The following is a 115343-nucleotide window of genomic DNA, read 5'->3' as shown; positions in this document are numbered from 1 at the left end:
GGAACGAGTCCGGTTACTCACGGAAGCCGGCTTCACCGAAGTCCAACCAGGCATCGAATCCTTCTCAACCAAAGTTTTGCAGGCGATGAACAAGGGGGTGCGTGCCATCGACAATGTGAGTCTCCTCAGGGCATCCTACATCAATCGGCTGGTTGTAGACTACAACCTCCTCTATGGACTGCCAAACGATTCGGTAGAAGACTACTTCGAAATGGCAGAGCGTATCCCACGGTTGTATCATCTCACCCCTCCAGTGGCACGCACCTACACTGTCGTAACACGTTTTGCCCCATTGCAGGTGAGCCCGGGAAAGTTCGGCATCATGACGCAAGCGAAGCACCACCCTTGTTATGACACAGTATTCTCGCAGGCGTACCTTGCCGAGTCAGGGCTGTCGCTTGATGATTATGCATACTATTTCGATCGCAATTTCGAGTACAGCCCGGAACTCAGGACGATTTACAAGCAGATCGTATTCCAGGTAGAGCATTGGAAGTCGCTGCATCGCAGTCGCTTTGTTGAACTCTCGCATTCCGTGCATGATGGGCGAGTTCACATCGTGGATTCTCGATTTTCTGAAGTGCGGCAGTATGAATTGGATGAGCCCACCTCTTTCGTCTTTCTTGCGTGCGAATCTGCACCCACTCATGTCGAGAAAGTTTTCGATCGGATATCAGCAAGCTTTGGTAGTACATCAAGGCAATTTGATGAGTATCTGAGCGAACTTGATGAGAAAAGAATAGTTTGGAAAGAAGGTGGATCGATCCTCGCGTTGCCGTTGCCAAAAGAAGTTTGCACTGCCCACAAAGAATCGGAATGGACTAAATCCTGGCTCTCGCTTTTTGTGTGAATTCAAACTGTCTCCCTTCCGCTCTTCAGCGATAAACCCTTCAAGACCGAATTCTCAAACACTGGGAAGCACAAGCCATCTTGCATCCCATTATAACTCTTGACCGGGGCCTTGGGAATCTTCGCCTCCGATTCTCCATCTAAGCGGCGCACGTCGAACGACTGCTATGCCGTTCTCAGAATTCCTATTTGCCTCTCACTTCTGAGTCTCGTTAGGCGGTCTCCGTCCCATCCCCAATCAGCGCTAGCTTCCGTTGGGTCTCGCGGAGTTGCTCCTTCTTCTCCTCGAGCAGCATTTGCATTTGCTGCAGTTTCTCCCACATCACACCGTCACGGGTACGACTAAGGCCGTACATTGCTCGGGCGACTGCGAGTTCACGGTCCATCGAGTGGACTTCATCGTGTAAGTTATGCTCCTGAGCATCCACCTCCGGCGCAAGTTCTCTTCCGGCATCAACTCGGTCCCAGAAGTCCGGGTCATCCTCGCCGCCCCGCCACTTCAGATTATCCCAAATAGACATGAATGCAAAGATACGGACGCCCTGGTGGGAATCTTCGTCCGCGATTCTTAGTCTCCTGTCACCATGCTGCATGACCGCTATGCTGTTCTCAAAATTCCTGATTACCGCTCGTTTCAGATCTTTCGATTTTTGCTCACCTTGGGCTTGCAAATCCAAGTCGTCGTCGTCGGCTGGCATGTGTATGCGCTGACACACGATCCGCTAGCACTGGGCCTCACGGGACTCGCCGAAGCCATCCCTGCCATTGGCTTCGCAATCTATGGCGGCTACGTCGCCGACCGTCACTCACGTAAGCGCATCACCATCTGGTCCATCGCCGTCATGGCGTTGGCAGCGGTCATGCTATGCTATCTTTCGACGAGCACCACATGGTTCGCCGCGTATGGCGCATGGCCGGTCTATCTTACGATCTTCTTCGGCGGCATTCCGCATGGCTTTCTCACGCCGGCCGCGACGAGCTTCGGCACGCAACTGGTGCCGAAACATCTCTATGCCAACGCTGCGACATGGAACAGTACAACGTGGCAAACCGCGGCGATCATCGGTCCTGCAATCGGCGGCGTAATGTATGGCTTTGCTGGCGTTACGGCATCCTATGCAAGCGTGGTTGTGCTGCTCGCGGCCGCCCTCCTGGCGATTGCGAGGGTTCAGGCGCCACACAATGCGAATCAGCTTCGTGGTGAATCGGTGATCAAAAGCGTCAAGGCTGGTTTCCGGTTCGTGTTCGACACTCCCCTGTTGCTTAGCGCGATTTCTCTCGATCTGTTTGCCGTCCTGTTCGGTGGTGCGGTTTCCTTGCTGCCAGTATTCGCCAGCGATGTGCTGCACGTCGGTCCCGAAGCATACGGGATGATGCGTGCCGCGCCTTCAATCGGCGCGGTGCTCATGGCGGCAATCCTCATTGCCCGGCCCATCGGCGATCATTTTGGACGGAGTCTGCTCTTTGCCGTAGCCGGATTCGGCGTCGCGATCATCATCTTCGGACTCTCGCGGAATTTCTATCTTTCGGTGGCGATGCTCGTCGTGAGTGGTGCGCTTGATAACGTCAGTGTAGTCGCGCGCTTCACCATCCTGCAATCGCTCACACCCGATTCAATGCGCGGCCGCGTCTCCGCGATCAACTCCATGTTCATTGGCTCATCGAACGAGATCGGCGGCTTCGAGTCGGGACTCGCGGCAAAGCTGATGGGCCTGGTGCCCTCAGTCATCTTCGGCGGACTTATGACGATTGGCGTCGTTATCGGCACCGCCATACTGGTGCCGCAACTTGGACGAATGAAGAAGTCAGATATTGTACTGGCGGAAATCTGAACAGAGATTTGATGCAGTGTACGTGGAGTATTACTGCATAGCCCGCTTTGACATGAAGAATTGTGTGGAAGACAGCTCCACACTAAACGGCAGGACGATCTTCAAGCAAGCCCGGCATTTGTGTGGCCTGAACGGCAAGCTCATCGCAACGCTCGTTCTCGCGGTCACCGGCATGGCCTTTGGTCCACTTGAACTCGACGTTATGCTCGTTCGTAAGCGGCAGGAGCCGTTGCCAGAGATCGATATTCAGCACGGGCGATTTATCCGCCTTGCGCCAGCCTTTCTTTTGCCAGGACACCAGCCAGCCTTTATTGAACGCATTGACCACATACTGCGAATCAGTGTAGAGTGTCACATCGCACGGCATTTTTAAAGCTTCGAGCGCCGCAATCACGCCGCGTAACTCCATGCGGTTATTGGTTGTATTCTTAAACCCTTGCGAGAGTTCGCGGCGCCGACCTTCACTATCCAGAAGGACGGCACCAAATCCGCCCGGTCCCGGATTGCCGGAACAGGCCCCATCGGTATATATGGTGATATGCGGGCGGCGTGTCATAGTGTCGCAGAGGAAGAGTATGTTGGTATCGAGCGGCGTCGTGAAATTCCGTCGCTCAACAGCATGATCGCCGGAAAAGTGAAGCCGGGAATCGCTTCATTCGCGGGATAGTGCTAAAGCTGGGTCAGGGACGTATTCGCAATTCAATTAAACCACGGGGCGAGCCAGTGTGATCCTTGTAATCTCCGGCGGGCAGTTAATCCGGATTGGCAAGCCAACCACCCCGATACCACGTGAGACGTACATCTGCGTTTGCGATCTCGACTCGCGCGGCAGGTAAATACCTTCGACGTATTTCGATGCGATCGTGCTGAATGCCATAACGGTCTCGCCGATCCGGCCAAGTACGATCTGTCCACCATGCGTGTGGCCACTTAGCATCAGGCCCACATTCGTTTTGGCGAACGACTCGAAATGATACGGCTTGTGACACATAAGGACGGATGCCGCATTTTCGGGCACTCCATGGTATGCGGCTTCGATATGCGGAGCCGCATGGCCCTCGACATATCGGGTGACATCCTTGGCATCATCATCATCCACGCCAATAAGATACAGTGGCTGACCATTGATCATGAGCTTCGCGTTGCTGTTGCGGAGCATCTGAATCGGTGTGTCCTCCACGCCCCGGCTCACGTCGTCCACGCCGGCATAATAATCATGATTACCCGTACACGCAAACACGCCCATTGGCGCCCGAAGCTCTGACATGGCCTCGAGCAATGGCGGAAGTTCGCTGGTGCTCGATGTGACGAAATCACCTGGCATCACAATCAGATCGCTATTCAACTCATTGGTTGTTTTGACGACTCGCTTGAGATCGTCCACATCCATGAATGGACCCGAATGAATGTCACTGAGGAACGTGATGGTCTTGCCATCCCACTCCGCTGGGAGATTCGGAATGTGAAACGTCCGGTGGGTGATCTCGATCTCATTGCGGTCCATAATCCCACGCGTGCAACTGGCAAGTGCGAGCCCGCTGACGCCCAGGATGCTGGAATGCAAAAACGCGCGGCGTGAAAAGCTGCGTCCTGAACCCGCACTTGGTTCAGGCACGACCAACCCTTCTTCTTGTTCCAAACTCAGATTCTTATCAGCTACATTCATTCCGTAACGACCTCCAACGACGAATCATAATTAACGACATCGACTTCCCCACCTTCTCGATCTATGCGTACCTTCTCACGAAGCCGGAGTAGTCCAAAGGCACCTGTCCTTCGCCACATCGCGAACGGCATGAGAATCGCAGCCCACAACAGCATGATCGATTGCCAGACTGCGAATGGATAGAGCAGCCACGTCGTTGCGACGACAACATGCTGCGGCATCATACCCCGGAAGTAGAGATACAGGAACGGCGAGTCCATCACAACGAAGAGGATTCGGCTCAAGCGCGTCAATTTCTGGCCGGACTTTGGATAATCGCGCAAGAGAACACGCCGCAGATTCGCATAGACGAATCGGTGCAAAAGGACCGATACGACGAGAACGGAGAGATAGGCGATAATCTGTGCGGCTTTCGATGGCATACTCGAAGTCTAAGTGCGAAAATGCTCAATATGGTTTCTGAGAACCGGCCCGCAAAGCAATCGAAGGCATGAAATCCAATTCAGTGATGTTGCCCGTTCGATGACTGAAGAGCACACGATCAGCGATCCAACTCCCCCATTGCAGCCGCCAATGGGGTTCGGGGAAAAACTCGCCTTCTACCGGAGACGATGGGTTGTCATTTCCGGCATTGCTATCGTCGGCTTCTTCGTCCTCGTCGTTCTCCTCGATGTTGTCATCATGCCGCTCTATGTCAAGAGTGGATCGGTCGCGACCGTGCCCGCCGTCGTCGGGATGAAGAAGGATACCGGCATCGCACGGCTCAAGGCCGCGGACTACGAGCCTATCGAGTATGAAGTCCGGTTCGACGATAAAATACCGGAAGGAACAATCATCCGCCAAACACCCGAAGGCGGAGAAGAGACCAAACCCGGTCGCAAAGTCTATCTCGTGATCTCAGGCGGTAAGGAAATGGCCATCGCACCAGACTTACGTGGCAAGTCGCTCCGCGACGCGAAAATGGCGCTGCTGAAGGCGAATATGTCGCTAAACAATGTGACCTATGCTTATTCCGACAGTGCCAAGAACGGGACGGTCTTCCAGCAGACTCCCGCACCCGGCGCTCATACATCGACAAGCGCCCCCGTAAGCGTCGTCGTTTCGGAAGGCCCATTGCTGGGCCGAGTGCCGGTACCCGATCTTAAAAACATGTCGCTTGCCTCGGCTCTCGAAAAGTTGAAGTCTGTTCAGCTTGAAGTCGGTAAGGTCAATTACCAGAATGGCACGCCCGAAAACGCAGTGCTCGATCAATATCCGCAACCGGGCGACTTAGTCAACGAGGGCGCGACCGTCGATCTCTTCGTCGCACGTGGCGGGCAGGTCGTGCCCCCCGAGGGGAATGGACACTAACCATTCGGATTTTGTTTTTTGGATTTCATATTCATAATCACTGCCGTTTTCGAGCCGGTTTCGCCATTTACTCCTATTTCTTTCATGAATGACTTCTCTCTTTTGAGTTGTCATTTAATGAACGCCCTCTCCTCTTCATCCCTGACCACGTCATCCTGAACGAAGCGTAGCGCAATGAAGGATCGCATGATGCGAAGCCAAGAGACCCATCGGAATGCTGTTCTCCAGTTGGCTAAGAATCTCTCTTGTCAATGAGCAAATAGGTGCCTGTGACCTCACCAGCAATATACGTCACAGAAACCCCGAGTGCAAGAAAAATCTTTGCGCGGCAGAAGAATTCATGGAAGCTCCCGAAAAAACAAATCGTCCCACTCTCGGAAGGGACGATTTGTTGTTCGCCGGAGCATTCGCGGCGTCCGATGATGAGGCCCTTATTCCTTCACTAACTTAACCGTCTGCACTTCGCTGGTGCCGGCGAGAGCGTTCGCGGATGTGACTCTGGCCACGTACACACCGGCGGGGAGATCCGTAACAGTAATGATGGCTCTGGTGCCCTGGACGTGGTACTCCGGAAACACCTCCATTCCGAACGATGAGTAAAACTGAATCTTGCGGAGTGGAGTAGTGCCGTCTATATCCAAATATACTTCGGTCTGGGCCGGATTCGGATACAGATCGTGCGTTGAAGCAAGAGCAATTTCTCTTTCAACGTTCGCTGCTGGGTTTCGCAATTTCACATTCCAAACATCGGAGACGCGATTCGGGGCGCCGCCTGTGCCCTTGCCAGCATGATTCCCACTTACATCACCATTGTTTGCTGTTTCGGTCGACCCGTTCAGCAAAAACCCATGGTCCTCTGTTTCGATGACGGTACCGAAGCCATCCCTTGCAGTGCCACCTAAGCATTTCTGCCAGAGGAGCGTTAGGTCGGGCGACAACTCGCCGACCCACCCATCCGCGGAGTCCACTGAACCACGATGGAGACCGGAGACGTCGCCATCGGTAGAAATCGTGCTGCCCGCGAACACGAAATTGCCGTCTGCGGTCCGAATCACGGAACGAATAACATCGGAATCGGAGCCACCCAGACAGACTTGGTGTAGCATCATGCCATTCGTGTCAATCGCAAAGATCCAGCCGTCCCCATGTCCATGCTGCCCGATGACATCGCCATCGTTTGAATTCGTCCAGCCGGCGACGAGGAAACCGTCAGGGATATTCAGAATACAATTTGCCATGTCGTAGGAGAACCCCCCATAGCATTTTTGCCAGACGATCCGCGCAACGGAATCGAGTCTGACCACCCACACGTCGGATCCCCAGATTTTAGGATCGAGATGCAGACCGGTTACGTCGCCGTGAGGAGTGGGTACGTTGCCGTGAGGACCAGTGAGGTATCCACTATCGGGCGAGTTAGTATTACCCGCAAAGATATACCCGCCACCGGGAACGGTGACGACGGATGTCGCCTCCTCATAACCAACCCCGCCCAGGAGCCTGTGCCATTGATCCTCACCCTTCGAATTGAGCTTCACAATCAATGCATCCCAAGTACCCATAGTGAAAGGATCAACACCATTATCATAATAGTTAGTATGGGACTGCCAATCTTCTTCATTCGCATTAGACGATCCGACAACGAGGAAGCCATCCGGAACTTCAATGATAGAGTTGAAGTATTCATCGCCTGTATGCGATCCAATGCAGTGCGCCCACTCCTTCACTCCCATCGAATCCGTCTTGACTACCCAGCCTTCTACTTTAGGGGATTTCGCTCCACTTACAGGATTTGGGGATATCGTTTCAGGATAAGGATCGGTTACATCGCTGTCGTGTGACAAAGTAAGGCCGCACATAGCGAAACCTCCATCGGAAGTTCGAATTAAGCACTGTGGACCGTCCTCAGACGTTCCTCCAAAGCATTTTTGCCACTGAATCTTACCCAGGATATCTGTCTTGACTAACCAAAAATCTTGTGACGGAATGTTCTGAAAGCCCGTAAAGCCCGTATGATTTCCGCTGACATCGCCATCGTTCGATTCCGTCAGTGCAACAAAGGCATATCCTCCGTCTCGAGTGCGAACGACCATATGGTCAGAGAGAATGCCTTGACTTTCGAAATAGCTAGAACTTTCGAAATTTTCAAAGCCTGATCCGCCATAGCAATGCTGCCACTCGACCTTGGGTGGCGTTTGAGCGCCAGCTAAACAGGGAAGCAAATGTAGAATCGCGGCTGAAACGAAGAGGGATGTTGAGCGCATGATGATCGACGTTAGTCGGCCTGGCCCATTGCCGAATCGCAATGGACCAGTGACCGCAACCGGTTTCAGTCTCTTTATGATTCCGGAATGTAATAACTCTCTAAAAAGTGATTGGGACGGACACGCAAGGAACAATTCCACAATTACCAGTGCAGGATATGGTATAATGCTCAACAAGTATGGATTCGCAGATCGTGAAGGTCATGCAGTCTCCATACTGAAGGGCACTGCTCGTCGGAAAGTTTGGATCGTTCGGATCAACGGCGTCCATCGACCGTGGTCCTTGCCAACTGCAATAATTTCCGACATCGCCCGGGCACGTTGGGCAGCCATGGTTCACGCAATTTGAATCCGGGCAATAGCTGCGACAATTCCCGTTATTATCGCTATTGCATGTAATCTGAATAGAGCTAATCGATAGGTTAGGGCAAATGTTGCAAATCGTAACCTTAATGCAGTGTGAGCACGGTAGTGGATCGGAACACGATCCGCTTGCGCAGCTCTGAGTTGCCGTGCTCGTTGTAACGGTAAAGCAATTAGGCGTTTGCCCGGAAGCAACAGTGGTGGACAAGGCCGATGCGATCAGGCAGAAGATGGCAAGGACGAAAGTCCTGCGAAGCAAACCAATCGAGCTATTCATGGTATAACCTCATTTATCGTGGGATCACCGGCACATGAAGCCACTATGATTGTGAAAACGAGCGGGCCTGGCGGGACTGCCGCACCAAAGGACGCTTCTGAATCAGCATGACACCGTTTGGTGCCGCATCGGACAATGCCTCATTTTTGACTCAATTTCGAGGGTCGCCCATGCGAGACCGTTCAATTGTCATTTTTTCTAATGAGCAATAGGTGCCCCTGAACCCACAAGCAATATACGTCGGCGAAACCGCGAATGCAAGAAAAACCTTCGTGCGGCAGAAGAATTCATGGAAGCCTCAATTCAGCCGGAGGAAGTACTCCAAAAAGCAAATCGCCCCTCTCTCGGGAGGGGCGATTTTTCGCCGGAGCATTTCCGGCGCCGATGTTGAGGTCTGCTACTCTTTTACAAGCTTAATCGTTCGCACCTCACCGGTGCCGAGCGTGATGCGGAGATAGTACGTGCCAGAGGCGCAGCGCGAGAAGTCGATTGGGATTTGGTGCTGGCCCGATTCGAACAAGCCATCCCCCGTCTTTTGAAGCGATGGGCACGGCGTGTTGTTGCCCATCACATCGAACACCTCCACGCGCACGTACTCCGCGTCCGAGAGATCGAACCGAAGCGTCGTTAGGTCGTGCAGCGGGTTCTCCGAAACCGAGTACGACGACACGTGCTTCCCAAAATCCCCGCCGCTCGGCACCCAGGCGTACTTAAAGTGGATCGCTAGAAGTGAGTCTAAACCAAGATCCTGCATGGAAGGGAGCGTGGTATCATAAGGAACGGTCGTGTCGTTGAGCCATTGTTCGTATTGCGAGCGGCGGGTATTATTGTATAGGAAGCGAAGGTTCGGCATGTCGCAAGGATCGTTTAGAAGCATCCACCGGATCACAGCAAGGCTGCGATTCTGATCTTTCCACATCAGCTGCTCGGTTGTATCGTGAAGCGACCCGAGGCATTGGGCAAGGGCCTCAACGCATTGGCAGAAGTAAGCTGGGTCTGTCGTATTCAAATAGAGCACAGATTCGAGCCAAGCTCGCGTTTCAGTCCAGATGGCTGTGTCCTTCAGTTGCAAACCCTGCGCTCCCGCTATAATATTGCCGAAAGCCCAGGAAACCATGTGATTCTCGGGACATTGCAGAATAAACGATTTTGCCGAATCGTATTCCCGCTGACGCGGGCCTTGCTCACCATAAATATCGAGCATATGAAACATCGAGTCGCAGTTGAGCATGGTATCGACCGACAAGAGGGACTTGTCGATTCGTTTTGATCCCATCACGCCACCCGACCAATTCAATTGAGAATAGCAATGGGCCGAGTCCGGAACTGCTGTCGCGGCCTGAGCAAAGGCTCGATTTTCGACCGTACCGAGTGCGGCGAAGTGGTATATCGTCGGCTTGGCAATCGCCGCATAGCCCGGAAGCAGCGCTCCCGGGCACACGAGCAGGAGTGTAAGAAGTGCTATCATTCTTTCACAAGCTTAATCGCCCTCGATTCGCCGAACGACGTGCTGACGCGCGCGTGGTACCGAGTGTGACTATTAGCATACACGCAAAATGTAATGTTTGAATGAATCGGAACGGGCGGAGGGAGCCGGTGTCAGGGCTGGCGGGAACGCGAAATGGGGCCAGAGCGGGCGTCGGGACGAGCGTCGTCCGAGGAAACCGCCGCTAATATACGAAGAAAAAAACGGATCATTTGCAAACGGGGACACTCCTTGCAAGCGTGCAGCATGAGAGCCTGCGGCGGGGTTCGGATTCATGGAACGAATTGTCTTCTCAATTAACTGTTCATCATGATTACGTTGAGGTAATCCGATTTTTTTTCTCGTTAACCCGCCACGACGTGTTAACCGCAAGGGTGCGCAACCCGGTTGTTTTTTACTGAGGTCCGTTATGAAATATTTGGTTCGACTTTTCACCGCAGTCGTCCTTCTCTCCACTGTCACCTGCCAATTAAGCGCGCAGGGCATCTCATCCTCCGGCACCGACTATTGGGTCGGCTTTATGCCCAATGGGGATCCTGCACTCGGCGCGTATGCCGCCCAGATGCGGCTATTTATCGCTACGGGGACGAAGAATAAAGTGTCCGTGTCGATCGGCACTTCAACTACGAGCTACATCCTGGCTCCGAACGAGATCAAAGATCTTCCACTTGATGGCAGGGCGCTGACGTCTAAGAGCGAGACGATTACACCGGATGGAGCGGTGCATGTGACGAGCACCAATCCCATCACGCTGTATGGATATTCGGTTTGGACATGCACCTCCTGTATCGGAGGGTCTCCGGATGGATTCCTCGGGTTGCCCATTACTTCCTACGGGACACAGTATTACACGGTGAATTATCCCGATGGAGTATTTAGCGGAAATACCCATGGCGAGTTTTTGATCGTCGCGCCCTACGATAATACCAACGTCACGATTACGCCCAAATCCGATACGCGCGGCGGACATTTGGCCGGAGTGCCATGGACCTTCACGCTGAGCCGGGGACAGACATACCTCGTTCAATCCCCTGGCAACGACATCGGAGCGAACGATCTCTCCGGCACGAGCATCACGACCTCCCGCCCCGTCGCGGTTATGACCGGTCATGAGATCTCATCCGTACCAACCGATTGGGTGCGTTCGGCCGATCACTTTCTCGAGATGCTCCCGCCCGTCGATAAGTGGGGAACGCAATACTTCGATATGCCGATGGCTGGCCGCACGGCCTGCGGCGATTTTATTCGCATCATTTCCGGAGAAGATGGCAATCAGATTACATACAAGAGCAATGGTCCCAATGGCACCTACTATCTGAATGCCGGCGATGTCGTGGACGATGAACTGGTCACCGATCCGACGGTCTACACATCTGTTAACCACAAGAAGTTTATCGTTACGCAGTATTCGTATTCGCAGGGTTACAATGGTGACCCGGGCACGGCAGATCCCTTTATGGTCCTCTTTACGCCGCAGCAACAGTTCGAAAAGGAAATGATCTTTCGGACGCCCACACCGGCAAAAAGTGGGACGTTCAATAACTATGTGACCTTCATCGCGCGCGATGATTCGATCAAGAAGATCACAATCAACGGACAGCCGCTCGGCACCGGCAACTCTCAGTTTGCCGGTCACGCGCAATTCCCCAACACAAACCCGGTCATGGGTGGGTATCGCGTCCTCCTGCTTGGAGGCTCGAACGTCGATTACGTTGCCAAAGGACCGGTACCATTTGGCGCATACCAATATGGCTTCTCACTCTATGAGGGTTATGGCTGGCCGACCGGTATGGCCCAGAATATCATTTCGCCCGATACACTTCCGCCGCTTGTGAAGATACTCGATAGCACGTGCGGGACCTACACGCTCCGTTTCTTCGAACCGAGGAGAATTACAAACGGATTCTCGTTCGATGATACCCGCCTTGCGTATATCGCGCTCATCACCGATGCCGGTGATGCCCGCTGGGACACGCCCTCGTATAATTATTCGCTGACGCCCGATCCCGGTTTCATCGTTGGCGATAGCACGACCGTAGCAAAGCTCTCCGTGGTGGATCCGACGCAGGATGCATACGCCGCAATCTTTACCGTCGATCGCGCAGGCAACGACACGGTTTACCAATACCACTACTACGCACCGAAGATTTCGGTCACGCCGGCCCCAACGTATGACTTTGGTGCCATCCCGGTTGGAACCGATAGCTGCATGACGCTGACCCTTACGAACCTTGCGGCCGGTGATTTCATGGCGGAGTCCGATTCGATCGATGGAATCGCGCAGGGCGGCAATTTCACCGTTAGTCCGAGGAGACTATCGCCGGTCCATGCGGCCGCGACAACAACGCTCTCGCTCTGTTTTCAAGCAGTCGATACCGGCGTCGTTTCGACCGATACGTTACGCCTTCTCTCCCAATGTGCCACATATCAGTATCTTCTGAAGGGCACGGGAATTACACCGCTGATTTATGCCAGCGATGTCAATTTCGGCGAGGTCGATAGTGGCCAGACCCTCTGCAAACAGCTTACGCTTCGCAACCCCGGCAAGGCGACGCTCACAATCACGAGCCAGGATTTAGTGACCGATCCGAATTTCTCGATCGATCCAAATCAGAAGTTTCCGATCGTCATTCCGCCCGGCCAAAGCGTGGACGTCCTGTATTGCTTCCATCCGAAATCATGGGGGACGTTCTCCGGCCACGTGATCTTTGCAAATCTCAATACCGCAAAATTCCAACATTCCATCAAGGATACCTCACTGCTGACGGGGCTCGCACTGCCGGCCGGCGCCAAACTGACATCGTACGACAAGACCTTTAGCATCGGCTGTACTGATACACTGCTACGGGACACGTTGTATAACAATTTCGCAAAGGGTCAGGTCATCGATTCCATTGGACTGGCGGGCCCAGATGCGAAGTACTTTACACTGACTGTTCCTACGAAGTCATTCCCGTTCGTTCTTGATCCGGGAATGGGGAATGAGAATGAGGTGCCGCTAGAGATTCAATTCCATTCGCTCCTGAATGGATACGATTTTACACCGCGACACGCGACGGTCGTAGCATACGCAGCAGCGCCAAGTCCGCAACCTACACTTGCAATCACGGCGCAATTGGTGACGCCGCGCATCGCGTTTGCGCCGAGCTCGATCGATCTCGGCTACGGACGAATTGGCCACAGCACCACCAGCAGCTTCACGATCACCAACTCGGGCAATGCACCACTCACCATCGGCTCCTACAATGTTTCCGGAGCAGATGCTGGCGCTTTTACCTTGTTGCCATTGCCACCATATACCATTGCTCCCGGCGCGCAGCAAATCGTGACCATCACAGCTACGGGTTCCGAGACGCGCACGTATACCGCGCAGGTCCAGGGCACGAGTGGATGTGAAAACTCCTCCCTCGCGCTTGTTGCCAAGTTCTATAACGTTGGCGACACTTCAAATGGGACGACACATCCAAAGACCTACGTCGCTGTGGCCGGCGGGCCCTGCGGGACGAACCAGCAGACTGCCTTCTTTGTCAATACCGGAAGCTTGGACACGATCACAGTACTCTCTGCCACGATTGACGCGACGAGTGACTGGAAGAATCCGGGGGATTTCGGAATACCGGGTGGATTCAATTCCGCGAATGTGAATCCGCACGATACCCTTTATATCCCCATCCGCTTCACACCGATGGCTCATGGCGTCCGGCAGGCAGCATTGACCTTGAACCTTAAAGGTAAAAAGGTCGATGGGACCGACAGCCTTTGGACGGAAACCGTGCTATTGCAGGGCACTGGCGTCGGAGTCCGGCGCACATTCGCCATTGGCGCGATGGCCTCGACGCCAGCCGCCTATCAGGCGCTCCCTGATCATACGCTTGCGGTCCCAATAGTCATCGATAACGCGATCGACTTCAATACTCCGGATAATGGCACCCAGGGGGCCTATGGCTACCGTGTCGATGTGAGCTGGAAGCGCGATCTGTTCCAGTATATATCGGTCACGCCGCCGGTTGTCGCATCCAATCCGGTTTATAATCCGGCCACCGACATGGAAACGCGGACCTTCACTCTGCTTTCGAGCTCGCCGCTCGGTGGGCAGACCACACTGGCCACGCTGAACCTTCGGGTCATGGTGAGCAAGAGCGATACGACAGCAATCGGGCTGGCCAATGCCGTCTGGCTCGATAAAGACTCAACGCCATTGTGCTATGCAGCCGATACCACGATTGGCGCGACATTCCAGCTCGATCCGGTTTGCGGGACGAAGTCGATCCAATACATGCTCACGAATGGCACAATTCCGCCTATTATTCGGGACATCCGACCGAATCCTGCGCATGACTTCGCGAAAATTGGCTATTCGGTCGCGGCTCCGGCTGTCATTTCGATTTCCATCTTCGATGTGATGGGCAATGAAGTGCGCCGCATTGCCGATAAGGTCGCCGTGCAGCCTGGATCGTACGATGCCACACTTTCAGCGAGCGATCTGCCTTCCGGTACCTACTTCTGCCGTCTGACAGATGGTCAGACCGTGAGGACGAGAGAGTTTGTGTTGCAGCGGTAGCGAAAACAGATCCTAACACTTTAGAGGTAACGAAACAGAAGCTGAAGACCCTTGCGCCGCGAAGCGGTTGCAAGGGTCTTTAGTTTCTGTGCTCTTCCCCATTGCCGAAAGTCATGACGAATTGAGTGAACCCAGACTCACCCACCCGGCTCGGCTGGAGGTTGACAAAGCAACATTTGCGGTAGATGATCGTCTTGTCCTAAGTGAAGTCGAACTCATTAGGAAAAGAGTGCTCTCTGAAACACCCGAAGTGCCATTCGTAAAGCTCTATCGCGCTGCAATGCGAATGAGGCGCGAATCTGGCGAAAGCCGTGTTGGATGAAATGTGGAGCGCCCACCCGCTCGAGTGACCCGGCTCGAGCGCCGACGCTCCGTTGGAACAGATAGGAATGCGTAGTTAATGGCTTGGACACCGCAACAGCAGCAGCGACCGCAAATGCCGAGAGGCTTTGGCGGCTTTTCGTTCTTCCCACCGGCAATCAAATTCCTTCTGATTGCCAATGGCGGAGTATTCCTATTTCAAATGCTCTTCGGAGCATTCCACATGGCAGGGCATGAGTCCCTCTCGTCCTTCATTCTGCAATATCTGGCTCTGTGGCCGCCGGATTCGCATTTCTTCTATCCCTGGCAGCTCGTCAGCTACATGTTTTTGCATGAGGGGTTCACGCACATCCTGTTCAACATGCTGGCCCTCTGGATGTTCGGGGTTGAAGTCGAGAATGCCTGGGGCACGAAGAAATTCATCACCTACTATTTGATCTGCGGTTTGGGCGGTGCGGCTTCGCATCTGATGCTCTCGGGTTTCTTCGGCGCCGAGGGGGGACCGTTGATTGGCGCATCGGGTGCGATCTTCGGCGTGCTTGTCGCCTTCGGCCTCATGTTTCCAAACCGTCCAATTTATTTCTTCCCGCTGTTTTTCATCGGCATTCCTGCGAAGTTCTTTGTTGCCGGCTATATGGCGCTCGAACTCTACATGACCTATAACGGAGGAGATAACATTAGTCATCTGGCGCATTTAGGTGGTGCGGTGACCGGCATTGTTTACATTCTGATCACAACTGGCGGACATTTGCTCCGGATGCGGAGGCAATCCCCACAAGGCACCAGTGCATGGCAAGGTGCGCAGCCGAGTGCTCCACGGAGTGGCACCGGCTTTTTTGGCCGGCCACGGGCTCGCACGCAAGGGACCGCCGTCGATGCGGAGTATCGCGATATCAATGGCCACCCGGCAGATACGACCACGACGCAAGCAGACGTCAAGAAAGCGCGGACGATCACCCAAGAAGAGATCGACCGCATTCTCGACAAGATCGCTGCCACCGGTTACCAGAATCTAACGACCGAGGAGCGCGACATCCTCTTCGAAGCATCGCGAAGAATGGAAGAGCGGAAATAGAAGACAAAAGTACGAGTTCAACTTATACAGCATGGAAGATATCCTTCCCATTGTTTCGCAACGGAACGGGCACTCCGAAGACCCACATCAGGCACGCCGAAAGTCTCGCCTCGTGATGATCGGCTCGATCCCGGTTGGCGATGGCGCACCCATTTCGGTGCAGTCTATGACGAAGACCAAGACCGGCGATATTGATGCGACGGTCGCCCAGATCAAACGTATGGAGGAAGCCGGCTGCGACATTGCACGCGTCACGGTTAACGATTGGGAAGCCGCTGAAGCGATCGGCGAGATCGTCCGGCAATCGAATATTCCCGTGGTTGCCGACATCCATTTCAACCACGTCTTTGCGCTCAAAGCGATCGAAGGCAATGTCGCAAAGGTGCGGCTGAATCCGGGCAACATCGGCAAGATCGAACGCATCCACGAGGTTTTGGGCAAAGCCAAAGAGAAGCGCATTCCGATTCGGATCGGCGTGAACTCGGGCTCGCTCGAAAAAGACATTCTCGATAAGCATGGGTACCCAACTGCCGAGGCGCTCTACGAGTCAGCCATGCGGCATGTAAAGATTTGCGAGGACTTTGACTTCCAGGATGTCATCATCAGTGTAAAATCCACGGATGTGCGGCTCATGATCGAGGCGTATCGGTTAGTTGCGGCGCGCACCGATTACCCGCTGCATCTTGGCGTGACTGAAGCGGGCACGACTCGCGTGGGATCGATCAAGTCTGCCGTGGGTATCGGCACGATGCTCGCCGAGGGGATCGGCGATACGATCCGCGTTTCGCTTACCGACGAACCGGAGAAGGAAATCGAGACTGGAAAAGAAATTCTTCGCACGCTTGGCCTTGCCTCGCGCAATGTCGAGATCATCGCCTGCCCCACCTGCGGGCGTCTGGAGATCGATTTGTTCAAAGTAACACGCGAGTTGGAGGCGGCGGTCGCGCACATCAAGAAGCCGGTGAAGGTCGCGCTGCTGGGATGCGTCGTGAACGGTCCCGGCGAAGCCTCGGAAGCGGACATCGGTATTGCCGCCGGCAAGGGTGTCGGCATTCTCTACCGCAAGGGCGTGATGATTCGCCGCATCAAGGAAGAAGATATTGTCGCCACACTGATCGAGGAAGTGACGAACTTCGCGGGATGATATGTTCAAGATCACGCTCGGCGCGCTGATCGGGTCGGTAGTCACTCAACTGTTGCCCTCCAAACGTGGACGGCTGATCTGGATCAGTGTTGCGTTCGCTGTCTTTGCTGCAATCGAGATCAACTTCATCGCGCACGGCGGCGATTGATCGGAAACAATGATTGTCGTCCAAACGCAGGCCGCAACCGCCAAGAGTATAGAGGAGTATTGCTTAGTCCCGATGGCCTTCCGAGTCGAGTCTAGGTACATTCCCCGGCCGACTTCCGGCGAGACACCGAGTTGGGTGTTGGTCGAACAGCCCATAGCGCAACCCTATTTGAAGGACTATGATAACGACGAAGATCCCCGCGATTGGGCTTCTCGATTCGATCTTTCAAATTGGGTCATGATTTCTGCATCCGATGGAGCGAAGCGAGTTGGCGGCGCCATTATCGCCTTCGACACTATCGGAGTTGACATGCTCGAAGGACGCTCCGACCTCTCTGTGATGTGGGATATTCGCGTCGATCCGGGCTACCGACGCCGTGGGGTTGGCTCGACTCTCTTTGTCGAAGCGCTGAACTGGTCGCTCACTCACGGCTGCCGCGAGATTAAAGTAGAGACGCAAGACATCAACGTCGCTGCATGCAATTTCTACCAGCGGATGGGCTGCAGACTTCGCTCTGTTCACCCTGGGGCATATCCCACATTGCCTGATGAGATTCAGTTCTTGTGGTATCGAGAACTCTAATAACTTCGGGCACGTCTGATACCCATCATGTCTGAACTACTCACAATTACCCGGAGCCATCCCCTCGCCACCATCACCATGACACGTGAGACGAAGCGCAATGCGCTCTCGCCGGAGCTTATGCGCGAGCTGTCGCAGGCGTTCGACGAACTTGCCAGCGACCCGGACGTCCGCGTCGTGATCTTGACAGGTCAAGGCAATACCTTCAGCGCCGGAGCTGATCTCGCGTATCTCCAGAAGATTGCCGATAATGGCCCGGAGGAGAATCTCGCGGACTCGCGTGCGTTGCGCGACCTCCTGTGGAAGATATACACCTTCCCAAAGTTCACCATCGCGCAAGTCCATGGCGCGGCTCTTGCCGGCGGTTGCGGACTGGCCACGGTCTGCGATGTAATCTTCGCGGCTGATGATTCACAATTTGGCTACACAGAAACGGCCATTGGCTTCATTCCGGCGCTCGTCTCGGTGTTTTTGGTCCGTAAGATTGGCGAGCAACACGCGCGTGAACTTCTGCTATCAGCGCGACGTATTACCGCCGAAGATGCGTATTCTTTGGGACTCGCGCAATATGTGGTGCCCTGTGCCACACTCGAGGCGTCCGTGCAAGAGTATGCGCTGCAAGTCGCGAAGAACTCCCCAAGTGCTATTGCGCTCACCAAGTCCCTCCTCGCCGCGCAGCATGGTATGAGTCTCGAGGCTGGCCTGGAATATGCGGCCTCGATGAATGCGCTGGCCCGTGGGACCGAGGACACCCGCAAGGGTATTGCGAGGTTTTTGAAGAAGGGTTGAAGGCCCGGAATGGTCAGTAATTTATGCCTTGAGGCAGTATGGCTATCCTTCGTATTTTTGCATTTTGCTGAAAGCACACATGATTCTTCGCTGCTGTCTTCTCGTTATTGGTCTTCTCGCGTTAGGGTACCAAGCCTCAGCACAAACGTTGGATCCTTATCGTCGCATCAACGACCCGCTTGCGATCGCTGATCTCGGTGGGGCGGACAGCGGAAGTAATCTGGTAGCTTTCAAGACCGGCACCGACACGCTCGAAGCTTCCGATACCGGGTCGGGGATCATTCGTAGTCTGTGGGCAGTATACAGCAACGGGGCAGATCCCAACACAGACACCATGGAACTATGGGTCGATGACTCGTTGCTCGTCCATGGCTCGGTCAGAGATTTTTTTACCCTACCACATGGGCTCATTTCAGCGCCTTTCGATACTGCTTCTTCCGGCGCGGAGGTCTGCGAAGTGCAAATTCCCTTTCGTCGAAATTTTCGATGGACTCACCACGGGGAATGGCATTGGAGTTGTGCCATCTGGCAGCATGTCGATACTTCGAGGACAGCATTACCACGCCTAGGAAGCCCCGAACTGGCAGCGGATCATTTGACTGCAACTGCAAAATACGGAAGTTCTAACCGGTACAAAAGGATAAGCCCGACGAATTTCAATCTCCATGTGTCCCCAGGCGATACCGCAGTTGTTGTGAATCTCTCAGGACCAGCATATCTCGAGCAGATTCATTTGTCAGTCCCAGCGGCTAAGGCAACATTACTTGATCATCTCTGGATAAATATCTATTGGGATTATTCACCGAGTTCTAGTGTGTCAATGCTTCTCTCAGATCTGTTCGGCGTCTCCTCCGGTGGAAAGGACATTCATTCGATGTTCATCTCGGTCGATACTGCGGCTGGAAGCTACAATCTTACCTTCCCAATGCCTTTTAAGGTGAACGCCCGCATTGCGGTTGTAAATCTCAGCGAGAACCCTATCGATCTTAGTGGAGCTATAACCCATCAGGATACTGCATGGTGCTCATCGTGGGGATATTTGGGCGCGCAGTTTCATGTTACCCCAGAAATTGCATATCACATAATGCAACCAGTCCTCCACGCTAAAGGTAAAGGGCGGTTCGTTGGAGCACTGCTCGATGTCCCCTATCCTCACGCGTGGCCTTCGTATTTAGAGGGCGATGCTTACGTTGTGGTAGACTCCCTCCCCTATGATTTTCCGGGGATCTCGACGCACTATGATGGAATCGAGGACTATAGCAATTCAGGATGGTATTTCTTCACGCCAATGGATACACTCTTGTCGATGGTTCCGTTTTCCCTGCCATTTCGAGGCTGCCCCCAATGGCCAACCACTGTTTACCGATTTCACGTTAATGCGCCGTATAACTTTTCGCGTTCGATTGATGTCGATTTCGGCCATGGATTTTACGATGATTTTACCACTACCTACCGAACTGTTGGATTTTACTACCAGCAATGGACGCCCTTTTATCCATCCTCTGACACGATCACAGCCGGCAATATCTGGACTATCACTGGATCGGGGTTTGCGCCGGACACGAGCATCGCGGCGGTTCTCGATTCGGATACGATTTATCAAGGCAAAGCAGAATCCGATGGGAGGATTGCATTCAAGCTAGTGGTCCCAGCGTCGTGGACGATTGGTGACCACACACTTGCCGTCAATGGAATACTTAAGCCAGAGCGAATCACAGTCCTGAGTCTTCCAAAATTATTGTACATTCAGGATAGCGCGGGCCGCATGTTTGGCGAATCTGATTCGATTCAGCTTCGGGCATATGGCTTTAAGTCTGGTGAACAACTTACGCTTCTCCTCGGAGATAGTGTGTTCAAACAGACTCCGCATGTCGTCGCGGATTCTGATGGCGTTGTGCGACTGATTACGCATCTCCCTTGGGTTCCACAAGGTCGCCATTCTGTGAAATTACTACGCTCGACCGGCTCCTCAGTAATTTCCGATTCCTCATTGTTCGTCACAAGAACTATTAACTACGAATTCGAAGGGTTGCCTCAGGTTGAGGGTAACGAAAATTCCGGTTACAGCTATATTTCAATTTATGGCAAACACTGGAGCCAGGGAGCAATTCAATTCTGTTATGGGAACCACGAGCTCGGCAGGACTGTGGCATTTAATTTTGTTGTACCGTATGCAGACACATTCTCCACAGAAGTGTTCAGTACAATCGGAAACCGGTATGGTATCTATCGCACGTTCATCGATTCAACGGACCTCGGCTCCCATGATTGGTATTTGAATATGCCATGGGGCATTGTCTTTCCCGATTCTACTTTGCTTCCAAATACCTATCTCACAGCCGGACTCCACACAATCCGATTTGTTAGCGAAGGCTGGGATGACAGCGCCGTGGAGAATAGCATTGCACCAGATCATTTCACGCTTACGCCAATTTCACGCTTCGGAGGCTATTTCCAGAGTGTGCTCCCATCAGTACCAACCGAAGAAATCTCGATTTTCCCAAATCCGCTGGATAAGGAGAGCCTTTCGATCGCGGGTTTGCCCGATTCTCTCGACCGTATCCCGATCACTGTCTTTGATGACCTTGGCTCACCAGTCCATCGTGGGATTCTACTCTCGACAAGCGGTCCACGAACCCTCACGATACCTCCTCTCATTAACGGCCGATATTGGATAGCGATAGAAATGCCAGCGCAGACTAGACTGCTACCTTTGGTGCTTTTGCGTTAATGCCCAGTAGACGCAAGCTAATTGCGGAACATCTGAATCGCGGTGCACGATCGGTGCCAGGCAATTCGATTTAACACTGAGCCCACAATCGTTGTCAAAGCACAGTCAAATTCGCAACTTCGAATTTCGTCAACTTGTCAGGATATCATGCTATTCCGAGTGTACTTGGTGGTCGCTCTTATGTCGTTCGCAGCCTTCGACGTCAACGCTCAAACGCTGGATCCCTACCGCCGGATAAATGAACCGCTTGCGATTGCTGATTTGGGTGGACCAGATAGCGGGAGTATACTGCGAACACTCGTTGGACGGTATGATGGGCCGAAGGACTTGGATGGGTACGTTATATTGGCAGGCGATACCGGAGCGGGTATTCTGCGACATCTATGGGCGGTGTACCCGAATGGCATTATTCCACCTAGAACAAGGATGAAACTATGGGTAGATGACTCGGTTTTGATCGAAGGCACAACGACCGAGTTTTTTACATCCTTGCATGGGCTGATCGGCCCGCCCTTCGATACCGCCTCCGCCGGTGCCGAGGTACTTGAAACACAGATCCCTTACCGTCATAATTTTCGCTGGACTCACGATGGAGAATGGCCGATAAGGAATGCAGAATGGCAACACATCGATGCCAATCAATTGCCACGATTGGGAAGCAACGAATTTGATGGATATCTAAAAGCGGCAGATGCGAATTATTGGAGATCCAATCCATGGCCATCGGGCAGATCGGTTTCCTTTTTAACTAAGGTCGCCGCCGGCGACACACTTATTCTTGCCAATCTGCGAGGTCCCGGTTATATCCAAAACATTCATTTTCACTTTGATGCCCTCGATACCGCTCTACTACAACGTCTCAGGTTTTCGATTCATTGGGACAACTGCCCAGCACCAAGCGTTGATCTTCCGCTTGCGGATCTGTTCGGCATCGCCTTGGGTGCGCATCCGGTTCATGCCTTCCGCATTTTAGTCGATTCCGCAAACGGGACTCTGGATCTATCCTTTCCCATGCCATTCAAGGTAAATGCACTCATTTCTATTACCAATGGCAATTCAACAAGCGTGCAATTGGATGGCAACATTGCCTATCGTGATACAATCTGGAATTCCTCGTTGGGATACTTTAGCACTCAATACCACGTGACGACAGACATTCCATATACTGTCTTCCACCCGCTGCTGCATACGAAAGGCACAGGGCGGTATGTCGGTGCAATCTTTAATTTTCCAAATGCGCATTTGGCTTCTCCAAATTTCATGGAAGGTGATGGCTATCTCATGGTGGACTCGTTGCCTTATGACGTCCGGGGAGCCTCGCTGCATTATACTGGCACGGAAGACTATTGTGATGGCGGCTGGTATTACCTTGACACCTCTCAAGCCCAGCCTCCGATTCCTCCGCCGTCCTTCTCATACCCCTTTCGAGGTTGTCCAAATTGGTGCTACACGATGTATCGCTTCCATATTAATGCGCCCTATAACTATGCGAAGTCCATGGATATTGATTTCGGCCATGGATTTCGAGAGGATTATACCCAAACCTATCGCACAACCGCATTTTATTACCAGCGCTGGACGCCCTTCTATGACTCCAATGATACCATCACCGCTGGCAACCAATGGACCATCACCGGCGCGGGCTTTACGCCGGATACAGCGTTGGTCTTGATGCTCGACGCGGATACGATTTATCGAGGCAAAAGTCAAGCGGACGGTTCGATTCTCATTCGACTCATGGTACCTTCAAATTGGAGAATCAGTGATCATACACTCTCGCTCAATGGGATTGTGAAACCAGAGCCGATTACAGTCCTTGGAGCACCAAAATTGTTCTACATTCAGGATACCGCTGGCCGCGTATTCGGAGAACGGGACTCCATAGAACTCCGCGCCTATGGATTTTTGTCCCATGAACGACTCTCTTTGCTCCTCGGAGATACACTCTTTCAGCAAATGCCAAGCATCATGGCTGATTCTGACGGCGTCGTTCGGCTTAAGACACACCTCCCGTGGGTTCCGCAAGGACGATATTCCGTTAGGATGTTACGGGCAACAGGTGCCTCGGTCATTGCCGACTCCACACTGTTTGTGACGCGAACCCTCAATTTCGAATTCGAAATGTTGCCTGTAATTGAGGGCAAAGACGAGGCTACATACAGCTACATTTCTCTTTCTGGCAAGCACTGGAGTCAGGGCACAATCGAGTTCTGCTATTCATACCATGAGCGAGGGAAAGTCTTTGCGTTTCAATTTGCCGTGCCATTTGCTGATACATTTTCAACGACCGTTTTTAGCACGATCGGAGACCGCTACGGTATTTACCGTACCTACATTGATTCCACAGACCTCGGCTCCCATGATTGGTTCTTGGACGTGCCCTGGGGGACGATTTATCGCGACTCGACCATCCTGCCCAATATCTATCTGGCAGCTGGAACTCACACCATTCGATTCGTCAATGAGGGCTGGGACGACAGTGCCGTAGAAAGTAGTTTCGGCCCGGACAATTTTACTTTGCGCCCACTTTCCGGGTCTGCCGACTACTTCCAAGGCGTAGCACCGCTCACAGCGAGCGAGAGTCTCGCGATCTTTCCGAATCCGCTGGATCAACTGTCACTCTCGGTCGCTGGCTTACCCGATGCTCTTGGCAGCGTCCCCGCAGTGCTCTACAATGCAATCGGTCAAGAGGTCCTTCGCACGATCTTGCTATCCGGACCTCGGCAGCGAACATTTACCGTGCCTCAACTGCCGAATGGCAGCTATCGGCTAGCCATCGAATTGCCTTCGGGGAGATCGGTAATTCCTTTGGCTCTCCAGCGATAGGCCGAAGCCGAACGTTTCAGGCCACTCTCGGTACTGCCAGCCCACCGTGCGAGATGAGCGCAACCCGAGCGCTGGCGCCTTTTCTCGCCAGAGCATCATTCAGCGCCGCCTGAGCATCGTTGGTACATGCAAATCCGAATTTGGCGGGATCATCCGTGCCAGCACCATTTGTGACGAACGTTATACGCGACGCAACATCAATGACTTCACGAATGGCCGCGAGCCTAGCGCCGGTTTGCGGATGGTGGGATAGGTCGCCTGAACGGCTACTTGCAATGAGTCCTTCGCGCGTCTTCGTACACTGCTTGGCCAATTCGCCAGATAGCGCCGAAATTGCCTCGTTCAATGGCGCGACGCAAATGATCTCCCCGCCTTCCTTCAGGACACCGAGTGACGCATATAATGCATTCGCGGCCTGGAAAATATTCGTGTCAAAGGGATGAGGATCGATCACGACGATATCCGCTTTTTCAGGAATCGTGAAGTTCGTCATGCGGGCGGCGACATCCGCGCTGACGCGATAAACACTCTGAGGCGAGCCCGCGATGCAGGCAACGGTCGTGAGTGTCCTGTCCACCACTACATCCACGCAAAACTTGAAGGCCGGGATAAACTGGAGTAGACTTCGGACAAGCTTTCTGCCCGGATTGTCCGCATGGCCAAGCACGTCAATCGATGGCTGTTCAGCGGATTCCAGACATATTTCTCCCCGTGTGCTTTCGTTGGCAAGACCTGGGAAAACAAGTGAGCCGCCACCCGTAAATCCTTTGAAACGAGAGGGATACGTCCCTCCAATGCCAACAATTAGTGAGGCATCTCGAAGTCGTCTGTCGGCTATGACGCTCGTGACTCCGCCTTCGGTTCGTGCAGTCCCGAACGTGTGCCAACTATCATCCCGCGCGTTGAGCGCAGATTGATAGACGGCGAATCTCCGATGCATCTCGGCCCCGATTTTTCGGTCCACTTCGGCACCGGTAGATGCGCGATGGCCACCATTGGCAATAAGAACTGACACATTCGCATCCGGCACGCCGGCCGCATGAAGCGCCTGAACGACATGGTAAAATGGGAAGACCGTAGGCGTAGGCTCGAGCCCATCGTCAAGCACGATCAGCACGCGGTCTTCCGGAGTGGCAAGTTCTTCGAGGCGCGGGCTATTGACCGGGCTCTCGAACGCGTCGCGGAGGATCTTCTCGCGATCCGGATGTGCGGTTTCGAGCGGGCCATAGACCCCAATTAGATTGGCGTCGGGGATTTCGATTTCGCGGACCTTTGGGTAGTAGGTGTAGTAAAAGTGCATTGGTGCGAACCTGGATTACGCGGATTAAAGCGGATTACGCGGACGATTCTTCGGACTTTTCGAAGGCCGTCCTGGTGGAGTTCGGACCCCTATAACACAAGCATCCCCGTGTTACTTCCTGAAATCAATCGGGCGTCAAGCATCAATCCTAAAAATCGTCCGCGCAATCATGGTTTAGGAAACTTGCGCCAGCTTCTCCGCCCGCTCGGCCAGGCGCAATCCCTCGATGATCTCGTCGAGGTCGCCCTCCATAACGCCCGCAAGATTGTAAATCGTGAGATTGATCCTGTGATCGGTAAGGCGGTTTTGGGGAAAGTTGTAGGTGCGGATCTTCTCCGACCGATCACCAGAGCCGATCTTCGAGCGGCGTTCCGCGGCATACTTCTCTTCCGCTTCACGCTGCCGTTTCTCGTAAATCCGCGCGCGAAGGACTTTCATCGCCTTGTTCCGGTTCTTCAGTTGGCTTCGCTCTTCCTGACAACTGACCACGATCCCCGTCGGGATATGGGTGAGCCGAACCGCAGTCTCGACCTTGTTGACGTTCTGTCCGCCTTTACCACCGGAGCGGAAAATATCCGTGCGGACATCATTTGGATTGATCTCGATATCGACTTCTTCGACCTCCGGCAATACCGCCACCGTCGCCGCACTGGTATGGACGCGACCCTGAGTCTCCGTCGCCGGCACGCGTTGCACGCGGTGCACACCGGACTCGAACTTCATTTTGGCATAGACATCAGTGCCCGAAAGTGAGAACACAATCTCCTTGTAGCCACCCATACTGCCTTCGTTCGCGTCGATGACTTCGAGCTTCCATCCCTTCAGCTCCGCAAATCGGGAGTACATCCGGAAGAGATCGCCAGCGAAAAGTCCGGCCTCATCGCCGCCGGTGCCGGCGCGGATTTCGACGATCGAATCGCGCGAGTCATTGGGATCAGGAGGAATGAGCAGAAACTTAATTTCCTCCTCCATCGACACGCGCTTTTCCTCAAGGCCCCTCATCTCCTCTTCGGCCATAGCACGCATTTCTGGGTCACGGGTCTCTTTTAGCAGATCGCGAGCACCGTCCAGATCGCGGCGCAAACGCGAATATTTCAGGTAGGCGGCTTCCACTGGCTCCAACCCGCGCCGTTCTTTCGAAAGGGTGCGCAGCTTGTCCATATCCGAATTGACGGCGGGGTCTTCCAACTCCCGCTCCATCGCTTCGAACCGCTGGTGTACCTGAGTAAGCTTGTCGAGCAAGTCCATGACGGGCCGCTAAACGCCAGCCGGGTGGAGAATGTCCCGAGAGCTATCCTTGGAACGGAAATTGGACCTGTTTATAAGAATACTACTTTCGGTAGAACATCACAATGACAGCAGGGACTGGCGATTTGCTATTCCAATCAGTTTCTTCGTATTGTTTCCGGCATTGACTACTACCTTTTGCGTCTGACCACCAACAACCGGCTCCCGGCGCAACATGGTACTGGGTCGATGGACCAACACTCGAGAATCTTGCAGAATCAGGAGTGAAAAACTCTAAGCGCAACGAGTTTATCCACAAGGCCGCGGCACCTCCCTGCGAACTTCCAAATCGCTGACCATCCGCATTAGTAGTTATGTTCGATTCATCATAATTGTAAAATGCGTAGGCACTGTCTATCGACATGGCATCCATCGCAACTGTGCCGCTAATACCTTCGTTATCACGCGAGCTACTACTATTCGATGAATGACTATTGGGATCAAATGAGTTGCTGCTCGTTGAATGAGAAGTGGAGTGATGGAACTGATTTTCATTCCAAATGAGCGAATCCTGAGTAAAACTGAACGGTGGTGCATCGTAACAGGCTGCAGACCAGGACCCACGACCAACGAAGATTGTTGTTGCTCGATGAAATTGTGAGAACGCCGACAGAGTTAAGCCTGGAGGTGCCGTGACGTTCTCGGAAATCGAATCCGAACCCAGCAAGATCGAGTCCTTGAAAAGACTGGCCTTTACCCATATTGTGCCGAGTGCCGCAAAACCATGCGTGATGGTATTGGAGGTGGTATCCACTGTTGGAGTACCGTCGCCAAAGTCCCAAATCAGATGTGTACTGCCTCCAAAGAAGTTGTAAGTCGCGGTAAAAGTAACTGGACTTAGGGCGACGGTCGAAGGAGCCGTGGTCGAGAGCCCGATGGGAATCATGGTTACAAGCGCGGATGCGCTGGCAGAATCGCGGGAAACATGGCTCGGGTCTTTAAGGATAGCACGAATGAGGTGCCTGCCGGCGGATCTGAATGAGAGTGAAAACGAAGTCGAATTCCACATGTCACTCGACACAGAGTCCGCGTCCCACGCAATAATGTACTGACCTAACGATTTCAGCGATGGGAAATCGGCCGTGAAAGTGGTTGGTGTTTGGACCGGAACATAAACCGAATCGGGAGTTATTGACGCGACCCGTTTGATAGCGTCATTCGGAGAAATCACTTCATGGGAACAGGATACCAACGTCCCACAAAGGAACACCAATCCGATCGAAACGATGGCGAATCGGATCTTCATCTGGGCTAAGAACACTCTGAATCCCATTTTGTTACACCCGCCCTCACCTCATCACCACCACCGATCCCCTCGCCCGGCTCTCGCCATGTGCCGAGATGAACCGCACCACATACGAATATCGGCCCGAGGGAGCATTCGCAAGCTTCAAGTGATAATCGTGCGATCCCCTCTCTATGACAATCTCATCCTGTGAGACGAGCCGACCGAGTGCGTCCCATATCTGGACTTTGGCCGTACCGTTTTCCGCCGTTTGCAGGTGCAGCGAGGTGGAGTAGTCATTCTCCCCTGTCACCGGATTTGGTCTGGCGGGTGCCACGAGCAAAAGCGTCTTCCCTCCCATCTTACCAATCAACAAACTATCAGCACATGCCAGCGCAAGTGTGGACTGAGTCACGGAGCCATTTGTGGCGAGCGTGCAACGTGCATAGGTCGGGTCGCCGCCATTCAGCAGGACTGAATCGAGCGTGACGCGGAAGTCGTTTGTATCGGTTAGTGTCGCGCGTAGGCAAAAGTGTGCGATGGGGAATGTTGAATCCAATGACAGATCGCCCGAGCCAGTCAGATTGAAGGGCACAATGGTATTGCGTCCAGATGTGTAGGGCGTCTGCTGCGTGATCGTCAAACCTGACGACGCTGTTGCTTGTTCGAGATCAAAATTGTCGGTCGGGAAAATGAGTCTGCCGGAGATAGAGGTCAACCCCTTACCTCGAAAGTTACGGTCCGGCAAGATGTCGCCGCATACGTGCTCACCACTCGCAATCGCACTTTGCATGGTCAGGCGGAAGCTCACCGAATCGACAACGGGAACTGTGACACTCACGGGAATGCGCCAGGTCGAATCCGGAGCCACCCCGGCGAAGAAGATCACTGTGTCATACGCAATGCCGGGCACGAGGCCATTGAACGTGACATGGACCGAATCGGAATCGCCCGGAGCAAGCGGAAACGGCGGATACTTTCCTGACCCAAACACATTGAAGTTTCTATCCCATTGCGAGAGATTCCATCCCATTATATTCACAGGAATACACCCCGTGTTCTTGAAATGGATAATCGTATCGCGCGTGGCGCAGGCATGGACGATGCCAAGCTCCATCGCGTTGGAATCGATCGCGAGCTGTGGCACGGCTTTCGTGATCAGAGCCGCGACTGGAATCAGTGTATCGTGTGTCACGCCATCAGCGAAGTGGTAGCGGATACGGAACGAGCCGTTGTACGAACCCGCGAGGAGGTCTGCAATCGCAACGGTAACTCCGAGCTTGTACCCAACAATACGGCTTGGCAATGTTGAGTCGGCCCAGCTTACCAGTGCCGGACTGATATTTCCTTCGAGTGAGGCGCTCTCCACGGTCAGCGTATCGCATCCGGGATTCCAGATTTCGAATGAGATGGAGTCAAGCGGCCCGCAGTCGCGCCGCGCGGCGAACGTAATTGCGCCCGTGGAAAGTGTGGTGGCAAATTGTGCTCCGAGCACCAGTCCATCGCCGCCGTTCGTCGTCTTGTATACTCCGCCGCTGTTATCGAAAGCGTAAATCACACTCCCGCAACTCGTAACGGCAAAGCGGTGATCAAAATCATTTGCAGGACCGCCAATATATGCCCAGTTTGCTCCACGATCGATTGATCGATACAAACCCGGTTGGATGGCTGTTGTCTGTGATTGGAAGAAAAGCGCGCCGCCGCTGGTTTGAATATCGCCAACGGCTCGGAATGGAAGTGTATTTAGTACCGTCCAGTTTACACCATAGTCACTGGAATGGATTACTCGAGAGCCATTATTCGCTAAGTCCTCGCCGACCGCGAAGAAGTCTGGAGTGCCAGGAAACCCGGTGACTCCCCATGCCTCGAATGGCGGATTGAATGTTGTGGCCGATACCTGCCAGGTCTGGCCCCCATCGGATGTATAAGCCAGTTGTGGAAGTTGATATGGCGATGCCACGCCATGCAAATCATCCACAAATCCAAGACCATAATAATGGGTGGGCATCCGCGGGATGAAGTGGGCTCCGCCATCGAGGGAGATGTCGACTGCATCATCGGCAATCGAGAGTGCGTGGCTTGTTTCGCGCACTGATTTAACCGCGAAGGACTGGTTGAGTGCCGTCCAAGTCAACCCGCCATCGGTTGTATGCCACAAATACTGATCGCTTTGCTCGATCTCCAGTGCAGCCCATCCGTCCAGATGGTCCCGAAACCAAATATCATCCACTGCCGAGAACCCACCGCTTGGCACTGAAACAGAAGACCAGGTTGCTCCGCCATCGGTCGTCCGAAGGATTGGATTCGTGCTTCCACCGAAGCCGATGAATCCATTGAGTTCATCGAAAAAGAACGCACATTTGATGGGCCGGGGAAACGTGGCAATTTGGGTCCACTGCGCGTAAGCATCTGTGGGATGGAACGCGGCGAACAGGATCGCCAAAAATACGATTGCATTGCGACCGATCGAGAAGGGAATCCTCATTTACGAAAGAGTTATAAAGACGCCTTTATAACCCTTCGATAGACAAAAAGTTACATCATGCGCTATCGCATTAGTACCAGCGATCCCATCTTCCGGAAGGCACCGTTGGCTGACGTAAATGTGATTGCGTAATAGTATGTCCCGGCAGGAAACGCATTGAGATTGAGTGTTAGCTCAGCCGGATTCCTGCCGGCTATCGCAATACTTTGCTTCGAGACCGATCGACCCAATGCATCACTCACGGAAATTTCGGCGCGTCCATCGCAGGCGGCGCGAAGATCCAGGTCGGCTGTAAAGCCCGTTTGTGCCGTAACCGGATTTGGCTTTGGCGGCGCGATGAGCAGGAGCGGCTCGTTCCGTAACGTTCCGATCAGCAGGCTGTCGTTACACTGGATGGTAAGGCCTGTTTGCACTGAAGCGAGCATATTCGATTCGACACAATCCGCAGCATTTGGAGTGGCGCCACTCATCCGAAGCGAGTCCACGAAAATGTCGCCACCAACGGAATCGGCAACCACCGCAACGAGAGGTATTGAAAGTACGGGAATGGTCGTATCGAATTGAAAACCTCTCGCATTTGAAACCTGAAACGACGACCGGTTGTGACGCCCGATGCGCACACTGTTCCAGGCCAGCGTCGTGCCCGCCATCGAGGATGGCGCGACTATACTTTCGAAGGCATCGTCATAATAATCGAGCACACCCGAAAGTGAAGTGATCGCCGCAATACTCACATTGCGATCCGGATAGAGTCCCACTATTAGTTGCTCACCGGCCAGTACCGGCGTCTTCGACACCTTGAGCACGAAGTTGATGCTCTCGGATGGCAAAGACGTGGCGCTGACCGTTACGGTCCGAATAGGATTGACATCCGAGTTCGAACTGACAGTAACAGTAGCCTGAATTGGCCCGGAAACGGAGCCATCGTAATGAACGTGAAGCGTGTCGCTCTCGCCCGGCTTGAGCACGATGGGATCGATCCCCTGCTTGCTGAGTGTGAAGCCGGTACCAGCAATGTCGCGGGCAAAAATCGTGATCGCGGCGCAACCCGTATCGGAATACACAATGACCGTATCGCGTGGCGTACACGCGCTGATCGTTCCGAATGCGATCGCTGTGGTTTCCATTTTCATTGAACGCGGACCGCGCGATACCGTGAGAGTCACCGGCACAAGAGAATCATGCACTGAACGATCGGAAAGAATGAACTGGATATGCAGATTTCCCGAGTATGACCCTTCGACAAGTTGCGCAATACCAAGCGTGATACGAAGGGAATCCGTACCGATGATCGTGGCCGGCAACAGCTTGTTTGCAGTAGCCCGGAACGTTGGTGCAAGCGTGCCATCAAAGCTCAGAGCAGTGACGCGGGTTGTATCACAGCCGCTATTGAATAGAACGAACGATACAGAATCTGTGTGATCGCACTCGGTTCTTGGTGTGAAGCTCTGCGCCGTCAGTGGAGACTTCGATTCCAAAGTCGAGGTACCGGAGGTACCCGTACCGACGAGCGCGATGGTATCATCGATGTAGGTACCATCCATTAAGTATCGAATAATGGCCTGGCCGCTTTTGACGCTTTTGTCCGAAGGCTTAAATCGGATGTGCAGTGCGAGCCCGCTCCCCTCTGCAACCGTTGCGGGCAGCATGCCAGCATCAAGAAGCGTAAAACCATTGCCGATCTGAAGACTTTGCAGTGTAATGGCGCTGCACGATGTATTGCGGAAAATAACCGTCGTATCGTAATACGAGCAGACCGAGACGGCGCCGAAATCGAACGCTCTCGCGTATGAAAAGCTACCGGCATCGACGCCCGTGCCATCGAGTTGCATCGTGACAGTACTCGCTGAGTCGAGATACTTGATATGGAGCGTCAGCGTCCCGTGCTTCTGGCCGATCACCTTCGGTGCAAATCGGATCTTGAACACATTATGAGTGCCCGGCAGAACGGAGATGGGAAATGCAATCGATTGACCGTTGGTATCGAGCAACGACCAGTCCGCACCATTGAGATCCACTTGTGTAATATCGAGTTTGTCGCAGCCCGAGTTGGTAATCGAGACGGTGCTATCCATGCTCACGCAAGTCGCGAGGGAATCGAATTGCATGGGCAAAAGTGACGTGAGCGGCGACGTGTACCGCCCCGAAAGTTCGAGTCTAATCTTCTCATTCGTGTCGCGTCCCTGGAAGTGCATCTTTAACTGCAGAGAGTCCGAAATAGACTTCAAACCATTCGGCAATGCGCCAAGTCGGAATCGGAAGCTGGTGTTTGGGGCAATAATTGCCGGAAGTGTGAGCTGTTTTCCAGATGTGTCAGTGATCGACCAGGCAGACAGAATCGAAAGCTGTGCCTTGGTCAGACGTAGCGTGTCACAGCCAAGATTGGTAATAGAAAGCACAGTATCATATGCATAGCAAGGCGAGATGGAATCTGCACGCACGGCACTCGTGCTGAGTGAGTACTGTGCCGAATTGGAAAATGCCCGCAACTTAACCGGCAAAAACACCGTGTCGAACCGGTTCAGGTAGGTTGTGAAATAGATCACACGGAGAATGGCGCTATCTGAAGCGGTCGAATCCATCATCCGGATCGGCCGCCAGCCCAGATCCAGCGAAACCGAATCCTTCGGATTGATTACCCAGTAGGGTGTTGGAATGCTGTCGAAAAACACCGCCGAGGTCTTCCATGGCGTTCGGACTGTATCGATGATGCGCAGGTCCTGAATAAAGATCGCCCCGTAATTCGTGTTATGCAGCCAGTAGGTGTTCCGAGTAGAATCACAAATGGCCGAGACCATCGGCCGAAGCGTATCTTTATCAATAAAGACGCACTGCGGAATTTGATATCCATCTCCGCCATCGATGGTCTTATAGATGTTGCCGTAGTTATCGAATGCATACACCACGTCTCCGCATCCCGTCACAGAAAACCGTGTGTCGCAATCCTCATTGGGCCCGCCAACGCTCTTCCACGTGTTGCCGGTATCCAGCGAACGATACAAGCCGGAATCCGCTCCGGGAATCGTACCAGAGTTCTGGATATAGATAAGATTATCGACACCAGCAATGTGGCCGGTAGTTCGAAACGGAAGCTTCGTCGCCCCTCTCGTCCACAGGCCGGGATAAAAGGGCTTGGTTCTGTAAACGAAGGATCCACCACCCGGAATACTATCCTCTGGCACTGCGATGAACATCCCACCCTTTCGCCATGGATAGACACTCCAAGCTTCATGCAAAAAGTTATTCGGTACACTTGGCTGGGTCCAGTTGATCCCTCCATCAGCAGTATAGAGGAAATAATGATTTTGATCCGCGGTGCATGCTCCGACCAGACTATTGATAAATCCGAGGCCATTCAGCCGCGTGCCTTGCGTAGTCCACGTCGCTCCAGAATCGGTTGACCTCCAAATACCCAGTCCATTTGATTCAGTAACAATGGTCTCTGCAGGCGTCTGCCACACACAACCTGGCGATTGCATGGACGTTACCGTGGTGATTTGCACCCAGGTCGCACCGCCATCGGTCGAGTGCCAGAGCACCCCATCGGTCAGGTCATGCTGCCAATCCATCGTCATCCAGCCGGTCAATGAATCACGAAACCAGATATCGGTGACCCGATGGGTCTTGCCAACAGTCAGCGCAGGCTTGAATGTGACAGCACGCCAGTTCTGGCCACCATCGGAGGTCCGGAGCACAGGCGTGACTGATTGGATCTGATAGCCGATAAATCCGTTCATCGGATCGAAAAACCAGGATGCAGTAATGGGATCATTTCCCGGAACGGGATGAAGCTTGGTCCAGGAGGCATCAGCCTGGCGCGAAACCAGTACTGCCATCAAGATAATCGGCGAATAGCGAGACAACAATCGGACAAGCATCAGATCGAAATTAATAAGAACAGCGCGACGCACTAGCGACACCCGCCGGCGCTGGATTGTTCCACCCCATACGAAATCGTGCGAGCGCCACACAACATTGACACATTCACGACAAATGGATCTCAGACGCTCTAAGCACCCACGAGGTCACTCGACAGGTTTCTGGAGTTCGACGAAGACAGTCCGCGAAAGGAACCGGCCCTCTGGCAAATGATTGTCGATGAGGTTGATCATCCCCTCGCCGCGTGTTTGGAACTCCACCGAGGTGGTATGCGAGCCCAAAGCATCACGGAGAGCGGACTCGACATTCTTCGCTCGTATCTCGGAAAGTTGAAGGTTGTGCGTGCGCTCCCCTGTCAGATCTGTATAGCCCAGGATGACAATCTTATCGTTCGGCGTGATGGAAGAAGCGATCTCGCGGATGATCCGGCGAGACCGGTCGTCCAAATCCGACTTGTCAAAATCGAATGTAATGAGATTGTAGTGCTCGATGATCTTATCCAGCACGCGCTCCTCGCGTTTGTGTTTGATGGTGACAAGCTCGACGTGGGCTGTGTCGCTGGCCTCAAAGGTCGCACCTTGATCGTCTTTGAGCCTCATGGTAGCCACAAGCGGTGTATCGGTGCGGGGAAGATCGGTTTGAACTGGCGTCCAGTCCTGCACGGGAAGCGCGCCATTGAAGTGGACGAACTCCCGGCTGCCTTGTGTAAGCAGTACGTCGTTTTGCACCAGCGGATAGCGGGAGGATTCCGTCGCGCGCATCCGTATTTTCGGCGGATTCATCGTGCGGTCTACCGTCTCCACGGTAAGTGGATCGAGGAAGCCAGGATCGTTCGAAGTGATTTCGACTCGTCGGTTCTCGTCGGCACCATCGTTCGTGCTACTGCCAGACGCATTCTTTGGCAGACCTTCCGTAGCAATTTGAATTCGCTTTGGATCGATAGTCCAAACGCTCGCAAGATAATTTCTTACGGTTTCCGCCCGATCCCGCGCGAGCGAACTCATCGCGGCCTCAGTGCCGGCCATTGCATTGGTACCGGTCAGGGTAATCGTTGTCGTTGGATTTTGTCGCATCCGGTACCCAACGATATTGAGCGCCTCATGATATACTTCCAATGATGTCTTTCCGGAAAGACTCTTGGGATCGAAGCTTGCGGCGTCGGAAGCCCTCAGTTGGTGATAGCGCGTGGGGATGATTGCACTGCCATCGCTGAAGAACACGTAATTCAGGGTTGGATATGCTTCGCGGCGCGCAAATTCCTCCACTCGCAACTGCGGTTCGGCGAATTCGTGCTCGTTGCCCACTGAATCACGCGCGACGCCGGCAATATGGATAGTCCCCGTGATTTCACTCTTCGGTTTTTCCGGAGGAGGAGGTGGTGGTGGTGGTTCGTGATGGATTACGGCCAGTTCTTGCTCGTGCGCGACATTGAATTTGATTGCGGCTCCGAGTGTCACGGACATAATCCGCCAAGAGTAATCGGAACGGATACTCGTGATGGGATAGGTAAATGAAAGTTCGGGCGCCAGAACAACCTTTGGGGATAGCGGCAGATCGATCGAGGCACCAAGCGTTGCCGATGCTATGATGCTGTTGCTGTTCGCGATCTGTCCGCTCTCGAGCGTGCGCGTGCCGGAGCCATTTGAAAATACTGCGCCCGGCGGATCAGTAATGATTTCCGTTCGCGTTGCGTCACGTCGGAGCAGATAGCTCGCGCTGGGTCCGCCGATCAGGAACAACCGCGCAGTGAGAGGATATTTGAAGAAGAAATCGAGTCCGAGCGCAAGAATACTCGCATCCAGATGATGGACCCGCGATGTCGCGACCAATGGACTATCCACCTTGGAGACATCCCGCATATTGGCATTATCTGTAGCCGGCGTGGTGATGAGCGCGCCGAGGCTCGAGAAGTGCAGCCGTGGCGCGATCCAAAACGAAATGCTTGGCGCTCCCAGCGGTCGCTCGTAAGTCAGAAAGCCGCTTGGTAAGATACTCGTCCCGCTTTGGAAAATGCCACAGATCGTATCGTTGCGATACACCGGCAAGTTCAACTCGTGCAGATTGAACGCACCCGTCAAGCCGCCGCCAATATAAATCGGTGGAACCTGAGCCCGGACTTCCGTGGAGATTACGGCCAGCAGAGCAAGCAGCAATACTCGACGAACCCGGCGACAGGCGTTTCTCAAGATATCCTCCGGTCGTTGATTTTCATTCGTCATAGAATATCCGGCAAAACTACGACCCTTTTGGCACCTCGAGCGGGCGCTCGCGGTGGGTGAGGATCCAATCCCCATTTTCGGTCAACGCCTCGCGGCCCAATTCGGCAATGAAGATACGCGCACGTTCGAATGCGCCAGCCGCCAACAAATCCTCCAGGTGCGTTTTCGCCCGATGATAAAACACGCTCATCCGATCGTATTGTTTGGCATGTTCGGAAACAGCATTGCGCTGCAAATAACTGTGAAGCATCGCTGCACCGACTGGTAACATCGCGACGGCCAGAAGGAGATAGACGTTCGCTTCGCCGATGAGGATTTGCACGACGCCAAGGGCGAGTCCAAGCCCGAAGAGCGTAGTGATCCAGCGGTCCGCTTTATGATGCCAGTCGTGATTGCGATGTGCGGCCTTTGCAAAATATCGCGCCTGATCCTCGACCCAATACTGCAGGACCCTCGAGAGGCGTTCGCGTTCGACTTCCGGCGTGGCATCGTCCAGCTTTGCAATCGCGGAGGTCTCGGTCATCGAGCTGCGGACGGCATTCCGGATCCAGTCGAGTTCGCTCTTTTGCTTACGCATGTAGTAATCCGCGACGGAATCCTTGAGGCCGGCAAGCTTCCAAAAAAACTGGACTCGTAGGCCTTCCGCCAGCGCGCGATAATCGAGATACTTAACCTGATAGCCACGCGCCGATGCCCACTTGACGACAAGAAAGATCAGGAAGAACATGACGAGGTACATGACCATCACGCCCTCCAACGGCAATGGGCCCGCATACAATTCGAAAAAGAAGGCCGCCATGAAGAAGAACCCGAGCATCACCTGCATGGCAAGTAAGGTCCGTTTCTGGAACCGCTGACTCAACACGTCAGCAATCGCGTAAAAATCGAGTATTTGCCTGAGCATCGGCGAGAGCATGTGCTGAAGATGCGATGGAAACAGATAGTCCTTGCTTTGGTGGGTATGCTCCTTCAGTTCATGCGCGTACCGGATCGCATCCTTGTTGAACATCTCCATGCGCTCATGAATATCGCGTTGGGCCTGCTCAGCTTCGGCCAGCGATGCAAATCCGGGTGGATACAATCGTTGGACGGAGAACGGACGACCCACGGTTTCCTGATTCGCACGGCGTGGTGTCACAATATGGAATACGGGCCCGCTCTCCGGGGCGTCCAGTTCGCTATGGGGCGGGGCCAATGGTTCGGGAACACCTTGCAGCCGAAACTGTACGACCTGCGAAGTACCGCCGACAAGGTTGCGTTGCACCCCATCCCACAGCGCAATCAGTACCTGGCTATGGGTCGCGAGATATGCGCCCAACTGGGCGTACTGCATGTCCCGCGCGGGCCCTCGCTTACTGATGTCGCTCGTTGTGTGCGGCGCCATGATCGGGAGCTCGAAAGCATGCTCTGCTCGATCGAGCAATTCGCGAAATTCGAGTAAGGACTCGTCCTTGAAATCGAGTTCGTATAGTTCACGGGGCATCGGAAGAACGGCGATCAAGCGCAGTCCTAACTCCAGCGCAAGATGCGCTGCCACGCGGTCGGCGCCTTCAGCGAGGCCCGAGAGCATGATAAACGACGTAGAGGGATAATGTGCCGAGATCTGCACGAACTGCTTGCGGAGTTCATCCTGAATCTTTGTATAGTCCTCCGGTAGGAGATCCCGGTGGCCAGTTACGCCAAATATAATTGGCAGCGGACCATGCGGTACATGGTCCGAAGAATCGGAATGTCTCTCGTCATCATGGAGCTCCCGACCCACGTACTCTTCGAGGACGCTTTCGGCCGAAGTGCAGTCCTCAGAGACTGCTATCGGCTCGCTCGTGGGGGCGGCAGACACAGCACTCTTCATGTCCAGCATGCCGTCAATGCTTTCCCGGTGGAGGTGGGGTTTGGCCCGGGTTATACCCACCTGTATTAAAGCCCGGCTGAGTGGGTTGCTGCGGCATTCCCGGTGCCTGTGGATTCGGAAGCGGATTCTGTCCAGGCACCGGAGTCCCGGGGGTAGTCCCGGGCTGCATGCCAGGTGGGGTAGCAGGTTGCGTACCGGGAGGAGTCGCTGGAGCGCCGGGCTTACCTTGCTGGATCAATGGCGTTGAGAGCAGCTCGTTCTCGATGCCCAACTTTCGCGCGACCGGAATCGTCAGATCGTACTTTGAATTCGTATAGAGCAGCACGACATCGCGCGAAGACCGGTCGATCACATAATCGAATCCCAGTTCAGCGGCAATTTCTTTGATCGCATTTGCGAGTTTGTCATAAGCAGGCTTCATGAGTTGCTGCTGTTGCGAGAACAGCTCGCCTCCGTTCTCATCGAACTTGGAGTGCCGATACTCGTCGAGCCGCTTGCGCAAGGTCGTCAGATCGAGTTCGGTGGCGTTGCGCTCGGCATCGGTCATGATGAGCTTGCGCCGATCGTAGTCCGATTGCTTTCGGTCAATCTCACTCTGCATGGTATTGGCTTCCCTGGTCCAGGTGCCGACCAACTGCCCAATCCGGGTCTCAGCGTCTTTCGCCTCGGGCATGCGCTTGAGCAGCTTGGAGGCGTCGAGATAGGCAACTTTGGTCTGCGCCTCGGCATGTTGCGGAAGACCGGGTAGCAGGGCACAGAAAAGTAGAAGAGAAGAAAGACGGAGGATGAATCGGAGTTTCGTCATCGCAGGCTCGGTTGGTCTATGTTCATTGTGATCGTTTGTCTCTGCGCTCCGCGCGTACGCGTGAGCGGGAAGCCAGTTTCTAATCCGAGCCGAAATAACGAGGGCGCGGCTGCTTATAAGTAAAGCAGCCGCGCCCTGAAAAAAGTCCCTTTACCCAAGCGTTTTGTACTTGGGGATGCGAAGTTATTTCGCAGCCTGTGCCTTCAGGTAGTCCTGGAACTTGGTGGTGATATCGACGGCATCCGCAGTATAGACGGTACTCGATTTCTGGAAAATGATCTCGAGCTTGTCCTTCTTCGCATAGGCGGCGAGCGTCGTCTGAAGCTTCTCGTAGATTGGCTTGAGCAACTGCTGCTGAATTTGAGCGAGTTCTCCCTCTTGTCCAAACTTCGCAGTCTGGAACTTGGTGAAGGATTCCTGGAGCGTCGTCAGGTCGTCCTGAGCCTTCTTTTTGAATTCTGGCGTGCCGGTCTCTCCGACCTTGGAGTAGGTATCGAGCTTAGCCTGATACTGTGTCTGCATCGTCTTGAGCGTATCGAGCCAAACCTGGCGCTGGGCCTCGAGCTTTTGGTTTGCAGCCACGACTTCCGGCATGCTATTCAGGACGGCCTGTACATCGACCACGCCCATCTTCTGAGCTCGCAGGCTCGTGCCCGTGCTAAGGCTCATTCCAAGAACGGCGAGACCAATAAGAGCCACGCGTTGAACAAATGTTGTCATGTTGTCTCCGAAATTGAAAAATTAAATGAGTGTGTTCAAAAAATGAGAAAACGCAACGGCGCGAGATTTTCAAAAAGAACAGTCGGCTGTTGCGCAAAAATCGGGTAGCACAAAGCCTCACTACCCCGAAATGATTCCAATTTCAGCGCCCTTACGGGAATCATATCGCCTTTGTTCCAGTAGCAGGAGCACATTGGATAAGTCCGTTCTCCTCACGCCGATGACTCGCCGCGAAAACCTTTGGGTGGGCGCATTTGCTCTTTTCGCGCTCATTCTCCGAATTCCGCTCGCCTTTCGACCACCGGTGGGAATTGCGCGGACCTATGGAGACGATGCTTTCTACGTCCTTTCCGTGGCTCGGAATCTCGCGGCCGGCCTCGGGCTAACGGTCGACGGGCATCATCTGACCAATGGCTTCCAGCCGCTGATCGTTTTGCTCTATACACCGTTCTTTTGGCTTTCGGGAGGCGACCCATGGCTCGCCGTTCGATGGACCGTCGTGCTCAATGGCCTGATCGCCGCCGCTTCGGTCGTCGTGGTAGCAAGCGTAGCACATGCTATTTCTGGTGCCAAGAGCCAACGGCAATTTACGGCACCCATCATCGCTGCATTCCTTTGGAGTTGCTCTATTTCTCTCTTCCATCAGACAATGAACGGGCTCGAGACGAGTCTCTACTCGCTATGCCTCCTTGGTGTCCTGTGGTGGTACATCGAGCGGCCGCACTATCCGGTCATTCTTGGAGTGTTGTTGGGTCTGGCGACACTTGCCAGAATCGATGCCGCTCTGCTTGCCGCAATCATTGTTGCGTTCGATTTTTGGCATCGGCGCTATCAGTCCGGGGCTGTGATTGGATTGATGGCATTCCTCATCAGCAGCCCATGGTGGATATATAACGTTCTCTATTTTGGGAGTATGATGCCGACGAGCGGTCAGGCCGGGCAAGTCTGGCCCAGCCAGATTCAGGACAGCATTTCGCGGCTGATTCAAACCCTGGAGAACATTGCACTTGTACTTGGCTACCTGCCTGACGGCCTGACGCTGACCGAACGCATCCTGGCGGGACTTGCAATTGGTGCTGGGATTCTTCTTGTTGTGTGGAAAACAAGAGTGCGCCAACGGCTTCAAGAATCAATCTCCGTTCACAAGTTTCTTCCTTTCGCTCTCTTTTGCGGCGTACTCGCGATCTATTATACTTTTTTCTTCCACTTTCCACACTTTATCACACGGTACCTTCAGCCACTGCGCATCCTCTGGCTTGTTCTTGTTGCGATTTCCCTGCCGGCAATTCTGGATGCGTACGCTGAGGCAACCTCAATCCGGCGACACGTTGTCGGGACGTTGGCCGCCATCTTCCTCTTGGGTTCACTTGCGTTTTGTGTGAATCGATATTGGGCCGTGTATGATAAATCCCGGCAAATGGAGTTCTATGATATGGGACAATGGGCGGCCAATCATCCGACTGACAAGATCGGGATGCTCCAATCCGGGCTCGCGAGTTTCATATCGCCGAATGTGATTAATCTGGATGGAAAAGTGAATGCCGAGGCACTGACAACTCACATCGCAGGTCGTTTGCCGAGGTATATCCGGAATGAGAAAATCCTCTACATTGCTGACTGGAAGCCTTTCATAGAAGACGTTTCGGATATGTGCCGGAGGGACGAACTCTTTTTCGACTCTATCGGTATGGTGGGTCGCATTCAGATTATGAAGCGGCGGGATGGAATTACGAATGAAGAAGTACGAATTACGAATTAGGAATCGCCACTTGCGGATACTTTTTGTGGGTTTCTTTCTACTTATGAAATCTCTACTTGCAGTTCTATGTGGATTAGCTTTTGCGACCACTGTTTCCGCTCAACAACCACGTCTTACTCCCGAGCGGCTTCGCACATATCGTTCGCATGAGATTGAGGAGGCGATAAAGGAAAAGTCTCGATCGGCCTTTCCACAAGCGGAGGCTACCGAAAAGTCTGGCAGTATGAGGCCCGAGGCCATCGGCGAGGCCAGAATCAGCACTAGCACGCCGGAATCCGAAGTCCACGCAGCCGTTAACCCCGCCGATACGACAAACATCGTGATCTCGCCAATCCACAATGGCACCACGTTCGGCATGCCGATCTACTACACGAAGAACTTCGGTCAGACTTGGCTGAAGAGTGCGTTCACGCCGAATACGGGTATCTCGCCCGCCCCGGTTATTACCGGCGGTGGCGATCCCGTTCTGGCATACGATGCGGATGGCAAAGTTTACATGACTTGGATCGATACGTACCAGTTCGGACAGATAAACGATACGGTCCATTGGGCGATGTACTGGGCATCCTCCACCAATGGAGGACAAACCTGGCAGCGATCTGCAACTCCGACCGTTACGACATCATGGACGAAGTTTGTAGATGTGTATCACACCGCGCTCGATACTTCGTCGGGACCCGACGACAAACAATGGATTACGGTTGATCGCACAAATTCCCCGTACCATAATACGCTCTATGTGGCGTGGACCAAGCTGAACCAAGACAGCCCGGGTGTGATGTTGGCTCGCAAACTTCCCGGCGTTGACTCGATGGAGCGACCGGTGCGGGTTTCCTCACCAGACATCATCAAAGTACAGTATACCAGTATCGGAGTCGATGCGAAAGGAGGCGTGCATGTCACCTTCATGGGTTCGACAGACTTGCAGACCTTCGGAATCTACCATGCATATAGTTCGGACGGCGGCAAGACGTTCAAGACCGAAGTGAAGATTGCCGATGCCGACGTTCCAGGTCAATCGGCCGATGCCACCGGAGAGTTACTATTGGGGATTCGCACGAATGGAAACTACCCCTCTCCCCACCTCTCGATCGATACTGCGAAGACCGGAAATCTCTACATGGTCTGGAATGCCCTCGGCACCACGGATGATCTGGGCCATGGCAACTGCATCTATTTGTCGCGCTCGACAGACAACGGCCTAACCTGGAGTGACACGATTCGGGTCAATCGAGATTCCGTCTGGGATAACCCGATCGATCATTTCTATCCGAGCATTGCAGTCAACGGACGAGGAATGATTACGGTCACCTGGTATGATCGCCGGGAAGACCCCAATAATCAGATCACACGCTATTACATGGCGCAGTCATTCGATGCGGGACAGACCTGGATCAATGCTCCGGTCGCCGCAAAGCCGATGGACTTCGTACACGTGCAAGATAAGAATGGAGGACCGTCAGTCGGATTTGGCATTGGCGAATACACCCAGGTGCTCGCAACGCCATATTATACCATCCCCGTTTGGACAGATGACCGAACCGATGATGGAAATCTCCGAATTTATGCTTGCTTCATTCCGGCAGGAACGCTGCCAGCAGTGACAATGAGCGGTGTGACACCCGATCGCACCACAACGATCACCGGCGGAATTGAGCTCATCGAACCCTATCCGAATCCGGCGCAAGCATCGATCAAAACCGGATTCCGGTTGGCCGAAGGCGCGCACACCCGGTTGCTCGTCACGAACATTCTGGGCGAGACCATCGCCTCTCTCTTCGACGGCAATTCTGAGGCCGGGGAGCATGATTTCGCGTTCGATGCCACTCGCTTGCCGAATGGGACCTACTACCTCAATCTCGAATCCGGCCAGGGATTCGTGCGACGGGCATTCTCGATCACTCATTAAACGACCGCCCGTGCGTTAGCGCGCGGGCTTTCGTTTCTTCGATTTCGGAATGGCTGTATGCCTTAGTGACGCCTTCTTACGCAAAGAAGGAATTCGCTTCGCCTGAGCCTTCTTCGAAACAGCGAGCTTCTCCGCCGGCGTCTTGAGATCAAACACCAACGGGACAGCTTCATCTACCACCGAGATGGGGATAATATTCAGCCCGTCCTTAACGCGGTTCGGTATCTCCGAAAGCGTGAGCATGTTCTCGGCAGGAATCAGAACGGCTTTGATACCGGCACGCTTTGCGGAAAGCAGCTTCTCCTGCAATCCGCCGATGGCCAGCACATTACCGCGCAATGTGATCTCACCAGTCATTGCGATGTCGCCGCGGACCGGCTTGCCAGTTACGGCAGAGATCATCGCCATCATGAGCGTAATACCAGCAGATGGGCCATCCTTCGGAATCGCTCCTTCCGGCAAATGCACGTGAATCTCTTTGCGCTTCGAGAAATCCGCCGGGACTTTCAACTCTTTGTGGTGCGCGCGGATATAGGTCAACGCGGCCTGTGCCGATTCCTTCATCACGTCGCCAAGTTGTCCGGTGAGTGTCAATCGCTCTGTACCATCGATGAGCACCGCTTCGACCGGTAGCACATCGCCACCGGTGCTGGTCCACGCCAGACCCATGACGGCGCCTACTTTTGGCCCGAGCTCGTTCTTCGATGTGAGATACTTCGGCACGCCAAGATATTCTTCGAGCGATTTTGGCGTCACGACCACTTTGAAACCTTCGGGGACCGTTAGCCGCACTTGTGGTACCTCTTCGATCTCCAACTCCTTAACGGCCTCACCATCATCCTCCACCTTGAGAATGCCGTGCTCGGATACTTTAACCGTGCTGAGCACTTCATCGGATGCGTGGCCGTTCGTCACCGGTGTCGTCTCGGGTGTTGCGACTTTGTACGCATCGGTCACAATCGAGCGCGCGACTTTGCGGCATACGCGGGCGATCTGTCGCACGAGATTGCGAACGCCAGCCTCTTCGGTATATTGACGAATGATGCGGAGCAGCGCGGCATCTTCGAATTGCACGGCGCCCTCTGGCAATCCATGCGCACGCAACTGATTCGGAATCACGTGCCGCTTCGCGATCTCCAACTTGTCGTGTTCCAAATAGCCGGGAAGCTCAATGACCTCCATTCGGTCGGCGAGCGGCAGTGGGATGTTATACCGCACGTTCGCCGTCGTTACGAAGAAGACATTACTCAAATCGTACTCGACTTCCAAGTAATGATCGGTGAACGTGTTGTTCTGCTCGGGATCGAGCACTTCGAGCAACGCAGAACTTGGATCGCCACGGAAATCCATCGACATCTTATCGACTTCATCGAGTAGCACAAGCGGGTTCGTCACGCCGGCTTTCTTCATCGACTGCACGATCTTGCCAGGCATCGAGCCGATATACGTGCGACGATGGCCGCGAATTTCGGCTTCATCGCGCACGCCGCCGAGTGAGATGCGAATAAACTCACGGCCAAGCGCGCTCGCAATCGAGCGGGCGAGCGATGTCTTCCCCACGCCGGGCGGACCGACGAGGCAAAGGATCTGTCCCTTCATCTTCTCGACCAAGTTTAGCACCGCAATGTGTTCGAGGATGCGCTCTTTCGGTTTTTCGAGACCGTAATGATCGCGCTCCAGAACTTCGCGGACGTGCTCGATATTCAGATGGTCGCGCGTGCGCTTTTTCCACGGCACCTGCGCCAGCCATTCGAGATACGTCCGAATCACGGTCGCTTCGGGCGACATCGGCGGAGTCTTGCGAAGCCGTTCCAACTCTTCATCGGCGCGCGCGCGAGCCCCTTTCGGGAGATTCGCCGCGTCCAACTGCTCGGTCAGCTTCGAAAGCTCGGGGTGCTGCTCTTCGATGTCCTCGCCCAGCTCTTTTTGCAGCACGCGAATTTGCTCGCTCAGGAAATACTTCCGCTGCGATTTCTGAATCGTCTGCTGGACTTTCTCGTCGATCTCGTGCTCGATCTTCAGGATGTCAAGCTCCGTGGCAAGCAGTGCGCTTAAGTGCAAATACTGATCGCGCACATCGGTCATTTCGAGTATGTGCTGCTTACTCTCCAAATCTTTCGTCAGATGTGCCGCGATATAGAACAGCTTGCGGCGCGGACCATCATTATCCGTGCTGGAGATATTCTCGAACGCCATCAGCACTTCCTGCGGCACCGTGCGCGACTGCTTGACGTATTGCCGGAACAGCTCGCTCGTGTGGCGCGTCAGCGCTTCGAGCTCGGGTGCAGGGACGTCCGTCGCGCGCAACAGCGTGAGCTTCGCCTCGATGTGACCCTCGGCCGTTTCGTACTCGAGGGCCATCGCTTGCTCCAGACCATCGACGAGGACTTTCATCAGGCCGTTGGGCAGGCGGATGATCCGCGCAATGCGGGCCAGCGTGCCAAATTGATACAGCGCAGACGGACGGGGATCGTCCTGTAACGAATCGCGTTGCGCGACCAGAAACAAGTAACGCTCGCGGCTCATCGCGGCACTCACCGCGCCCAGCGATGACTCCCGACCCACCAGCACCGGAAAAATCATGTAGGGATAGATCACCACGTCCCGGAGCGCGAGCACGGGCACGCGGTCCGGCACATCGAGCACCGGCTGCTTGATCTCGCTCGGGACGGCCATGTCCTCGACCGCCGTGGCCATTGCCATCGCAACCTCGGGCTGCGGCGCGTCCTTGAGTTCTACGGTCTCTTTCGCCTTCTTTTCTGTCTTTTTCTTTGCCATACGTATTCTTGAGGCCCCCTAACAGCGATGGGAGGGAAAAAGTCTGTGGGGATTGGGGGCGCTGGTATTCAACTGTGCCCTCATGGCTTTGGAACAGTCCTCGTTCCGCGCGGCGTTGGTTTATCGATGCAACACAACTTTACACTCGAATACTGGGAAGAAGATGGCTGGCTCGTTGGGCAACTCCGCGAAGTGCCCAGTGTCTTTTCTCAGGCTAAAGACCTCCCCGAACTCGAAGCAAACATTCAGGAAGTCTATGCCCTGCTTTTCGAAGGTGCTTAGAAGTTAGGACTGCCGAAGCGGTTAACTCTCACCCACCGCCGGGAAGCAGGTGCCCATGATGGGTCATGACCCGGTACACAGCAAATTTCCATACTGTCCAGCCCCGAAGTAGCACAGCCGTTCTCGGCTGTGGAGTCGATCTTTTAGATCGACTCATCACATAATATCAGACTTTACTTAACTCCCCGCATCGTGAGGTCGTAGACCAACTGAGCGATCGTGATGATCGGAAGGGAAACTATCAAATAGGTGGAAAGATATGTCGGTGGCCGCACCAGAAGCAGCATCGGGATACTAACAAGAAGTGCTCCACCAACTGCACCTCCGATACTGCCAAGCAAGGAGCCTTCCTTCAAGTCGAGCAATTCCGATGTGAAGTAAATTGCCAGAGGCACCGTAAGCTGCGACGCCATAATTCCAAGAGACCCCAACTTATTATCACTGGAAATTCTGTAATAATCGTTGCCCCACAAGCTAAAGGAAGTGATATTAAACGCCGCCTCACCAGCAAGGAACTGCAACGCGATGTCTCCAACATGGAGGACTGAATCGTTTTTTCTAACGCCGAAAACAGAGTCTTGGAAGGAAGCGCGGGCGACTGAATCTGCCAGGTTGCTACGATGCAAGGTCGTATCAGCCACCTGAGCGCGGCAGGGGGCATACGAGGATGCGAGAATCAACCACATCAGGCAGAGGATGAACCTTCGAGATTTCACACCAACGTTATGCACCATGACACTCATATCGTCCTTTCCCGAACAGTGCTTGCCGCACGAAGTTTGCATATTTCGCTTCTTAAGGCTTGATCAATACTCAAATCGCAAATCAACATTGGCCACGCTAAAACGCAAGGCGTACTCCAGCCGTCGCGACAAAGAAATCCAAGTACTCACGGTATCCGGAGAGCGGGAAGCAAAGAAGGATCTGGCCGTAAAGCTGCACGAAGGAAATGCCGACGCTCACAAAGGAAACGAGATCGAGATGCAGACTGTGCTTTGGGTCTTTCTCAATCGTGACAGAAGTGTCCGAATATCCTGTTGACGGTGCAACTCTTGAGGTTTGATTGAAGCGATAGCGATCGAGATACTCAATGCGTCCTCCGAAACCAAGTGAACTCGTCAACACTGGATTGGCTGACCCAAACAAATTTATTGAGTCAGTCGTCGCCCCTTCAACTTCGAGAAAGTACTTGTGAAAATCGCTGCTTCCATCCACTAGTCGAGCCGGCACATTGAAAAGGCGTGCAAGGTAATTCGGTCCAGTCCGTTGCGAACCGGCACCAAAGCCTCCCAATGCGAGTAATGTCAAATGATCACGCACTCGAAACTGACCGAAGCCGATGCTCGTCATCTCCTGGTCGTTGATTAGGTCGTGGCCCCAGGACTCCCGCGAAGCCACGACAACCAAATTGGATGGCAGAGAGCCGGCTGCTTCGAAAAAAAGCTTACCATGTGACGACAGGTTTGCCTGAACACTCCCCTGCCACGGTGCGGTAAAGACGGGCGTCGGAACGGGGTCGACAAAATAATTTGTCACGCACGACGATAAACCAGCCAGTAACAGAATTGGAATTGTGACCGAAGGGGGAAACAGGATTGTTCGCATCATGACGCGAGTCTGTTTGTGCCTCGATGTTACCCTGATGCTAAGTGGTCCGTTACTTAGCATGCTGGGAGTCGAGGACTCCGAACGCGAAATCGAACGCCGGGTTGGTCGGTGGCATTCCCGGCGAAGCGGTTTTCGCGATTTGGGATTTCGGTGTTGGACTTCGTGGTGGGGATTGCGACGTCAGCCTTCGGCCTCCTCGCAATGACGGATCGCAATGACAAATTGGAAGGCGAGCGTAGCAAAACTCTATGCCAGATAGTGCAAACCTAATTAAGGATTTCTGCTCTCGAATCGGCTGCGATGCTCGCCAGCCGTTCGCGCCATTTTTGGAGTTCTTCTGCACTTCGTCTTGCCCACTCGGTTACTTCCCCAACTATTTTCACCGGTGCTTTGCTGCGATATGAGCGTGTGGGATTGCCTGGAAATTTCTTGTCAGTAACATTCGGGTCATTCTCGAACTCCCCTGTCGGTTCAACGATATACACACGTTCGCGCCCATCACCTGGGGCTAAGGCGGCGGCAAGTCCAGCCCCATCAGAAAGAGCTGTAAAATAGATGTGGTTCATTATCACTTCAGGTTTGTAATTCGACCTGAACCCTGGTGTGAGCAAATCACCGAGCTGCAAATCCGCTTTGGTGCCGTGATAAAATGGACCGTCGTCCAAATCGTTAGTCTGGGTCTTGGGTTTCATTCCTCAATGATCTGATTGCGTGTCGCCTCACGGACTACACATCCTCGCGTGAGGTTCCGTGCTGCTTATCGTTGTTTCTTGTTGCGTGCAATCTTATCTAATTGCCCGTTCGCGTCCGCCAAGAGCGTCGTCACTTCGTGGCTGGGAGTGTCGGGGTTCGCAGGTGCGAACTCGAACTCAGGAGTCGAGGGCATAGAACTCGAATTCGAACGCCAGGTCGGGCGGCGACATTCCCGGCGAAGCGGTTTGTGATTTTGTGTTTGACTTCGTGATGGGGATTGCTTCGTCGGCCTTCGGCCTCCTCGCGATGGCGATAATCGGGTGATCGTAGGGACGTGCTGCGCACGTCCCTACCGTCGTGTACCGGCGAGTTGCACTCGCCGACCCATGGCGCCACTCACACTGCGGTGGGCGGCGAGTAGAACTCGCGAATACACCGGGCGGATCGTGCCAAAAAAAAATCGGGAAATATTTGAAAGCTCTTGCTTTCGGGCTCTGGATGTATTATGTTACTCCTGCTATGAGGGGCACCAAGCTGGGAGAAAAGCACGTAGAATGAAGGCTGAGGGATGAAGGAGGATGCAAGGCAATTCGCTCATTGACAATTGATTGGCTGGAAGAAGGCATTCATTAAATGACAATTCAAAAGAGAGAATTAAAGTATTACTTTAACTTTGGGCACCTATTTTAGGAGGCAAATAGCGAAAGTAGCGCGAAATGGGCAGTGCGCCGAAGTGGATTCAATATCTAAAGAATGCGAACGGTATTCATATTGACACAGCGAACTAAGTACTTCCACCACCCCGTTTAGGACTCGCTATGTCAGACGCCCCGAACATGCCGAACAAGGAGACCAGTCGCAATCTTGCGGAGCGGTTCGGAATGACGCGTGAAGCCGTCGAAGGCATTCTGGGAGATACACATCGGGAGTATGTTGCTACGACGCCAAGCTCTGCTGCTGCGACCGAAGGTGTTCAGGAAATTTCGCCATCCGCTCCAGTAATTGCCCCTGTGCTAATAAAGCCAAAATCAAATGGCAGATTTATGGCGGCGATTTTGGTAGTGCTCCTAATCGGCCTCGGGATTACCCTGACGTTTCGCAAAGGTTGTTTCGAACAGCGTCAGCGCGGGTCAGCCGAGCGTTCGAAGTCAATTGATACCGTTCAGAATTTGCTGAGTCGCGAGGCCGAGCAGGCCTCGACACCTCCGGTGCCACCAACTCAGGTAGCGCCCGGCCAAGTGCCTCCTGAGGCGCTTGCCACGCCGCGTGAGGAACCACTGAGCGGAGCACAGCCGAGCAGCATCGCTTCGAAGCGCGGTGCGCGAAGCGATCAGGTGCAAGCTTCGCCATTTACCACCAGTAGTGGATTGGAGGCGCAAGAGAGGCTCGCGGACCTTCGGGCCAGCGGGAATGCCTCCGCTCGAGTGAAGCGGCTGCACCGGCATGGCGTCACCAGTTACCGGGTGTATGAGCGATAGTTTTCTGATGAAACGAATTCCGGGCACTTTGGATGGAGTTCGGTGCTTTCAAATTGGCGTTGATGGGTTCTCGCAAAGGCGGGGACGTTCGGCTGTTGATCTTATCATTTGCCATACAATTTATGATGTATCCTGATCGGCCCCAATCTGGATTCTCCCCTTCCTCTGTATTGATGAACCGGGTTCAGACCGCGACAAGTGGTCCGGAACTGGCAGCGTTTGCCCCGAACCCCGACATGGCGCGAAGCCTGGCGCAGACCATCGTTTCCGATCAGTTCGAGCTCGCTGAGCGGGCGATTGATTATGCGAGCGCACGAGGCTCGGGCACGGTACTTCGGTTATCGCGTCGGTGACCGCAAAGCGATGATCTCAACGCGTGACGGATTTTTCAGTGACGCGATTGGGTGACATGCTGTTAGAATGGGCCAATGAACATTATTAAGGCCCTAGCATTTCTCCTTGCGGGAGGCTCGACGCTTCTCGGCTTCGAGCTTCACGAGCATGTCAATTCACCGCGCTGGAAGGTCAAGACTCTGGCCGATTCGATGGCGCTGCCCGCGGAGGTCATGCCAAGCAGCATCGAGGAACAGTGTGCGCTTCCAGCACCCAAGGTTGACGAGTCGGTTGCACGCCTGCCTTCAGAGCGGCAGGTATTTGCTGTCACCGCCAACCTGATCGCTGCAAAACGGGAATTCGACGGTGATTACCATCTGGTGCTGGAAGACCCGGTGACCCATCTCCACATCATCGCGGAGATACCAGACACGACAGGCAAAGCTCCACGATCCTATCGGGATCAATTTGCGGAGGCGCGACTAGCCGTCGATAGGATCTGTGGCGCTCCGGGTCTGCTGGGTATTAAAATTAGACAACCCGTTCGGATCGAAGTGACTGGCATTGGGTTCTTTGATGAGGCCCATTTGATCACTCCGAATGGAATGCCTTCGAACTTTCGGGAGATCCATCCGGTGATCCATATTCGAGTTCTTTCCTAATGCGGGAACCTGCTGCGCGGCATTCGTCTTATTCGGTGAACTGAAGCAAATCCAAAACACGTGTCTATTATTGAAACGAGTATCATCGCTTCTACACCAAATTCCATCGCGCCGGAAGCACGGCAGATCACTTTCGGCAGTGAGATCGTTCGAAAGCTGATCCATATTGGATCGCTCTCGATTCCGATCATGTATTACTATGCGAGTCGGACTACTGCGCTTGAGATCTTGGTGCCAGTTGCGGTCCTTTCCTTTGTCGCCGATATGGGCCGGCATTATTTTGGCCCGATCGAGCGTCTGGTTAATCGTCTGTTTAGTGGGATCATCCGTCCCCATGAACGCCAAAGCGGGTTGCTGAGTGGAGCGACCTATGTCATGATCGCCGCGCTGTTTTGCGTCCTTGTGTTTCCCAAGTTGATCACAATTACAGCCTTTGCGATTTTGATCGTCTCGGATGCTTCGAGCGCGCTGATTGGCCGGAAATTTGGCAAGCATAAGTTTCTCGACAAGAGTCTTGAAGGCTCTCTTGCGTTTGTGGTAACTGCATGGATCGTTATTCTTATCACTCCAAAGGCGGGTACGGGCTTGATGGAATATGCCATCGCAATGATCGCGGCTGTCATAGGCGGCATTGCTGAGGCAAGCAGTGCACGTTCGCGTATGGATGACAATCTATCTGTGCCTCTCTCCATCGGTTTCGTGATGTGGGCGCTTTATTTCTTACTTGGAGAGTTGGATCCCGCGCACTTCGGTGCACTGTATGATGCGATGATGCGTTTTTCTTAGTGAGTGTTGCAACTCCTCTTTTCCCGCCCAATCTTGAAGAACCACCCCAGAAGAGGATGGCATCTCATCCTGCTGCTCTTGATTATCACTGGGTCTTCCGCTGCGCGAGCTCAATTCTCTGGCTCGGTCGGACTCGGGGGTGAGGCAACGAATAACGTTCAAAGTCTTGATACGACGGCCCCCGACCAAATCCTGCTGCCAGCTCTGGATCTCAATTATGACTGGCTTCCGAGTGCTGCATCCAAAGTGACATTCAGCAGTTCATATGCTCCAAACTTCTATTCGATTAATCCTGCACTGAGCTACAATTCAATCGCTATTGGCGCGACTGGACTCTTTTATCTCTCAAACACCGAGGCAATCGCCGAACAGGCGCATAATGAGTCTGCGTCAGAACTGCGCAATAGTTCGACGGCGCATTTCGAATCAGGGTTGGATAGATTTGATCCGCAGTATTCGCCCATTCGGCCTCGTGGCTTCTTTCTGCCGACTCATGATTCTCGTATTTCAGCCCCCAATGCTATTCATGTGTTGCAGGATGATAGAAATGACTCGTTAGTCGATCTTGCAACATCGGCTCTCTATACCCTGAGTGGGCAATTGGATTCGACTGAAATTTCGCCGACTGGTCTCGCCAAATCGCGAGTGCAGGAACTCGATAACCTGAAAGACTCGATTTCGGATGCCCTCTCGACGATTGCTGATCTGCTCGATTCGGTCGGTTACAGTGAGAGTGCGGCACAAGTCATCAGGAAGGAATTGGACAATATCCGAACTCCACTTTCTAAAATTCAACCGCATGTACGGCCATTGCCGCACGCCTCTGCGCTAAATCTTAGGCTCCTGGACGAGGCCATTATGGCACTTCGTTCCGCAACGCCGGAAGCAGATTTCTTGAACACCGCTGCTCCACCAATGCCTACCGGCTCCAATTCGCAGACGACTAAGTCGTTGTTCGAAACACTTGAAAAACTACCATCATCGAAGGTACGATTGAATGATTCGGGCGACGTCGAAGCACCCGCTCCGTCTCTAACCCTCGTGACTTCGGCGACACGCTTGCGCGAATTTGGCTCAGGTGACATCGCCATCCGGCAAGATATTGACGACTCAGACGCCATGACGATGGCAACGACACTCACGACGCCGATTTCCTGGTCTTCCCACACCGCCACCAGTTTTGACTCGATAAAGGATAATCCGCTATTTGGAGGAGGCTTTTCCGGCAATCCGAACGATAATCATACTCTTGCACTTGGCGCGGCGATTGAAGGAATACCCACTGGCCACTTCAGTCTTCGCGGAAGCTACTCATATGCAAGAGCCGTATATGCGTTCGATTCCGTATATTCAAATACCGAGCACCGCTTCAATCTCTTCCCGCGCATTGCCATCGGCAGGACAACCGTATTGTTTGCGGAAGCTGCGCTAGGCTTTCGCGACTATATCAATCCGCTAGATTTAATTGTCCCCGCTGATACCGTTCGCGGTCCTCGTGGCAAGATCATCAGCATTACCCCGGCCAAACAGCAAACGGCTGCTTCCAGATTCAGTCAGTATGCCTATGGGCTTGGCATCTCGCAATTTATCGGCGATCGCTGGGCGATTGGTGCGCTCGCCGCCTCTAATAGTAACCCTAATCTTCGCGCATACATAACAAATGCACAAGTACTTACAGGCCCAAAAGGACGTACCGTTCGCGCTGCCGTCCAGGTGGCTGACGATGAGTACACCTACGATCTAGACCGCTATTGCCTCTTTACAAACGCTCGCGTGTTTTGGGACATTGATCTTGGCGTCGATCTGTCAAAGGAGCATCGAGTTTACGGAAGCGCGGTCGGGAAGAATGGCAAAGTTATTCAGCAGGGTCGAACGGAGAACGATGTTTTGCTTAATGCTTCGCTCTCTAAACTAATACCCTTCCAGGATCGTCTGTTCTCGATGTTCAACAGTCTGACCGTTGAAGCAAAGCTTGAGACGGAGAACGCAAACTCGACCGTTTCGCTCTATAGTTTTGCGGCAACAACATTCACCCTCAATACAAGTCTCGGTTTCTGATGCCATCGCCACGTAATCGCACGATTCGTCTTTCATCACGCGAGGCAAAAGCAAGGCTTTCCCGCCTTCCGCAGAACCCAGTAGCTTCTCTCAGTTCGAGTATCTATCATGGTTCGGTTGAACATGCTCTCAATGTTCTCCCGCGGGATTACTTCGATCTCATCATTGCCGATCCTCCATATAATTATGGTGTAGACTTTGGCAATTCCAGCGACAGACGATCAAAATCTGATTATGAGGACTGGACAGAACAGTGGCTATCTCAGTTGCCTGCCGTGTCCTCTCCGCACGCCTCCTTCTATATTTGTGCAGGCTGGGAAGCGTCAGGATTATATCAATCATTGATCGAACGAACAGGACTGACGATAGTAAATCGCATCACCTGGAAGCGTGATAAAGGCCGAGGCGCGAAGCGAAATTGGAAGCAAAATATGGAAGATATTTGGTTCGCCGTCCGCGATAAGCGCTCCTATACATTCAATCTCGATCTCGTTAAGGTACGCAAGCAAGTAATTGCGCCCTATCGCGAGAATGGGAAGCCGAAAGATTGGACCGTCGATTCCGATGGCGCGCCCTACCGAATGACACATCCCTCTAATATCTGGACTGATCTCACAGTCCCCTTCTGGTCGATGCCAGAAAATACTCCGCATCCGACGCAGAAGCCAGAAGCCCTCACAAGGCGAATTATTCTGGCCTCTTCTAACCCAGGCGACAGAGTGCTCGATCTGTTTAGCGGTTCCGGTACCACCTCAGTCGTGGCCAAACGACTCGGACGGGAATTCGTTGGTATTGAGATGAACGCCGAATATGTGCGTTATGCCATGAAACGGCTTGGGCTAGTTACCGTTGAAACAAAAGCATGAGAATCGCTTGCTGCCAATTCGCGCCTCAATACCGTCAGATCGGGCGGAATCTTGACACAATTCGCGAAATGGTGCGAAATACGGATGCAGACCTCTGTATCTTTCCGGAACTTGCCACCACCGGGTATTTTTTTCGTGAATCCGCTGAGATTGAATCCCTCGCGGAACCGGTCGATGGTTCAAGTATCGGAACGCTCCAAGCTGTGGCGCGCGAAGAAAACAAGGCAATCATCACAGGTTTCCTTGAAGCGGCTAATGCTGTATATTACAACTCAGCAGTGGCCATAGATGCCGAAGGCAATCTCTGTGGTCATTACCGAAAGATCCATCTCTTCTATTATGAGACGCGAATATTCAAACGTGGCGATCTGGGATTCCCGGTGTTCGATCTTCGAACCCGTTCCGGCAACGCGCGCGTCGGCATTATGATCTGTTACGACTGGCGCTTTCCGGAAGCGGCACGCGAACTGGCCGTGCAGGGAGCTGAACTGATCGCTGTACCATCCAACATTGTGACTACAACTGGCATGTTGCATGTGACACTACAGACTCGCGCCTTTGAGAACAAAGTGATCCTTGCGTTTGCAGATCGCGTTGGGTTTGAGCTTGGCGGAGAAGAGACCCTGACCTATCGTGGCGAGAGTGCTATCATCAATTACAGTGGAGAAATCCTCTCGCAAGCCTCGGCCGTTCTAGATGAGACCATTATTGCGGAGGTTAGTCTCGATCCAACTCGCAACAAACGTATCAATCAATTTAACGATATCATGTCAGACAGAATGGTGAGCCTTTATCCATCTCTTGCCACCCATAGACCGAGCCCTGCGAAGATCAGTGGATAGAAGAAATCATAGAACCGCACTAGCGCGAGTAGAAAATCCTCTGAGGTGATCTGCAAGCTCACAAATAGCAGCGCGAGGAAGGCCGCCCCGGCCAGACTCATCGCAATTAATATCGCCTGCCCTCGAAGTGCCACGAGTGCAAAGTAGATGATCGTCAGTGCGGCCACCAGGTATGCGACTTGCCAGCGTCCGGCAACACCTGGCTGAACATGAAAAATAGCCGAGCACAAGTCGTAGACACCTAGCAATAACAGCGCCGCTCCTATAATTTGCCATAAGCCACCTCTTCGCCTTGTGAAGAGGATACCTAAAACGCAATGTATGATACCCTGTAGGAGTGACTCATTGAAGTAGAACAGTCGCAACTCCGTTGAAAGTCGAATAATGGCCAAGCTCAGGAGCAATCCGCTGGCAATAATTGGAAACTTGTCTCCAGTCTGGTTTCGATCGGTTGACTCATACTCATCCCTGTCAACACTAAGTTCGTTCTGAGTCTGGCCAGTCCGGCGCAGCAACCAGACTATCACAAAGTATAGAGCACCGAGAAAGCCGAGCGTCAGAATATTGAGCAACAACAGGAACACCCGTATCCAAGCAACATCAACACGAATAACTCTCGCGATTCCGGCTGCCAAACCACCAATTTCGCGCATCTCGCCGCGTTGGACAGCAAGACGGTCAGTGATACCATTCCGCAGTACGACGGGACTCAGGTGAGTCCTGTGATACAGAAGAAAGGCCGCCGCAGAAAGCAAATAAAGAAGGACACCACTGACTCGACTGAGCGAAGCGGCAATGCTGTCAACCATGGGATGAAGTTGATGAAAAGTATCCCCTTCGAGGCGCGGAATTTGGAAAACAACCATCGCAATCAGGAGAAGTGCGGTGACATACCGTTGTCGAACCACCTTATTGCCTGATCTTATGCTCGCTCGATCGAGAAGGAATGTGCTTAGATGTGAAAAGCCTGATGCTCGTTCTTCTCGATCGCGGAGCCGCATCTCCGAAATAACGCTCCGCTCGCTCGGGATTGATAGCGAGAGCAAAAGGTACATCAAGAGTATTACGGGATTAACAATGAAGCTGACAATGAAAATGGCACGAACGAGCAGAACGGGAACACCGTATGCCCCTTCCATGGCTGCGCAAACACCGGCGATAAGTCTGCCCTCATGTGGCCTTGTGAGACTAATCATTGCTCATCGATTGTCTGAGTATTAGCATCAGTCACTGCAATCCGCTCCAGTTCTGTAAAAATGGTCTCCACACGTTCATCGTGCGGCAACAGTGGAATCGCGGCGACTTCCTGAACGGAAAACGCAAGGCCCATTCGCTGAATGTCGCAGGGCAGACCGCGCAAAAATCGGTCATAGAATCCTTTGCCATATCCGAGACGAGCGCCATGCCGATCGAAGGCGACCATCGGAATGATGATTGCATCCAATGCTTCGAGGGCAGACGGCGTTTGTTCAACTGGCTCCTCGATGCCAAAGGCCCCAGTTCGCAAATTGGTGAGTCCCTGAATCTCAGTGTGTACGAGTGTTCCTCCCGACCCGTCACCCTCGACAACCGGCACCACTACTCGAATCCCGCGAGCCAGCATGGTATCAATTAGAGAACGGGTTTCTACCTCACTGCGAAAGCTAATGTAGCAATGAACGAACCGAGCATTGAGTATATCCAGTTCATGCAGAACTTTATCTGATACACTCGCGCTGAGTTCGCTTCGCTTTTCGCTCGGAATGGCTTCGCGTCGAGCAAGAGCTTCGCCTCGTAAATCAATACGGACCTGGTTAATATTGCGGTCGCTGGAATCTTGCATCATACAAAAATAGCAGGATGCGAGCCTTCGGCGCGGAAGTTGGGTTAATCGCGCTTGATGAAAAGCAGAGAGTTGACTTCAGAGACGGAAGCATCCCGTGCATGCGCCACAAGCTTCACGTAATAGGAGCCATCTGCTATCAGACCAATTGGAAGTTCGAGATCATTATGACCAATGTCAAGCTGCATTATTCCATGCGCCACGCGCTCGCCTAGCACACTCATAATGTCATAGTCCAGAACCGCTGGAGCACCTGCGGTTATCGCAATATGTCCGATCGCACCACGGACAGGATTCTGCTGCATATGGACATCCCAGAGCAGCGATCCCTTCGAAAGATAATACTGCAACTCACCGCTGCCACAGGATGAAGGAAGTGGAACATCTTCCGTGTCCCCTGCCCATTCGAGACACCCGGTGCGTTCTGGAGCTTCGGCCCAAAGTTCGATATTTGTTGAGTCCTGATCGGAAATGAAGCGCTTGACTTGAAACGACAGAATTGAACTGCCAGAGAGCGAGGTCAGCGGCAAGGATGAGGCAATCGTTACAACATAACCACTGACATCACGCACAATACTCAATATATGCGCATTTGAGAGTCCTGGGGCAAGCGCAATTGAAGAAATATCAATTTCAGTCGCGTCATTGCTTGATGCCAGGTGTACAACGAGTGTATCCAGCATGAATGGGGTGAGCGTTGTCTGCGTTCGAACGTCAAAGGAGCGATGCGCTGAATCATTGCTCGGCAGCGGAGAGAGAGCAATGCTAGCATTCGAAAGCAGATCGGTTAGGTATAGGGTGTCGGTGGCAACAATCTGCGTTCCACCCAGGAACTGCAGGATAATCTTATTTGCAGAAGTCGATGACTGGTCGATGTGAAGCATGATTTGCTGAGTCATTCCCGCTCCAATAGTATCTGGAAAGGAAGTCACCGGGTGAACAATAATCGATGGGTCGCTCGCCAAAACACCAGTAACGGCAAAACTTCTCGAAATCGTATCCAATACCGGCACGGTGACCTCTATCGACCCCGGCATCGCGCAGTAGTAGCTTACTGACTGACTTGACGGAAGCTGAAGCGCATTTCCAGCTACACTGACCTGAAAATGGGTGGAGAGATAATTCGAATTTTGGGAGTTCATCGATATCACCGCCATTTCGCCCGCGTGATAGGTGCTAATCCCCGGATTCGCTCTGACCGTGAGTTGCGCAGTTTCGCCCGTCCTTACAAAAATCGGTATCGCAGGTTCGTTCACAATATGAAAATCGCCTGTTGGTGGATCGACCTCATTGATGGCAAAAGCAGACACGCCCGTGTTCGTTATGTTAATCAGGGTATCCCGCACCTCGCCGGCATACATGACTCCGAAATCGACGATTGGAGCAGGATCGAGCGTAAAGGTAGCCCACTCGACATCGGCAATAAGGTCCAAAGATGGTGTGGATGTTTGTCCCAGAACGGAGAATGCAGCCTCCTTTGGTCCGGTCGGTAGAAAGCCGTTAACCGTGATGCGAATGGCAATAGAATCGCCTGGACCAATTTTCAATACGGATTCGCCAGAAGAATCGAGGATGGTCGCCGCAAAGGTCGATGTCGAACCATTCAAGATACTACCCCCTAAAATCGTTGCACTATCAGGCCCACTGGAATAGAGTTCGACAATCGTATCGAGTTGAAGCACTGGCGAGAGCGCCCCAAAATTAATCTTGCTCATGGAGAAGAAGAGCCCCGACACCTCCGCCTTGCCCAATCCACTGACCGGGACGGCAATGCTTCCATCAGATGTCTGAATTAGGAGAAGCGCATTGCGCTGCCCGATGGCACTCGGCCTAAAGCGGATCACGATTGGAATGACCGTAATACCGCCAGATGGAACGATCGTCGGGAAACTCGGGGAAATGACTACGAAATCCGAAGCCGCACTGCCAGATGGGGAGACGGCATCGATCTGTACATCAGTAGTCGTGGTGTCCCAAACCTGGAGTGTCAATTCTTTGAAGCTGCCGGTGTCGACTCGACCGAAATCGAGACTTACAGAATCAAGTGCAAGCCGAACACTCGCGTAACTATTCTCAGCGAGCACAATGCTCGCAAAAATGCTCAATCCGAGGATCAATCTCCTGTGTTTATCCATGTTGCCATTATATAGACACTTGAGAGCACCCAAATGTCACACGGCATTAGCAGATTTCATCCGTTGGGCTCGCAATCGCCTTCTTTCACGTCGGGCATGGCGGGTGAGCCAGTGCTGACCGGTCACGCATACACCGACCCAAGAGAAGCCCAAAAGCATCCCGGCGACCACATCTGTCGGCCAATGCACACCGAGATAGAGCCGGCTTAGAGCGACCAACACCGCAATTCCCAAACCTAAAATACCCAGAATCCACCTCCAGACCTGCCGGTGATTCATGGAGACAATCCACCAGGCAAGAAAACCCCAGAGGCTAAATGATGTCAGCGAATGTCCGCTCGGAAAGCTGAAGTTCGTCTCCCGCACCAGAGGCTCGAAGACGTGGGGACGGACCTGATGAAACAGAAGCTTGAATGTCAGCATTAGCACTGTCGCGCCCAGAAGCACGGCGGCCAGAGTGCCAAGATCGACATAACGATTCATAATGAGAAGTGCCAGGACCAATGCAATCCCAATTATCGTGATTCCAGTCGCAGAACCGATTCCGCTTGCCAGGAATGCAATCTGGTCGAGGGTCGCGGTGCGATGCGCGTGGATCGTCAGTAGGATTGAAGTATTTGCGACAGTAAACTCATGATCGAGTACTTCGTCCGCCAGCCAACCGAACCCCCATGCACAAACTACCGCTACGGCCAACGCAATGGCATAATATGACGTCAGCGCCCGCAGCAGCTTTTGCGCACGGCTTGCGGGAAGATCCTCGATGGGATGCGGATGGTGCATGGTGGGGGTCATGACTAGCAAACGGAACAAGTATCTTGCCGAATACCGTCCGCAATTGCCGATCGGTCGGCTCGGATCTTGAAGAGAAAGGAAACAATGCGGACCATCGTCCACTTATCCGATATCCACTTTGGCGCGGTCGATGAGCGGCTGAAAGCCCCTCTCGTCCGGGCAGTACACGAGCAGCGCCCAGATCTCGTCGTGGTCTCCGGCGATCTGACGGAACGTGGCCGGCGCGGTGAATTTCGAGAAGCCCGTGAATTTCTCCTATCGCTGCCAGGTCCGCAAATTGTCGTTCCCGGCAACCACGACGTTCCGATCTACCATCCGATCGAGCGGCTTTTGCATCCAATGGGCCGGTTTCGGCGGTTTATTTCGAGCGAGCGACTTCCATTTTTCGAGGATGATGAGATCGCTGCCATCGGCATCAATACCGCGCGCGCCACCAAGACGAAGTATGGTCATATCAGCCGCTGGCAACTTGCAATGATCCAAGACATGCTGCGTCCGGTGCCGAACGATCGAATCAAAATCGTTGTGACACACCATCCATTCGATGTGCCGGATGGTTATCGCAAAACTCGGCAGATCGTCGGGCGTGCATGGCGCGCGATGAAGGTGCTTTCGGAATGCGGGGCCGATCTCTTTCTCGCGGGACATCTCCACCGCATACATGCGGGATTGACCGCAGAGCGTTACAAGATAGAAGATTACTCCGCTCTCGTAATTCAGGCAGGCACGGCAACCCTGTTCAATGGCTCGCAAGAGCTCAACTCATTCAACGTGATTCATTGCGAACGACCAACAATGAAGGTCAATAGAGTCATGTGGAATGACTCAACCAATCAGTTTGAACATCGTGATGAAGAGAACTTCAGACACGGCGAGCAAGGCTGGTCCCGCGCCATCGAATGAAGCGATCGCCAACCTGCACAACGAGGACACCCACTAGTGTCAGCAGACCACCAATTCCGAGCCGTGCTGTGATAATCACCCGCCCGAGCATGAACGCCATGATCGTTGTCATGATCGGCTGTAGATTCTGGAAGATCGCCACTTTGGTTGTTTCGAGCTTTGCGAGCGCGGTGTACCATAGGATGTAATTCAAGACCGAAGCAATCGCCGCCAGATACGCGATATCGATCCAGGAGGTGCCGGATATCTTTCCGATTTGCGGAACATCACCTACGAGCAATCCGATGGGAAGATAGATCAGTGTACCGACGATCATGTTGACCGCCGTAACGTAGACCGCTCCGTATTTCAGCACGAGTGGCCTGCCCAACATCGTGAAGAGTGACCACGCGATGACAGCGATGAAGATCAGAATATTCCCGACTGTGTGTTCCGATCGGAGTGTCGCCCCATGTTCGAACATGATGAGTACTGCACCGACTAGAGCCAATAAGATGCCAATGGCTTTGGCGCTCGAAGGACGCTCACTGCGAGCGAACAATGTCAGCACAAGGACCATCGCCGGGGTCATTGCATAGAGCAATGCGCTGTTGGCTGGCGTTGTATATTTTACCCCGTTCAGATACAGGAATTGATTGAGCGGGACGTTTAACAGCCCAAGCAAAAACAGGCGACCATAATCGGCCCGCTCGATACGATGCAAAATATTCCACCGCTTCTCGGTGATGAACAAAATCGGCAAGAACAAGATCGATGCACCCGAAGCGCGAAGCAGGAGCACGAGCGCCGGCGCGACGGCAAGACTTGTATCCTGCGCGACAAGATGTGTCGTGCTGCCGATCAATTGCTGGAGAACGAGATAGAAATATACCAAGAGCTACTATTGAATGCTAAGCGCTGAGTCGAGAAGTCCGATAAGTGGTGACGCATCAGACGCGAAATGGTACCGTTGTAATGCAAGCCTTTTTTCCTCGAAACGAGCTATAGCGGAGACTTTCATCGCTTTGGTAATGCCCGCGCGAATTGCCTCAGGCGTGATGCTCACGAACTCGATCCAGGGTTTGTCCTCAAATAGTTCTTGGACGTGCCGCATGTGGTTGGTGACGATGGGAATGCCAGCCATCATGTATTCAAATAATTTGCTCGGCAAGGCAAGTTCATAGCTCTTCGAAACCGGCTCGACAATCACAAGCCCCACATCGCAAGATGCCGCTAGCGCCAGCGCATGATCGGATGGCAGGGCACCCGCAAAGTGTACTTGGTCACCGACTCCTTCTTTCACTGCGAGCTGTTCAATGGTTTGCCGAAGTGCGCCATCTCCGATCATGAACAAATGGGCGGCTGTAGCTACTACGGATTGGACGGCCGCTTCGAGTCCTCTTCCTTGTTGCAGCCCACCCAAATAAACTACTACGTTCGACCCGACCGGAATTCCATAATCCTCAAGTTGTGCTTGATGCCTTCTTAACATTTCATTTTTCCAGGGGAGATTGCGGATGAGCATACTCCGTGGTATAAAGCCATGCACATCGAGAATAGCTTGGAGATCATGCGGTGCAGTTACGACGATTATATCGGTGGAAGTGAGGCCATGATGTTCGACCTGCTTCCAGATTGCTCGCCGCAATGGCTTATGAGCGACAGCGGGAAGTTCTGTGTATACTTCGCGCGCGTCGTACACTAATTTCTTTGCGCGACCATTCTTTCGCATCCAAGCTGCGACAGATAGCGAGTAAAGATCGCACGCCATTACAATATCCGCACGTTTGCCGATCACCGCGCGCGCAAGTTTCCGGTGATATTCGGAGAATTTTCTTGGACCATGCGTGTATACTAGCTTGACTGCAAGTAGCTCAACATTCCATCCCGCTTCCTGAAATAGTCGCTCGAAGCTCTGCACACGGCGATCCGTCACGGGATCCCCCAGGAACAGCATCAACAGGGACTTTGCGGACTCAGCCATACTGTTTATGCAGCGTCGAGCGGAGCACGCCGCGCGAATCAAACTTCTCTTTGAAGTGAATCAAGCTGAGCGCAGGCGTCATCGGGTTGGCATCGCTGGTGTCTTGCGAAACACCGATATCCACAAATGCATAACCATTCGCCTTGGCCCATTCCGCTGCTTCACGCATCACGAGATAGATCGGACGAATGTGCTGGTGCTCGTAGCGCAGCATCTGGTAAAATACCAACGCAACCCGCTTGTTGGCAATGAAATAGAGCAGTCCTGCAATTGCCTCGCCGTTTTTGCGGACTAGGAACAACTCCATCAGATTCGGCAACAGTTCATGGAGCCGCTTTAGATCTTCTAACGTGTGAGTAGGCTTAGCATCAAACTTGGCTTTGTTCTCGATAAGGATTGGATAGAATTCTTCAATGCCTTCCAAGAACTGTGCGCGCGCAACATGCTCCACTGTGACACCTTGCTCTTCCCTTTCAGCGCGACGAATATACGTGCGCGCCGCAGGCTTGAATCGATCAAACAACGAACCCGGACGCCGAAGATCTACCACATGCGATATATAATGTCGCTGATAGGCATACCCGCGATACAGAAGGGCAAATTCAAGATTCTGCGTTAGAACTGGTTGATAAATTACCGGGGCGCTGGTAAGATAGACATTATGAAAGCCCCGCTCACGAACGTAATCCTCAAAGGCAGCCACGACATCGAGCGCTGTCTGGGCGCTGATGTCTTCTGTCACAAACGAACCATAGCTGGCACCAGCCGGTGATTCGAAGGCACTGGCATCGTTGCTCAGACCACCTGGCAAAAGCGCAACTAACTTCTCACGTTCGAAAAAAAGAAGATGATGGAAGTTGAAACGGCCGGGTGGATGATAGTCCAGAAATCGCTGCGAATGGAAGACGGTCCCGTTCATCGAGCGCGCGACGAATTTATCCCACAGCTTCTCATGCTGCTCCGCCTGGTACGGGACGACACGAACGGCGCTCACGCAACAGAACTTTCTGCCGCTGGCTCCAGAATCGTCTTCTCAAGCACGCGCCCATTGGGATCGATATCATAAACAATCGGAACGCCCGTTGCCAAATTCAAATGAAGTACCTCTTCTTTCGAAAGTTGGTCTAACTCCATAACGATCGAGCGAAGCGAATTACCATGAGCAACAATGAGAATATTTTCGCATTGTTGTGCCAGCGGAAGGATCTGCGAGCGAAAGTATGGCAGCGTCCGGGCGGCGGTATCTTTCAGGCTCTCACCGTTGGGAGGGGGGACATCATAACTACGCCGCCAAATATGCACTTGCTCTGCGCCGTATTTCTTCGCGGTCTCTTCTTTGTTCAGGCCTTGCAAGTCCCCATACATCCGCTCGTTGAGGGCTTTGTCCTTCTCGTAATGCATTTTCGTCTGCTCGGCGCCTCGCAGTGCAATGTCCATTGATTCGATGGCACGGATCAAAACAGAAGTAAAGCCCCTATCAAGTGGAATATTTTTGATTCGTCGTCCCGCCTCAAGTGCTTCTTGCCTACCTTTGTCCGTAAGCGGAATATCGACCCAGCCGGTAAATCGGTTCTCGAGGTTCCATTGTGATTCGCCATGCCGAAGTAAAATCAGTTTTCCCATCGTGGAATTAGTATGCCCGCTTGCGCGACCAATAGAGAAGCGGAAAGATTGCGATGAACACGGTATAGAGCGCACCGACGGCGCCATACTGAAACGCAAATTCTGCAAAGGACATTTCACCGCCTCGCGTCAAGAGGAAGTAATAGAGCGCATTATTGATGATCGCGCCGAGTAGTGTGAGCATCAGAAATGGCCAGTTGCGGATGTTCTGCTCGAGTCGCTCCCGATCGTAAAAGAAGCCCACGAGGAAGCATGCCACGGTCTTCGAGAGAGCATGGGCGCCAAAGATGCCACTCGACATAATATCCAATCCAAGCCCCAGCACAAACCCACTCACAATTCCCGCAAATTGGCCTTCGCGCATCGTCACGTACATCAGGAAGATGAGCAAAAAATCCGGCGAGACACCCGCGATCGAGAGGAATCTGCTGATCAGAACCTGGACGATGATGATGAGGAGTCCGACTCCTCCATAAGCCGCGAATTGCATAATCTTAGCGTTTCGGTAGCTTGGTTGGTGGTTGTTCCGGCAATGCTTCCAGGGAAAGCCGCTCTCGCTCGCGCGCTTCGTCCTTCAGGACCACATAGACGTGTTCAACCCGAAAGAGATTCACGGCAGGCTCCAGTGTAATGCGTCGAAAAAGCGAGTTCGGTTCGGGTTCCATCCGAATAATCGTACCGATTGGAATATCCGCAGCGAAAAATGAGGAATACTCGCTCGAAACTACGAGATCGCCAACTTCCACATCGAGTGCCTTCGGCACGTTCCGCATTACGAGCGTTGGTCCTCCATCCCATGCGACAATACCTTCGACACGAGTCCGAGCAATCTTGGAGGCGATGCGCAAATCCGTATTGAAGAGCATTTGCACGAGCGAAAAGTTCGCGCTTGCGGCATAGACTCGGCCAACAAGGCCGGCATCAGTCATCACGGCCATTCCTGGGACAACATGCTCGTTCGATCCAAGATTGATCGTTAGCATATTACGCTGAAAGCTTGTCGTTTTGCCCACCACTTCGGCCGCCGCTAGTTTCCAGCCAGGGTGTGGCCCGATGCCAAGGAGCCGTCGTAATTCCGAATTTTCCGCTTCGGCACGCCGAAGGCGACCGACTTCGGCGGCGAGTTCAATGGACTTTGCTTCCAACTCTCGATTTTCACGGCGTAAGGTGACAGGATTCGGAATCCATGAATAGATCGATTGGATCGAACCAACCACTCCGGTGGCAAACGCACGAAGCGGCATCACGTCCGTCGTTCGCGAAACCGCAATCATCGTCAAGGACGCCGAGACGAACACCGTCAATGCGACATACTCTTTGAACGCGATAATTAGATCGAGGAATCGACGCACGGATTAATTACGAATTACGAATTACGAATTACGAATTCGAAGGAAGCGTCCCATTCGTAATTCGCAACTCGTAATTATTAATTAATATCGTCTACTCTTTATTAAGACCTTCATAAAATGGGAAAGGTCTTCTAGCACCTTTCCTGTACCGCGAACGACCGCAGTCAACGGATCATCGGCAACGTGGACTGGCAGGTTTGTCTCCAACCGCAGCCGCTCGTCCAGGCCCTTCAGCAACGCGCCGCCTCCCGAAAGCATCATACCCCGGTCGAGAATATCTGCCGAAAGTTCAGGCGGGGTCCGCTCAAGGCTCACCTTCACCGCCTCAACGATCGCATTGACGGGATCGGCCAGCGCCTCGCGAACTTCGGTCGAACTGACTTCGATTGTCTTCGGAATACCCGCAACAAGATCGCGCCCTTTGACCTCCACCATCAATTCTTCTTCCAGTGGCATGGCACTGCCAACCTGACACTTGATGAGTTCGGCTGTCCGCTCTCCAATGAGGATGTTATAGTTGCGCTTGAAGAACTGCATCACAGCCATCGTCAACTCGTCACCCGCCACGCGGATCGACTCCTGATTCACGATGCCAGAAAGCGCGATAACAGCAATTTCAGTCGTTCCGCCGCCGATATCAATAATGATATTGCCCACCGGTGCCTCAACATCGAGCCCGATACCAATCGCGGCCGCCATTGGCTCTGCGATGAGATGCACTTCTTTCGCTCCAGCATGCTCTGCGGAGTCACGCACCGCTCGCTTTTCAACTTCCGTAATACCAGAAGGCACGCTAATCACGATCCGGCGCGAGGGCAGCCACGAGGGGTGTACTTTCTTAATGAGCGCCCGAAGCATGCCCTCGGCGATTTCAAAGTCAGCGATGACGCCATCCTTCATCGGCCGGATCGTCTGAATGTCACGATGTGTGCGGCCGACCATGGCCTGGGCCTCACGGCCGATGGCAACGATCTTCTTCGTGGTCGAGTCGAATGCCACGATCGAGGGCTCGTTCAAAACGATCCCCTTCCCCTTCATATAGATGAGGGTATTGGCCGTCCCAAGATCGACCGCAATGTCTGCGCTGAATAAGCTTAGCATGTGAAAGTGAAAGTCCCGACTTAGTGTCTAAAATGTCTCTGGCCTGTCATTACAAGCGCGATGCCGCGTTCCTCAGCCGCCTTTACGACTTCCGCGTCTCTCACGGAGCCACCCGGCTCGATGACTGCGGCCGCTCCGGCCTCTGCAATCGCGTTCAGGCTATCCGCGAATGGAAAGAACGCATCGCTTGCCACGAAGGAGCCGCGTAAATCGAGCCCATTTCGATTTGCATGCTCAATAGCGATTCGAACCGACTCCACGCGGGAGGTTTGTCCGGCACCCAAGCCCAGTGTTCGCGCAAAACCATCCTGCATGCCGCAAAACGCTATGGCGTTCGATTTCAAGTGCTTGACGACTTTGTTCGCAAAGGTCAGTCCATGCTTCGGTCCATCCGTGACAGCATGAGACGTAACAGACGATAGGGCGGAATTGCTCAATAATTCTCGATCTGTGCTCTGCCGGAGAATCCCCCCGATGACCGATCGAACCTCGACCATTCCGTGCACCGCCCGCTGCAACTGGTCTGGATCGAATCGAATCAGCCGGCGGTCCTTCTTCTTCTTCAATAGCTCAAGCGCTTCCGGTGAGAACTCTGGCGCGAGAATAACCTCACTGAAAAAGGCATTGAGACGTTCTGCAAGCGCGCCGTCGATCGGAGCATTCACCGCGATAATCCCGCCGAACGGACTTTCAGGATCGGTCTCAAAGGCACGATTGAACGCGTCCAACGGGTCAGATCCTTCCGCGACCCCGCATGGATTCATGTGCTTGATGATCGCAGCCACCGTCTTATCATAAGGCAGAAATTCAGCAATCAGGCCAAGCGCCGAAGACATATCCAGGATATTATTGTAGGATAGCTCCTTGCCCCACAATTGCCGGCATATCTTCGGAAGCTCCTCGCCATAGAGCGCGGCCTGCTGCTGCGGATTCTCGCCATAGCGTAGCGACTGGATAAGCGGCAGCGATATCTCGAGTCTGTCAGCAGTCCTTGCACTCCCGTTATTGGGAATACTCCGAAAATAATCAGCGATGGCCTTATCATAATGCGCTACAAGCTCGAAACCTTCACGAGCCAGATCGAAGCGAAACGCCGAGCTGGTACTCCCCTCCCGCTCGATCTCGCTCAGGAATCGCTCATATTGCATCGGACTCGTAAGCAGCGCCACACCTCGGAAATTCTTTGCAGCACTCCGGAGCATCGCCGGCCCGCCAATGTCAATCTGTTCGATAATATCCTCTTGCGTTGCGCCAACCTTCGCTCGCGTTTCTTCGAACGGATACAGATTAACGATCAGCAGATCGATGGGAGGGATGCCATGCTCAGCCGCCTGTTCAACATGCGACGCCAGTTCTCTGCGGAAGAGCAGTCCACCATGAACCACGGGATGCAAGGTCTTCAATCGACCATCGAAAACCTCCGGCGATTGCGTCACATCACTGACGGATCGAACCGCAATCCCCAACCCACGCAGATATTTCTCGGTCCCGCCGGTGGACCAAATCTCCACGCCGCGCTCGGCCAAGGAGTTGGCTACTCGATCCAGGCCCATCTTATCGAAAACGCTGATCAGGGCGCGTCGAATGGGAATTCGGTCTACTGCGATCGTTACTTCGGTCTTCGGATGTGTTGACATTAGTTCAGAATTCTGGCTCGGTTCCCATCCACCAGGATCATGTCGCAAGCTAACAAATCTATGGCTTTTGGATACAGTTCAAATTCGATTCGGCGAACACGTTCGGCAAGGCTCGCGGCAGTATCCTCTTCTGTTACGAGGCAACATTTCTGCATGACGATCTGGCCCGCATCGTATTCATTCGTTACCAAATGCACGGTCGCCCCGCTCACTTTGCACCCGGCAGCCAGCACCGCCTCATGGACGTGCCTGCCATACATCGCGGCTCCTCCAAACGTCGGCAATAGCGCCGGATGAACGTTCAGTATCCGATGCTCGTATGCTTTAACAATCGCGTCCGGCAATCGCTTCATATAACCGGCCAGTGCGATGATCTCCACGCCATGTGACTTGAAAGCTTGTAGCAGATCGTGCTCGTATCTTGCAGGATCGCTGCCAGATTTTAGAAGCGAGACATGCGCCAATGGAATCTCATGCTGCCGGGCGTATTCCATTGCTCCAGAGCCGGAGTTGTTCGAAATAACCACGGCCAGTTCAACCGAGGCAAGCCGGCCCGCCAGGATCTCGTTATGGATATTGGCCAAATTCGTCCCTCGGCCCGATGCCAGCACTGCTAATCGCTTGATAATTCTGCTCCTTTTTGGTTCGGACGCCGATCAATTTTCTACAAATTTACGATTGATTGACCACCCGAGAACAATTGATTTGTATTTTCGTCTAATCTATCTCGACTTAATCTCAAAACATCTTGAACTATATCGTCCGACCGCCTCAAGCACCGACTCCAAATCCGACCACCCTCATTGTCATGCACGGCTATGGCGCTGACGAGCACGATCTCGTCCCGATTGCCGAGCAACTGGACCCACGCTTGCTCATCATTAGCCTTCAGGCTCCGATCCAGCTTGGCAGCGGCGGCAAGGCGTGGTATCATCTGATCCAGCTTGAAAGCGGACTCGCGCCAGATGATTACAGCCGCCACGAAAGCGAGGAGATGCTCGTCCACGAACTCACCCCCATCATCAGGGCCGAAGGCGGTGATCCATCGAAGGTCATCCTGATGGGATTCAGTCAGGGCGCCGCGATGACCTATTCGCTCATTTCGACCTACAACCTCGCCCAATATGGTCTTCAGGTTCATGCGATCATCGTAATGTCCGGCTATTTGCCACGCGATATTCTTCCTCTGATTATGGAACGCCAGTTTGCTGGACTCCCGGTCTTTATCTCGCACGGCGAGTTTGATGAACTCATTCCCTGGCAAGCCATGCCCGAGGCCGAAAAACTCCTGTCGCAGCAAGGCGCTGTGGTACAATCCAAAATGTACTCGTGCGGACATGGTGTCCTACCCGAGACGGTCGAGGATATTCGCAACTGGTTCGCAACACTCGACCTCCTCTAACCAACGCTAAATCCGTGTCCATACCCCCCACTCCCAATTGGAAACTTGAGATACCCGCCAACGCTCTCGAATGGCGGATGATCGAACGGAACTCCAAACTCATAATAGGGAAGTAATCCGACCCCCACGAATGGGATGATGCTCACGCCGGGATAGAAGCGGCCCCTATCGAGAAAGAGCGTCGGACCAATGTCCAGGCCCGCGATGAGGTAAGCTTCGGCACCGAGATGCAGGCTCAAACGCGAGGGATCGCCGAGCACTGTGATGTCGCAGGTATACCCGATAGGCAACGCGTCATAATTTGGAAAGTAACTAACCTCGAACCCTGCTGTCACGCCGCCCTCCGCGCCAAACGTGTAGCCGATCTTCGGACCAATGCTCCAAATCCCATTCTGAGCCGCTGCTTGACCGCTCAGCATAAGGCAACAAAGCACCAACGAGCAACACAACGCTTTCCTCATAGCAGTTTACACGTCGTCAACCGTAATTCGTTCGATATCCACTCCCAGTCCCGCGAGCTTTTGCTGAATATGCTCATAACCACGCTCGACATGATGGATTCCTGTCGTAATTGACTCGCCTTCGGCCAGACTCGCAGCAATGAGATAGACGAATCCCGCCCGCAAATCCGGGATGGTAATGCGGCTTCCCTTCAGCTTCGTTGGGCCGAGTATGACCGCTGAGTGCGGATGCACCAGTGTCTTGAAGCGACACGGATTCCCACCTAAGCACGACTTGTAGAGCTGAATCTGCGCACCCATATTTCGCAACTCCTGCGTATATCCGAATCGGTTCTCGTATACCGTCTCGTGGACGACGGACATGCCATGCGCTTGCGTCATCATCAGCACCCAGGGTTGCTGCCAGTCCGTCATAAAACCGGGATGCACATCGGTCTCGATTGCAAGCGGCTTGAGTCGATCCTTGTAGAAGAACCGAATGCCGCCGCCCGTCACGTCGAAATCTGCTCCGGCGCGACGGATATTGTTGAGGAACGTCATCATGGTCGATTGCAGCGCGCCTTCGATAAAGATGTCGCCCTTCGTCGCGATGGCCGCGCAGGCGAAGCTCGCTGCTTCGATGCGGTCCGGCATGATGCGCTGCTGCGCGCCTTTCAGACGATCCACACCATCGATCACGATGCGCCGATTCGTTTCTAGATTGATGATCGCGCCCATCCGCTGCAGGTAGCGCATCAACTCGATGATCTCCGGCTCGACTGCCGCGTTATCGATGATCGTCGTGCCCCGAGCAAGCACCGCACTCATGATAATGTTTTCCGTCGCACCAACCGAGGGAAACGGCAGTGTGATTGACGTACCGGTCAGCTTGTCGGCCGTGCAATGGAAGTAGTTGTCGACAAACTCGATCTTCGCACCCATTTGTTCGAGCGCGCTGATGTGGTAGTTCACCGGACGTACCCCAATCTTGTCTCCACCGGGCATTGGTACTGATGCCGTTCCGGTCCGGTGCAGCATCGGTCCGATCATCAGGATCGGAATTCGATTCAGACCGGCAAATCGCTCTGGCACGACCGTGGTCGAGAATTGTGAGGTCTGGATCGTCAGCGTCCCATTCGCTTCGCTCGACATGGCGATCTCTGTACCTAGCGATTTCGCTATGTCGCCCGTAATATCGACCTCGCCTAACTTGATCGGCGCATTCGTGAACGTACTCGCGCTGTCCGAGAGCATCGAGGCGACCATCACCTTCGATATCAAGTTCTTCGTGCCTGAAACCCGGACCGTACCCGACAGCGGCTTGCCGCCCTTTACCAGAAAAGCATCCATGTAGTGAGAATTTGAATACAAAAATACGTGGTTTTCTCCACCTTAGACCGTCAATCACGATTATTCTTCCCATCAACTCAGCCGTTCGACCAAAGAACTGACCATACACTAGCCCTACCTGCAAGAATCTCATCTCAGCATCCCAAGATTAACCGCAACTCGAACGGCTGACCACAAATTATTTTATATTATGATTAAGATTCTTTTTCATGAATTGTCCGCTCCAATCCGCAATTTCGGCACTTGTTTCTCTTAGCAAAAATCTAAACTTGGCACGGGCTCCATATTTCATATTTCGCGAGAGACACCCTTCCACCTAATATAACGCTATTCGCTCCCTCCGGTGTTGCAGAGACATCAAAAGAATATATACCAGCACACAGAATTCACACAATATTCATGTCGTGGCCCAATCCCACCCATCCCCGGGCATCTCAATAAGTCCAGGTTCAGCCGATCCACCGCTTGAGCGCAACGACACCCCATAACCCTTCAACGATAGCAAACGGAATCGACCCGATCATCACCGCATACACGCATGCGCCAAAACACCCGGCGGCAAACATCAGCCCCCACCATCGCCCGCGTTTATCCAATAGGTACGAGACGAACATCGTCGTCACGCACACAAAGCCGAAAAGTTCTGTAGGATTCATAAGTAATCAAAGTGAGAGAATGTCGCGGGTCAAAAATACAAAGAATTGGACCATCGCTGAAGCAAGCGGCCGGAGCCCGCCGTCGAACGCCGACAGCCGGACCCCGCCGCGGAGCAGTTGCGCTGCGTAGCCAGGCCCGGTAGGGACGGGTGTGTTTGTGAGTATTTATTTATAATAGACACGCGCACGAAATGGCCGCTCAAGACAGAAGAGTCCTGTGAGGCGTGTCAGGCAAACTACGGCACGACCGTCCCGATCACTGGCGAGGGTGTTTGGTTGATGGCCGTGAGCACGTATTGCTGGAGAATGGGATCCCAGTAGTCGTTGGCCGGAAACCCTCCATAGGTTGGCGCGCCATAAGCCGCGACATAAATCGAATCGCCCGATTTGAACCCGAAGTACTTCAAGTCGGTCTGCATGATGAGCAGGTGAAACCTCCCGGTCGTCGTGTCGATCGGAGCGGTGACGACAAAATTATTCGTCCCCTCCCGAAAAGCATAAACATTACTCCCATAAAAGAACGTCGCATAGTGTCCCGGCTGCGCTGAGACATCAGAAGAGTGAGAGACGTACAGAGCCATCGCTTCATAGTATTGCGGGTATTGCGGCTGGGTCAAATCGGGGAGGGCAGTGCCGCTCGCCATGAACATGGGTCCGGACGTAGCATTACCGCCGCGCGGCAGAACCGTAGTATCGAGAAAGCGAAGACCATCGAGGGCGGTCACGACTTTCGAGATCGGATAAAGTAGCTGCGAATATTGGTTCGTCCAAGAACCCGTTAGGGGCCAATACACGTCGGTGTTTCCACCACCCGTCACCGTAGTGGACATCCAGCGAACGTCCCCATAGCCCGGCTTCGAGAAGCGGACGTTATACGTACCACTCGGGACATTCTTAAGTGTGAAGTATCCACTGTCGTCAGACATGGCCGAATAGCCGGTCCCTTCGAGCGCGACCGTCACGCCACTATACGGTGGTGTGAACCACGGATTGTCCACCAGTTCAACGCGGCCGTGGATGTTGGCTGTTTCACTGGGTGTGGATGGCTGTCTGCATGAGTTGACCGTAAAAAGGACAAGACCGAAGAATAGACCCGTTGTAGCTCGTCTCATAATATTCCTCCTTTGACAACAACAAGAGAACAGATCGAAAGACAGAAAGTTACAGACCAGGGGACGTGGGGCCTTGGGCATTCGGAATTGGCGTTGACAGTGGTGTCTGTGGAGCATTCTCCCCTTCGTTCCGGTTGCATGAGCATCATGTCTATCACGATCCGCAGACTCACACCTGCCGACGCCGAAGAGTATCGTATCTGTCGGCTGGACGCACTGCTTGATACACCACATGCGTTCGCATCGAGCTACGAAGAGGAATCGCACCATACTCTCGCCGTGCTAAAGGCTCGTTTACATTCGGAGAATTTGGATAGCGCGACGTTCGGCGCGTTCGATGGCGAACGTCTTGTTGGTCTCACCGGCATTTTCCGTGAAGCGCGCCTCAAGCGTCGGCATAAAGGGAATATCGTGAGCGTCTTCGTTCGGCCCGAGTATCGCGGACAAGGGATCGGCTCACGACTCATGCAGGCGGCGATTGCCCACGCACAAACGCTCAAAGGTGTCGAACGGCTCGATCTTGGCGTTGAGTCCACGAACGCGCCGGCGAAGGCGCTCTACACATCGCTTGGCTTTGTGACCTGGGGCGTGGAGCCAGGCTTCCTGAAGATCGGCGACAGGCAATATGATGAAGACCACATGACACTTAAATTATGAGATCGCAATCGTCATGGTGGAGCCCGCGATAGCGGCAGGCCGATCCCTTAGCCTGCGGACGTCGGATTCCTTAAATATTCTCCCAATAATCTCAGCGCGCGGCCCCGATGGCTGATCGCGTGCTTCTCCTCTGCCGACATTTCAGCGAACGTTCGGCCCTGCATATCCTCGATGGGCTGGAAGATTGGATCGTATCCAAAGCCAACCGCACCGCGTGGGGCCTCTGTGATTATTCCTTCGACTTCGCCTCGGAACAGGTGTTCCTCACCGCGCTTATCTATATAGGCAACAACGGTCGCAAATTTCGCGTGGCGCATGGCAGCTCCGTTTCCCGGAGGTAGTTCGGCCAGGAGCTTGTTGACGTTGTCGGCATACGTTGCATTCTCGCCGGCATAGCGCGCACTGTAGACCCCAGGTGCGCCGCCGAGCGCTTCAACTTCAAGACCTGTATCATCCGCAACGGTCGGCTGAAAGCACGCGGCATAGACCTCCCGTGCTTTGAGCAGCGCGTTCTCTTCTAAGGTCGTCCCTGTCTCCTCGATCTCTCCAACGGGAATATCTTCAAGCGTCAGAATTTCGACATCACCCAGCTCGCTGCGAAGTATCTCGCGGAGTTCATCGCGCTTGTGGGGATTGTGTGTGGCTAGAATAAGAATCATAATACTACCGCCCGCACTTCGTCCAGTGTATCCACTCCACGCACGGTGACCTTCTCGGCGACTTGGGGAAGATTCTTCATATTTGCCTTCGGCAGAATGACGTGCTGGAATCCAAGCTTGATCGCCTCGGCTACGCGTACGTCCGCTTGCGGCACCGCGCGAACTTCTCCGCCCAACCCGACTTCGCCGATCAGACATGCAGTGCTGTCAAGGGGAATATCCTTGTGGCTGCTCAGCACGGCCATCGCAATCGCAAGATCGGCGGCCGGTTCATCCAGAAAGAGCCCGCCTGCAATATTCACGAATACATCGCTATGCGAGAGCTTTGTCCCAAGGCGCTTCTCGAGTACGGCCAGCAGCATCGCCACGCGGCGATAGTCGTAGCCGGTCACGGTCCGCTGCGGGCTGCCAAAGCTGGAAGTCGTAACGAGGGCCTGAATCTCGATCAGCACCGGTCGCGTGCCTTCGAGCACGGCCGTCACGGCCGAACCGGACGAGCCATATTGCCGCTGCGATAGAAATACTTCCGAAGGATTTGGTACTTCTTCTAAGCCGCGCGAAGTCATCGCGAAGACTCCGATCTCGTTCGTCGAGCCATACCTATTCTTCGCCGCGCGCAGAATGCGGTAGGCATGTGTTCGCTCACCTTCGAATTGCAGGACCGCATCGACAATATGTTCGAGCACTTTGGGTCCGGCGATCATCCCCTCTTTCGTCACATGCCCTACGATAAAGACCGGAATACCGCTCGACTTCGCAGCCTGCATCAACAGCGCGGTGGATTCGCGGACTTGTGTGACACTGCCCGGCGCCGACTCGATCATCGGACGGTACATCGTCTGGATGGAATCGACGATCACTACGTCCGGCACCATCTCGCGCATCGCCTCCAAAACCGATTCGATGTTGGTTTCGGCGAGGATGTAAAGATTGTCGTATTCGAGTCCCAATCGCGCTGCGCGGCTCTTAAGCTGCCGGGCCGATTCCTCGCCGGAGACATAGAGAGTCTTGGCAGACAAAAGTCCTCGCACCATCTGCATCAAGAGTGTGGACTTGCCAATGCCAGGATCGCCGGCGACGAGCACGATCGAACCCGGCATGATGCCGCCGCCGAGCACGCGGTCGAGCTCGCCGATGCCGGTGGAGGTGCGCTGCTCATCATCGGCGCTGATCTCGCTCAACCGAATCGGTCGGGCCGCCGTGCCATTCTGCTGTGTGCGTGCACCGAGCGCCTTCGGGTGTTCCTGAGCGGAGGCCACCTTTTCCTCGATGAAGCTATTCCACGAGCCGCACTCGGCACACTTGCCAATCCATCGCGGTGAGATGTAGCCGCAGGATTGGCAGACGAATTGGGTTTTTATTTTGGACACGCTATCGGAGGATTTCGACTCGCTGACGGGCTTCGTTCATTCCTGCTGCTTTAATGCTGAGTTCAAACACTCCGGAGCTCGCAGGCAAATCTGCAAGATGGACTGTCTGATCGCCGCGGGAGAGATGAACCGGAATGGACTTCTCGATCGAGCCAACCACGGAGATGAAAGAAATTGTGGCATCGGTCTCGGCAGCGCTGTGAACGGTTACGTCCATAGAAGATGACGCCGGATTGGGCCGCGCAGGCTCGATCCGCAGTTCCAAACTGCCGTTCATCTCAGAGCGATACAGACCGGTCCCGCAGGTATCGCCAGCAGAAATAAATCCATCGGCAGCCGTGACAAGCGTAGAGTAATTTGCCGTCGCACTTGCGAAATGCACTGCAGTCGAATCGTGCGGCGCGACAATCGTTGTAAATGGAATCGAGATTTGCGAGCGATCCAGACTGAGCGAGGAAGCAAGTCCCCGGGTATTTCTCGCGAGCGTTGCGATACGGTTGCCATCCGTGCCACCAGTCCATTTGGCGTCATACAGGCAGATGCCGGTATCCGGACCGCCCGCCGGACAATTTACAAAGTCCTTCAAGGTCACAAAATCCGCATCGTAGGACACTGTAAATTGAATCGAATCGAGATTGATCGGTTTCGGCTCCGCATCAATCGAAAACACAAGCGCGCCGCTCTCGCCAACGTGCGGCACAATCACCGTGTCAAGTTTTATGCTGAACGTACCGGAACTCGTGCCAAGCAGCGTGACCGACCCGAGATGCGCTGTATCTGACATCAGCGTGGTAACGGCTCGCCAGGCGCCGAGCCATCGCGGATGAAAATCGAAGACCAGCGCGTGTTGCCCGCGGGCCGCAAATGTAATTGGACTCGCCGTGATGATACTAAAGACCGAATCGTCGCCGGTCAGCGGTGTAAGAGTGAGCGAAATCGGGACATCATTTGGATTGGTCATCACGACTTGCCGCTGCATCGAACCCGGCAAAACCTGATTGCCAAAATTAATGACGCTATCGCCAAGCGGAAGCAAGCGAGTCGACACGCCGGTATAGATAAGCGTGTCGTAGGCGCCATGACCTATGCTATCAACTGCTTCAACGATCATGGTCGCATTCAGAGTCTTATCTGAGACTGTCGCTGTGAGTGAGGCGTGCCACTTGTCCGTAAAGCTCGCGAGTGTGGCAGTACTGTTCGTGCTGGTCGGTAAGAACGTGACAGAGCGCAGCCCACGGTCCCAGGCGCGCACTTCGGTCGCCGAGAAATCATACGTCAGGCTGGCGGGCGAAGTGGATGTTATCACAGGCGAATAACTATCAGGCTGCGGATCGTAGCGCATCGTGTCCCTCATAAAGTTGCCGACTGAATCCCACGCTTCGACAAGCGTTCGAGCCGAATACAGCGTATCCGTGATTGTAACCTGAACGATAGCCTTTTGTGCACTACTGAACGTGACGGAAGGAGTCTGACTATTGATAATCGGCGTAAGCTGAACGCGTTGGAGACCACGATCGCCGGGACGGAGTTCGGTTACAATACCGCTGAGCACGCCCCGCGGAATCGCAACGGGGTCCTGCACGAAGAGCGGCGGGAGTGTATCACCGCCAGTCTCACCATAAGAATAGCAGAGAGTGCTCGAGTTCTTGAATGAATCGACCGCGATCAAGCATCCGCTCGTAGGATCCCCAAGTTTTGGCATTCGCAAGTAAGCGACTGCATATCGGTTCGTCAGGTAATGGACACTATCGAGTACAAGATTCACTGCACCCGGCTGCAACGTAACACTTTGTATTCCACGGTCCCATGCTCGCTGCTCGGTGATCTTCATCGTCACCACACCGCCGCCCACCCATTGTGCCGGCTCGATGACCGGCGGCAAAACATCCGGTTTCGGATCGTAGTGAACGTGGATGTATGATTTGTTGCCCAATGAGTCTGTCGCGGTAAAGTACCCATCGGCTGGCTGAAGCGAATCAATCACGATGAGCGAATCCGTCGCGGAGTCACTGGTCACGACAGGCAGCCGAGGATGCCGGAAATTCCTGAGAGAGTCATCGATGAAGAGGCGCATCCCGCTCTCGCACGGCCATGGATCGTAGGTCGTCAGAATCCGCTTTGTAAACATTGTTGCATCCACCTTGTAGGTTGGAGGATTTTTGTCATTGGTTGATCCGCCCAACTCGAAATCAAAACTTGCCCGTGGTGTCGCGCCATTGTAGTTCAGATTGACTTCGACCGTATGCGATTTCCACCAGGCGCAGGGATTCGCACTTACATATCGGAGCATGCACCGCTCGCCAAAGATCAGATGACTGATCGCGAGCATTGTCGGCAGATACAAGGTCGAGTCATACGCCTGGAAATATGCACCACCGGTCCCATCGGCGAGGTCCTTCCCAGTGTAGTTCGTCATCTTCAGATTCGAATCACTCGGATTCACATCCATGAAGTAAAGCGAAATGCCATTCGCCGCGAGGTACCGTCGAATAGAATCGGCTTGGTCCGGAGAGTCATCAGTCACCAAGATCATGATGCGTCGCTGAATGGTACTGTGCAGGAGCACAGTGACGCCCATATCGATGCCCGAATCGACATTCGTCGTGCTGAATAAACTCGGTGGGAATCCTCCCATCAGGTCGTTCATAAAACTCTGAACATCCGTGGGGTTGTTAGAATAATAGAACCACTTCGTGGGACCCGGCCAGGGGCTTGCCGCCACCGCAAACTCCACGAGCGCCAATTGGGAAGGCGCGGGAATGCTCGCGATAAATCCTGAAAACGCGTCGAAGAACTTCTGGTAGTTACGGTTGGTCTGGGGCCCCGATCCAACGCTTTGTTCCATCGAACGGCTGGTATCGACCACGAAGCAGATCGCCGCGGAAGTTGATCCTGAACAGCCCGACAGGTCCAATGGCGATTGCAGGACTCCGTCCTCCTTCACTGTGAAGTTCGCCGAAGTTATCGATTGTGCCGGCTGATTATTTTCCGTCACGCTCACCGGGATCCGAACGATCGGGAAACTATCGACGATCGGTTTACTCGCCGTGAACGAAATTTGCCCAACGACCGGACTTGCCGGAAGGGATAAGAGTAAGAGTAACCACAGCAACGGGGACTTACGCATCAGCAGAGTATTTGTCTGTTTCCTAACGTGCCCCCCGCGCGAAATGGCTCCCGGTCCTATCAAAGGATCAGCATCGCATCTCCGTAGCTGAAGAATCGGTATTCGGCTTCAATCGCATGCTGATAGCACTCGAGCAAAAACTCGCGCCCCATGAATGCTGAGATCATCATGAGCAAAGTCGAACGCGGCAAGTGGAAGTTCGTAATGATTGCATCCGGTACTCGCATTTGGTATGGCGGATAAATAAAGATGCCGCTCATTCCTGAGCCTGCTCTTACTCCCCCTCCTATGCCAATAGGAGGGGGCTGGGGGGTGGTCGCAAGTGTTTCCAGTGTCCGCACCGATGTTGTCCCAACTGCAATCACCCGCTTGCCCTCGGACTTCGCTGCATTGATGGCCGCCGCATCGGCTTCGTCCATCTCGTAATACTCTTCGTGCATCCGGTGCTCCGTAATGTCCTCGGATTGCACGGGACGGAACGTGCCAAGCCCCGTATGCAGCGTGACGCGCGCGATCTTCACGCCTCTCGCTTCAATGGCTGCAAGCAATTCAGGCGTGAAGTGCAGTCCTGCCGTTGGCGCTGCCACCGCACCCGGGATTTCCGCGAAAACGGTCTGGTAACGCTCTTTGTCGGATTCTTCCGCAGCACGGTGAAGATATGGGGGCAATGGCATTTGTCCCGTCTTCTCCAGCGCTCGCCAAAACTCTTCGCGAGTGCAGCCAAACCGAACGATCTTCTCCCCTTCTCCCAAATCCTGTTCGACGGTGCAGGTGAGTTCCTCAAAGGAAATTACTTCGCCTTCTTTTACTTTTTTCGCCGGACGCGCGAGCGTCTTCCATCTCTCTGCTTCGCCCTCGAACCGTTGGAGCAATAGCAGCTCGATGTCGGCCCCGGTCTGGACGCGCCTGCCGATCAAGCGCGCCGGTATGACCTTCGTCTTATTAAGGACAAGCACGTCGCCTTCGAAAAGATAATCAAGAATGTCCGCGAACTTCCGGTCGTCCCATGTTCGCGTATTTCGGTTCACGACGAGCAGCCTCGAATCACCGCGCCGCGCGGGCGGATAGAGCGCAATGAGGTGCTCGGGCAGTGGGTAATCGTAATCCGAGAGGCGGGTACTCATGCGCGGCGAAGTTTTGCGGCGACCTCGGAAAGGTGAGATTTGAATAACGAGGGTCGCAGCAGGTATTCCAAAACGATACACGGGATAAAAATGACCAGTGCAAAAATGGCTAACCGCGCGATCGGCACTTCGAGTCCAATGGCCGCTGGAAGCGCCGATGCAAGCGCAGGTTGAACAACAAGCCAGACGATAAGCGTGACAGCAATTCCGATGAGCAGCGGCAACTGAAAATTCTCCCGCCAACGAGGATTGACTATGCGCTTCAGGTAAATCAACATACCCGCGTACCCGAGAACATTCACCAGCGATACGGACAGAGCAACGTAGACAATGCCGCCCCACTGGAATGCGGCTATGAGTACGATAAGCAGCAAAAGCTGTAGCCCCCGGATAACGGAAATTTCGGTGAGCTTGAGCGTTGCACCGAGTATCATCTTTGCATTTTCAAAGAGCGGCACGGTTAGCACAAGTCCCGCGAGCGCCGAAAGTGGCTCGGCAACGCCGCCCCAATTCGAAGAGAGAAACACGCGGACCAGATCCTTGCTTTCGAGTGCAATGAAGATTGCGGCAGGGACCAGCAAACGTACCAGAAAGAAATTCGTGATCGCGAAGGCACGCTCAAGCATTGCTCGGTCATGCTGAACCTCGGCGTAGGTGGCAATCGAAACGCGCGCTACAATCGGCGCGACAGCCGTGGCCGGAAGCATGGCAATCGTGAATGCCTGAGCGTAATAGCCCAGGAAAAACGATCCGAACAGATAGGCCACCAGCAAATTATCAATTCGAAACAGCCAGCTTTCGAATACGCGATTGAAGAGTACCTTCGTCCCGAACCGCCAGAGCCAGCGCGCCGTGCCACGATCGAAATACTTCCACGGGTGCGGCCTGAGCGCGACCAATCCCGAATGCAACACATAGAATCTATCCAGTGCATAGCCTAGGAGCGTCGAGAGGACGGTTGCCACCGGTATCGCCCAGACCCCACCACCACCGAGCGCAAATGCGACGGAAGTCCCATGAAGCAGAATGTTGACGATCAGCGTAACGCGCGAAACTTTCGAATACGAAAGTTCGCGCTCCAGAATTTGCGTGTAGAAGGTATCGAGCGCCGAAACGAACCGCTGAACAGCATACATCCCGATGAGCGCGGCGATGATCGTGCCGTGAGTCTTCGAAAGCGAAAAGAGTCCCAACGCCATTGCCAGCAGCGCGAAGAATCCGTTGACGGCGACGGTGAGAATAAAGACATTCTCTTTGAGATTCGGCAGCGGCTCGGTGACGAGATTATCGCGGACATTGATGATTGCGCTGGTAAACGAGAACGCCGCAAAGCTAATGATGAGATCAACGAAGCTGAGCGCCGTCTGATACAGACCCACCTGCTCCGGCGTAAGCAACAGCGCGAGCGCCTTCCGCGCCGCGATGCCGAGTAAGATCGAGATATAGGTCGCACCGGTGAGCAGTGCAGCACCGCGAACGGCCCGGCGGCCAATGGTATGTTTAGGGTCTATCGGCGTTAACTCATTTTCGATTTGATTCGGGCTAATGCCATTAGCCCCTACCTCGACCACCGGCTCTCGATCCTCCATCAGGCCGCAAGGATGGCATGCAATTCCTGCACGCTCCGGACTTTGCGTTCGCCTTTACGCAGCGAGCTAATGGCGCTGACGACACTCGCCGCCGCCGAGAGCGTCGTGATGAATGGCACTTTGTGCTCGATCGCTGCCCAGCCGATCTGGTACTCTGCGATACGTGAGATTTCACCACTCGGTGTATTGATTACAACCTGGACCTCGTGGTTCTTAATCGCATCCACGATATTCGGGCGGCCCTCGCTTACCTTGCGAATCGTCTCGGCCGGAATGGCGTGCTCCCGAAGGAATGAGGCTGTTCCTTCCGTAGCAATAATACGGAAGCCAAGATCCGAAAAACCTCGAATAACCTCAGCAGACTTTGCGCGTTTATCCAAATCGCGCAAGGATACGAACAATGTCCCCTCGGTCGGAAGACGCATGTTCGCGCCGATATGGGATTTCAGGATCGCTTCGCCAAAGTCCACACCAACCCCCATCACTTCGCCGGTCGAACGCATTTCTGGTCCCAAAAACATTTTCACACGGGGAAATTTGTCGAATGGGAAGACGGATTCTTTGATTGCGACGAATGGTGTCTTCTTTTCAAAGTCGCGGACACCAAGTTCTTTCAGCTTGCGGCCAATCATCACTTTAGCAGCAATCTTAGCCAGCGGCCTGCCAGTGGCCTTCGAAACGAATGGCACCGTCCGGCTTGCGCGCGGATTTACTTCAAGGACATAAACGGTGTCATCCTTGAGCGCGTACTGCACGTTAATGAGTCCGACAACTTCCAGCGCCGTGGCGAGTCGACGGGTATAGTCAACGATCTGGGCGTAATTCTTCTCCGATATATAGTACGGCGGAATGACGCTCGATGAGTCTCCCGAATGGATACCGGCCTCTTCGATGTGCTGCATGATGCCGCCGATCACGACAGTCCCCTCCTTGTCGCGTACCGCATCGACATCGAACTCGTAGGCATCCTCCAAAAAGCGGTCGATGAGAATCGGATGGCTGGGGCTGACGCCACGCGCATTCGCCATGTATTCGGCGATCGCATCCGAACGATAACAGATCTCCATCGCGCGTCCGCCAAGCACGTAACTGGGCCGCACCAACACCGGATAGCCGACCCGCTCGGCCACACGAATCGCCTCGTCTGTCTCGAACGCGGTCCCATATGGCGGACACTTGATCTTCAGTCGATCGATGAGCTCGCCAAATCGCTTACGGTCCTCGGCGACATCGATCATGTCGGGTGACGTGCCAAGGATGGGCACACCGGCAGCTTCGAGCTGCTTCGCAAGCTTCAGTGGCGTTTGTCCACCGAAGGTGACAATCACGCCATCGGGCCGCTCGAAATCGAGCACGTTCATCACGTCCTCGAAGGTCAAGGGCTCAAAGTAGAGCTTATCACAGGTATCGTAATCGGTCGAGACAGTCTCGGGGTTGCAATTAATCATGATCGTCTCGAAGCCCTCTTCTTCGAGCGCGAGCGCGGCATGGACGCAGCAATAATCGAACTCGATCCCCTGTCCAATGCGGTTCGGCCCGCCGCCCAAGATCACGACTTTCTTCCTGCCTGATCGCCGCGACTCGTTCTCCTCTTCGTAGGTCGAGTAATGGTACGGCGTCTCGGCAGCGAACTCCGCAGCGCAGGTATCGACGGTCTTGAAGACGGGCACCAGGCCGAGTTCTATCCGTCGGGCGCGAACATCGCTCTCGCCCACACCGAAGATTTCGGCGATTTGGCGGTCGGAAAAACCGGTGCGCTTCGCGCGGTAAAGAAGGTCTTTTGTAATCTGTAGGTTGGGCATTCAGAGTTGAGAAACAGTTGAGCGGCCAAAACGTCTCCGATGAAAGAAGACCTGCCCAAATTTAGCTGAATTGGGTCCACATTTACAGTCTCGCGCGGTACTCGCCATTAATCAACAAGGGAACTGTTGAACTCGCATTCAACTGGCTCGCGAGAACCACATCCTCGGCGTCCCCCCGCTCTATTAGTTCGATGCCGGACGCACACCGCATCAATTGCACTTCTATCTGGCTTTCAAACTTCTCAAATACAGCATGGGCCGCCAGTGACTCCGGCGATTTTGTACCCTCCAAGCACGAGATAATTGCTCCGGCACCCAGCATGTCCTCAAATGCCGGACGAAGTGTTCCGTCCGGCCATTGCTCTCCACAGGGAATCACCGCGACCGAGTTAAATTTGCCCGCATACTCTGCAACCGCCCTGGCATTACGAATGCAACCCGCCACGGATGGTTTAGTCATTGCGGCCAACGTCAGCGTTGATCCATTAGGTGATGGTAGGACTAATCTGGTGCCGGGCGGAATACCCAGAAGCGATGCGGGAGATAAGGTGTACTCACCCGGAGTCCCTCGCTTCCTGGCAGGGATAGCATTCTGCTCTCACGCAAACGCCTCAACGGTCTCATCTTTGAATCGATACGGAATAACGGTGGCACCCCGCGCAGTCGCGACATCGACGGCGGTGGAAAAAGAAAGGACATCCACAATGATGATAAGGTCCGATGAGTCCCGTAGCGCGCGAACTCCCTCCAATCCCCAATCGCATCGGACATTGAAATCAGTTTGATCGAAGAATCGCTTGATATACTCAGTCATTGCTCCACTTTTGCCACTCGTCTTCGGGTGGCTTGGGCGGGCGCCAGAATCCTCCGAATCGTTGAGCCGGTGAACTATCACCACGCTTGCCGCTCAACCACATAAATAAAATCCCAACAAGCCCAGCGCCGGCGATGAGCAACACGTACAGGACAACGGTATCGGCGCGTATCATAGGAGTAACTCTGAATGTAGCAACTCCCCCAATCGTTCGATCCTTGGTCCATCCCAATCCTCTTCGGGAAAGACACGGTAATCATTGAGAAGACCGGCCGGCCTGATCATAACTACCGGCATACCAAGTACCTTTGCTTGTGCAAGTTCACCGTTATCGCCATCGGCAACATAAAGGCATTCGGCCGCGGCAAACCCAAGCCGTCTCAACGCCCGATCGTAGAATTCCGGCATTGGCTTGCGCAAGCCCTCCTCACAAGAGAAGAGCGGCTCATCGAAGAGTGGAGCAAATTCGTGCGTTTGCCAAAGGATCGGCACATCTGCCGTGCAATTCGACAGCAGACCGATTTTCAGTCCCCGCATTCGGAGTTGCATGAGCGTCTCGATCGCATCCGGCCTGGGTGTGAGCCACCCACGCACAAACTCCGTTCGAATTTCGACAGCTCCTCCGAGCGCAGATTCATCATATCGGGCACTACACAGTTCTGCCGCTGCCCTGATAGAATCCGCAATGGAGCCATGCACGCCACGCGATCGGTCGTGAAACGTTGCTCTCCATCCATCAGCGAATTCCGTTCGTGGCACCCCAAGTATGTCGGCAATCGTATGATGCAACCCTTCGACTTGGGCGACGGTCGCATTATCGACGAGCGTTCCGAAGAGATCGAACAGGACAGCCTTCATGGTGCGCCCTGAACAAATTCCAACTATGAGTCATTCTGAGCAGGATGCCCTCCGAGCCGAAGAGTCGCGTGGTCCTTAGCTGAGAGATTTCCATCAAGCGATCCTTCGACTCCACTTCGTTCCGTCTCAGGATGACATTTTTTTGAAATTGAAATATTATTTTCGAGAACTTGGCTTGAATTCTGATGTTACAAATATCGAATGATCGCGCGGGGTGCTCATTCTGATAGAATCGGAGTCTTCATTTCCGTCTCTATTAGAGCAGCGATGACGACCACGAAAGTGAACATCTGCTGCTTTGACCGAAATAAGATTCGCACCTTATAGGTACTAACCTGAGCGCTACGCGCGCGATGTATAAGGCCACGGCGGGAGGCGCACCATCGGTGCTAATCCTGCTCCGTGGCTTTTTTTCTTGCTGCAACCTTAATTCGGCAACACTTCTGAATATCGATCTTGACAATTCGTCGTGGTCCCCGAAAGGGATCATCAGCCCCGTTATTAAACTTTCACGCAGTTAGCGATCTCCAATGGGCGCATTTACCCCCTAGACGTTGTTGCTAGGCCTTCGCTTCTCGATCCACCGAACTCATCCCGAACGCGTGAACCGATCTCTCAAGTATGTACTCCTCGCGCTGGCCGCTCTTGTGGTGGTCTTTATTATCTACCGCATCGTTACGGCCGCGAAGCCACCGGCTCCGAAAAAACAGCCGACGCCGCTCGTGCGTGTCGCACATCCGGTGCGCGAGGACGTCATATACAAGCTCGACTATGATGGCGATGTGATCCCGGTCCTGCAGGCCAACATTTTCAGCCGTGTCACCGGGTTGCTCGAGGCAGTTTATACAGACATGGGCAGAACGGTGCGCCGTGGTCAACTTCTCGCCCTCATTGATACCGCCGCAGCGCATCAGGCGGAGTTGCAGGCGGCGGCCAGTTACTACAATGCTCGCGCAGCGGAAGCGCGGACACGGGACCTGGCAAAGAAGAATCTCGCCGCTCAGCAGGACCTCGACAATGCTGTCGCCACACTCCGCACTGCGGAAGCCGCATACGAGTCTGCGAAGATTCAACTGAGTTATTCCAAGATCACTGCCCCCTTCCACGGGTTTGTAACAAAGCGCTGGCTCGATCCGGGCGCGGTGGTTTCCTCGAATCCCATTGCAGGCAACAGCAACACCACGATTTTGACGATCATGGACATCGATACGGTGCGTGTCGATGTCAACGTACTCGATGCCGATGTCGCGAAAATCCCAAAGGCGAAGCAGGCAATTGTAACATTGAATACTCTGCCGGGGCGCGAATTCCGCGCGTTCGTCGCTACTTCGTCCCAGGCCATTAGCACCACCACCCGGACGATGCAAGTCGAAATTCTCATCCCGAATCACGATCAGGCAATCAAACCCGGCTCGTTCGCGCACGTTCAACTCATCACTGGCGAAAATCCGGACGCCCTGACTGTGCCTCCGGAAGCGGTCCTTCGGGATTCCGCCGGATCGTTCGTGCTCGTTGCGCAAGATTCCATCGCGAAGCGAAAGAGTGTTCAGACCGGCGTCACGCAAAATGGCCGTCTCGAAATCCTCTCGGGGCTTGATGGCACCGAGCAAGTCATTGTCGTGGGACAGACGTTTGCCAAACCAAATGGCAAAATACAGATCGTCCGCACTCCATCACCGGCGGACGCAACCCGTAACCGCTTCGATACCACTCAGCACTAAGCACTGAGCATTCCATGTGGTTAACCAGACTCGCACTTAAATATCCGATCTCGGCATTCCTGATCGGATTTACGATCCTCGTGCTCGGCGTCGTATCGCTGCTGCAGTTGCCGATCGATCTGCTGCCGAACATCTCTATCCCCGTCGTCACGACGATCACGTTCTATACCGGCGCGTCTCCGAAGGACATGGAACAGTCGGTGACAGCTATTGTCGAACGCGGTGTGAGTTCGGTCAACGATGTGAATTACGTCCAGTCTGCCACGCGAGAAGGCATCTCACAGGTCCGAATTAATTTCAATTGGAGCGCGAACGTCGATGTCGGTCTGATCGATGTAATCCAACGGCTGAACCGGATAGTCACACAACTACCAACGGGCGTGCAGCCGCCGATTTCCCTTCGGTTCGACATCACCAATCTGCCGGTTATTACACTTGCCATCAGCGGCGATATGAATGGGCGCGATCTTTACGATCTCGCCTATAACACAATCGAGCCGCAGCTCGAGCATGTCACTGGGGTCGCTTCGGCGCAAGTCATCGGCGGACAAGTACGTGAGATACACGTAACAGTGGACCGCAACCGGATTCAAGCGATCGGGATGCCGATTACTACCGTGATGAGCGCAATTGCAAACGCCAATTTGATCGTACCGAGTGGCGATCTCAAGAGCGGCGTCTTCGATTATTCTCTCAAAACGGAGAGCCTGTTCAATCTCGTGAAACCCATTGGAGACATCGTCCTGAAGGATTCGTCGGGTGTGCCAATCCGCATTCGGGATGTCGCGACGGTCGATGATAGCTATCAGGAAGAGACTGAGACCATTCGCGTTGATGGCCGGTCAGGGCTCGTTCTACGCGTACAGAAATTGGCAACGGCCAATACCGTTTCTGTCGTCGATAATATTATTGAGGCGATCCCAAAACTCACCGGGGTCCCGTCGAACGTCCATATCGCACTGACCTTCGACCAGTCTACGTATATCCGGCAGACGATCAATGGCCTGTCTCGAGAGGCGATGATCGGCTCGCTGCTCGCGATGGCGATCATCATGATCTTCCTTCGCAATATCCGCGGGACGATCATTATTATCGTTGCCATTCCCCTCTCGATCCTGATAACGTTCATCATGTTCCGCTTTGGGAACATCACATTGAACATAATGACCTTCGGCGGACTGGCACTCGCCGTAGGACGGTTGGTCGACGACTCTATCGTGGAGTTGGAAGCGATCAGTCGGCATTACAACAATCCCAAGCCCGGCGAGTCGAAGCATGACCAGACACTCGCCGCCGCGAGCGAAGTCGCCACGCCGATTTTCGTTTCCACTCTGACGACCGTCATCGTGTTCTTGCCCGTCGTTTTCCTGACCGGCATTGCGAAGTTGCTGTTCACACCGCTGACGCTCACTATCGCTGTCGCGCTCTTCGGCTCGTTCTTCGTTTCTAGAACAATCACCCCGCTGCTTTGCCTGCGCTTTCTGCCACCCGAGAAAGAGATGGACCGCAAGTCGCGCAAGCGCTCGGACCGGCTCCGCGTGTTCTTCCACGACGCAATCGAACGGATCGATCAGAAATACGAGAATATGCTCGAGTGGTCGCTGAAGCATCGAAAAGTGATCATGATTAGTATTCTCACCCTTGCCGCCGTCTCGGTATTCCTATTCAAGTTCATTGGTACCGAATTCTTCCCCGATCAGGATGAGAGTGTCTTTACCGTTTCGATCAAAAATCCGGTCGGAACGCGCATTGAAGAGACGACCAAGACTGTCATGGCAATCGAGGATATCCTGCGGAAGAGCGTACCCGAGATGAACGCGATGGTCACCGATATTGGTGTGCCTTCGGCAAAGAGTGGTAATTTCTTTGGGCGCAATACTGGCGAACACGCTGCCAATATTCAAGTCTCGCTTGTGCCGACCGATGAACGCAAACGGACCGTTTTTCAAATCATGGATTCGGTCCGGCCTAAACTTTCGAATTATCTTGGCGCGGTCAATTATGTCAGTGCCAGCGGATTTCTTCGGTTCCTGCTCAATTTCGGTTCGGCCGCGCCGATTGACATTGAAGTTCGCGGGTATGACCTCGACCAGGGTTCTGCGCTCTCGAAGCAGGTTTTGGCCGCCGTTCGATCCACTCCCGGCGCTGTGAACGCACAGTCCACGCGCGAAGACGATCTGCCGGAATTGCGGATCAATATTGATAGAGATAAAGCCGGGATACTCGGGATCACGGTCGCACAAATTTCGAATACCATTAATGCGGCAATCAACGGAGCGGTCGCTTCCTTATATACCGATCCGCAAAGTGGGAATGCTTATAATATCCTCGTGCGATTCGATGAGAAGTTTCGAAAGAATCCGGATGATCTGCGGAAACTCTTGCTGACGACCCCCTCGGGCCAACAGGTGTTACTTGGCTCCGTTGCGACGATTACGCAAGACGCTTCTCCGGTCGAAATCGACCGCAAGTATCAGCAGCGCATCATCGACGTGACGGCCGAAGTCAGTGGGCGGGATTTGGGAAGCGTGGCGCAGGAGATTCAGACCAAGCTGGATAAGATCGCAGTACCGCCGGGGTTCCAGGTGAAACTCGGCGGCAACGTCGAGCAGCAACAAAAGACATTTGGCGATCTGACGATGGCCTTCGGTCTTGCCATTCTACTGGTCTACGTTGTAATGGCCTCGCAATTCCAATCGCTTGCCGATCCGTTCATCATCATGTTCACAGTTCCCTTTGGTATCGTTGGCGTACTGTGGGCGCTATTTCTGACTGGCACGACCCTTTCGGTCACAAGCTTCCAGGGCATTATTGTAATGGTAGGAATCGTGGTGAGCAATGGAATTCTGCTTGTCGATTACACGAATCACCTTCGCATGAAAGGGGAAAGTCTTCAGGACGCGGTAATCCATGGCGGACGCACACGGCTCAAGCCAATCCTGATGACATCACTCGCGACTGTGCTTGGTCTGATTCCGATGGCAATCGGGATGGGCGGAGAGAAGACTCAGGCTCCGCTGGCCATCGCGGTCATTGGCGGGCTAACCCTTTCGACGCTCCTGACGCTCTTCTTTGTGCCGACGCTCTATACGATCTTCGAAGAGCGATTCCGCAGGAAGCTGGCACCGGAGGAAGGCTCCGTAGCGCAATAGCAGCATTCTTCTCATCTGTCCGATCGTATCCGATCGGACAGATTCGCGTTGGGCATCAACTCACTCGTTCGTGATTGTGAATCTTGTCCAATTGGATTTCAGTCACCCCATCTGGTGCGGTCCGAATGATCGGTCCGAACTTATGACCGAATAATACCTCGTGTGCCTTGTACGAGGTCCGCGAATAGACTGTTTGCGAGAATGTGTCGTCGAATGCCTTGAGAATAATGAGAAACTCCGCATCGGCCGCGTCGAGTTGCTCCTGTGTGATACCATACAACGGACTTTCCGGCTCAATAGGATGCACCACAGTCCAACTCAAGTGGAAGAAATTCACCTTATTGCGTTCGAGTTCGAGTTGATGGAACCGCCGCACGCGCTCGCCCTTTTCTGTCACTTCGACCCATCCGAGTGTCACGATCGCTTCGACTTCGATCAGTTGATTGGATCGCTGGTTCGCGACGCGAAACATCAGTCCGGATGTCGCTTTACTCTCGGGAGCCCGATAGGGAGCCACGACGGCAGCGCCGCTATAGATGATTCGTGCAACTGGCCGCGAAAACCGGCCATAGAGTAAGCCGGTCGCCAGAGCAAATGAAAGGAGGCCCGCCATCGACTCAAGGGCCGCTACTGTGCTGGCCAAGGCACTCACCGGGGCAATTCGGCCAAAGCCAACCGTCGTGAATGTCTGAGCGCTGAAGAACACACTCTCGAAATATTGAGACATAGCGGTCCTACCATCTATGCCCGAAAGCCCACTCAGGCCGACGGCATAATACACGGCACCAAAGCCCGCATTAATCAGCACGTATGCGCCAAAGAGCCAAAGACTAAATTGCCACCATGGGATCGAGATGAGATAGTGGTAGCCGCTGAATGCCTCGAAGAAGGGCTGACCTTTGCGCCGAATATTGAATGATCCGTCGCGATTGAGCAGGCGTGCCTGCGCCTCGGCGGCCTTCGTGCCAAAGCCAAGATCCTGGAATTTTTGATGAGCCAAGACGAATGCAAGTTAGGAATGACAATTTACCAATAGTGGAATGCCATCCAGCATATTCTTAATTCCGCATGACCTCCGTTTTATCGATCCATACTGGTTTCGATTTTAGACATCCGTTGCAGTGCCGTTGGCGTGACCATTGGAGGTGCTGGTAGCCACTCGGAGCGTTTCGGCCTCAACGATGGACTCATCACCCGGCATCCCAATGAGTGCGCGGCCTTGCCTATCAACGGCCCATACGGGTTTGCCAACAAACGCTGGAATGTCCGCAGGACGTGGATGCCGATATGGAATATTCAGGATGTACTCAATCAATTTATCCTGAATGAACCGGTCGGTCGATTGGCGAGCGCATTGAATCGCGGCGAGGAGTTCGCGCACGTCTTCCCCGTCCCACGTCACAATAAAATTGCAGGCTCCGAAAGGATTGATAAACTTTTGGCCGGCCATGCGTGCCAGTGGCGTCATGCTCCGTACTTCTCGCTCCGTTTTGTGAATGAAGGAATCGCGCAAGATACTCTCTCGCGGTGCTGCTCCATTTCGCAACAAGTGCGCGGATCGCGCGCTTGCTGCATTTTGAGCGCTCGCGGCACTCCGATTGGACACAGAATCTATTCCCTCGCTAGAAAACGATTGAAAACCACCTACATTCGACCGATGCGAATCCCGTGCCCAAAACCATTCGAGTGCGGGAAGTATCGGCTAAGATGCAGGAGCGGCAGCAATTTGCGCGCCACAAATTCCATTTGGACTGACTAAACACAAATCACCTTTGCGAAAAGAAAGGCCGATGCGACAATTTGCCTGAATCCGGACTTACTGGCGAATGAATGGCCGAAAGACAGAGATTCCATTCACCCTGAGTTCACAGTAGTATGCTCCCCCTGGCAATCTGGAGATATCAGTTACGACCATATGATCCCCAGATGGCTCCGCAACATTCGTTTTCGGGGTCAGCTGTACCCTAGCAAGTAAATCGTAGAATGCGATCGTGACAAGGCCCCCGCGTTGCATCGCGTATTGGAGCATCAGAGATGAGGAAGACTGCGGCTCGATCGAGAACGTGATTCCGGAATGCTCGGCCATTTGTTCGACCGACGCAGGAATCGTTGGGACTTTGATTGCCCGGTAGCAGTAATCATAACCAAACGTCCCGTTCGATAGGAGCATTTCGAATGCCGTTGAATTGTCTGGCCGGACTTCGGTAAACGCAACAGAATCGGGTTGCACGAATCCCCAGCTAACCAACGTATTCTGATTTGGAAGGCGTTGAACGTAGCCCATTGCTTGCGAATGTATCTCCGGGGTATGATGGTACTGCCAGACAAGCCGGACGGTTCTGGCTACGGGATCCACCTCATACTCGACGGCACGGCTATTCGCATAAAAACTGCCAACTTTGCCTTCGACCGAATCAATGTCGGCGTTGTCAAAGAGAGTAATATGACCATTGGGAAGAAATCGCGCCGCATGTTGGTACGAGAACCAGATCGAATCCCCCACGAGGGTAAATTGGTTGTGCTTTCCTCCCATTCTCCACAAAATCTCCCCGGTCGGATACTTGATGAGCGTGAGTTCGCAGAGATGTCGGTTCGAGATCAGAATATTGCCCGACGCGTCAAAGTCGATAGAATTAGCATGTTGAAAGTCAATCACCTTGTCCGAGAGTCTCACCTGCTTGGTCGTGGTATCGGCATCTGCAACCTTATAGTGATCGATCCCTCGCCAGAGAAAAAGACTATGCTTGTTTGCGTCGAATACCTCGACGGTATTGCCTTCAATGTGAACCCGAGTCGTATCGGTCGATCCGGGACGAAAGTCTTTTCGGGCCATGAGTGTATCACTGACCCCAATCAGCGCATAATGTCCATCCGGGAACATGCGAAGCTCGTGGATGTCCGTCTGATACCCCGGCGAAGCTTGCAGAGAATCAATGAGGGACCACGTTGCAGTGTCCATCACATAATACTTTCCGCCGGTCACTCCACCGGCTCCGAGTGTTGGTCCGGCGCCATAGGTAAGCCGGCCATTGGGCTGCAACTGAAAGTCTAAAATATGCCAGTCTTGCTGGAAGCACGGCTGATTCCGGAGCATATTTCCATGCTCATCGAACATTACCAGGTAGCTCGTCAGCGGGCCAAGAGTCCCCTTGCCCAACGTCGAAGTATAAATTTTCCCGGGCGCCGGATTCTGATCGACCGTCACTCGAAATGGCGGCTGCGCATGAAGCACCAACGAACTGAATCCGAGCCCAACAACTGCAACGAGCAGAGAACATAAGTTTTTCATCGCTCTCCGAAACATGGCGGGGCTGAAAAATATCACTGCCCGATGCCACGCAAATCTCGCTAGAGATTGCTATGGCCGCACAAACTGGGACATTGTTGTTCCGTGTGAGGTTTCAAGTACCACGAAGAATGTCCCACCCGCCAGAGACGATAGGTCGAGCGATGCCGAATGCACTCCGACCGCTTCGAGAATATTCGACGCGAGCGACTCAACTCGACGACCAAGAACGTCATACACCGAGATCGAGCAGACAGTGGGTTCGTCCAGAGTATAATGCACGGTGGCATTAGCTCCCTCGACACCAGGTTCGATCCACATCCCAATCCCGGTCACGTTTGTCGTAGCAGCCACAGAAGCGGGTGTCACCGCCACGATGGTATCCCGTGGGAACTTGATGGCACGATATGAATAATTTCCCGGCCACATCGCGAGCTCGAACGCTGTCGAATTATCCGGACGAACCTCTGTAATTGCAACATCATTACTGCCGCCCCAGCCGATCATTGTGTTTCCATTCCGTAATCGCTCCACATAACCCATGAACATACTGTAAGTCTCGGGCAGATGGTGAAACTGCCAGACGAGGGTGGCGGTCATGTTCACAGTGTCGAGTACATATTCCAGTGCGCGGCTTTTGTTGAGAACGGTCGAACTTCCGATGACCGTGTCAAAATTACTGTTATCGAAGAGCGTCAGGTGTCCTCCGGGCAGCAGTCGCACAGCATGTTGGTACGAGAACCAAATGGAATCGCCAACGAGCGTGAATTGATTGTGCGCGCCACCAAAGCGCCACTGGATCGCTCCGGTCTCGCCATTGATTTTTGTAATTTCGCACAGGTGCCTGTTCGACAGAACAATATTACCTATCGAATCGAAATCAAACGCATTGGCATGTTCGTAGTCAATATTCGCCGAAGTCAGTCTTTCGTGGATTGCATCGGCGACCGAAAAATGATCGTACCCGCGCCAGTTGAAAATAAGATTACGGTCCGCATCGAAGATCTGAATATTGTTCGACGTCACGAGAGCATCGCTGTTACCACCGGTGACATTCCGACTCATATCGACATCCACAAGCTCGTCACTAATCAGTGCGTAGCTTCCATCTGGGAATACTCGCAATTCATGCGGGTCCCCGGAATAGCCAGTCGCAACCCGGAAGGTGTCCGTGATATTCCAGGCCGTATCCATGCCATAGAACTGCCCATCTCCAAAATCGTAGTACGTTCGAAGTCCCGTCGGCTGGACCTTAAAGTCTGCCGCATAATCATTGTGCATCTCCCGACTGTGTTTGAGCACACCATGCTCGTCTGCAACCATGAGGAAGTCATCATTTGGCAGATGAGCGATCCCAAAATTTGCGAAATAGATATCGCCCGGTGTGGCGCCATTATCAACTGTGATGTACATGATCGGCAGAGTGTCCGCCACGACCGTATCCGCATCGAGCGTCCGAGCCGGTGCATGCATCGCTTGCTCGGCCTTCACGCTCGCTAGTTCGCCATCGTAGGGTGTTGCATGAGAAGCCGCGTAACCCTTCGTCGTGAAGGAAAAGGTATCACTAACAAGGCTGCCCCCCAGGAGCCGTGTGGCATATGACACCGTGACAGTTTCGCTGTAATCGAACGGGACATTCGGATGGAGAAGAAGCATTCGACCATTCATTGCATAGCGGGGCGCCAGTGTGTGAATACCGGAGCGGGTGCCGACTGCACTGAAGTGCGCTCCATCGAACGAGCGATCGAATGCGCCGCGCGCACGAAGCCCGATTTCCGTTTCTCGCACCATTTGCTCCGCTCCGGGAAGCGGATATTGATAGACGATTCCTGACCGCGTATGACTGGTTAGGGATCCTGCGACGACATGACCTGCCGAGAAAAAAGACAATACGAACGTGCACGCAAGCAGCGCCTGCGCCGTGCGGAGTCGAACCATTGGAGTGATGTTAAATTGTGCCGGGCTGACCGAATAGTCAGTGAACGAAGCTAAGGCATCGTATAGGATTTACGATGGCTCTAAAGGTTTAACACCAAATTCTTCATGACATAACAATCATGCGTGGAAAAACAAGAATCCGAATCCTCTTCCCGCTCAAACTCAGGCAAACTCCGGCTGCGTCTCGACCGAGGTAGCTGGCTCATACTCCTCGATCGATGGGCACGTGCAGATCAAAGTGCGATCGCCATATGCATTATTGACGCGTCCTGTCGCCGGCCAGAATTTGTTCGCGCGCAAGCTCTTAACCGGATATGCGGCCTTCTCGCGTGTATATGGATGCTGCCAGTTATCACTTATCACCGACTCCGCAGTGTGGGGAGAATTCTTCAGAACGTTGTCGGTCTTATCGGCCTTGCCAGTTGCGATTTCTTCGATCTCATTATGAACTGCGATCATCGCTTCGCAGAACCGGTCGAGTTCTTCCAGGGGCTCGCTTTCGGTTGGCTCAACCATCAGCGTACCTGCGACGGGAAACGAAAGCGTCGGCGCATGGAAGCCATAATCCATCAGGCGTTTGGCAATGTCTTCGACTTCGACGCCCAGCGCCTTGAAGCCGCGCATATCGAGGATCATCTCATGAGCGACGCGGCCATGAGTGCCTTTATACAGGACAGGGAATTTCTCTTGCAGTCGCGACTGAATGTAATTCGCATTCAGGATCGCGTACTTTGTTGCATTGGTGAGTCCATCCGCTCCCATCATCGCGATGTAAGCATAGGAGATCAGCAAAATGCTCGCACTGCCCCACGGAGCGGAGGCAACCGCACCGATCGCCTGCTCGCTGCCGATCGGGATAACAGAATGTCCCGGCAGGAACGCCGCGAGATGCTTGGCAACACCAATCGGTCCCACACCCGGCCCGCCGCCGCCATGCGGAATGCAGAAGGTCTTATGCAGATTCAAATGGCAGACGTCCGCGCCAATGGCCGCCGGACTCGTAAGTCCGACCTGTGCATTCATGTTGGCGCCGTCCATATAAACCTGTCCACCGGCGGCGTGTATGATCTCGCAAATTTCCTTGATCGCTTCTTCAAAAACGCCGTGCGTTGATGGGTAGGTCACCATGAACGCCCCTAAATTCGCGCGGTTCTCATCAACTTTCTTTCGTAAATCATCAAGATCGATGTTCCCGTTGGCATCGGTCTTAATCACAACCACCCGCATGCCTGCCATGACCGCACTTGCAGGATTCGTACCGTGCGCCGAAGCCGGAATCAAGACGACATCGCGATGCGATTCGCCTCGGCTCTTGTGGTACGCGCGAATAACGAGCAATCCGGTGTACTCCCCTTGCGCGCCAGCGTTCGGCTGAAGCGAAATCGCCGCAAAGCCGGTGATCGTGCGCAGCATCGATTCAAGTTCGGTAAATACTTCCTGATAACCAGCGGTCTGATCGAGCGGCGCGAATGGGTGCATCTCACCAAAACCTGGCAATGTGACCGGAATCATCTCGGCAGTTGCATTCAACTTCATCGTACAGCTTCCGAGTGGAATCATCCCATGCGCGAGCGAGAAGTCCTTGTTCTCGAGCAGCTTCAGGTACCGGAGCATCTCGGTCTCCGAGTGATGCCGGTTGAAAGTCGGATGCGTGAGATAGCTCGAGGTGCGTGCAAATGCCACGGGATACGTCGCATCGATCTTCCCCGCCAACGTGGAGACGTTGAGTGACTTGCCATTCTTGGAAGCCGCGCGTTGGAAGACGCCAAGGATATGCTTTACATCTTCGACCGTCGTGGTTTCATCCAGAGAAATGCCAATGGCATGATTCTCGAAATATCGGAAGTTCAGTTGTGCCGCGAGTGCTTCGCGACGAATCGCTCCGAACGTTGCTTCATTATTGATTTCGATTGAAAGCGTATCGAAGTATTGCGATCCGTTCCGCGTAAGACCGATCTCTTTCAAACCATCCGCGAGCAACGTCGTCATGGCGTGCACTCGCTCGGCAATAGCCCGGAGGCCCTTCGGTCCATGATAGACGGCGTACATCGCCGCCATATTTGCCAGCAGCGCCTGGGCCGTGCAAATGTTGCTGGTCGCTTTATCGCGGCGGATGTGTTGCTCGCGCGTTTGAAGCGCCATCCGATAGGCTGGATTGCCCTGCGCATCGATGGAAAGACCAATGATCCGACCCGGCATCGACCGCTTGAATTCATCGCGCGTCGCGAAGAAGCCGGCGTGCGGACCACCATAGCCCATCGGCACGCCGAAACGCTGTGCAGAGCCAACTGCCACGTCCGCTCCGAACTCGCCCGGCGGTGTGAGCAGACAAAGACTGAGCAGATCGCATGCAACTGTTACCAACGCACCATGGTGATGCGCTGCTTCGCAGAATGCGCGGTAATCGCGGACTTCCCCATCGCTGGCTGGATACTGGAGGACGGCACCGAAGATGCCATCATGCCACTCAAGCATATTGTAATCGCCGACCAATACTTCAATACCGAGCGCGTCGGCGCGCGTTTGAAGGACATCGAGCGATTGCGGAAAGATATTTTGATCGGCAAAGATGATCTTTGCGTCGCTCGATCCTTTTTGGTGAACCGCATGCATCAAGTGCATCGCCTCGGCGACAGCCGTGCCTTCATCCAACAGCGAAGCGTTCGCAATTTCAAGCCCCGTGAGATCGACAATCATCGTCTGAAAATTCAGCAATGACTCCAGCCGGCCTTGTGCGATTTCGGCCTGATACGGCGTGTATTGCGTGTACCAACCTGGATTCTCGAGCACATTTCGAAGGATCACAGGAGGCGTGACCGTATTGTAATAGCCCATACCGATATAGGACTTAAGAATCTTATTCTTCGCTGCGAGTCCGGAAGCATGTACAAGAAACTCCGACTCGGTCATCGCCGGCTTGAGATCCATCGGCTTGGAGAGCCGGATGGATTTCGGCACGGTCTGATCGATTAATTCATCGAGCGATTCCGCTCCAACGGTCTCAAGCATCCGCTCGAGATCATGCTGATCGGGACCAATGTGACGGTTCTCAAAACGCTCGAAGTTGGTTAGAACAGGATTCATGTTCGGTGCTGTGTGCTAAGTGCTGAGTTCCATGGGATGAGGAAGTCCCAAATTCGGCTCCCTTTACGTAAAAGAGGGGCAAAAAGTTTTGGCAGGAATACTATTCTAAAATCGCACACTCATCGCAAGGCCTGCACCACCAGATTGGTAGGTCGGCATGAGTGTGGTCTCATCGAGCAGTTTGTCGATCGTGCTCTGGCCGACGTCCTTCTTTTTCGAATTGTCGATGACCGAAACATCTTTGCTTGGGTCCGGCGAAATGAGATTTCCGAAACCGATGCCAAGCGCGATGGCAAGCGGATAATCGCTCCACCAGTGGATGCTCTGCGCCACAAGCCCAACGGCCAGCCCTGCGCATGCAGCATATCCCACTGGCCTGATCCAGGACTGTTCGGGATAATTATTCGCAATTACGGTGAGCGTCGCGAGCGCCGTTGTCAGATGACCTGATGGAAATGCATCATAAAAGGAGGTATGATGTAGGTAATCGATTTGATTCGGAAAAAACTGCCACTTGCCTGTGGGATTCGTCGAAATATCGATGGGGCTTTCGCGGCCCGTGGTGTGCTTAAGTAGTTGCACGACTGCACCCGAAGCCAGAATCACTTCGCAGACCTGCTCGGCGGTTCGCATCGCGCGGGCATCGCCGGCGATCAAACCATAACCCGCGAACGCTCCAGCAAGACCGAACTGGAATTTACCGTCACCCATATCGACAAAGAGATCCGAGGCAGACTGAAACGTCTTGTTGCGCTCATACTCCTTCTTGAACGGCGTCCAAAGTTGATTGTCATAGATGACCATCGCCGCCGTGGAAACCGCAATGAGGCTGATCTGCGGCCAGTATTTCAGTTTGACGTTCTGGACAGCCCAGTCCCGCTCATCCGAAGGCAGGTTGGTAATAATCTCGTAGATATGCGGCGCTTCGCGGCGGTCGGTGCCAGTCGAGGGCGCGGGTAGTGATGGTTGTGTTGCGACCGTGGAGGCTGAATCCAACCGCGTCGAATCCCCGCCGCCATGGGCAAACGCGGAACCGGAAACTACAAAGAGCGAGATAAAAAAGGCTGAAATGAGTTGCACGAAGACCTAAACAATCTGTGAAGCGGCTTTGCTCCGCTCGGCGGCAGAACGAGCACTCAAAACTGAAGTTCGAGCGGCTTACTTTCTTCCCAATAATCGTAACTCACCTGCTGGAACGGCGCGGGCGCGGAAAGCTGACCGACGAAATGGCGCAGGAGTTGGACGAAACCATCGCCGTATCCATCCTCTATGAAGACATATCGGCCATTATCCGGCTCGGAGTTCTCCTGCTCGACATGTTCATTGCTATTGCGATCTTGCATGAAGACCCACAGCTCGGTCCCACCAGCGGGAGAATAGACCATCGTATCGTTAATATGGCTAGAAATAAATACCTTGGCTCGACTCTCCGGTGCTGTGATCCGAAATGGAATGACGGGTATCGAAAAAGATGCCGTGAGGGTATCTTTGCCTCTCAGGCGCCGGAAAGTAATGAGGTAGATGCCGGAGTCAACGATTTGGTAAATATCGCCTCCCCAATAGTGTAACGTGTCGGCATAGTAACGCAGACCGTAACTTCCGGTGTTGGTCGTATAGGTCAGAGTATCCCCGACCTGATGCGACATTGGATGACCCGCCGAGTCAATGTTGATCTGGACCCAGAGCCCATATGCCGGACTTGTCGTGTGAAATCGGACGCTCATCGCGGAGAAGTAGGTGCTTCCAGCCCCATTTCCGGAGCCATTGGAGCCGCTGGAATTCGGTGAAGAACTGCTGCTGCAACCGGCGCCTTGCAGCACGCCAATGGTTAGCATTAAAGCGAGGAATATCCTGGATGGAACAGAACGAGATGGGCTCATCGGGATCGAAGATTGCGTAAAAGTGGCACGGCATGAGCGCAGTATCTAGCGATTTTGTTCCGACGCTATTTCGCTGGTGTGTAACACACGAGCGCATCAGCGCAGGCAAGCCTCCCATTTGCGCCCAAGACGAATCCCCGGTCTAGCATTGTTGCATCCGCCGCGCTGAGAAGCACAACCGGCCGCGGACCTCGCATGTCCTTGCAGAGATAGGAAGTTACACAATATGCCGAGTCGATTTGCACACCGGCCGCGCAGAGAGCGGGAAGCAGCGAATCCATGCTCACAAGCTGCGTAAAATATGTGTAACTCCGTGCAGAATCCAGCTGTGCATCCGAGAACGGTTTGTTCATGTGATTGTGGATTGTATCCGCGACGAAGCGGCAGGTCGGCGCAGGATCGCCGGGACCAACACTCCGGCACGCCGTGATCGCACAACAAAGCAAACAGCACATAACAACATTTTTCATAGTAAGCCTCTAGCACAAGAACACTTGAGAGGACCCGAAGTTACAATCCTCCACGGGCTCGATTTCTTATCCCTCACGATCACATGATCGTTGCGACTCGCGACGGGTATGCATTTGTAGCTCGGACGCAATCCAACGATGGTGACGAGAGCGGCTATCGTCTACTTCTGTATGGGGGCACAGAGAAGAGCATGGAGGTGCTTGATTATATTTCCCATCTTTATTCATAATTCATCGAAACAATGCGATGCCGGAGGTATCGAACCTCGTTATACTAGGTGGAAGGGGGTCTCTTCGAAATATGAAATATGAAGTATGAAATATGAATTTGGGTGCCGGCGCTTTGCCCATTGACAATTAATTGGCTGGGGGAATGTGTTCATTAAATGACTACTCAAAGGAGAGAAATCCTTCATGAATAGGATCCGAGCATAGGGCGAATACGGCTCAGAAGCGGCACTGATTATGAATATGAAATTCAAAAAACAAAATCTTCTTTCTAATGGACCTGCCCCTCCCCGTCGAGGCATGGAATTCCAGTAACCATAAGCCATGACTCCCGACCCAGCTAAGATACCGGTAACAATCCACACGGACCACACCGCGCTGGCCCGAGCCGTGGCCGAGCGCATCGCCGCAATCGTCCGGGCAAAGCCGGACGCCGTGCTTGGCCTTCCGACCGGTTCGACACCGAAAGGCATCTACCGCGAACTCATCGCGCTTCACAACGCCGGACTGGACCTTTCGCGAGTCCGCACATTCAATCTGGATGAGTACTTCCCTATCGCGCCCGATGCATTGCAGAGCTACCATCGGTTCATGCAGCAAAATTTTTTCCGTCATGTGAATATCGCCCCGGAGAATATTCATATCCCACGCGGCGATTTGGCGCGTGAGGACGTCGCTGGTTACTGCGCGGAGTACGATCGAACGATCGCGGAATACGGTGGTCTGGATTTCGTGCTCCTCGGCATTGGCCGTTCGGGACATATTGGTTTCAACGAACCGGGCACGCCCGAGACGTCGCGGACCCGGCTCATACTGATCCATCCCTTTACGCGTCGTGATGCCGCGGCAGATTTCTTCGGCGAGAATAATGTGCCCCGTGAAGCGATCACGATGGGCATTGCGACGATTCTCTCATCACGGGAGATAATCCTGGCCGCCTTGGGTGAGAATAAGTCTGGGATTGTCTGCCGCGCGGTCGAAGGTCCACGGACAACAGAGTTGCCAGCATCGCTTTTGCAGAGCCATCCGCACGCGGCGTTTCATCTCGACCGCGATGCCGCCGCCGATTTGACACGCGTGAAGACACCATGGCTCGTCCAGCAGTACTTCGAGTTCACGCAGCAGTCCGAAGTGCTTCGCGCGATTATCTGGCTGGCGGAGAAGCTTGACAAACCGATCGTCGAGCTTTCGAGTGATGACTATATTGGGCATGGACTTGCCTCCCTTGTGATGGAGGAGACCGCGGATGCGCTCAATCGGAAATCTGCCAACACGCTTGCCAAAAAGGTCCACGACCGGGACCATCTGCCGAAGGGCGAACGGATCATCGTCTTTAGTCCGCATCCGGATGACGATGTAATCTCAGCGGGTGGCATGTTCCGCAAGCTCGTCGAGAACGGCAATGACGTGTTCGTCGCATATCAGACGAGCGGCAACATTGCGGTCTTCGATCATGATGTCTTGCGCTATCTCGATTTTATTGGGAAGTATTTGGATGCGATGCAGATCGACTCCGCCGCGCACGAAGCAACGCGCCAAAAGATCGAGCACTTCCTCGAGACCAAAGCCCCGGGCGAAGTCGATCTTCCCGAAGTAGCATACGTCAAGCAATTCATCCGCGAAGCTGAAGCTGTCAGCGCCGCGATGCATGTTGGGCTCGAGCGCGAGCATTGCATCTTTATGAATCTTCCGTTTTACCAGACCGGCGCAATTGAAAAAGCGCCGCCCGGAGAAGCCGACGTTGAACAAACGGTGAAGCTTTTGATGACGATGAAGCCGACCCGAATCCTCGCCGCTGGCGATTTGTCCGATCCCCATGGGACGCACCGTGTATGCCTGTGGATTATCCAGGAGGCATTGAAGCGGATTCCGAACAAGCCAATCGTTTGGCTTTATCGGGGCGCCTGGCAAGAGTGGCCACTGGATGAGGCCGATGTGCTCGTGCCCATGAGCGAGAACGAACTGGCGCTGAAGCTCGAAGCGATCTTCAAGCATCAATCGCAAAAAGATCGAGCTATGTTTCCGGGTCCGGACGAACGAGAATTCTGGCAGCGGGTCCACGACCGAAACACTGCGACAGCGCGACGATTCTATCGTTTGGGGCTGCCATATTATCATGCGATGGAGGCATATGTAGAGTCGAACCGCTAAGACCAAATTCTGGATTTTGCAGGATGCGAAACTTTATGTATTATATTTACACTATCCAATATGTCCGCCTCCCGGGAGTCGCGATTTTTCATAAAAAATTATCTCAAAAGGCTTGCATTTGGGTTTGGAATTGATTAATTTAGAAGAAACCGACCAGCAAAACGCAATTAGGCGAAACCAAGCCGAAACGGGAGGCTGTTAGGAGAGCATGCTGCAATGAGTGAACCTTAACCGGACATTCATGGTATTGACAACTGAATTTGAGCCAACGCCGTGGGCACATTCGTGTGCCGGCGGTTTGAAGCTGCCAACGAGTTGCCCCAACTGACCATTGGGGCATATTGAACGAGAGGGGCGCTTCGGAGGTCTCGTAGTGTTTCACAAAAGGGAGGACCAAGTTCTCTCACCACATACGATGACGCCGAAGCGCTTTTTTTTTATGGCAACTAAAATTGTTGGCCCAAATGAGACGAACGAGATTTCGCTGAACTAAGCGGCAGCGGAGCAAGTTATACGGCGCGCTTATCCTGAATCCCGATTGGTTTAAGACTCAGGATTGAGCAATTACTTCGGGGCGTGGCTCAGCCTGGTAGAGCACCTGGTTCGGGACCAGGGGGTCGGAGGTTCGAATCCTCTCGCCCCGACACTAGATAATGATGAAGGAGGAATTACGAGTAATGCGATTCGTAATCTCCTAATTCATCATGCACCATTCATCATTGCCATTTGATGGACAAAGTCAAGCTGGCTCTCGCCGGGTGTGGTAACGTTGCTCAGGTCGTGCATTTGCCGATCCTGCAAAAGATGACCGACGTGGAAATCATGGCTGTCGTCGATCCCGATCGTCGCAAGGCGAAGGCTATCGCGGAGCGCTTTGGAATCGCGGCCTCATTTACGAGTCTCAGCGATCTCCTTTCCTCTCCCCTTGCCGCTGAAATTCACGCCATTGACATTTGTACCCCGACCGACACCCATCGTCCATTAGCAATTGAAGCGATCCAGGCGGGCAAAGACGTATTGATCGAAAAGCCCATCGCTCGTACGGCCAAGGAAGCTCGCGACATAGTCGAATGTGCCCGTAAGTACGATCGTAAAGTCATGGTCGGGATGAACTCCCGCTTCCGTCCCGACGTGATTATGCTCAAAACCTTCATCGAGAAGAACGAGCTTGGAAAGATCTTTTACATTAAGAGCGGCTGGCTAAAGCAGCAATCGGGCGTTCAGGCGTGGCAGCAACAGCAGGCAAAATCTGGCGGCGGCGTGATCCTCGACTTGGGGATAGTCATGCTCGATATGGCGCTTTGGGTACTGAACTACCCTTCAGTCCTCACTGTCTCCGCCGAGACCTATAAGCAATACACGAAGAATGTCGAGGATTCGGCGGCTCTCTTCGCGCGCCTCGAGGGCGGTATTACCTTCACGACGGAAGTAAGCTGGACGTTCCAGCGAGAAGGCGATTTCTTTTACTGCAATGTCTTTGGCGATGACGGTGCTGCCTTCATCAATCCACTCAAGGTAATGAAGCGGGTTCACGGGAGTTCGATCAATCTGACACCCGCGAAGGCCCAAACGCCAGTAAGCCTGTACAAGAAGTCCTACGAAAATGAGCTTAGGCATTTCATCAACTCCGTCAAGGGTATTGTGCCCCTTGTCTCAACGGCGGAAGAAGCTTCGCGCCGCATGACGGTGGTTGAAGCGATCTACCAATCGGCTGCCAAACGCAAGGAAATCGCGCTCAAAAAAAGCTAGAGCTACCGCGATTCCAGCCTCGCGCGGTCGATTCCGGTCGTGTCGCCGACGATGAACCAATTGAAATTTCGCAAATACTTCTGAGCGACATGAGCCAGTTGTTCTGGTGTCACATGGGAGAGCTTCTCGTAAGAGAAGAATGCGTCGCGCCAATCGCCGGTCAGGAGTTTGGCTTGACCGAGTAGAACAGCCTGATTCGCTGTTGTTTCAGCTTTAAGATAATTGCGTGTAGCCCATCCTGCTACCCCCTCTCGGATTGCCGACTCACGAATTAGATTGTTCTGGAAAAAATCCACATCGCTATATATGATCTTGACAGCACTATCGACGAATGGCGTCTGAAGTTCGATCATTCCGATGGAGCTCCGCTGCTGCTTGTCGTCTACATTCGGCGCGTAGGCGAGGTTATGCTGGACGCGAATATGATTGAAGACGAATCCTCCAAAGAAATTGCGTAACCGAAGATACGGATAATAATCCGAATCCCCTTCGGTTGGTACATGAAAATAGGCAAGCACATAATTGGTCGGAAGTTTCCGATTAAAGGAGAAAAGATAGGCTCCGGGTCGCGATGCCCGAGCGGGCGGATCGAGCGGAGCAAGTGCCTGCGCTGCAGTATATGTACCTTCCGGAAGTTTACCCAAAGTGGAATGGACTTTCTCTGTAAGTTCTTCCCGCGAAATGTTGCCAACTACAGAGAGAAGGAAGCGTGATTTCACCATGATCGACTTGAAATGGCGCTCAATTAACGGTAGAGTCACCTGATTGACATCATCAACAGTGGGTACGCGACCATACGGGTGACCCGCAAAATAAATCGAATCGGCTTCATGGCGGGAGTATGAATCGGGATCGCTAGAGACCGAACTCAAACCCAATAGCGTCGCATGCATGAAGTTCTCAAATTCGGTTGCATCGAATGCGGGCCGGGTTGCAACATCCGTGAAATATTTCCAGGATGTATCAAAATTCTCGCGAGTACACGTCAGACTGAGAGCGGAATAGTCATTGCCGGCTGCCCCGGAAATGAATGTCTGCATTTGAGTCATTCGTCGTCGAAAATACGACTTTGAAGTTCGTTCGCTGCCACTTGCTGTGGCGATAGCCACGGCAAAGGATTCTGTCATGATTGGCTCACTTGCGGGCGATAGGACTGAGCCGCCCCGAACAAAGAGGATTGCACTGACAACGGGTACCGATACAGACTGCCGCATCAGAATGTGGATGCCATCTACGTCAAATTCCTGCACATCGTTGACGATGTTCGAACTGTTTGCAAGCGATGATGAGGATGAGGAATGGGATGCCGCGCATGATGCTATGGCGATGGTCGCCAGGAATACGTAGCAGTATCGGAGTAAATTCTTCATCGTTGACCGATTCCGATTCCAGTTTCGCAATTCGAAAGTTCCTCTTCTCATGGCTGCTTCATATTAGGGAATACGAGCTTTCCCAGGGTCGGGCCGATCTTTTCAAAGCCTTCTTTATTCATAGCGACTCCCAGCACAAACGGCTTCCCTTTTATGTAGCGATGAATGTAATCGGCTATATCCTTCCGAGTAACCTTACTCAGGTCATCGAGATAATGTCCGTAATAATCGAGACCGGCAGCGGCCCACCAGAATGCCAGATCATGCGTGAATTCGCTCAGTTGCTCGCTTCGATACAAGGTCTGCGTTCGCAGCACATTTTTTGCGGTTTCCAGTTCTTCGTCAGTAAAATAATTGGTGTCGTCGAACATATCAACCTGCCGCCAGAATGTTTTCATCGCTTCCTCCAGCCGATCTGGAGTCGTAACAATGTCTGGCCGAATCGGGCCAATGTAGCGCTGGGTAAAATACCAGAAGTTGACACTCTGCGCGAGTCCACTTTCTTCAAGCGATTTCGTAAATGGATGCTCGGGCTGCTTGATGATCTCGCTAAATACATCGCCAACATAGGTCCCCTTGTCATCGAGTCCGATGGAGGGCCCATGCCAGCGGACAAACACAACTGCGCGCGGCTCATCAATTGTATCAAGCACAAGAACCGGCCCCTTGAGAGGTGGTGCACGAACTGGTGGATTAGCAATAAACGGATCCGGACCACTTTGCCAGCGGTCGAAGTATTTCGGCACTAGTTTGCGAATCTGCTCGGTATTCACATCGCCAGAAACGATGAGTAATGAGTTGTTCGGAATATAATACCGGTTCTTAATCGTCAGCATCTTTTCCCGAGTAGCCGACTTGATCGTTGGCCGCTCGCCGAGGGGCTCCTTTCTCGAGAGATACCCGTCCCAGAGAGCAGAATCCACCTTGCGTCCAAACTTGAAGAGCGGCAAGGCCTCATTGCGGTCAAACTCACCTAGCACGATCTCCTGCTGTTTGTGCAGTTCATCAGGCTTGAAAAGTGGAGAGGTGATCGCCGTTGCCATGAAGTCGAGCCCAGGCTCAAGATTTTGTTTCGGCAGTGTGAAATAATACTCTACGAGTTCTTCTTCGGTCCTTCCATTATATACGATTCCAAGATCATCCACCCGACCGAGGAAGTCATCCTCTGTTGTGTCACGCGCGTTCGAGGTAAAGAACATGTGCTCGTACAGATGCGAGAGCCCATTGTATTCTGGTGGCTCTGTAAACGAGCCGTTCTTGACGCTGATTTCGATTGTCACGATGGGCGTCAGGTGGTTCTCTACAACCAGGACCTCTAGGCCATTACTGAGTTTGAACCTCGTCCAGGGTGGAAGCTGGGCATAGGTCACGCCCGGAATTATGGAAATGGCAACCCAAAAGATTGCGATACGAAGAAAGAACTTCATTCTGAAATAATTACGACGGAAGTGCGTGGTGAGTCGCAAAGCAAGCATTTAATGGCTTTCTACGCGTGAAAAGTTCACCAACCTCGTAAGCACTTCATTCTCGAGCTTGGTTGCATCACTGCCGGGAGCCGTAAAATTGTTCAGCAGGATCGAGAATGCTATTGGCTCACCATCGCGTGTAGTAAGGTAACCTGAAATCGAGCGAACACCTGTCATCGAACCGGTCTTTGCGTGAACATTACCTGCGGCAGGCGTGCCTTTTAATTGGTTCTTGAGGGTACCATCGACGCCCATAATTGGCAACGAGTTGTAAAATGGCTCCTTTAGTTTCGGATCTTTCCACACCACCATGAGAAGTTTTATTATTGCATCTGTCGTCACAAAATCCATCCGCGAGAGACCCGATCCATCTGTGAATTGAAGGTTCATCGTATCGATGCCAATGGATGCCAAATATTTCCGCATGACCTCAATGCCTCGCATCCAGCTTCCTTCACCACCCTTAACCTTGGCGACGGTGCGGAAGAGGCACTCGGCGTAGAGGTTGTCGGATTCTTTGTTCATGTGCTGAATGATGCTGGTAAGTGGAGGACTCTGATGAGTCGCTAAGACTTTTTGGTGGATCGCACGTTGATGGAAACCTCTGTAATTCGGACACATTCCCATTAACAATTTTACCGCGTACGTTTCGGGATTATCGATCGATGTTTCTTCATCTATCTCGGTGTCGCCGAGAGGAATGCTTCCCGTCACGACAATTGTATCAGTCCCGATCTTGCGCCCAGCATCAATAGTCACCGTCGATGAAGGCGAACCAGTCGTCGCTTTGTTTAGGATGACTCCATAAGGGTATGGGGTTCGCTTCCAACTTACGATTGCAGCACTGCCTAAGCTAAGGCCCGGAAAGATGGCAAGTGTAACCTTATTTTCATTGGCAATCAACGCTGAGACAGGGGTTGCATAGTAATATGGCAAATCATCAATTTGCCAACCTGTCGGATAGTACTCGGGTGTAAAGAAGGAATTGTCTGCAATAAATGAACCTGTCATTTGATAGATTTCATGTGCATTGAGAGTATCGTCCCAACTATCTTCCGTGTCGATCGGAGAGAGAGATGTTGGGTCGCCCACGCCTCGAAAAATCAGATCGCCATATAGCGTATGCCTCTTGATCTTTCCATTCGTCAGCATCTCGGTCTTATATCGATACTCCGGACCCAGCAGCGCCAGTGCTTCGGCTGCGGTGAAGAGTTTCATGTTCGAAGCCGGCAAGAGGCTCTTCGTATCGTTCAGCCTGTAAAGAAAGTCGCCGGACTTGAGCGATTGAATAGAAACGCCGAATGTCGCATTTGAGAAGCGTGAAGTGTGAAACAGACTGTCTAATTCACGAACCAGCTGATCGGTCGCAGTCTGGGCACTCAACTCCGTTGACAAAAGCAGCGATGAAATCAAACCAAGGGCTCTGAGGACACGATTAATGCGCCCGTACCCTGAGTTCAAAGACGCAGCTACGAAATCCCGAACCGGAATCAATCGCTTCATTGTTGCGAAATAAATATCATTTCTTGTCTAGATTCCTATGCCTAACGAACTATCACCAGCACCCATCGCGGTATCGAACTCTGCCGAGCAGGACTTTTTCCCGATCCGCGCGATCGATCACTTGGAGTTTGTCGTCGGTAATGCCAAACAATCGGCGTACTATTATCGCTCGGCTTTTGGTTTTAAGCTGACCGCATATGCTGGCCTTGAGACAGGCGTTCGCGATCGTGCCAGCTATGTCCTCGAACAAGGTAAAATCCGTTTTGTTCTGACGACGCCATTATTGCCGGAGCATCCGTACCAGGACCACCTTGCAATGCATGGTGATGGCGTGCGCGATATTTCACTGGAAGTTGATGATGTTGAGCGCGCATACAGTGAAACGACCAAGCGTGGCGCCGTTGGCATTCAGGAGCCGCGGGAGGTATCAGATGAAAATGGTACGTACAGGACTGCTGCGATCAAAACATACGGGGATACCCTCCACAGCTTCGTCGATCGCAAGAATTATCGTGGTTTTGCACCGGGATACCGGGCAATTGCCTCGGAGGATACCATCGCTCGACCAACCGGGCTTGCGGCCGTCGATCACGTCGTTGGGAATGTCGGCTGGAATCAAATGAACGATTGGGTTAAGTGGTATGAGGATGTAATGGGGTTCCATCTTTTCGTTTCGTTCGATGATAAAGATATTTCCACGGAATACTCTGCGCTGATGTCCAAGGTCGTTGCCTCGGGCTCCGAAAAGATCAAATTTCCAATTAATGAGCCTGCGACCGGTCGAAAGAAATCGCAGATTGAGGAATACGTCGAGTGGTATCGCGGACCCGGCGTGCAGCATATTGCCCTCGCGACAGGAAATATCATTGAAGCGGTTTCGAAATTGTCCGCGCAAGGGGTTGATTTTCTTCGCGTCCCAAGTAGCTATTATCGAGAGCTGCAAGACCGCGTTGGTAAAATCAATGAGCCGGTTGAACAGCTTGAAGCACTCGGTATCCTTGTCGATCGGGATGACGATGGCTACATGCTGCAAATCTTTACCAAGCCCGCTCAAGACCGTCCGACGGTCTTCTTCGAGATCATTCAGCGGCGAGGTGCGCGGTCATTTGGCAAAGGCAATTTCAAGGCACTGTTCGAATCCATCGAACGAGAGCAGGAATTGCGAGGTAATCTTTGAGGATGACGGCAAAGCAGCAAATCATTGCGATGATCGAGACGCTTCCCGAAGACTGGAGTGTCGAGGATATCGAGTTCTATGTATATATGCGCAAACGCATCCAGCATTCCGTGAATGACTTGCGCGAGCGTCACATGGTCTCGCATCCAGAATTACAGCGCCAGATCTTAGCATGGAAAATGCGGCTGCTCGGGACAAAATAGACTGCCCCGAGCGCGCATTGGTGGATGTCCGCGCGCTTCCTTCTCTCGAACTGTTGTATGAGTGCTTTGGCATCCTTAGCCTTGCCAAATTTAAGCTGGAATGTATTCCGAATGAAGATCATGATCCTAAGAGGGTTTGAGAAGACTACTAATGTCCGCACAAATATACTCATTTTGAGCCTGAATGTCAATTCGACAAATTTTTCATCCCATCTCGTGAACTCTTGTTAACCTGATTGCTGTACTCAACAGTGAGTTGATTGCTGGAAGCAATACTTCTGGCACTTTTTAGCAATGTTCCAAACGCCGAGGTCTGCCTGAGTTGCTGGTCCCGGATGGACACAAAGCGCAAAGCGCGCCATCCGCTGCCGGGGGGCACAGCAAAAACACCGTCATTACGTGGCACCACCCTTGCAAGAGCAAGGGTGTAGTGTATCTATACATTTCAAAATGTCAAACCAATTCCTCCGCCTCTTCGCGTAGTGCGACCGGATCAACTTGCGCATTCGCCGCTGTCGGAGCAACGAATCGCTCGATGTGCTGCCGTAGTGTCGCAAGGTCGAGGAAATGCTTCCCGACGGCATTGCGCAGCTCGCGAGCTACTGTGTCTTGCGTCGATGCAACAATGACGCGCTTGCCATAACTGCGTAGCAGCTCGACCGCACGTTCGAAATCACCATCGCCAGTCACTAATACCGCAGTGTCATACTGCGAACTAGTGGTGAATAGATCGATCGCAAGCTCAAGATCGAGATTCGCTTTGCGGGTCAACTCTCCCGAAGCCTCGTCTCGAAAATACTTAATGGACTTAACGCGCACGGTATACCCGGCGTGATTCAGATAACCATAGAACCGCTGCTCGCGAGCATCCGGAGGCATCTTTTGCGAGGCATACCAGAAGGCATCGCCGATCGTCGAGCCTTGTGTGAAGTAATCGAGCAACTTCCGCGGATCGAAAAACCAACCAAGCGAACGCTGGGCATAATAGGCATTCTCACCATCGACAAACAAAGAAATACGATTGCGCTCGTGGCCGTTGGTAAAGGGATTTTGGACTTCCATAATAGTATCGAAATATTTATTTGACGGTATGTTAAGAGCTATTCTCGATTCTCAAATATTATAATACTTGGTCATACAACGAAAAATGACAATCTCATAAATCCCGCAATTCCTGCAAAATCATCAGCCGATCGAACATGATCAGACTAACCGCTTCCCTGTATCACGATCGAACAGATGCAGCGCGGCTGCCGGAAACCCGAGCGTGATCGCGTCGCCCAGCTTTAGCCGCTCCAGTGATTCTCGTTGCGATTGACTTGCACTTGCGACCAGCGTGCCGCCGGCAGCTCCGGGCCAGTCAATGTAGTAATGCGTAACACTTCCAATTGGCTCGATCAAGATCAGCTTGCCAGTGGCAGTTGCTGTGTCCGATCCTTCCATACTCTCGATTATTGTCTGTTCCGGACGAATTCCAAGCTGAACATTACGGGACTCCGTTATCTTCGAAAGCGGAATTCGCAGTTTATTTGCACCCTCATGCTCGACAAAAAATGATTGCCCTGCTTCAGTCACGATCCCGCCAGAGATGAGGTTCATCGCCGGCGACCCCAAAAACCGCGCCACGAAGGCCGTGGCAGGACGCTCATATATTTCCGATGGACTTCCGAATTGCTCCAACTCACCCTTATTCATCACGGCGATCTGGTCCCCCATCGTCATCGCCTCAACTTGATCGTGAGTGACATACAGCATCGTCGCACCTAACCGGCGCTGAATGCGCTTCAGCTCAGCGCGCATCTGTGTGCGGAGCGCCGCGTCAAGATTCGATAGTGGCTCATCGAACAAAAATACTTTTGGACGCCGAACAATCGCGCGTCCAACGGCCACGCGCTGCCGCTCGCCGCCGGAGAGCACCTTTGGCTTCTTATTCAAGTGCCGATCGATGCCGAGCAATTTCGCGGCTTCTTCGACTTGACGCTTGATCTCCGGCTTCGCCACCTTCCGCATCTTGAGTGGGAAGGCCATGTTTTCGAAGACCGTCATGTGCGGATAGAGCGCATAATTCTGGAAGACCATCGCAACGTCGCGGTCTTTCGGTTCGCGGTCGTTCATCCGCGCGCCATCGATAAAGAGATCGCCACTCGTGATCTCCTCTAATCCAGCGACCATCCGGAGTGTCGTCGTTTTGCCGCAACCCGATGGACCGACAAGCACGACGAACTCGCCATCACGCGCCGTAAACGTCACGCCGCGAACGGCATGCGCGTCGTTATCGTACCGCTTCTCCAGGTTCTTGAGTTGGACTTCTGCCATAATTTATTTCGCGTTTCCAACAGTCATGCCTTCGGAACAGGTTCAACTGCGAGATCGGAGTCTCAATGGGTGTCATTGCGCGCAGGCCGAAGGCCGACGGCGCGGTCCCGCGTGCGAAGTCCGATTGACTTCGTGCGCGGGATTGCTTCTTCGCGCTCCGCGCTCATCGCAATGACGTCGATTTCCTGCCCCTCTTCAGAAATATTTTGATCATCACAGAAGCCCGGCGCGAGCATTTGTGCTTCATGAATAGTGGCCCGTTCTGGCTGGTTTCGAGGTTTCCGACTGCGGATCAGGTGTTCGAACGGGTCCGCAAGTCGCACAACCGAGGCCGCCTGACCGCTGATAAGTCCTAGCGATCCCCGACCCGGCAATCCCGATTCCAAATCGCTTCGCATCTCATGCGAGAATAGGATTACCGTCAGTGAGAGCGACTCCTGCAACTCGAGTATCTCGCGTGCCATCCGCCACTTGCCATTCCGGTTCAGCGGCGCATACTCGAACGAGTTGATGATGACGACAGGATTCTCTTCTACTGTTTCCCTCTCCCCTTGTGGGGAGAGGACAGGGTGATGGGTTTCCTCGCAGCGGAGCGCGCGCTGAGGGGTGTTGATCGCTGACGAAAGCTTCTCCGCATCCCACTGACCCAATGGTACATCGAACAGATGCAAGTTTGGCAGAACGGGTTGTGGTAGCAAGGCCAGTGCCGCAGCTTTCGCGGCATCCAATGCAGCTCTTGCCGATGCGCGCTCGGCATCACGCTTCGCGAGGAATTCCTCCTCGACTCGCTTCGACTCTTCCTTGTTCAGCAAAGTCCATGCGCCACCGCTGCTCTGTTCCCACTGCTCCCAGGGACGCTCGGCGCGCGGTCCCGGTGGACGCCAGCCCGGATAAAACGCGTCCTTGTTCGTCAATGGCGCTTCCTCTACTTCCGGCTCTGCGTCCGGTTTCGGACCGGTCGTATAGTCCGGCGCTGGCTCCGGCATCGAAGCATTCGCAAGCGCCTCGCGGAAGGCATCTTTCATCAGCGCGATGCCGGCGTAAGTGTTGACGTACCAGACATCCCGCTGCGGGTTCTCGCGAGCGATGGTGAGCGCCATCTCGGCGCCGATGCGAACGTTGGCGCGAACGTCCCGTGAGAGGATCATCGTAATCGACTCGCTCGGCACGTCGATCTTGCCTTTCAGTCCTTCATAGTGATAGAGCGACCGGACAGGCGGCGGATCGGCCAGCCCAAACAACCGCTCGATCGATAGCTCCCGATGGATTCG

General features: G+C 53.4%; 87 protein-coding genes, 1 tRNA gene and 2 pseudogenes (1 of these 90 running past the window's edge). 31 read left to right on the top strand and 59 right to left on the bottom strand.

Annotated elements, in window-relative coordinates; genetic code table 11:
- Positions 1 to 850: the final stretch of a RiPP maturation radical SAM C-methyltransferase gene (locus Q8902_10575; GenBank protein MDP4199999.1), read on the top strand. Its footprint begins 1169 nt before the window's first position; the window shows 850 of its 2019 coding nt (coding positions 1170-2019); its start codon lies beyond the left edge, outside the window; the stop codon is at positions 848 to 850.
- A 211-nt stretch (positions 851 to 1061) separates the two neighbouring features.
- On the opposite strand, the gene Q8902_10570 is transcribed toward Q8902_10575, so the two are convergent.
- Complete coding sequence (locus Q8902_10570; GenBank protein MDP4199998.1) at positions 1062 to 1370, bottom strand: hypothetical protein; 309 nt, start codon at positions 1368 to 1370, stop codon at positions 1062 to 1064.
- Between the two features lie 63 nt (positions 1371 to 1433).
- On the opposite strand from Q8902_10570, the gene Q8902_10565 reads away from it, so the two are divergent.
- Positions 1434 to 2681 carry an MFS transporter gene (locus tag Q8902_10565; protein MDP4199997.1) on the top strand — a complete coding sequence of 416 codons (1248 nt, stop codon included), beginning with the start codon at positions 1434 to 1436 and terminating at the stop codon, positions 2679 to 2681.
- A gap of 82 nt (positions 2682 to 2763) precedes the next feature.
- Here Q8902_10565 and rnhA read toward each other — a convergent pair whose 3' ends face one another.
- The 3 genes from rnhA to Q8902_10550 all read right to left on the bottom strand — a co-directional run bounded on the left by rnhA (position 2764) and on the right by Q8902_10550 (position 4769).
- Positions 2764 to 3237, bottom strand: a complete 474-nt coding sequence (gene rnhA, locus Q8902_10560; GenBank protein ID MDP4199996.1) for a ribonuclease HI — start codon at positions 3235 to 3237, stop codon at positions 2764 to 2766.
- A gap of 147 nt (positions 3238 to 3384) precedes the next feature.
- The gene (locus Q8902_10555) at positions 3385 to 4347 is read right to left on the bottom strand and encodes a metallophosphoesterase (protein ID MDP4199995.1); all 963 of its coding nucleotides are present in this window, start codon (positions 4345 to 4347) and stop codon (positions 3385 to 3387) included.
- Positions 4344 to 4769, bottom strand: a complete 426-nt coding sequence (locus Q8902_10550) for a hypothetical protein (GenBank protein ID MDP4199994.1) — start codon at positions 4767 to 4769, stop codon at positions 4344 to 4346. Before Q8902_10550 ends, Q8902_10555 begins: the two co-directional genes overlap by 4 nt.
- A gap of 100 nt (positions 4770 to 4869) precedes the next feature.
- Between Q8902_10550 and Q8902_10545 the strand changes: the two genes are divergently transcribed.
- Positions 4870 to 5697, top strand: a complete 828-nt coding sequence (locus Q8902_10545) for a PASTA domain-containing protein (protein MDP4199993.1) — start codon at positions 4870 to 4872, stop codon at positions 5695 to 5697.
- Positions 5698 to 6128: 431 nt separating this feature from the next.
- On the opposite strand, the gene Q8902_10540 is transcribed toward Q8902_10545, so the two are convergent.
- Together Q8902_10540 and Q8902_10535 are read right to left on the bottom strand one after the other, a co-directional pair.
- Positions 6129 to 7958, bottom strand: coding sequence for a T9SS type A sorting domain-containing protein (locus Q8902_10540; protein ID MDP4199992.1), 1830 nt, complete (start codon positions 7956 to 7958; stop codon positions 6129 to 6131).
- Positions 7959 to 8995: 1037 nt separating this feature from the next.
- Positions 8996 to 10066 (bottom strand): hypothetical protein, encoded by a 1071-nt coding sequence (locus tag Q8902_10535; protein MDP4199991.1) that lies wholly within the window; start codon positions 10064 to 10066, stop codon positions 8996 to 8998.
- 427 nt (positions 10067 to 10493) lie between these two features.
- Here Q8902_10535 and Q8902_10530 point away from each other — a divergent pair, with 427 nt between their 5' ends.
- The 8 genes from Q8902_10530 (at position 10494) to Q8902_10495 (ending at position 24261) form a co-directional block, all read left to right on the top strand.
- Positions 10494 to 14645 carry a choice-of-anchor D domain-containing protein gene (locus tag Q8902_10530; GenBank protein ID MDP4199990.1) on the top strand — a complete coding sequence of 1384 codons (4152 nt, stop codon included), beginning with the start codon at positions 10494 to 10496 and terminating at the stop codon, positions 14643 to 14645.
- 400 nt (positions 14646 to 15045) lie between these two features.
- The gene (locus Q8902_10525) at positions 15046 to 16041 is read left to right on the top strand and encodes a rhomboid family intramembrane serine protease (GenBank protein MDP4199989.1); all 996 of its coding nucleotides are present in this window, start codon (positions 15046 to 15048) and stop codon (positions 16039 to 16041) included.
- Positions 16042 to 16072: 31 nt separating this feature from the next.
- A complete protein-coding gene (gene ispG / locus Q8902_10520) occupies positions 16073 to 17185 on the top strand; it encodes a flavodoxin-dependent (E)-4-hydroxy-3-methylbut-2-enyl-diphosphate synthase (GenBank protein ID MDP4199988.1) in 1113 nt (370 codons plus the stop codon).
- Position 17186: 1 nt separating this feature from the next.
- Entirely contained in the window at positions 17187 to 17333 is a 147-nt protein-coding gene (locus Q8902_10515; protein MDP4199987.1) for a hypothetical protein, read from the top strand.
- Between the two features lie 9 nt (positions 17334 to 17342).
- Positions 17343 to 17915 carry a GNAT family N-acetyltransferase gene (locus tag Q8902_10510; GenBank protein MDP4199986.1) on the top strand — a complete coding sequence of 191 codons (573 nt, stop codon included), beginning with the start codon at positions 17343 to 17345 and terminating at the stop codon, positions 17913 to 17915.
- A gap of 27 nt (positions 17916 to 17942) precedes the next feature.
- Positions 17943 to 18704: an enoyl-CoA hydratase-related protein gene (locus tag Q8902_10505; GenBank protein ID MDP4199985.1), complete on the top strand. Its 762-nt coding sequence runs from the start codon at positions 17943 to 17945 to the stop codon at positions 18702 to 18704.
- A gap of 64 nt (positions 18705 to 18768) precedes the next feature.
- Positions 18769 to 21435: a DUF2961 domain-containing protein gene (locus Q8902_10500; protein MDP4199984.1), complete on the top strand. Its 2667-nt coding sequence runs from the start codon at positions 18769 to 18771 to the stop codon at positions 21433 to 21435.
- Positions 21436 to 21582: 147 nt separating this feature from the next.
- Positions 21583 to 24261, top strand: coding sequence for a DUF2961 domain-containing protein (locus Q8902_10495; GenBank protein MDP4199983.1), 2679 nt, complete (start codon positions 21583 to 21585; stop codon positions 24259 to 24261).
- 16 nt (positions 24262 to 24277) lie between these two features.
- On the opposite strand, the gene Q8902_10490 is transcribed toward Q8902_10495, so the two are convergent.
- The 9 genes from Q8902_10490 to Q8902_10450 form a co-directional block, all read right to left on the bottom strand.
- Positions 24278 to 25561 carry a lactate racemase domain-containing protein gene (locus tag Q8902_10490; protein ID MDP4199982.1) on the bottom strand — a complete coding sequence of 428 codons (1284 nt, stop codon included), beginning with the start codon at positions 25559 to 25561 and terminating at the stop codon, positions 24278 to 24280.
- Between the two features lie 174 nt (positions 25562 to 25735).
- Entirely contained in the window at positions 25736 to 26809 is a 1074-nt protein-coding gene (prfA, locus tag Q8902_10485; protein ID MDP4199981.1) for a peptide chain release factor 1, read from the bottom strand.
- 82 nt (positions 26810 to 26891) lie between these two features.
- Positions 26892 to 28094: a hypothetical protein gene (locus Q8902_10480; protein ID MDP4199980.1), complete on the bottom strand. Its 1203-nt coding sequence runs from the start codon at positions 28092 to 28094 to the stop codon at positions 26892 to 26894.
- Positions 28095 to 28137: 43 nt separating this feature from the next.
- Positions 28138 to 30558 (bottom strand): hypothetical protein, encoded by a 2421-nt coding sequence (locus Q8902_10475; GenBank protein ID MDP4199979.1) that lies wholly within the window; start codon positions 30556 to 30558, stop codon positions 28138 to 28140.
- 62 nt (positions 30559 to 30620) lie between these two features.
- The gene (locus tag Q8902_10470) at positions 30621 to 34394 is read right to left on the bottom strand and encodes a choice-of-anchor D domain-containing protein (GenBank protein MDP4199978.1); all 3774 of its coding nucleotides are present in this window, start codon (positions 34392 to 34394) and stop codon (positions 30621 to 30623) included.
- Positions 34395 to 34583: 189 nt separating this feature from the next.
- Positions 34584 to 36623, bottom strand: coding sequence for an OmpA family protein (locus Q8902_10465; GenBank protein ID MDP4199977.1), 2040 nt, complete (start codon positions 36621 to 36623; stop codon positions 34584 to 34586).
- Positions 36624 to 36672: 49 nt separating this feature from the next.
- The gene (locus tag Q8902_10460; protein MDP4199976.1) at positions 36673 to 38496 is read right to left on the bottom strand and encodes a hypothetical protein; all 1824 of its coding nucleotides are present in this window, start codon (positions 38494 to 38496) and stop codon (positions 36673 to 36675) included.
- A gap of 25 nt (positions 38497 to 38521) precedes the next feature.
- Complete coding sequence (locus tag Q8902_10455; GenBank protein MDP4199975.1) at positions 38522 to 39313, bottom strand: OmpH family outer membrane protein; 792 nt, start codon at positions 39311 to 39313, stop codon at positions 38522 to 38524.
- Between the two features lie 183 nt (positions 39314 to 39496).
- Positions 39497 to 40033 (bottom strand): OmpH family outer membrane protein, encoded by a 537-nt coding sequence (locus tag Q8902_10450; GenBank protein MDP4199974.1) that lies wholly within the window; start codon positions 40031 to 40033, stop codon positions 39497 to 39499.
- A 193-nt stretch (positions 40034 to 40226) separates the two neighbouring features.
- Between Q8902_10450 and Q8902_10445 the strand changes: the two genes are divergently transcribed.
- Positions 40227 to 41792: a hypothetical protein gene (locus tag Q8902_10445; protein ID MDP4199973.1), complete on the top strand. Its 1566-nt coding sequence runs from the start codon at positions 40227 to 40229 to the stop codon at positions 41790 to 41792.
- A 43-nt stretch (positions 41793 to 41835) separates the two neighbouring features.
- Positions 41836 to 43701 (top strand): hypothetical protein, encoded by a 1866-nt coding sequence (locus Q8902_10440; protein ID MDP4199972.1) that lies wholly within the window; start codon positions 41836 to 41838, stop codon positions 43699 to 43701.
- Positions 43702 to 43716: 15 nt separating this feature from the next.
- Here Q8902_10440 and lon read toward each other — a convergent pair whose 3' ends face one another.
- Positions 43717 to 46479, bottom strand: coding sequence for an endopeptidase La (gene lon / locus Q8902_10435; GenBank protein MDP4199971.1), 2763 nt, complete (start codon positions 46477 to 46479; stop codon positions 43717 to 43719).
- 126 nt (positions 46480 to 46605) lie between these two features.
- Here lon and Q8902_10430 point away from each other — a divergent pair, with 126 nt between their 5' ends.
- Complete coding sequence (locus Q8902_10430) at positions 46606 to 46761, top strand: type II toxin-antitoxin system HicB family antitoxin (protein MDP4199970.1); 156 nt, start codon at positions 46606 to 46608, stop codon at positions 46759 to 46761.
- Positions 46762 to 46934: 173 nt separating this feature from the next.
- On the opposite strand, the gene Q8902_10425 is transcribed toward Q8902_10430, so the two are convergent.
- From Q8902_10425 to arr, 3 genes are all read right to left on the bottom strand, one after another.
- Positions 46935 to 47546: a hypothetical protein gene (locus Q8902_10425; GenBank protein MDP4199969.1), complete on the bottom strand. Its 612-nt coding sequence runs from the start codon at positions 47544 to 47546 to the stop codon at positions 46935 to 46937.
- A 55-nt stretch (positions 47547 to 47601) separates the two neighbouring features.
- Complete coding sequence (locus Q8902_10420; protein ID MDP4199968.1) at positions 47602 to 48369, bottom strand: hypothetical protein; 768 nt, start codon at positions 48367 to 48369, stop codon at positions 47602 to 47604.
- A 266-nt stretch (positions 48370 to 48635) separates the two neighbouring features.
- Entirely contained in the window at positions 48636 to 49061 is a 426-nt protein-coding gene (gene arr, locus Q8902_10415) for an NAD(+)--rifampin ADP-ribosyltransferase (GenBank protein MDP4199967.1), read from the bottom strand.
- A gap of 819 nt (positions 49062 to 49880) precedes the next feature.
- Between arr and Q8902_10410 the strand changes: the two genes are divergently transcribed.
- From Q8902_10410 to Q8902_10380, 7 genes are all read left to right on the top strand, one after another.
- Positions 49881 to 50540, top strand: coding sequence for a hypothetical protein (locus Q8902_10410; GenBank protein MDP4199966.1), 660 nt, complete (start codon positions 49881 to 49883; stop codon positions 50538 to 50540).
- A 122-nt stretch (positions 50541 to 50662) separates the two neighbouring features.
- A complete protein-coding gene (locus Q8902_10405) occupies positions 50663 to 50893 on the top strand; it encodes a hypothetical protein (protein MDP4199965.1) in 231 nt (76 codons plus the stop codon).
- Positions 50894 to 50968: 75 nt separating this feature from the next.
- Positions 50969 to 51535: a hypothetical protein gene (locus tag Q8902_10400; protein MDP4199964.1), complete on the top strand. Its 567-nt coding sequence runs from the start codon at positions 50969 to 50971 to the stop codon at positions 51533 to 51535.
- A gap of 60 nt (positions 51536 to 51595) precedes the next feature.
- Positions 51596 to 52321, top strand: a complete 726-nt coding sequence (locus tag Q8902_10395) for an SEC59/DGK1/VTE5 family protein (GenBank protein ID MDP4199963.1) — start codon at positions 51596 to 51598, stop codon at positions 52319 to 52321.
- Positions 52322 to 52354: 33 nt separating this feature from the next.
- Positions 52355 to 54379 (top strand): hypothetical protein, encoded by a 2025-nt coding sequence (locus tag Q8902_10390; protein MDP4199962.1) that lies wholly within the window; start codon positions 52355 to 52357, stop codon positions 54377 to 54379.
- The gene (locus Q8902_10385) at positions 54379 to 55245 is read left to right on the top strand and encodes a DNA methyltransferase (protein ID MDP4199961.1); all 867 of its coding nucleotides are present in this window, start codon (positions 54379 to 54381) and stop codon (positions 55243 to 55245) included. The genes Q8902_10390 and Q8902_10385 overlap by 1 nt, the downstream gene beginning before the upstream one ends.
- On the top strand, positions 55242 to 56087 hold the full coding sequence (locus Q8902_10380; GenBank protein ID MDP4199960.1) for a nitrilase-related carbon-nitrogen hydrolase: 846 nt from the start codon (positions 55242 to 55244) through the stop codon (positions 56085 to 56087). Before Q8902_10385 ends, Q8902_10380 begins: the two co-directional genes overlap by 4 nt.
- Here Q8902_10380 and Q8902_10375 read toward each other — a convergent pair.
- Genes Q8902_10375 through Q8902_10360 form a run of 4 tightly spaced genes read right to left on the bottom strand, consistent with a single transcriptional unit; the run spans position 56036 to position 60839 of the window.
- Positions 56036 to 57283 carry a PspC domain-containing protein gene (locus Q8902_10375; protein MDP4199959.1) on the bottom strand — a complete coding sequence of 416 codons (1248 nt, stop codon included), beginning with the start codon at positions 57281 to 57283 and terminating at the stop codon, positions 56036 to 56038. The genes Q8902_10380 and Q8902_10375 overlap by 52 nt on opposite strands.
- Complete coding sequence (locus Q8902_10370; protein ID MDP4199958.1) at positions 57280 to 57912, bottom strand: 5-formyltetrahydrofolate cyclo-ligase; 633 nt, start codon at positions 57910 to 57912, stop codon at positions 57280 to 57282. The genes Q8902_10375 and Q8902_10370 overlap by 4 nt, the downstream gene beginning before the upstream one ends.
- Before the next feature lie 41 nt (positions 57913 to 57953).
- Positions 57954 to 60044 (bottom strand): choice-of-anchor D domain-containing protein, encoded by a 2091-nt coding sequence (locus tag Q8902_10365; GenBank protein ID MDP4199957.1) that lies wholly within the window; start codon positions 60042 to 60044, stop codon positions 57954 to 57956.
- Positions 60045 to 60080: 36 nt separating this feature from the next.
- Positions 60081 to 60839: a phosphatase PAP2 family protein gene (locus tag Q8902_10360; protein MDP4199956.1), complete on the bottom strand. Its 759-nt coding sequence runs from the start codon at positions 60837 to 60839 to the stop codon at positions 60081 to 60083.
- Positions 60840 to 60923: 84 nt separating this feature from the next.
- Between Q8902_10360 and Q8902_10355 the strand changes: the two genes are divergently transcribed.
- Positions 60924 to 61742: a metallophosphoesterase family protein gene (locus tag Q8902_10355; protein ID MDP4199955.1), complete on the top strand. Its 819-nt coding sequence runs from the start codon at positions 60924 to 60926 to the stop codon at positions 61740 to 61742.
- Here Q8902_10355 and Q8902_10350 read toward each other — a convergent pair.
- The 9 genes from Q8902_10350 to Q8902_10310 all read right to left on the bottom strand — a co-directional run bounded on the left by Q8902_10350 (position 61702) and on the right by Q8902_10310 (position 70029).
- On the bottom strand, positions 61702 to 62616 hold the full coding sequence (locus tag Q8902_10350; protein ID MDP4199954.1) for an EamA family transporter: 915 nt from the start codon (positions 62614 to 62616) through the stop codon (positions 61702 to 61704). The genes Q8902_10355 and Q8902_10350 overlap by 41 nt on opposite strands.
- A 6-nt stretch (positions 62617 to 62622) precedes the next feature.
- Positions 62623 to 63705: a glycosyltransferase gene (locus Q8902_10345; protein MDP4199953.1), complete on the bottom strand. Its 1083-nt coding sequence runs from the start codon at positions 63703 to 63705 to the stop codon at positions 62623 to 62625.
- Positions 63698 to 64699 carry a GNAT family N-acetyltransferase gene (locus tag Q8902_10340; protein ID MDP4199952.1) on the bottom strand — a complete coding sequence of 334 codons (1002 nt, stop codon included), beginning with the start codon at positions 64697 to 64699 and terminating at the stop codon, positions 63698 to 63700. The genes Q8902_10345 and Q8902_10340 overlap by 8 nt, the downstream gene beginning before the upstream one ends.
- The gene (locus tag Q8902_10335; GenBank protein ID MDP4199951.1) at positions 64696 to 65328 is read right to left on the bottom strand and encodes a 2,3-bisphosphoglycerate-dependent phosphoglycerate mutase; all 633 of its coding nucleotides are present in this window, start codon (positions 65326 to 65328) and stop codon (positions 64696 to 64698) included. Before Q8902_10335 ends, Q8902_10340 begins: the two co-directional genes overlap by 4 nt.
- Positions 65329 to 65335: 7 nt before the next feature.
- The gene (gene mreD / locus Q8902_10330) at positions 65336 to 65818 is read right to left on the bottom strand and encodes a rod shape-determining protein MreD (GenBank protein ID MDP4199950.1); all 483 of its coding nucleotides are present in this window, start codon (positions 65816 to 65818) and stop codon (positions 65336 to 65338) included.
- Positions 65819 to 65822: 4 nt separating this feature from the next.
- The gene (gene mreC, locus Q8902_10325) at positions 65823 to 66680 is read right to left on the bottom strand and encodes a rod shape-determining protein MreC (GenBank protein MDP4199949.1); all 858 of its coding nucleotides are present in this window, start codon (positions 66678 to 66680) and stop codon (positions 65823 to 65825) included.
- An 81-nt stretch (positions 66681 to 66761) separates the two neighbouring features.
- Complete coding sequence (locus Q8902_10320) at positions 66762 to 67781, bottom strand: rod shape-determining protein (GenBank protein MDP4199948.1); 1020 nt, start codon at positions 67779 to 67781, stop codon at positions 66762 to 66764.
- Positions 67782 to 67801: 20 nt separating this feature from the next.
- Positions 67802 to 69418: a bifunctional phosphoribosylaminoimidazolecarboxamide formyltransferase/IMP cyclohydrolase gene (gene purH / locus Q8902_10315; protein MDP4199947.1), complete on the bottom strand. Its 1617-nt coding sequence runs from the start codon at positions 69416 to 69418 to the stop codon at positions 67802 to 67804.
- Positions 69418 to 70029, bottom strand: a complete 612-nt coding sequence (locus Q8902_10310) for a phosphoribosylglycinamide formyltransferase (GenBank protein MDP4199946.1) — start codon at positions 70027 to 70029, stop codon at positions 69418 to 69420. The genes purH and Q8902_10310 overlap by 1 nt, the downstream gene beginning before the upstream one ends.
- Positions 70030 to 70166: 137 nt before the next feature.
- On the opposite strand from Q8902_10310, the gene Q8902_10305 reads away from it, so the two are divergent.
- Entirely contained in the window at positions 70167 to 70820 is a 654-nt protein-coding gene (locus Q8902_10305; GenBank protein MDP4199945.1) for a dienelactone hydrolase family protein, read from the top strand.
- Here the strand turns inward: Q8902_10305 and Q8902_10300 are convergent.
- The 4 genes from Q8902_10300 to Q8902_10285 form a co-directional block, all read right to left on the bottom strand.
- On the bottom strand, positions 70817 to 71239 hold the full coding sequence (locus Q8902_10300) for a hypothetical protein (protein ID MDP4199944.1): 423 nt from the start codon (positions 71237 to 71239) through the stop codon (positions 70817 to 70819). The two genes, Q8902_10305 and Q8902_10300, sit on opposite strands and share 4 nt — an antisense overlap.
- Before the next feature lie 48 nt (positions 71240 to 71287).
- A complete protein-coding gene (gene murA / locus Q8902_10295) occupies positions 71288 to 72610 on the bottom strand; it encodes a UDP-N-acetylglucosamine 1-carboxyvinyltransferase (GenBank protein ID MDP4199943.1) in 1323 nt (440 codons plus the stop codon).
- Between the two features lie 449 nt (positions 72611 to 73059).
- Entirely contained in the window at positions 73060 to 73266 is a 207-nt protein-coding gene (locus Q8902_10290) for a hypothetical protein (protein ID MDP4199942.1), read from the bottom strand.
- 236 nt (positions 73267 to 73502) lie between these two features.
- Positions 73503 to 74378 (bottom strand): carboxypeptidase-like regulatory domain-containing protein, encoded by an 876-nt coding sequence (locus Q8902_10285; GenBank protein ID MDP4199941.1) that lies wholly within the window; start codon positions 74376 to 74378, stop codon positions 73503 to 73505.
- A gap of 147 nt (positions 74379 to 74525) precedes the next feature.
- On the opposite strand from Q8902_10285, the gene Q8902_10280 reads away from it, so the two are divergent.
- Positions 74526 to 75035 (top strand): GNAT family N-acetyltransferase, encoded by a 510-nt coding sequence (locus Q8902_10280; GenBank protein MDP4199940.1) that lies wholly within the window; start codon positions 74526 to 74528, stop codon positions 75033 to 75035.
- 47 nt (positions 75036 to 75082) lie between these two features.
- Here the strand turns inward: Q8902_10280 and rdgB are convergent, their stop codons facing one another.
- The 9 genes and pseudogenes from rdgB to Q8902_10235 all read right to left on the bottom strand — a co-directional run bounded on the left by rdgB (position 75083) and on the right by Q8902_10235 (position 86378).
- Positions 75083 to 75694, bottom strand: a complete 612-nt coding sequence (rdgB, locus tag Q8902_10275; GenBank protein MDP4199939.1) for an RdgB/HAM1 family non-canonical purine NTP pyrophosphatase — start codon at positions 75692 to 75694, stop codon at positions 75083 to 75085.
- Complete coding sequence (radA, locus tag Q8902_10270; protein MDP4199938.1) at positions 75691 to 77064, bottom strand: DNA repair protein RadA; 1374 nt, start codon at positions 77062 to 77064, stop codon at positions 75691 to 75693. Before radA ends, rdgB begins: the two co-directional genes overlap by 4 nt.
- 1 nt (position 77065) lies before the next feature.
- Positions 77066 to 80191 carry a vWA domain-containing protein gene (locus Q8902_10265; GenBank protein MDP4199937.1) on the bottom strand — a complete coding sequence of 1042 codons (3126 nt, stop codon included), beginning with the start codon at positions 80189 to 80191 and terminating at the stop codon, positions 77066 to 77068.
- 59 nt (positions 80192 to 80250) lie between these two features.
- A complete protein-coding gene (gene queA / locus Q8902_10260) occupies positions 80251 to 81315 on the bottom strand; it encodes a tRNA preQ1(34) S-adenosylmethionine ribosyltransferase-isomerase QueA (protein ID MDP4199936.1) in 1065 nt (354 codons plus the stop codon).
- Positions 81312 to 82904, bottom strand: a complete 1593-nt coding sequence (locus Q8902_10255) for an oligosaccharide flippase family protein (GenBank protein MDP4199935.1) — start codon at positions 82902 to 82904, stop codon at positions 81312 to 81314. The genes queA and Q8902_10255 overlap by 4 nt, the downstream gene beginning before the upstream one ends.
- A pseudogene (gene carB / locus Q8902_10250) lies at positions 82904 to 84691 on the bottom strand (carbamoyl-phosphate synthase large subunit). The gene Q8902_10255 and the pseudogene carB overlap by 1 nt, the downstream one beginning before the upstream one ends.
- Before the next feature lie 97 nt (positions 84692 to 84788).
- Positions 84789 to 85520 (bottom strand): annotated as a pseudogene (locus Q8902_10245) (2-phosphosulfolactate phosphatase).
- The gene (locus tag Q8902_10240) at positions 85513 to 85695 is read right to left on the bottom strand and encodes a hypothetical protein (GenBank protein ID MDP4199934.1); all 183 of its coding nucleotides are present in this window, start codon (positions 85693 to 85695) and stop codon (positions 85513 to 85515) included. The pseudogene Q8902_10245 and the gene Q8902_10240 overlap by 8 nt, the downstream one beginning before the upstream one ends.
- A complete protein-coding gene (locus tag Q8902_10235; protein MDP4199933.1) occupies positions 85692 to 86378 on the bottom strand; it encodes an HAD-IA family hydrolase in 687 nt (228 codons plus the stop codon). The genes Q8902_10240 and Q8902_10235 overlap by 4 nt, the downstream gene beginning before the upstream one ends.
- A 602-nt stretch (positions 86379 to 86980) precedes the next feature.
- Here Q8902_10235 and Q8902_10230 point away from each other — a divergent pair.
- Entirely contained in the window at positions 86981 to 88099 is a 1119-nt protein-coding gene (locus Q8902_10230; GenBank protein MDP4199932.1) for an efflux RND transporter periplasmic adaptor subunit, read from the top strand.
- A 14-nt stretch (positions 88100 to 88113) separates the two neighbouring features.
- On the top strand, positions 88114 to 91251 hold the full coding sequence (locus tag Q8902_10225; GenBank protein MDP4199931.1) for an efflux RND transporter permease subunit: 3138 nt from the start codon (positions 88114 to 88116) through the stop codon (positions 91249 to 91251).
- Positions 91252 to 91306: 55 nt separating this feature from the next.
- On the opposite strand, the gene Q8902_10220 is transcribed toward Q8902_10225, so the two are convergent.
- From Q8902_10220 to Q8902_10185, 8 genes are all read right to left on the bottom strand, one after another.
- Entirely contained in the window at positions 91307 to 92251 is a 945-nt protein-coding gene (locus tag Q8902_10220; protein ID MDP4199930.1) for an ion channel, read from the bottom strand.
- Positions 92252 to 92356: 105 nt separating this feature from the next.
- Positions 92357 to 92857: a hypothetical protein gene (locus Q8902_10215; protein ID MDP4199929.1), complete on the bottom strand. Its 501-nt coding sequence runs from the start codon at positions 92855 to 92857 to the stop codon at positions 92357 to 92359.
- Positions 92858 to 93067: 210 nt separating this feature from the next.
- Positions 93068 to 94540 (bottom strand): aryl-sulfate sulfotransferase, encoded by a 1473-nt coding sequence (locus tag Q8902_10210; GenBank protein MDP4199928.1) that lies wholly within the window; start codon positions 94538 to 94540, stop codon positions 93068 to 93070.
- Between the two features lie 69 nt (positions 94541 to 94609).
- Positions 94610 to 96475, bottom strand: coding sequence for an aryl-sulfate sulfotransferase (locus Q8902_10205; GenBank protein ID MDP4199927.1), 1866 nt, complete (start codon positions 96473 to 96475; stop codon positions 94610 to 94612).
- A gap of 162 nt (positions 96476 to 96637) precedes the next feature.
- Positions 96638 to 99559, bottom strand: coding sequence for an aminomethyl-transferring glycine dehydrogenase (gene gcvP, locus Q8902_10200; GenBank protein ID MDP4199926.1), 2922 nt, complete (start codon positions 99557 to 99559; stop codon positions 96638 to 96640).
- A 105-nt stretch (positions 99560 to 99664) separates the two neighbouring features.
- Positions 99665 to 100639, bottom strand: a complete 975-nt coding sequence (locus Q8902_10195; protein ID MDP4199925.1) for a phosphatase PAP2 family protein — start codon at positions 100637 to 100639, stop codon at positions 99665 to 99667.
- A gap of 56 nt (positions 100640 to 100695) precedes the next feature.
- Entirely contained in the window at positions 100696 to 101394 is a 699-nt protein-coding gene (locus tag Q8902_10190) for a hypothetical protein (GenBank protein ID MDP4199924.1), read from the bottom strand.
- 110 nt (positions 101395 to 101504) lie between these two features.
- A complete protein-coding gene (locus Q8902_10185) occupies positions 101505 to 101909 on the bottom strand; it encodes a hypothetical protein (GenBank protein MDP4199923.1) in 405 nt (134 codons plus the stop codon).
- Positions 101910 to 102461: 552 nt separating this feature from the next.
- On the opposite strand from Q8902_10185, the gene Q8902_10180 reads away from it, so the two are divergent.
- The 3 genes from Q8902_10180 (at position 102462) to Q8902_10170 (ending at position 106037) form a co-directional block, all read left to right on the top strand.
- Positions 102462 to 104288 (top strand): 6-phosphogluconolactonase, encoded by a 1827-nt coding sequence (locus tag Q8902_10180; GenBank protein ID MDP4199922.1) that lies wholly within the window; start codon positions 102462 to 102464, stop codon positions 104286 to 104288.
- 570 nt (positions 104289 to 104858) lie between these two features.
- Positions 104859 to 104932: transfer RNA gene (locus Q8902_10175), tRNA-Pro, on the top strand.
- An 85-nt stretch (positions 104933 to 105017) separates the two neighbouring features.
- A complete protein-coding gene (locus tag Q8902_10170) occupies positions 105018 to 106037 on the top strand; it encodes a Gfo/Idh/MocA family oxidoreductase (protein ID MDP4199921.1) in 1020 nt (339 codons plus the stop codon).
- Between the two features lie 2 nt (positions 106038 to 106039).
- Here the strand turns inward: Q8902_10170 and Q8902_10165 are convergent, their stop codons facing one another.
- The 3 genes from Q8902_10165 to dacB are packed head-to-tail and all read right to left on the bottom strand — an operon-like array spanning position 106040 to position 110376.
- Positions 106040 to 107407 (bottom strand): insulinase family protein, encoded by a 1368-nt coding sequence (locus Q8902_10165; GenBank protein MDP4199920.1) that lies wholly within the window; start codon positions 107405 to 107407, stop codon positions 106040 to 106042.
- Between the two features lie 47 nt (positions 107408 to 107454).
- Complete coding sequence (locus Q8902_10160) at positions 107455 to 108834, bottom strand: pitrilysin family protein (protein MDP4199919.1); 1380 nt, start codon at positions 108832 to 108834, stop codon at positions 107455 to 107457.
- A 48-nt stretch (positions 108835 to 108882) separates the two neighbouring features.
- Positions 108883 to 110376, bottom strand: coding sequence for a D-alanyl-D-alanine carboxypeptidase/D-alanyl-D-alanine-endopeptidase (dacB, locus tag Q8902_10155; protein MDP4199918.1), 1494 nt, complete (start codon positions 110374 to 110376; stop codon positions 108883 to 108885).
- Positions 110377 to 110413: 37 nt separating this feature from the next.
- Between dacB and hppD the strand changes: the two genes are divergently transcribed.
- Together hppD and Q8902_10145 are read left to right on the top strand one after the other, a co-directional pair.
- Positions 110414 to 111553 carry a 4-hydroxyphenylpyruvate dioxygenase gene (gene hppD, locus Q8902_10150; GenBank protein MDP4199917.1) on the top strand — a complete coding sequence of 380 codons (1140 nt, stop codon included), beginning with the start codon at positions 110414 to 110416 and terminating at the stop codon, positions 111551 to 111553.
- Positions 111554 to 111555: 2 nt separating this feature from the next.
- Entirely contained in the window at positions 111556 to 111756 is a 201-nt protein-coding gene (locus tag Q8902_10145; GenBank protein MDP4199916.1) for a hypothetical protein, read from the top strand.
- Between the two features lie 453 nt (positions 111757 to 112209).
- Here the strand turns inward: Q8902_10145 and Q8902_10140 are convergent, their stop codons facing one another.
- The 3 genes from Q8902_10140 to Q8902_10130 form a co-directional block, all read right to left on the bottom strand.
- Entirely contained in the window at positions 112210 to 112818 is a 609-nt protein-coding gene (locus tag Q8902_10140) for an NYN domain-containing protein (protein MDP4199915.1), read from the bottom strand.
- 141 nt (positions 112819 to 112959) lie between these two features.
- Complete coding sequence (ugpC, locus tag Q8902_10135) at positions 112960 to 114072, bottom strand: sn-glycerol-3-phosphate ABC transporter ATP-binding protein UgpC (protein MDP4199914.1); 1113 nt, start codon at positions 114070 to 114072, stop codon at positions 112960 to 112962.
- 62 nt (positions 114073 to 114134) lie between these two features.
- A partial coding sequence (locus tag Q8902_10130; GenBank protein MDP4199913.1) for a hypothetical protein occupies positions 114135 to 115343 on the bottom strand: 1209 nt, incomplete at its 5' end.

The sequence above is a fragment of the Bacteroidota bacterium genome (assembly GCA_030706745.1).
GTDB lineage: Bacteria > Bacteroidota > Ignavibacteria > Palsa-1295 > Palsa-1295 > PALSA-1295.
This window is presented reverse-complemented; position numbering and strand designations above follow the sequence as displayed.

Coding starts and splice junctions, on each gene's coding strand:
- Q8902_10570 (MDP4199998.1), bottom strand. CDS start 1,370: ATGTCTATTTGGGATAATCTGAAGTGGCGGGGCGGCGAGGATGACCCG.
- Q8902_10565 (MDP4199997.1), top strand. CDS start 1,434: ATGCTGCATGACCGCTATGCTGTTCTCAAAATTCCTGATTACCGCTCG.
- rnhA (MDP4199996.1), bottom strand. CDS start 3,237: ATGACACGCCGCCCGCATATCACCATATATACCGATGGGGCCTGTTCC.
- Q8902_10555 (MDP4199995.1), bottom strand. CDS start 4,347: ATGAATGTAGCTGATAAGAATCTGAGTTTGGAACAAGAAGAAGGGTTG.
- Q8902_10550 (MDP4199994.1), bottom strand. CDS start 4,769: ATGCCATCGAAAGCCGCACAGATTATCGCCTATCTCTCCGTTCTCGTC.
- Q8902_10545 (MDP4199993.1), top strand. CDS start 4,870: ATGACTGAAGAGCACACGATCAGCGATCCAACTCCCCCATTGCAGCCG.
- Q8902_10540 (MDP4199992.1), bottom strand. CDS start 7,958: ATGCGCTCAACATCCCTCTTCGTTTCAGCCGCGATTCTACATTTGCTT.
- Q8902_10535 (MDP4199991.1), bottom strand. CDS start 10,066: ATGATAGCACTTCTTACACTCCTGCTCGTGTGCCCGGGAGCGCTGCTT.
- Q8902_10530 (MDP4199990.1), top strand. CDS start 10,494: ATGAAATATTTGGTTCGACTTTTCACCGCAGTCGTCCTTCTCTCCACT.
- Q8902_10525 (MDP4199989.1), top strand. CDS start 15,046: ATGGCTTGGACACCGCAACAGCAGCAGCGACCGCAAATGCCGAGAGGC.
- ispG (MDP4199988.1), top strand. CDS start 16,073: ATGGAAGATATCCTTCCCATTGTTTCGCAACGGAACGGGCACTCCGAA.
- Q8902_10515 (MDP4199987.1), top strand. CDS start 17,187: ATGTTCAAGATCACGCTCGGCGCGCTGATCGGGTCGGTAGTCACTCAA.
- Q8902_10510 (MDP4199986.1), top strand. CDS start 17,343: ATGATTGTCGTCCAAACGCAGGCCGCAACCGCCAAGAGTATAGAGGAG.
- Q8902_10505 (MDP4199985.1), top strand. CDS start 17,943: ATGTCTGAACTACTCACAATTACCCGGAGCCATCCCCTCGCCACCATC.
- Q8902_10495 (MDP4199983.1), top strand. CDS start 21,583: ATGCTATTCCGAGTGTACTTGGTGGTCGCTCTTATGTCGTTCGCAGCC.
- Q8902_10490 (MDP4199982.1), bottom strand. CDS start 25,561: ATGCACTTTTACTACACCTACTACCCAAAGGTCCGCGAAATCGAAATC.
- prfA (MDP4199981.1), bottom strand. CDS start 26,809: ATGGACTTGCTCGACAAGCTTACTCAGGTACACCAGCGGTTCGAAGCG.
- Q8902_10480 (MDP4199980.1), bottom strand. CDS start 28,094: ATGAAGATCCGATTCGCCATCGTTTCGATCGGATTGGTGTTCCTTTGT.
- Q8902_10475 (MDP4199979.1), bottom strand. CDS start 30,558: ATGAGGATTCCCTTCTCGATCGGTCGCAATGCAATCGTATTTTTGGCG.
- Q8902_10470 (MDP4199978.1), bottom strand. CDS start 34,394: ATGGCAGTACTGGTTTCGCGCCAGGCTGATGCCTCCTGGACCAAGCTT.
- Q8902_10455 (MDP4199975.1), bottom strand. CDS start 39,313: ATGACGAAACTCCGATTCATCCTCCGTCTTTCTTCTCTTCTACTTTTC.
- Q8902_10450 (MDP4199974.1), bottom strand. CDS start 40,033: ATGACAACATTTGTTCAACGCGTGGCTCTTATTGGTCTCGCCGTTCTT.
- Q8902_10440 (MDP4199972.1), top strand. CDS start 41,836: ATGAAATCTCTACTTGCAGTTCTATGTGGATTAGCTTTTGCGACCACT.
- lon (MDP4199971.1), bottom strand. CDS start 46,479: ATGGCAAAGAAAAAGACAGAAAAGAAGGCGAAAGAGACCGTAGAACTC.
- Q8902_10430 (MDP4199970.1), top strand. CDS start 46,606: ATGCAACACAACTTTACACTCGAATACTGGGAAGAAGATGGCTGGCTC.
- Q8902_10425 (MDP4199969.1), bottom strand. CDS start 47,546: ATGCAAACTTCGTGCGGCAAGCACTGTTCGGGAAAGGACGATATGAGT.
- Q8902_10420 (MDP4199968.1), bottom strand. CDS start 48,369: ATGATGCGAACAATCCTGTTTCCCCCTTCGGTCACAATTCCAATTCTG.
- arr (MDP4199967.1), bottom strand. CDS start 49,061: ATGAAACCCAAGACCCAGACTAACGATTTGGACGACGGTCCATTTTAT.
- Q8902_10410 (MDP4199966.1), top strand. CDS start 49,881: ATGTCAGACGCCCCGAACATGCCGAACAAGGAGACCAGTCGCAATCTT.
- Q8902_10405 (MDP4199965.1), top strand. CDS start 50,663: ATGATGTATCCTGATCGGCCCCAATCTGGATTCTCCCCTTCCTCTGTA.
- Q8902_10400 (MDP4199964.1), top strand. CDS start 50,969: ATGAACATTATTAAGGCCCTAGCATTTCTCCTTGCGGGAGGCTCGACG.
- Q8902_10385 (MDP4199961.1), top strand. CDS start 54,379: ATGCCATCGCCACGTAATCGCACGATTCGTCTTTCATCACGCGAGGCA.
- Q8902_10380 (MDP4199960.1), top strand. CDS start 55,242: ATGAGAATCGCTTGCTGCCAATTCGCGCCTCAATACCGTCAGATCGGG.
- Q8902_10375 (MDP4199959.1), bottom strand. CDS start 57,283: ATGATTAGTCTCACAAGGCCACATGAGGGCAGACTTATCGCCGGTGTT.
- Q8902_10370 (MDP4199958.1), bottom strand. CDS start 57,912: ATGATGCAAGATTCCAGCGACCGCAATATTAACCAGGTCCGTATTGAT.
- Q8902_10365 (MDP4199957.1), bottom strand. CDS start 60,044: ATGGATAAACACAGGAGATTGATCCTCGGATTGAGCATTTTTGCGAGC.
- Q8902_10360 (MDP4199956.1), bottom strand. CDS start 60,839: ATGACCCCCACCATGCACCATCCGCATCCCATCGAGGATCTTCCCGCA.
- Q8902_10355 (MDP4199955.1), top strand. CDS start 60,924: ATGCGGACCATCGTCCACTTATCCGATATCCACTTTGGCGCGGTCGAT.
- Q8902_10345 (MDP4199953.1), bottom strand. CDS start 63,705: ATGGCTGAGTCCGCAAAGTCCCTGTTGATGCTGTTCCTGGGGGATCCC.
- Q8902_10335 (MDP4199951.1), bottom strand. CDS start 65,328: ATGGGAAAACTGATTTTACTTCGGCATGGCGAATCACAATGGAACCTC.
- mreD (MDP4199950.1), bottom strand. CDS start 65,818: ATGCAATTCGCGGCTTATGGAGGAGTCGGACTCCTCATCATCATCGTC.
- Q8902_10320 (MDP4199948.1), bottom strand. CDS start 67,781: ATGCTAAGCTTATTCAGCGCAGACATTGCGGTCGATCTTGGGACGGCC.
- purH (MDP4199947.1), bottom strand. CDS start 69,418: ATGTCAACACATCCGAAGACCGAAGTAACGATCGCAGTAGACCGAATT.
- Q8902_10300 (MDP4199944.1), bottom strand. CDS start 71,239: ATGCTGAGCGGTCAAGCAGCGGCTCAGAATGGGATTTGGAGCATTGGT.
- murA (MDP4199943.1), bottom strand. CDS start 72,610: ATGGATGCTTTTCTGGTAAAGGGCGGCAAGCCGCTGTCGGGTACGGTC.
- Q8902_10290 (MDP4199942.1), bottom strand. CDS start 73,266: ATGAATCCTACAGAACTTTTCGGCTTTGTGTGCGTGACGACGATGTTC.
- Q8902_10285 (MDP4199941.1), bottom strand. CDS start 74,378: ATGAGACGAGCTACAACGGGTCTATTCTTCGGTCTTGTCCTTTTTACG.
- Q8902_10280 (MDP4199940.1), top strand. CDS start 74,526: ATGTCTATCACGATCCGCAGACTCACACCTGCCGACGCCGAAGAGTAT.
- rdgB (MDP4199939.1), bottom strand. CDS start 75,694: ATGATTCTTATTCTAGCCACACACAATCCCCACAAGCGCGATGAACTC.
- Q8902_10265 (MDP4199937.1), bottom strand. CDS start 80,191: ATGCGTAAGTCCCCGTTGCTGTGGTTACTCTTACTCTTATCCCTTCCG.
- queA (MDP4199936.1), bottom strand. CDS start 81,315: ATGAGTACCCGCCTCTCGGATTACGATTACCCACTGCCCGAGCACCTC.
- Q8902_10255 (MDP4199935.1), bottom strand. CDS start 82,904: ATGGAGGATCGAGAGCCGGTGGTCGAGGTAGGGGCTAATGGCATTAGC.
- Q8902_10240 (MDP4199934.1), bottom strand. CDS start 85,695: ATGATACGCGCCGATACCGTTGTCCTGTACGTGTTGCTCATCGCCGGC.
- Q8902_10235 (MDP4199933.1), bottom strand. CDS start 86,378: ATGAAGGCTGTCCTGTTCGATCTCTTCGGAACGCTCGTCGATAATGCG.
- Q8902_10225 (MDP4199931.1), top strand. CDS start 88,114: ATGTGGTTAACCAGACTCGCACTTAAATATCCGATCTCGGCATTCCTG.
- Q8902_10210 (MDP4199928.1), bottom strand. CDS start 94,540: ATGAAAAACTTATGTTCTCTGCTCGTTGCAGTTGTTGGGCTCGGATTC.
- Q8902_10205 (MDP4199927.1), bottom strand. CDS start 96,475: ATGGTTCGACTCCGCACGGCGCAGGCGCTGCTTGCGTGCACGTTCGTA.
- gcvP (MDP4199926.1), bottom strand. CDS start 99,559: ATGAATCCTGTTCTAACCAACTTCGAGCGTTTTGAGAACCGTCACATT.
- Q8902_10190 (MDP4199924.1), bottom strand. CDS start 101,394: ATGCTAACCATTGGCGTGCTGCAAGGCGCCGGTTGCAGCAGCAGTTCT.
- Q8902_10185 (MDP4199923.1), bottom strand. CDS start 101,909: ATGAAAAATGTTGTTATGTGCTGTTTGCTTTGTTGTGCGATCACGGCG.
- Q8902_10180 (MDP4199922.1), top strand. CDS start 102,462: ATGACTCCCGACCCAGCTAAGATACCGGTAACAATCCACACGGACCAC.
- Q8902_10170 (MDP4199921.1), top strand. CDS start 105,018: ATGGACAAAGTCAAGCTGGCTCTCGCCGGGTGTGGTAACGTTGCTCAG.
- Q8902_10165 (MDP4199920.1), bottom strand. CDS start 107,407: ATGAAGAATTTACTCCGATACTGCTACGTATTCCTGGCGACCATCGCC.
- Q8902_10160 (MDP4199919.1), bottom strand. CDS start 108,834: ATGAAGTTCTTTCTTCGTATCGCAATCTTTTGGGTTGCCATTTCCATA.
- dacB (MDP4199918.1), bottom strand. CDS start 110,376: ATGAAGCGATTGATTCCGGTTCGGGATTTCGTAGCTGCGTCTTTGAAC.
- hppD (MDP4199917.1), top strand. CDS start 110,414: ATGCCTAACGAACTATCACCAGCACCCATCGCGGTATCGAACTCTGCC.
- Q8902_10145 (MDP4199916.1), top strand. CDS start 111,556: ATGACGGCAAAGCAGCAAATCATTGCGATGATCGAGACGCTTCCCGAA.
- Q8902_10140 (MDP4199915.1), bottom strand. CDS start 112,818: ATGGAAGTCCAAAATCCCTTTACCAACGGCCACGAGCGCAATCGTATT.
- ugpC (MDP4199914.1), bottom strand. CDS start 114,072: ATGGCAGAAGTCCAACTCAAGAACCTGGAGAAGCGGTACGATAACGAC.